Raw genomic sequence first — 115,343 nt, 5'->3', positions numbered from 1 at the left:
ATCTTCATCAATCCCACATCTATGTTTTTTTAATTCTGGTACCATATTCACAAGGTTAAAATTAAAATTAGGTATTTCTTTACTTGGTATTTCAGAATATCCTTCTAAATCAACATCTATTTTTATACACTTTTTATGAGAATAGATATTTTGTCCTTCATATATTCTCTTTTGTATTATCTTCATGACTAAATTTTTCCTCCTCAAAAGGTAACTTTTTTCTAAGATCAAATTTATTTCCATCAGTTAATATATGCAATTTCACATTATGCATGCTTAAAATATCATCACAATGCAATTCTGAAACATTGGTATATGTTATTGCACTTCCATCAATAAAATAAACTGCACCTTCTCCTATCACCTCAATTACTCCAGATTTATTAACTACTATTCCCGTATTTTCATCTATTCCTATTCCTAAAACTTCTGGGTTTTGAGCAATCCCTGTTAATAGCCTTCCTATTCTTCCTCTTTGAGCAAAATGTTGATCAATTATAACATCTTTAATTAGACCTAATCCTGGAGACATTTTTAATGTACATTTTCTTGGTGACTCTTCATCTTTTCCTTGAACTATCATCGTATCACTCATTACAGATGCTCCTGCAGAAGTTCCTACAATAAATGTACCCCTATGGCATGCTTCTTTTAAGGCATCATAAATTGAGGTTCCACCAATTAAACTTGTTATTCTTAATTGATCACCACCTGTGAAAAATATTAACGATGCTTCTTTTATCAGTTCTACGTTTAATTCTTCAAATGCATCAGTTCGCTCGCTAATATCTAATACCTTTATATTCTTGACTTTAAGCTCTTTAAAAACTTCTTTGTACTTAATTGCTGCTTCTTTTGGATATTCAGTTGCAATGGTTGCAATTAATAATATATCTTTATCTTTGTCAATTGAATTACATACTCTATTTAAAATTTCTTTTTTGCCTTCCTTATCTTCGGCACCTCCAATTATTATTAAATTACCACTTAAAATATCTTTCAAATATTATCACCTCATATCATGCATTACATATTCTTTCCACGAAATTAAATTATTATTCAAAAAATTAACCACAAAAAAGAGATGTCTCAAAGTGACTTAAAAGTCATTTTAAAACATCTCATTAAGTAAGACTCCACAAGTGAATATTCAAAAGTAATGCTTCCAAAAGTAAATGTACAAATTTTATATTTGGATACATTAACTTTCTTTTTAGAGCTTTTATATTTTATCAGCATAACTTTCCCTGTGATCATTTTACATTTGGTCAATCTAACTTACTCAGCGAACAAATTGGAGCCTAGTTTCCACAAATCTATACTATCTTAAAAAATTGCTCTTCCTGGAATTATCAATTTTTGTCCTTGTTCAATATGTTCTGAATCTTCAACTTTATTTATTTTAATTAGATCATCAACTGTTGTATTATACTTTTTAGCTAAATTCCAAAAAGTATCTCCTTCTCCCACAACATAAATAGTTATACTTGCCTTTTTCTCTGGCATATCTCCCTCTTCTTCAACTATATCTGAAATGAACTCTTTAGTCATTTCATACAGAACCTTTCCTGATAATATTATAGTTGCTTTAATTGCTATACTATTACCTTCTATTGATGCATCTATACTTTCTAGATTTGCTTTTACTATAGATTTCATATTTTCATCAGCACCAAAAATATCAATCATGGCTGAAAATGGTATTTCAGCTTTAACATTTGATAAATACTTTTCATCATCAGTTGTTTTATATAACACCTCTGCTTTAATGATACCCTCTATAACTACTCTATCTCTCATTACTTGCTTATCAGTTAATATTATAGCCGCATTCGCAGATATAATATGTTCAGGTTTCAAGTCCTTCTCCTTCAACTGAATATTATGCTTAATAATTGATTCAGAGCTATTTGCTCCATGAAGTATACCAACTTCATGTTCATCTTTTTTGAGCCCAATTAAGCATTTATTCGAATATGCATCTTTAATCGTATCTATATTTTCTTTTGAGAATACTTTAACATTTGCTTTAACTATAAATTCATCATTTATAATTCTTACTTCTCCTAAATCATCTTCTTCTAGCATTAAATCATTATTTGATATTTCATAGCAAACTGTTGGAAGCATATCTGATGTAACGCCCTTAACTTCTTCTTCTTTTGATAAATAAATATCATCTTCTAAAGGAATTATGTCTTTAGAGTCATCACCTTTATATAAAATATTTAATTTGCAGTAACAACCAAGATAAATTTTATCATCTGCAATCTTTACTTCTTTTTTGTGTAATTGCAACGAACACTTTAAAATCTTATTTATTTGTGGTTTATCCATTCCAACTCTAATTATACACTTACCCATTAGTTCAACATCTTCATTTGCACTGATTTTATTTATTGTTTCAGTCTTCTTTAAAACTTCTACCTCATCACTACCTTCAATGTCTTTTACAAATTCAAACTCATTACTCTTATAAAGTTCCCAATCTATAGTAATTATGCTCTGGATTGATATTTTCCTTTCATTCATTATTTTAGCTTCAATATGTTCAACATTGCATTGTGCCTCACAAATAACTTTATATTCCCCTTGATTCAAATCAATATTATTTGTAAAATTCTGATTGTAGTTAACTGAATTTGCAATAAGACCATCTTCTCTAGCCAAGTATATTACTGTATATTCAATTTTCCCTTCTAATACTATTTTATCTCCGATTATTTCTTTATTAATTATCATTGGTCTAGCTTCAACAGTTAATATTTCTTGTACATCAGGATGAGTATCTGGAATTAAATATTCTTCTTTTAATACAGTATTAGAATTACTATCCCTAAGTAATTGTTCAAATTGTACATTTTCCTTTATAACATCTATATTTGCCATATTTCATACCTCCATAAAATTCCTATTATTTATTTATATACTTATTGTTGGAACTTTATGATATATATATTTCTATTCGAATATTAATTTTCAGCAAAAATTCTATTAAATTCGCCTAATAATATGCTTATTTATTTATTTATTCATTTTTTCTCATTTTTCTATTGACACATATTATTTTTTGTCGTATTATAGTAATTGGTTATTGACCATATAACCTCTCATAAATTCTCAATACCCTTTTATACCATAGTTGAAAGATGGAAACCCACCATCTTTCTTTTTTATTTATAATTATATAAATAATTTAATTTTCTTATCATATTTTGTACCATAATTATCAATGCTTAGTTATTGATAAAATTCTTGTAGACTTTCTAAAAAATGTTTTCTATTTACACTTACCTAAGTTTTTTGACATTCAATTAAAGGCTTCATCATAAAATATATTATAATTTACTAACTACAAAGAAAAAAACTCCGATAAATCGAAGTTTATATTATAGTTGGAAATACCAATTGTACAGTCTTTGTTAATACATCTGAATAGCTATAAGTCACAGTCCTTTGGGTGTCATCTTTTAATCTTATAACAAAAATACTTGGGTATACACTTTCAATGATACCATCATTAACTAAAATCTTTTTCCTTCCACCATTAGCTTTTAGAGTGACTTTTTGACCTACATGTCTCTCTATGTCGTTCTTAATGGAAGCAATAGTAATAGTTTTAACATTTTCCATATAAACACCCTCTTTCTCATTAAATTATATCATGTGCCCTTATATTTGTCAAGTAAAACAATTATTTTATCATTTCTCTCCCAGTCTTGTCAATGTAAACATTTTTCCAAATACATATTTTTTAAATATTTCATCTTATTATGTGTATTTTTCTAATTATTATTCTATTTTCCATTAATTTTATTTTTTAAATCCATTTTATTGAAAACGTCTATTACTCAATTATTAAATCGCTCACATTTTATTTCAATGTATAGAATATTTCATTATTTATTTTTGTGCTTACTTTTTATTACTTATATAATCTTACCAACTTTGTCTTTACTTATTCTTAATATATTGAAAAACTAAAAAACAGTATAGTGAACGCTTCTTGTGATTCAATACCATAAACCCTTTGATATTTTAATTGGTGTTTGAGATATTAACTTTATATAGTTCATTGCTAATTATTCTTTAATAGTAACCGTAGGTAAATCATCCATGTTAATCTTTCCAGTTATAGGTGATCTAACTACAGCTGCGAAATATTCTGCCATTGCAAGTATTACAAAGTTATTAATATACATGCTGTCAAAATGTATGAAATGTACAAGTGCTACTCCATAAATATTTCCTATTAAAGCCCCAATGGCAAGTAGTGGAATAAATATCCATCCTGGCGCTCCTGATCCAAGACTTACCATAGCGAATAAAAATTTTACAAGAACTACAATCACTAAAATTGTTAATGATTAATAAACCAGTAATAATACCTACTCCTATCCCTTCAAAAACAAGCTTTAATTTAAAGCTATGCCAGTGAAATAATGTAGTTATAGCCATCTACTTATTTGTCATGTTCAAAAATATTTTTTTAGATTATTTAACATATTAAAAAGCCATCTAAGAATAATTAATTATTCTTAGATGACTTCTTGTATAAATAAATTTATTAACTATATATGTTGCAATAAAGTTTTCATATATCTCTTAACCAACATTTTATAAGCAAATTCTAAAATTCTTAAGTTCTTTAGAATATTAGAATTTTAGAATTCCTAATTGTAAAATCATTATTGAAACTTATATAAATGACATTGGCTTTACATCCAATACATTTTTTATTATTTATTTGCATAATATTATCTTCTTGAACTCTATTTTTTTGATTTGCTCATAGACATCTTCATATTTTAAACAAATTATATATTTAAGTCTATGATTTTAAAATGATAGTTTATTCTAAATAAATATTAATAACAACCTCTATTCATCTTACTATTTGCGAGCAGCTGAGATGTACCATTCTTTTCCCATTCCTCTACTTGATCAATAGCTTCTTGAGGATTTTTCCCCAATCCTACAAGTACACCTGACAAAATAAATTCTTGATATAAATGTTCTGGATTAATTCCCGCCTTAGCTTCAGCCATAGCACGATTAACTAATGGAGTAATAAACTTAACCCAATCATCAGGAGTAAATTTAGATTTGTCTTGGATTATACCTTCATTCATTGCTACAGGATTTCTACTATTGTTTACTGTAAGTACACCCACTTTAGGTAAATTCTTAAGTGTAGACATTCCATGACAAGATTTAAACTGAGCTGTTAAGTCTTTACCTGCTGTATTACCATCAAAATGTTTTCCACCCTTCCAAGCTGATACTTTACTCAAATCGTAAACTATACCGTCAATTGCCACATAGGAAGGTTTTCCGTTACTTCCATCATACTGTGCTAATTCTTCTAAAGTAAATTCTTTTTGTTGTCTATAATAATTATCGCCTATAAGTTCATTAATAGTTTTAAAATCAAAATAAGCAGCCATATCTACCTCTTAAATATTTTTATCTATACAGTGTATGACTATAGTAGTGCATAATGTTCAATAATTTGCTTTTTCTAAAAATAGTACTGTTTAGTAATTTTTAAATTTTAACCAATTTATATTTTACATAAATTCTTTTTATATTCACATACTAGTATTAACATTAAACTGCATAAGAATTAGCTCTAACGGAGGTCAAATTAATGAAAAGATTTATTTCTACATGTTATGTTTTTTTATTACTATCATTTAGCATGAATACAATAAAAGTTTTTGCTCTATCTAAAACTTTTACTCAGGGGCTTTATCTAGTTAGAGATGCAGGTTTGGTAACTAATTCTACTTACAAAGTTAGAAACCTTTCTTTTCGTAATCCAGCTGTTCTTATAGTCTTTGATGGAAATAATATGATGCAAGAATTTTTAAGATTAGAAAGTAGATCTCCAGAGTATTTTATTAGGCCTTTAGGTTATGACTATATAATTGTAATTATTGGTGATGCCGAGATTGAATTTTCTTAAAAAATACTTTTACATCTTTTTTCTTAATGTGTTATAAATTTTATTTCTGCCTTTATAAATTTAATCTACTCAAACTCAAACTATGTATCAATATCAATATAATTTATTTTTTACGTCTTTGTATGATTTTATTTGCAAAACTATCCTCTATACAATCTTTAGTTTTAATCAAAGGCGCCCTTCCCGCGTCAGTTTATCTGACCCTATATCTCAAATACCAAAACTCTTCCCCATACACCCAACATCATTAATATCCATAATATAAGCCTTGTGCTTCATAAAAACCTCCATTCATAACAGATATAGCCTGTCCTTTAGCAAATACGTATATAGGACTATCCCTTATATCTATATAACATTACGCTTTATCAAACTACTATATTAGCTATAACTATAATAACGTTAGCTACAAATCCAACTTACTTGCTAGAGAAATTGGAGCGCAGCTCCAATTATATATATTCAAATATCCAAGCCCTTTAGGGTTTGGATATTTTCCTTTCTGTCGAAGGCAACAACAATTAAATGCGAAGTGCAAGCTATGTAAAACTCACTCTTTATAATTAGCACAATTTATGACATAGCTTGTACCTCGCTTCCTTTTAGATGAGAAAAACATTAACTAAAAAAATATATCTTTTTTACACTTTATAAAAATATCATTTAACAAATAATATAACTTCATTTATAAATATTAATTAACAATTGTAAATTCAGAATCTATCTTGTTCAGTTGTATCTTCCAATTTGATGATTTATAAATTTTATAGTCTGTAGTTACAGCCATGCATGAAACACCTTTAACACTGTCTATAATTTCTAACCCCTTGTCTATACCAGATACGAAAACAGTTTTAGTAAGAATATCTGAAAGCATGTTACAATCAGGAATATTACTATCTACAACTATTGTATCACTCATCACTCCATTGTCTGTTGGGTAGCCAGTAGCTGGATTTAATATATGATGGTACCTCTTATCATCTTTCATGAAAAATCTTTCATAATCGCCAGATGTAGAGATTGCTTGTTGTGATAAACTAATTACTCCTAGATAGTCTTGATTGCTATTATTTCTAGGATGCTTAATTCCAACTGACCAAGGTGTACCATCTGATTTCTGACCAAGAGTATATATAGAGCTTCCTCCAAGACTTATAATGGCACTCTTAACGCCATACTTTTCAAAAACCTTTATAACCTCATCTGCAGCAAATTCCTTGGCTATCCCTCCTAAATCTATTGACATACCTTCTTTTAGTAGTTTAACACTATTATCCTCATCATTTATGCTGATATTATTGTATCCCACCAATGGCAATTTAGATTTGATTTCTTCATCTGTAGGCACTCTCTCATTATCAGTACCTATTCCCCAAAGTTTTATAATTGGTCCTATAGTTATGTCAAATGCTCCATTACTTAATTTAGAATACTTAACTGCAGTTTTAAGCATTTTAATAACTTCAGGATGTACATTTGCATACTCCTTACCTGCTGCTTGGTTAATTTTACTTATGTCACTACTTTCTATGGTAGCACTAGCCATTTGTTCAATTTCATCTATTCTTATAAATGCTGCATCTATAGCTTCACTAGCTTTTGGTCCATAAGCTTTTAGCTGTAGAACAGTATCCATCTTTAAGGCTGTTTTATCAATTTCTTTGTTAGTCGTTGAACATCCGGCAAACATGAATATTAACAATAGGCACGTCATCATCATAGATATTTTTTTTATCATCTGCGCCCCTCCTTGATACTTTAAGAAATCTTATATCTTATCTAATTATCTTATTTTTTTAATTCATCAAACCTACATAAAGCATTGCAAACTAATGTTTATATTTATATTTATATTATTAAACCACCAAAAGGTATAAAGTATTTTTCAATACACAATATAATGTACAAGCAAATCTTATTTGTGCCTATATATTGTACAGTTGAGAACTTGTTTGACCTTTTTGTGGAACAATCATAAATAAATGCTTCTAAATTTCATAACCGTAATAATCTGCCAAGATTATCCCCCATTATATTATCTAAATCTTTATCAGATATTATGATTAGATACACCACTTATTTTCGTTACAGTCGCAATAATCTTATTGAAAAAAAATCCTAACTTTTCACTCTTAAATATATCCGACAACATTGGATAAAAGTAATTTTTCTTGCTTTCTGGTTCTCCTGCACATAATACAACCATATCTATCCCATGCAAATCTAAATACTTTATTATGCTTTTCTCACTGCAATATGTACCACAAGCATGTGCATGTCCATCTATGATCATAATTGATGCCACCTACCTTTTAAATGTATTATAGCATATTTTGTAAATATCCTATTGTTCAATTTTCAATAAATTTTAACCTTAGTACTACTAATCTATAACTACCATACTGGGAATAACCTACAGAGTATACCTGCAGGTTATTTTCATTGTCTATTAACCTTTATATCATTTTAAATAAAAACTAGAACATTTAGTTTGAGCATAAATTGTAGATTTTGTTCCCGAAATATTTATGTATTGTAGATTACAAAGTGTATTAGCGTTATTAATACAGTTTCTGACTTCACAAGTAAGATAATCACATTGGTTATCAGCAATTGCATTATTAGTTAGTGTATCATGTAAATTTTTACCTGAAAATGAATCACACCAAGTTCCACTTTTACTTGATACATTTGCACCTCCAATATCAGTTCTGCTAGAATAACAAATACCACTTTTATTATGTGAGCAGTTATTTATATCACAATTAATTTGTTGCATGCAAAACACTCCTTCTAACTACATATAAATTACTTTATAATTCATTCATAAACTTATTTTTTATTTACAGGTATACTAACCTTCATAATATTATTACCTTTTTAAACTATAATTATTTATAACAAAAAGCATATTCCCTATACTAAAAGTATTAGACGTATGCTTTTTATTCTTAAAATAGAGTGAGGGTACTTTTTCAGTATCCTCACTCTATGCTATTCTTTTTTTAATAGTTTTATATGTTTATTATTATCTATAATAATTTACTAATTAGAAATTTGTAAATATTATAATACTATTCATTTTTATAGTATCGAGGTTAATTACATGTTAGGCATACTTCTACATTCATTTGCACATTTTTTACATTCATCTGCACATTTCTTGCAATGTTCCTCTTTAAACATTCCACATTCTTGTGCACATTTATCACAAATAGTAGCACAAAGTTGGCAATGTTCCTTTACAAATTGACCATTCATTGACATAAGTGCTGAAGACATTTGACACATGCATGCACATTCAGCAAGAATACTTATACAGTTCTTTCTTGCTGCAACATCAGATTCATTTAAGCATGCTGTAAAGCATTCATGACATGCTTGAGCACATCTATTGCACTCATCAATACACTTTTGAAATTTATCTGTTGAATTAGTTACTATTCCCATTTATATAGCCTCCTTAAAATTGCTTTATTAGTACATGAATTATTGTGTGCAATAAAGTATTTATTATACAAAACCAATTTTTATTTTTCTCAATTTATCAGTGAAAATGATATATGTTAAAAATCTTATATTAACTTAGAGATAAAATCCTAAAATTAAAAGACACCTTATAAGTGTCTTTTAAGAAATAGAGACTTCTCCGTTTCCAGCTATTACAAGTCTGTAGTTAGGTCCGATAGGTATTAAACTAAATTTTTGTGATTGAGGTTTCAAACGTATAGATTGTTGTAAATTCTGATTTCCATCAAAAATTAGCATAAAAATAGCATTGTTTTGAGAAATATTTTGAATAGCATAAACCCTATCTGGTGAAAAATTTAATTCAGTTGCTTTATAAAAACCTTCTTTTAAAACCTTAGTTTCAGCTACAGACGTTACTATAAGCATATTAAATGATAAAAATAATGAAATTAATAATACACTCGTAAATTTCTTCATTATATATAACCACCTTTCACTTAAAATATCTTTTCAGAAATAACGACTTCTCCATCACCAACTATTAAAATTTTATAGTTAGATTGAAGATGTTGTAAATCGTATTTAGGTGATTGAGGTCTTAATCGTATAGTTTGCATTACAATTTGATTCTCATCAAAAATAAAAACTTGAACCCGCTCAGCAAAGGAAACATTTTGAATAGTATAATCTTTATCTGGAGAAAAATTTAAAGCAGTTACTCTATAAAATCCTTCCTTAAGGGTATTTGTTTGGGCTACAGAGGTTACTATAAGCATATTAAATGACAAAAGCAATGAAATTAGAAATAAAATAGTGCATTTCCTCATTATATAACCACCTCCAATTTTATTTTATCAAATAAGCATAATTTTATACATATGTTTACTTGATAACTTCAAATATATAAAGGCTATGAAAGTGTATAAATTTGAATTAGATAGTATTGAAGTAAAGATAAAATAGTTTAAAAAGTCTAAATATATTTCAAGGATAAGTTGGTTATAAATTTATTGTATACTCTAAAAGAAGCAAGTGCGATTTTTGTTAAAAAAATCTCACTTGCTTCTGATATTGAAAAAATATAAATGTAACTATATAATATTTATTTTAATATCTCACAGCTTCCTGTCATTATTGTTAAAACATCATTTATTCTTGATACCCTATCTTCATTAGTGAGCACAATCAAATAGTCTCCAGGAAAAATGACAGTATCTCCTTTCGGAATTATTTCATCCTCTCCTCGCTTAACGGCTACTAACAAACAACGGGATGGCCATTTAACTTCTTTAATTTGCTTTCCATCTAAATCTGAGCCCATGCAAACTGCAAACTCTAATATAGCCTTATTTTTCTTATTGCCAATAGATGTTTTTTCTCCTTGATTATATAATATCTTTTCAAGTAATGATTCATAAATAGGTTTTGATCCTAAAGCATCTGCTACTATATATGCAACTATAGATACAATTGCCAAAGAAAGTAAATAACTAAATGAACCTGTCATTTCAGTAATTAGAATTGTTCCAGTTATAGGTGCTCTAACTACAGCTGAGAAATATCCTGCCATTGCAAGTATTATAAAATTATTAATATAACTGCTGTCAAAATGTACAAAATGCGCAAGTGTTACTCCATAAACATTCCCTATTAAAGCCCCAATGGCAAGCAATGGAAGAAATATTCCTCCTGGTGCTCCCGATCCAAAACTTACCATAGTGAATAGAAATTTTGCAACAACTACAATCAATAGAATTGTTAATGAGAAATTATTTGTAATTAATGATGTTATAAGTTCATGTCCTCCACCTAAAACTTGTGGTAAATAAATTCCAATAATAATTGAAATCAATAATGGCATTATTATTCTCATTTCTTTTGGTAGCCATTTTTGAGCAACATATAGATTTTGAGTTTTCAAAAGAGTCTTATTAAATATCACTCCTAAAATCCCCAATAAAATTCCTAATAAAATTATATAAAAGTATAAATTAAGTGGTAATGTATTTAGCTTTCCAAGAGTAAAAACTGGTTTTAATCCAAAGAAACCACTAGCTATAAAATCAGCTGATAATGCGGCCGATAATGCTGAAAGTAAAACCAAGGGTGAAAAATTTTTATGAACTTCCTCTAATGCAAACATTACTCCAGCTAAAGGCGCATTAAAGGCAGCAGCTAGTCCTGCACTTGCTCCACTTGTAATAAGATATTTTTCTTCAATCTTAACTCTTTTAAATACTTTACTAAATCCTTGCCCAACTGCTGCACCCAATTGAACTGATGGACCTTCTCTACCTAGTGAAAGACCTGAACCTATTGAAAGAATTCCTCCAATAAATTTACCAAGTATAACTCTCCACCATGTCATATCAAGCTTTCTAAGTAGAACTCCTTCAACTTGGGGAATTCCACTTCCACTAATCATGGGCTCATGTTTAACCATCAGCCCTACAATATATCCTATAATTATTAATGCTCCAATCCAAGGTAGAATAAGTATGGGTTTTATAGATATTATTTTATAAATATCACTTAAGAGAACTCCTGCCTTTTCAAGTGCATATCGATACATTACGATTAATAAACCAGTAATAATACCTACACCTATTCCTTCAAAAACAAGCTTTAACCTAAAGCTATGCCAGTGAAATAATGTATTATAGGTATTGTGTTTGTTTTTGACTTCCATTTTTCTGCCTCCATTATTACTCCAAAACTAATCATTAGTTACACACAAAATATACAAGCATACTTTGCTGTTATTTTTGTGTGACTTATACTTTTTAAAATTTTCTAAATGTGTGTATTTTAATTATATTGATATATATATGTTATCATATATATATCTTGATTTAAATGAAAAAGTAATTGAAACATGTTGTTAATACAAAAAGACTGTAGTAGATTTGCTTTTACACAGTCTATCCACAGTGCTTCAATTTTATATATAATCTCTACTTAAATACTATCACACTAGTTATAATTAATATTCTTCACCCAAATATTCATATCTTCAAACGTGCCACATATATTACAGTTATTAACTAGTCTACCTGTATATTTATAATTATGTTTACTTAACACAATATTAACACCAGGATTTATTGCTCTAGACAAACTATATAAAGTGCGAAATCCCTTCTTTTTAAGATCTACTTCTAAAGAACAAATAATATTCGATAATATACCCTTCCCTCTATAATCAGGATAAGTAGCACAGTCAGTCATTTCTGCATTTAAGTTTTCTTTATCCATATCAGCTGAAGCTATCCCAATTATTTTTCCATCATAAACAGCTACTTTATATAAAACTTTTCCATTCATAGTTTCCTTCAAAAATTCTTCATCATAAACAGGAGACGGATATGTCGAAAATACTGTTGAAAATAGTTTTACCATTTCTTTTATATCATTTTCATTTGCATTTCTTATACAATATTTAGACTTATCACTACGATGTATAAAAGTATCTCTTACAGCTAAACACTCTTTTACTAATAACTCTTTCTTAGTAAAATTACTACAAATTTTTCTGTCGCTAATTATAAAATAAGACATGCAGAACGCATCTTTTCCTTTAAAATAGCCATTGATTTTCCCTTCTAACTCAAATCCTGCTTCTTCAAAAATTATTAAAGATTCACTATCACAGTTGCAAATAATTTTACCTAAATGTTCCTTCGAAGAAAAGTGAATTATTCTTTTTATATTTTGAACTGATATATTATTTAAATCAACTATTTTTACTCGCTTATTAGTATAATCCACATATATTTTAGTGCGATCTATTTGGGTATAATAATTTTTAATTAAACTACATCTATCTGCTCTCATTAAATTCTTCTCTCCTTTTCATTCTAACGTTGCTTCTTGGCGTTAAACAGATTTGGTCATCTCTAAATAGTTTTTCTAAACCCTTATGCTCATCTTTCTTAAATTTATCACATATTCCACACTGTTTACATTCATGGCTTTTATCAGAAGGTTCAGTATAAGTGCAAATTACTCCTTCATAGTTTCTAAGTATTACTTTATCAGGTGATCGTGAAATCAAATACTGAGGGTTAACAGGTATTTTACCACCACCACCAGGAGCATCAATTACAAAAGTAGGTACTGCAAATCCAGAAGTATGACCGCGTAAAAGCTCTATAATTTCTATACCAGTTGAAACTGGTGTTCTAAAATGTTCAATCCCTTCAGATAAATCGCATTGATATATATAATATGGTCTTACTCTATTCATTACTAATTTTTGAACAAGACTTTTCATAATATATGGACAATCATTAATATTCTTCAATAGTACAGACTGATTTCCTAGTGGAATTCCTGCATCAGCAAGCATTTTACAAGCAAGCTCTGACTCTTTTGTCATTTCATTTGGATGGTTGAAATGTGTATTAATCCAAACTGGATGATATTTTTTTATAATATTGCAGAGATTTTCAGTTATTCTTTGTGGCATAACAACTGGAACTCTAGTTCCAATTCTTATAACTTCTACATGACTTATATCCCTTAGTTTTTGTAATATGAACTCAAGTTTTTCATCTGAAACACACAATGCATCACCACCTGATATAAGTACATCTCTTACTTCCTTATGAGCTTTGATGTATTCAATAGCTTTTAAAATATTATTCTTCGATAAAGCCCCATCTTTCTGTCCTGCAAAACGTCTCCTTGTACAATGTCTACAATACATTGAACATTGCTCAGTAATAAGAAGAAGTACTCTATCTGGATACCTGTGTGTGAGTCCGGGGACAGGAGAATCAAAAGTTTCGTGCAATGGATCATTGCTATCACATTCTGATATTTCTGTTTCATGAATAGTTGGAATAGCTTGTCTTCTAATTGGGCAATTGTAGTCATCTGGATCAATTAGTGTTGCATAATAAGGGGTTATTGCCATTTTTAGTTTCTTAAGACTAGCCTTTACTCCATCTTTTTCTTCTTCTGTAAGATTTACAACTTGTTCTAATTGTTCTACTGTGGTAATTCTATTAAGAATTTGCCATTCCCAACTGTTCCACTGATCTTCTGTAACATCTTTCCATAGTGATATATCTTTATAGTTTCTTTTCAATTTAAACACTCCTTTTGTACTGTGATATTATTCAAATAGAAACGAAATATCTGTTCTATATGGCAGGTGATAAATTTATACTACTTAAAAAGCTCTGTAATTTTTCATGCTTTGGGTTATTAAATATTTCATTTGGAGTTCCTATTTCGGCAACATTACCTTCATTTAAAAACACTACTTTATCTGATACTTCATTTGCAAATGCCATCTCATGAGTTACAATAATCATTGTCATTCCCATTTTAGCAAGTTCTTTCATAACCAAAAGTACTTCACCAACAAGTTCTGGATCTAGGGCAGACGTTGGCTCATCAAACAATATAACCTCTGGGTTCATAGCTAATGTTCTGGCAATTGCAACTCTTTGCTTTTGTCCACCTGATAGCATAGCAGGATAAGTGTCTGCTTTCTCTTCTAAACCAACTTTATTTAAAAATTCTCTAGCAATCTCTTCTGCCTTTTCAGATTTCATCTTCTTAATAATTTTAGGTCCACTCATAACATTTTCTAACACTGTCATATTAGGAAAAAGATTAAAATTCTGAAATACCATTCCCACCTTTTTTCTTAGCAAATTAATCTCGTATGGTGTTTTTCCGACAACTTGTCCATCAAATATTATTTCCCCACTATCTTTATTTTCAAGAAAGTTTATACAACGAAGCAAGGTACTTTTCCCAGATCCACTTGACCCTATTATACTAACTACTTCTCCACGTTCTACCTTCAAGTTGACACCTTTAATTACTTCTAGATTATTGAAACTTTTATATAAATCACGTACTTCAATCATTAAAATCACCTCTCATTACGTTTTAATTTGTACTCAATATGCATTAGTAGTTTACTTAATACATACGTTAAAAGCATGTAGAAACAAGCAGCATCGAAATAAATTGGGAAAATAGAATATGTTGCAGCTGCAAATTGTCTTGCTAGCATCATTGTTTCTGAAATAGTTATAACACTTGTAAGTGATGAATCTTTTATTGCCAAAATAAATTGATTTCCAAGTGATGGAACCGCATGTTTAAATGCTTGAGGGGAAATAACATATCTAAATGATTCAAATTTAGTCATTCCAAGGGCATGTGAAGCTTCTTCTTGTCCATAATCAACTGATTTGATTGCTCCACGAAAAATTTCGCTAATATAGGCACCATTATGAAATGCTAACCCAACTACTGCAGTAACAAATCTATTTATAGTAATTCCCATTTGTGGCAACCCATAAAAGATAAAAAATAGCTGTAATAGTAATGGTGTTCCACGAACAACTGCCACATAGAAATCAGTTATTATACATAATATTTTTATTTTAGTCATTTTTAAGAGATTTACAACAATACCCAAAACCATTCCTAAAAGTATTGATAATATAGATAGCTCTAACGTAAGGACTACTCCTGGTAAAAAATTCGGTAAATACTTAATTGCTATGGAAAAAAAACTAACTATTCCATCTTTAGTTTCTAATAAAATTTCTAATATATTCATAAACCTACTCCTCATATAAGGTACATATTGACTTGTTATTTTATTACTACTATTTTGTCAAAATATTAGTACCAAACCAACGGTTACTTATTTCTTGGTACGTTCCATCTTCAATTATCTCTTTCAATGCATTGTTCATTGATTCAAGTAACTCTTTATCCTCTTTACGTACACCAATCCCAATATTTTCTGTATAAAGTAAAGGACCAACAGGTACTAAATTATATTCTTTTGGAGCTTTCAATCCTACAAATCTGCTCGTTACAAGTCCATCTGAACGCCCATTTGCAGTTGCCATAAAGTTTTCAATGTCCCCTTCAAATTGAAGTACTTCTTTAATATTGCTCATACCTTGTAATTCTTTTTGAAAAGTTGTACCAGTAACAACACCTACTTTACCATCTTTTAAATCATTTATAGATTGCAAATTTAAATCCTTCTTTGCAAAAAATTGTGCCCCATCATAGTAATATGGTTCAGTAAAGCTTACTTCTTTTAATCTATCTTCTGTAATAGCCATACTGCCTATAATTGTATCAAATCTCTTACTTTTTAAACCTCCAACTATACCATCCCATTGTGTTGTAATTGCTTCTGCTTTAACTCCCATCTTTTCTGCAATTGCATTTGCAATATCTACATCAAATCCTACTACCTTACCACTTTCATCCATATAATTAAATGGTGGATATGCTCCTGTTAAGGCATATGTAAATTTCCCTTTTTCTTTTATTTGATTCAATGTAGATTTATTTGTCTGTGATCCACATCCTACAAGTGCACTAATCATTAATGCTGACATAAATAATGTTAAAATTCTCTTTTTCATATATTTCCCTCCTAGTGTAATCTCTCGATAACATCGTTATACGTATTATCTCTTCTATTTAATTACCAATTTTTTAAGTTCCAAGTACTTGTCATAAATTTATATATTTTATTAGTGTAGATTTACCTTATCTACTGCTACTATATCTTTCAAATTTTCAGAATTATGTTCATTTTTATTTATATATAAATCTTCTATAACTTTTGACAAATCCAATACATCTCTCATCTCATAAAATCCAGCTTTGTTTTGAATAAACTTTATTGCATGAATTGCACCTGATGCAAAAACTTTTCTTGAAAAGGATTCATGAGAAATTGTAATTCTATCATCTTCCCCAGCAATTAATACCTCATGTTTTCCAACCACACCACCAGCACGTACTGAATTAATTGATATTCCGGCTTCTGGAATATCCTTACCGGCATATAATAAACCACTTTCTATTTCTTTTGCTATCTTTACTGCAGTACCAGACGGACTATCTTTCTTGTTTCTATGATGGATTTCCGAAATTTGAAAATCATAATTATTCAACAGTATAGATGCTAGCTTTGTTAAAATCATAAGTACATTTACTCCTAATGTTATATTAGGTGCATAAACTATTCCCACTTGATTATTATTAGCTAAAGTCTCTATTCTTTTTAAATCCAACACTGAAAAACCTGTAGTTCCAATAACCATATTAACTCCTAGTCTTGATATTATCTCTACATTCTTCAAAGTAGCTTCGGCTTTAGAAAAAGTCAACTACAACATCTGGTCTATATCTTAATATAATCTCCTCTAATTTATTAGTGCCTTCTATTTTAATTCCATTTTTTTTATTTTCAATTACTTCTCCTAAATCCATATGTCTTTTAAGGCTGCCAGGACTACACATAGCCGTTACAATTTTCATACCATCCTGCTCAAATACCATCTTCGCAATTTCTTTTCCTGTCTTTCCAATATCAATTAAACATACTTTTATCATAAAAACTCCTCCTTAAGTGATTTTCTAAAACAATAATAAGCTGCAGAGAAGTCTCTACAGCTTGTTAAGCCTTATTATTCACATATATACCAAAAAAAGTATGATATTAGTATGCCAAAAGAACTTCTCTTCAACGCTTACGAGATTAGCTGACGGATTCGGGTCGAAGAAAATTAACCCTACTTATCATATGATAAGATTCACCCCAAAAATTGGTTCTCCCGCTCAAATTGATTCAGCGTTTTTAATATTTTATTGTTTTGTTATAATTCATATTATCTATAATAACCATATCATTTTAACATATATATGTCAACGTATATATGTTAAAATGATATGTATTTAAACAAACCAAGGATTTCCAATATGCTTATTATTGCATGAGTTATTGAATTTATTAAAAGTAATGTTTTACTAATTTCTCTATATCTAAATATATATTTCTATACATTCCAATAAAGCATATTGACTTGTCATTTTTTTGATTATGCCTAAGTTTATGAAATATATTATGTCGTATATATTGACGCATATATATGTGGATGTTAATATAATTAAAGTTATATTAAATTTCACTAAAATTACAGACTAATTTAGTGATATGATAAGATATACCTACTTTTGTTATTTATTATATATAACTTATAACACTGTTAAATAGCCGTAAGTTATATTTATAAAATCAAAAATTATATATGGAGGTTACTTATGGATGAAATACTTGCTTCAAAAGAACAATTAATATCTAAAATGGATGAATTAATATCAAATAACGAAGGACCTTTTAGTGTTGTGGTTGCTGATATTGATGACTTTAAAAATTTAAATAATTTATATGGAGATTCTGTTGGTGATGAAGTACTAAAAAAACTCATTTCAATTTTAAATAATAATTTATCATCTACAGACATTATTTGTAGAGCTGGTGATGAATTTAATATACTCCTTGTAAAAAAAGGAGCTGAAAGAAGCTTTATGGAATTAGAAGAAATAAGAAGATATTTATCAGATAATACATTTAGCCTATGTGATAATAAAGCAGAGAATATTTATTTTACCTTAAGTTTTGGAGTTGCAAGTTATCCAAGGGATGCTAAAACTGTAGTTGAGCTTTTTCGGGTAGCTGATAGTGCTTTGTTTAGAGCAAAGGATTTGGGAAAAAATAGAATTTGTCTTTCTGAGGCAGAAAGCATGGTTTTGAAATCCAACTATTTTACTAAAACTCAACTCGATAGACTTTCTAGACTTTCCAAGGCAAATGATAGAACTGAAGCATTTCTTCTTAGGGAAGCCCTTGATGATTTATTTAAAAAGTATAGTAGATAAAACTTCTATACTTTCCTCGTTAAAAAAAGCTAATCAAAAATTACTTTTCAATCAGCCTGTTTTAAGTAAACAATAAGGCACATGAAAGAAAATAATAGACCAGCATGCTTGTCTATTATTTTCTTTTATGTGCCTAAATTTAATATTATCTAATAAACAATACTCGAAATATTGAAAGAATACTGATCTTTTAAAATCATAAACATTCTGTCATGTTCTTTACTCCAACAATTATCAACATAATCGCAGTTATTGCAATTCCAGCAATAAATTGCACCAAATTTCTCAATAACATTTTTATTGTTATTGAAATTTTTAGTCACATCCTTAATCATTTCTGATGGATAAAACTGTTCTAATAATTTAATATCTGTGGCACTGATATTTTCTTTTTTATATTTTGACTATTTAGATTATATATTAATTAAGTAATTTCCTCATTGCTTATATTGTCAATATCTCTTAAATATTTTTTCATTTTAATGTAGCTACTATAATTGTCAAGAGCTTCAACATCATGAATAGTCTCAACTTCACTAAATCCTGGCACAATTACATGATAGCTTGAAAATCCTAAAAATGATACATCTCTGATAAATATAGAATAATCATCTCTTTTTAATATATTTAATAAATATTCTAACATATCTGAATTGCTATCACCATTTACGTTGTTAAATCCTGTGAATTCATATGCAATTGACATCGCATTCCGTTTAATTTAGGCTATGTTAATGAATAGTGTTGATAATATAGTATATAATAATGGAACTCCTTTTCAAGAGTTCCATTATTTCACGATTAATGAAGTTTGCGAATTAACTACTAAACATACAATAATTAATATTTACAGGGGAGTATTACCTTCAAATTACGTTAATAGATTGTCCAACCTTTTTTTAATAAAATTGTTATATGCAACTTATTATAAAATATTGCTAATATAATATTAAATAAAATAATATGAATAGTACCTTTATAAAAATAAAGATACTTAATAATACTTCTATTATATGTAATAATAGAAATATACTAAATTCTATATAATCTTTATAATCCTTCCTTAATAACAGAGCATAATAAGATATTAGTAAAATGTCTATTGAAAATCCTGTATCACATTTAACAATTTCATTTTCTCTTCTTAACTCCATAATTTCACACTCTTTTCTTATATATTTTAGTGGGTTATAGATGAACATATAATTCTCAACAATTTACAAATATTCATTGCTCCAAATTATTTTAGTAAACACTTAAAGAAAAATACAAAGCAATTATTAATAGACAGTATTGATATCACTTAATATTACATCATCCCCCACCGCCAGATACTAAAGCAAGATATCTATCACCATCCAAATGCAAATAAACTACTTTTCCGTTTCCAATAAAGTCTTTCTCTTTACTATAAATTCTTTTACCTGTAAATCTATCAATATTTCTGGAAACCTCATATTTGGGTTTTTCATAATCTGTTAACATTACAATTATCCCAATATCATAGCTATATATAAATTGCTTCTCTAAATCTAAAGTCCTTTAATTTTGTATCAGAATGACATGTATGAAATTGTATTAACAAATTTTTACTTTTAACAGTATCTTTCTCTGTATTAAAGACTTCTAACCATTTAAACCAATACATATAATTAGCAAGATATTTAGTTGCAACACCATTAAAATTATCCATCCATTTCTTTAGTTTGCTATGAAATGCGTTAATGTGTTGTATATGATATATACCTTCCTTATGTTTACCACGCTTGATTTGTTGTAATTCAATACCTAAATTTTGTGCAAACTTAATATAACTCTTATGCGAGTCTGTACAGAAAATTGCTTCGTCATCAATTCTATCTCTAAAAAGCCTTTCTAAATCTGTATGTTTCATTCTTCCTTTACACAAAAGTTCAGTAACAACATTTCCAACTCTATCTATAACACACACACTTGCTCATTTTAAATACCTCTTTTTCTCTTTTCGGTTTTGCTTCTTTGGCTACCTTTAACACCACTTTTCATTACTATTATAACTGTGGTACCATCTGTTCCACCAAGAACTGATTCAGTATTAAAAGCACTTGAGCTAATATGCCTAAAATCTTTATTATCAAAATGAGTGTAAGGCACAATCAAAAAAATAACAAGTCCATTTGCCAGCCTATTTTCCATCATGCTGTGTCGGCAAATTGCCATAATAGGCCCGCTATGAGGGCAATTTATCTCCTTGCCTAATGAAAAATATTCATGGCAACTTTGGACTTGTTATTTATTTTCATGTGCCTAACAAGAAGCTTATTCTTATTACACTCATAAATTTATACTATCAGATTATAATTTAATGACTACTAGCCGACTCTAATCCACCTGGTTTATTATGGACAGCCATTCTATCAACTAATTCTAAACATTGATTACTCATTCCTATCAAGTTGGTTTTAACTCCATTTTTATGAAATTTAATTACTACTTTATCTATAGCATCAACTGCTGATTCATCCCAAATTTTCACCTTAGACAAATCTATATTTACACATTGAATCTTTTCTGTAAAATCAAAACTATTAATAAACTTTAATGTAGATACAAAAAATAATTGCCCATTAGCTATATATGTAGTTTGGGTATCTTCTTTAATTTTCTTCACCTTGATTTCAGATATCTTAGATGCAAAAAATAGTGCACTTAATATTATTCCAAGAATAACCCCATATGCTAAGTTATGAGTTAATAAAACTACTATAACTGTTGAAATCATAACAATTGTATCTGTTTTAGGTACTTTTGATATTCTCTTTATTGATCCCCAATTAAAAGTAGTTATTGATACAACTATCATAACAGAACCTAAAGCAACTACTGGAATTTGCACAACAAATTTATTTAATACTATTACTGCAATAAGCATTGCAGTTCCAGATGTAAGTGTTGATAATCTACCTCGTCCACCATAATTATGATTTATAAGTGTTTGACCAATCATTCCGCATCCTGCTATTCCACCAAAAAATCCACATGTTATATTAGCCAAACCTTGACCTACACATTCTCTATTCTTATCGCTTGGAGTATCTGTTAAATCATCAATCAACTGAGCTGTTAATAAGGATTCTACAAGACCAACTAAAGAGAGTGATATCGAATATGGTAATACTATTTTTAGTGTCTCCATATTAAATGATATATTAGGTATTAAAAATCTTGGCAAGTCACTACTTATTTTTCCCATATCACCTAATGTAGTTACATCAATCTTAAATATAACCACTATTAATGTAACAATTATTATTGATATTATTGGAGATGGTACTGCTCTCGTTAACTTCGGCAATAAATAAATTATTAAAACCCCTATTGCACCTAAAATTATTAAAATAAATGATCCTTTAAAATAAGGTAATTGTGAAGTAAACATCATTATTCCTAGTGCATTTACGAATCCTATCATAACTGGTCTAGGTATAAACTTTAATAGATTTCCTATCTTTAAAAAGCCTAATATAACTTGAAACACTCCTGTAAGTATTGTTGCTGCAAGCATATACTCTATTCCATGTTCCTTTACTAAGCTTGCCAAGACTAATGCCATTGCACCAGCTGCAGCGGAAATCATCCCTGTTCTTCCACCAAAGATTGATATAATTAAAGACATACAAAAAGATGCATATACTCCAATCATAGGATCAACTCCAGCTACTATAGAAAATCCTATTGCCTCCGGTATTAATGCCATACAAACAACTATCCCTGCCAGTAAATCTACTTTAATATTTCCAAACCACTCTTGTCTAATTTCTTTCATGTAATTCCTTCTTTCTTTTTATTACTTTGAATTCTTTTAATATATATCAATATTTTTTTTGCAAATAAAAGCTTTGACTTAGCATACTTTATCTAAATCAAAGCTTTTTAATAGTATCATGAATACCACAATGCAGTCAATTTACACATAATACATTTATTTTTCACCTTTAAGTTTTATAAGTCCAAAAATTATCCCACCTAATATTGCAGCTAAAATTGAAGCAATCATAATGCTTATTTTGGCTGTGGCTAACACAGTTTCATCTGCAAATGATAAAGATGATACAAAGATTGACATAGTAAATCCAATACCTCCAAGCACACTTGCACCATATAAATGCCTTTTGGTTACTTGAGCTGGAAGCTTAGCCACTTTTAATTTTACTAAAATGTATGAAACTCCAAATATACCTATTTGTTTCCCAATAACTAGCCCAAATATAATTCCAAAACTAACAGGTGTTAATATTATTGCTCCAATACTATTAATATCAATAGCTATCCCTGAATTTGCTAGCGCAAATATTGGCATAATTACAAATGAAGACACTGGAGTTAAAACATGTTCAAGTCTGTATAAAATTGATGATTTGAATTCATGAATATTTTTTCCTGCAGGCAATGAAATTCCTAGTAATACACCAGCAATCGTTGCATGTATACCTGACTTTAAAATACAAATCCATAGTACTATACCTAAAATAACATATACCGATGTATATTTAACCTTAAATCTATTAGCTAATATAAGGCAAATAAAAACAATTAAACCCATAATAAGAGCAATCCAAGAAATTTGGCTAGTATAAAATATAGCAATTACAATAATAGCTCCCAAATCATCAACTATAGCCAATGCTGTAAGAAATACTATTATTCCTTTAGGTGCTTTTCTACCTACTAAAGAAAGTATTCCGAGTGCAAATGCAATATCTGTTGCCATTGGAATTCCCCATCCTGAAATAGTAGGTTTATTATAATTAAATAACGCATAAATAATTGCTGGTACAATCATACCTCCTATAGCTGCTGATATAGGTAATATAGTTTTCTTAAAAGATTGAAGCTCTCCAAATACCACTTCTCTTTTTATTTCCATACCAACTACTAAAAAAAATAGAGCCATTAATCCATCATTAATCCAATGAAGAACTGACATTGATAGCGAAAATTCTTTATATCCAATAGTTACATAGGTATGAAGTATATCATTGTATGTTGGAGCAAAACTAGAATTTGCTATTATTATTGCAATAATGGCAAAACCCAAAAGTATTAAGCCGCTAGCAGATTCATTTTTAAAAAAGTGTAAAAATGGATTAAAAACCTTATTATAAATCTTATTTTTCATAATTGATCTCCTTTAGATATTATTATTTATTCCCTAAAATCTTTGTTTAAACAAAAAATTACAGTTGAACTTCTTATTTAATATTTTTATTTCTTAAAATTTTCAACAAAAAAAGAGATGAGAATACTCTAAAAAGAGTTTCCCACCCCAGAAACCAAAATTGCTTGAAAGCAAATTATAAAATTTGCCCAACCGTACATAGTTATATTCATTTATTTTTACAAGCTTCATTATATTATATGTTAATATAATAATCAAGATTATATATTTAAGTCCAACACTTCTATTCATTTAAGTATTAATAACCTCTATTCATCTTACTCTTTTCTAACAACTGAGATATACCTGTATTTTCCCATTCTTCCACCTGATTAATAGATTCTTGAAAAGTTTTTCCCTGGCCTACAAATATACCTATCAAAATAAATTTCTGAAATAAATGTTCTAGATTAATTCCACCATTAGCTTCTTCTAATGCACTATCAACTAATGGAGTAATATATTCAACCCAATCATCTGGACTGAAATCATATGTTTCTTCCACTACACGTCTAGTTACATATATACTCTTCTTATTATTGTTTTCTATAAGTTCTCTAATAGTTTTGAAGTCAAAATAAATAGACATAAATACCTCTTACATATTATTATCTATAGAATGTATGACTATATTTGTGCAAAAATGTTCGATAATTTGCTTTTTCCTAAAATATTCTATATGTCTAACACTATATTTATGTGATTAAGTAACATATTAATGATCATTAAATAATTTATAAAGGCACCCAAAATTGATGCCTTTATTTTTATACTTTTCTTTTGTAATAATCCTCAATAGCATTTCTTAACGCCGAAACTCCAAGATTAGAACAATGCTTTTTATTTTCTGGTAATCCCCCCAGAGCATTTATTATATGATCTTCAGTAATTTTCAATGCTTCTTCTAAAGTTTTTTTCTTTGAAAGCTCTGTTGTCATACTACTTGTCGCAACTGATGCTGGACACCCAAAAACTAAAAAGCTAATATCATCTATTATATTGTTTTCTACTTTTATATATATAGTTAAGTAGTCCCCACAATCTGGATCTCCATTGGTTCCTTCTCCATTTGAATTATTTATTACTCCCATATTTCTTGGACACATAAAATGATCCATAACAATATCTGAATATTCTTCTATATCCATGTAATCCACTCCCTATCTTTAGAAATATTAAAAAAATAACAAGTTAGTCTGATTCTTTTACTAACTTGTTATTTTCTTTTCATATGCCTTAAACTATTAAGTATTAAGGTTTGTGTTATTACCTTTACACCAATTTTTGCAAAATCCTGCTTTTTTACTACACATAACTTTCTCTGAACCACAACTAGGACAAATTGCTCTATCTTGATCATAATTTATTTCATAAGTTGTTCCACATTGTAAGCATCTAAATTTGCAAAGTTTTGTAGTATAATGCCCCCCGCTTATACTTATGGCTTTACCTTCAGTTAGCGCAATAGCTATTTTTTTTCTTGCACTATCTATAATATTTTGAAAAGTTTGTCTTGATACTTGCATCTTTTCAGCACATTCTTCTTGATTTAAATCTTCTATATCTTTTAATCTCATTGCTTCAAGTTCTTCTACTTTTAGAACTATTTCTTCAATTTCACATTTTGGCTTTCCCCATGGTACAAAATAATTATTTTCCGGAAAAAACTCTACTCTTCTGAATTTTGTTGGTCTTGCCATTATTTATCCTCCTTGCATTTACTGCATGTTCCAATTAGCATAATATTTACATCATTTACATCTAAATTGTTTTCTTTTTCAACTTTTTTATTTAACTTAATGTATTCTAAGTTTAAATATTTATTATCTATATCTATTATACTATCACATTTGGAACATTTAAAATGAATATGCAAGGGTTTTCCACTAAAAATTTTCATTTCATAATAACTTACATTGTCAATGTTAATTTGTTTTATTATGTCTAATTGATTAAAAAGCTTCAAACTTCTATATACTGTAGCAAGACCAATATTTCTATTTCTGATTCTATCATAAATTTCATTTACTGATAAATGAGTATTAGCATTAATTATTTCTAATAGTATTATTCTCTTTTGCGTAGTGAACTTATATCCATTTTTCTCAAATAATTTCTTATACCAAGAAAGATCTTTATCCATTAAATTTTTTCCATGTGTTATTCTTCACAATGACCTTCATGTGAATGTTCAGTACATACACTTCCAGTTGATTTTAGTTCACCTCTTATAAATGCTTGAACAAGATCATCACTTAAACCTTGAGCTCCTACAACTACTTCTATTCCATTTTGATTAAAAAGATCTTGTGCTGTTTCTCCCATTCCACCTGCAATTATTACATTTGCATTTTTTTCTTTTAAGAATACAGGTAAATATCCTGGTTTATGTCCTGGATTCGGTATAAATTCCTTTTTTAAAGATTGCCCTTGTTCTACATCATACATGGTAAACCCTTCACAGTGTCCAAAATGTCCACTTACCTTATTACCATCACTTGCAATTGCTATTTTCATTTTCATTTCCTCCTCATATTTCACATATTATTATATTAATTATTTTGTCACTAAAATCGTACACATTTTTTTATGAAATTTAATAACAAAATTAATTCATAACGTCTATTAGTTTTATTTTGTATGTTCTTTTAAAAGACCATAGGCATATTCTATGATTTCATCACAAGTTACACCTTTTCTCTTAAGTTCAATACATTCAAGAGTTCCATATTTTTCTTTAACCTTAGTTGTTACTTCTTTAGTAAGTGTTCTTGAATTATTTTTTTCTTCACTTGTATTTCTTCCTTTTAATGCTCCAACCGCCATAAGTGTTCCTGTAATCGCTCCACAAGTACTTCCTACAGTCATTCCAGAGCCAAAGGGGCTAGCCATTGATACTGGAATATCTAATCCTGTATCTTCATTAAAAGCCTTAAGTACAGATTCTGCACAATTATAGCCTTCTTTATGAAATTCTATTACTCTTTCCATTTGTTTTCTCCTTATATAATTTACAAATTAATGTATATTTTAATTATTGCTTACGACTTCCTTATAATTGTAATATTACTAGAAATTTTGTGGATTTCTATCAAGTGAAACTTGATTCAGGTGGGTTTTATCCCCATCTGAATCTTAGTTTAACTTATAACCTCAAGGGTCACCTCGTATAGGGTCGTGCCACTGTTATCTCCCACTTAATCAGAAAACCTAAATCTATGATTTAGTATGAATCGCTTACTCATCTGACTTTAGAAAGAGAAGTTTCATCTATAGTGGAAGTGTTACAGTTACTAGACATCAGATACACTAAAAAATATGCTTCTTTATACTTTCCCACATACTTTTAATAGAAGTACATGCTTTACTATCTTCATAATATATAATAGGCTTTAGTTCATTTATAGATTTCATAACAGTGTCATCATATGGGATTTTACCTACTAAAACTAATTCTTTTTCTTTAATAAATTCTTCTATTCTTATGCTCATATCCTCATTTATATCAAATTTATTAATACAAACCATAGTAAATACTCCAAAATGTTCACATAACGCTACCACTCTCATTAAATCTTCAAGTCCAGATTTTGTAGGTTCTGTAACAACTAAAACCGCATCGCTTCCAGTAATAGACGCTATTACAGAACATCCAATTCCAGGTGAACCATCACTTATAATTAATTTTTCCTCAGGATTAAATTTTCTGCCATTTTTTCTTAAATAACTTATTAACTTTCCTGAACCATCGCTGCCTATTTCCATTTCAGCTCTTGAAATTATGCCTTTATCCAATTCAGTAATGAACGTATCTGCTGTTTTTTCATCTTCTAACTTTATTGCATTTTGCTTGCATACTAGCATGCAAGTTCCACAACCTTCACAAGTAAAAGGATTAATCTTACAATTCTCTATTGCATCAAATCTACATACAGTCTCACACTTTCCACATTTAACACAAAGAGCTTCATCTATAATAGCTTTTTTGCCACCTGTGAATTCCTTTTTTTCAATATCATGACCTTCATAAAACATATAAAAATTTGGTGCATCTACATCACAATCAATTCTCACTACATCTTCAGCAAGCTCTGCAAGTGATATTGCAATTGTAGTTTTACCTGTTCCACCTTTTCCGCTTAAAACTACTAATTCCACTTTAGCACCTCCTTAACTTCCTTTGATAATTCATCAAATAAAATTTTATGGTCAAAATCATCATATAATACTTCTCCATTAGAATATAAAATTGCAGTAGATCTACTATACGGTATAACACCCATTAAGCCTATTTCTTCATCTTTGCAATATTTTTTTATTATATTATTTTTTCCATCATCTTTATTTATAACTATTCCAAAAGGTATGTTATACATCTTTACAAGTTCAACAGCCATCTTCAGATCATGAAGTCCAAATTCTGAAGGTTCTGTAACAAGTATTGCTCCATTTGCATACTTCAAGGCAGTTACTACATTACACGATGTGCCTGGAGGACAATCAATTAAATTAATGCCTTTGGGTAAATTTTTAAGAAGATCACGTATAACTGGTACTGCCATAGGTTCACTTATATTTAAGATCCCTCTACTGCAACTTATATCTCTTACTGTTCCACTTTCAATATTACCTAGTTCTCTTTTCTTATAAGTCAATGCATCATATTCACATACAATTTCACAAGCACCACATCCATGACACAACTTTTCAAAGAGCATTATATCATTTTTAACTTTTGCAAGAGCATTAAATTGGCATACACTTACGCATTTTCCACACGATGTGCATTTCTCATCATCTATAAAAGGATATTCCACCATAACTTGTTCTGTTTTATCTATTTTAGGTTTCAAAAATATGAATCCATTAGGTTCTTCTACATCACAATCAATATAATTTGACTTTAATGCAAGAGCAAGATTTGTTGAAACTGTAGTTTTACCTGTTCCACCTTTGCCACTAAGAACTGCTATATTCATAAGCTTATTCCTCCAATCTAATGATGAGCAGGACCTGAAATATTTATTTCCTCAAGCTCATTATTATTGTATTTCTCAAGTACAGATGTTATAGAAATATTTTCACACTTATATGCTTTAATTTCTGCTTTTTCCATAAGTTCAAAAGCATTAGGTCCAAGATTTCCAGTAATAATAACATTTATATTTTCATCAATTAATTGATTAGCTGCAACAATACCTGCACCACCATTTGCACATTTTCCTAAATTTTCTAAAATTTTAACTTCTTTTTTTTCTGTATCATGAATTTGAAAATATTCACATCTTCCAAATCTTACATCAAGTACACTTTCATTGTTTTCTCCATTTGCTGAAATTGCTATTTTCATTAAATCATCTCCTATAATATTATTGGCATTTGCTAATAATTATAGTACTCTTATTTTTTATTATTGTCAAATGCCAATTACTTTTTTTAATTATATTCGATAGCATAATATTAATTTGACAGTATATAAGTAATTGAATATAATCTATTAATCGTGTTGGACTTATGGAATTAAAATATACCTTAAAAAAGGTATATAAAAAATTTCATGATTAATGTACTAAAACAGTGGCAATGAGACATATTCTGAAAATAAATCTTTTGCTTATAAACTATTAAAAGCACAAAAAAGCTTAGCTTAAAAAGCAAAACTTTTTTGTGTTTTTGTTCTTATTTTTGTATGTGATTTAATGCATCACGTACTTCAGTATCTTTAAATTTAAAAATCGCAGTATAATTCCTTTTCTTTAACTGGCATACCTTATATTTTCATATATTTAAATATAAGATTAACTCAATTGAACAAGTTATTCTTTTACGCTTTAAAATAGCGTTATCAACATTTATTTTTAAAAGTTCCCTTAGTTCATCATCTGCACTTTGATCCTATAGATTATTAAACTGTATATTCTAAAATTATAGTTTCACCCGCAACAGCATCTATATTTTCTAAAGGAGTTATAGATTTTGTATTATCAGTATTTGTTATTAAAACAGGAGTTATTAAAGAAAGACCTTTTAATTTAATAAATTCTCTGTCAACTTTTATTATAGGAGTCCCAGCTTTAACTTTAGTTCCTACTTGTGCTAATTGTTCAAAACCTTCCCCATTCAACGAAACAGTTTCTAATCCTATATGAACTAAAAGTTCAATACCATTATCTAATGTCATAGCAAAAGCATGCTTTGTATTAAAAACTAAAGTTAATTCACCATCAACAGGTGCAACAACAACATCATCTTCAATCATGATTGCCAATCCATCTCCAACCATTTTTTGAGCAAAAACAGGATCAGGAACATCTGATAAAGGCAATGTTTTACCCTTAGCAGGAGCAACAAATTTTAATAGATCAGTATTGTCTTCTTTTTTCTTCCTTTTTAAAAATTCAAACATAAAAACACCTCTTCATTAATATTATTAAATTTCATCTAAAGTCTAAATTAAATCATTTAGACTATAATTAATACATGTTATTGCATGAACCCCATTAGTATATTTTTCCATTATTCTAGTTTATAATTATACATACACCTAAAATAATCCAAGATCTTATGTGTTCATAAAAATATATTAAATTATGGATAAATCTTAGATGATTGTAGATAGCATAAAGGAGCAAATCATATTTTCTTGTTGAAAATTGATTTACTCCGTTACTTACAGAGTTTGTACAACTATTTAGTTATGACTAATGCCTAATCCTGGATTCCATTCATAGGAATCAATTTTCTATCAGTTGTAGCCATTAACTCTTTTGGTATATTGCTATTATTTATCGTATACTAGTTGTTTTCATTTTCAAGATTGACTATTATCTGCTATAATTTCAGTAACATCTTCTACTATCACTTTTCCATTACGAATGAGTTCCACGTACTCTTCAAACTCACTCTTTATAATACTTACCTGTGGTCCATAGATTACTTGAATTCCCACACCTTTCTTAACTACTCCGTGGGCACCTGTTGATTTTAATATGTTGTCATCAACTGCCTCTGAATTACGCACTGTTAATCTTAATCTGGTAGCGCAGGCATCTATATCAACCAAATTTTTTTCTCCGCCTACCCCTTTTAGAATTGTAGCTGATAATAAATCTGCTTTTGATCCAATTGATTTTTCTACAGATACATTCTTGTTATTATAGTCATCTTTTGTATATAGTTTAATCTCTCCTTCACCTTCCTCACGGCCCGGTGTTGCTAAATTAAATTTTTCAATTACAAACTTGAATACAAAGTAATAACCTAGTGCATAAACAATGAATACTGGTATAATTATTAACCAGTTTGTTTTCGCGTTCCCCTGTAGCAATCCATATAATGTAAAGTCAATAAATCCACAAGAGAATGTTGTACCAATACAAATATCTAAGATATGACAAATTACAAATGATAATCCTGCAAAAACACAATGTAAACCATATAATGCTGGTGCAACAAATAAAAATGTAAATTCGATTGGTTCTGTAATTCCTGTTAAGAATGAAGTAAGTGCTGCTGAAAGAAGTAATCCTCCAACCACTTTCCTATTCTCTGGTTTTGCACACTTGTACATTGCATAAGCAGCTCCTGGAAGACCTGCCATCATGAATGAATATTTACCTGTCATAAATCTGCATGCCTCAACACTAAATTTCACTGTATTTGAAGATGCTAATTCAGCAAAATAAATATTCTGTGCTCCAGAAACTGTAACTCCATCTATAACTGCTGTACCTCCAAGTGCTGTCTGCCAGAATGGTATATAAAATACATGATGAAGACCAAATGGAATCAACGCACGCTCTATAAACCCAAAAATAAATGTCCCTACATAGCCTGAACTTGTAACAACTCCTCCAATTGCAAAAATACCATTTTGAAGAATTGGCCAGATATAAAAACATATAATACCTACTAAAATATAGACCAATACTGAAATGATTGGTACAAATCTAACACCTGCAAAAAATGAAAGGACTGCAGGTAGTTTTTGTTTATAAAATCTATTATGTAACGCTGCAACTCCAAGTCCTACAATAATACCACCGAATACACCCATCTGCAAAGAATCAATACCACAGACATTCGTAAGTGCTCCATTTAATACTTTATCTGAATAACTCCCATCTGCAAGAATATAACCATTTAATTTCAACATAGCATTTATAGTAGTATGCATAACGAAAAATGATATTCCTGATGCCAAGACTGCTACCGCCTTTTCATTTTTCGCCAAACCGATGGCAACTGCCATTGCAAAGATGATTGGCAAATTCCCAAAAATAGTACTTCCTACTTGTGACATAATTGTCAACAATGCATTGAGGATTGTCCCCTTTCCAAAAAGTCCTTCTAAGTGATATGATGCAATTGTTGTTTGATTTGTAAAAGATGCTCCAAGTCCTAATAATAATCCTGCAATTGGTAAAACTGATACTGGAAGAAAAAATGCTTTTCCGATCTTTTGGACTGTTGCGAATACTTTTCCTTCTTCTTTTCTTTTTTCCATTTTTAAATCCCCCTTGTATAATTTATAATTATTCCTATAGTCGCTTGCGAAATTCAGCAAGCATTGATTTACATAACTTTTCCCAGTTATGTATTTATATTTTCCTCCAGTATGTCAAAATGTTAATAATCAGAAAAGCATAAGACAAATGGAGGCAGATAACGTTTTCACTTTTTAAACCACTCCACACTAAAGTATGGAGAGTTTTCATAGGTGGACTTCACTACCTATGAGTGATTTCGCCTAAAGGCGACTGAAATCTCATTCTACTGAAAGTAGGTGGTTTTAAACCACTGAACAAGTTCCTTCAGAACGCTAAAGCGTTCTATTGGAAAATAAAATCAAACAATTGAATTAATTTTAAATAGCTTTTACCATATCCAAAATTTTATCAAACATTGAGTACTTAACTACACAAACTGATATATAGTTGTAGTTTTATATTCTTCTCCTTTATCGAAGATTGGTGATTTAAAACTTTCTATATTTATGCTATTGGGATAAAAGTGTGGTTCTATGCAAAAGCCACCTCTTTTTTTATAAACGACACCACCTTTTCCTACCGTTTCTTTCATTGTATTACCTGCATAAAACTGTAATCCAGGCTGATCAGAATAAACTTCCATTGTTATTCCTTCTGATTCGCTAGATGCCTCTGCAATTTTTCTTATACCGATGTCTTGATTATTTAATGCAAAATTATGATCATATCCCTGTGCTAATTTTAACTGTTCACAATCATTCTCTATTTCTTTACCAATTGTTTTCGGTATTATAAAGTCCATTGGTGTTCCCTTTACCGAAACTATTTCTCCAGTTGGAATTATTCCATCCTTAATGGGTGTATAATAATCTGCATTTATGGTCACCTTTGTATCAAGAATATCTCCACTGTCATGGCCATTCAAATTAAAATAAGTATGGTTTGTTAAGTTAATCAGTGTTTTTTTATCACTTAAACCTCTGTATGAAATAATAAGTCCGTTTCCCTCTGACAAGGAATATGTTACTGAAACATCTAAATTCCCTGGGAACCCTTGCTCTCCATCAAAGCTTTTATAGTAGAATTCCACCGCACTATCATTAATAACCTTAAAATTCCACAAAACTTTATGAAATCCACAATCCTTATCACTGTGTATGTTATTACCATTATTATTTTTCACTAAATGATACACTGTATCATCAATTTTAAATTTAGCCCCTTCAATTCTATTTACATTTCTTCCAACAGTAGCGCCAAGCATTAAATTATTTGTAAAATAATCTTCTAGTTTATCATATCCCAAAGCAATGTCTTTTACTTTTCTTGATTTATTAACAACAAATAGTGAAACTAGTATGGCTCCATAATTAGTTACCTTCGCTTTCATTCCCTTTGAATTTACAAGCGTAAATATATATGCTTCTTTTCCTTCTTTCGTAATTCCAAATATCTCTTTTTTAATGCTCATTTTTCCTCCTTGATAATATAATTACTACATATTTTATACAGTTAGTTGTCAAAATATTTCTTAATGTCCATTTTTAATCAGTTCTATTACAATAGGATCCTTTGATGCTACCCCATGTGCCTTTAACTCAATAATCTTTTCTGTAAATTGTGGAAGATACTTTTCATGTGCAACTAGCAATTCATCCAATACCTGTTTTGCTTCACTTCCATGTTGAACTAATGGGTTTATTGTAAAGGCTTCCAAAGCAATTCCATAATCACCAGATAATGCAGCACTTATTGTACATTCTTCCATCGCTTTCATAATCTGTAACCATCCTTTTTCGAATGATTGCATCTTCCCCCATGCAATTGGTTCTGCACCTCTAGCAGAAATTATACAAGAAACTTCGACAACAGAATCAGAATCAAGACAAGGTATAGCTCCATTATTTTGTGTACTTACCACCATATGAATTCCTTTATTATTATATATTGCACTTATACATTCACAAGCTGCATCGCTATAATATGCACCACCACGCTTTTGCAATTGTTCAGGTTTTTTATTTAAATTCGGATTTTTATATATTTCAAAGAGGGCAGCTTCTACCTCTTTCATTTGTTCTGCACGTGTTCCACCGTTTTTAAATTCTTCTAAACTATGTTCTAACATCTCCTTTTCTAAATAGTAATAACGATGATATCCACATGGTAATAAATTCATAGAATGTAATAATTCCAATGGAAATTCAGCTTGATAAATGTTAGCTGGAGTTCCACCATTTTTTTCATTAATATGATCTATTAACTGTTCTGTAATATCTTTTCCTGTTTTGTCGAAAACTTTATGCCAATGAAAATGGTTTAATCCAACGAATTGATAGTGTAGCTCTGAGCGTTGCATTCCAATAACTTTTGGTTCATTCATCATTGAAATCACTGGTACATTACATAATCCAATGCACTTTTCCCACCCAAAATGTTTAATAACTGCTTCTGTAATAATTCCACTAGGATTAGTAAAATTAATAAGCCATGCATTTGGACATAATACCTTCATGTCATCGACGATGCTTTTTATTACTGGAATTGTTCTAAATGCTTTAAACATCCCACCTGCACCATTTGTTTCTTGACCGAGCATTCCATGCAATAAAGGTATTCTTTCGTCTTTAATTCTTGCATCTAATAATCCAACTCTAAATTGTGTAGTTACAAAATCAGCATCTTTTAATGCCTCTTTTCTGTTTAGTGTTGTGAATACCTTTACATCATATGGAGTCGCTTCCCACATACGCTGCGCCAATTTCCCAACTATCTCCAACTTTTCTTTTCCATCTTCAATATCAACTAACCATATTTCACTTATTGGCAGTTCATCATATCGTTTAATAAAGCCTTCCATCAATTCTGGTGTATAGCTACTTCCCCCTCCAATTGTTACAATTTTTATAGATTCTTTCATATTTTTCCTCCTATCAAATGTTATGTTTTTTTTAAATTTAGTTATTCTAAATAAGATTTCTAAATAAGAAATTATATTATGTATCTAATATAATTATTAAAACACCCTGCGTCAATGGAGGTATGATACTCTGGGTTTTTTTTTCAAAGGTTGTTATCAGACAGCATATTACATTGAAACTTTTTGATACTTTTCATTAATTTTCACTGCTTAAAATGCAAAAAGCTCGTTAGAGGTTTTCTCTAACAAGCTTTAAAATCATTATTAATAAATTTCCCAAACAGCTAATTCCGAGTTATTTTTGTTCATTAATGTTTCTGTCATCAACAATACCAATAACTTCTTGAATATAATCTATATTCCTTTTATAATCCCTTTTAAAAATACAACTAAAAATAACATCTAACATATATTGCATTGCAATATGCGATGAGAACTGGGATATTCTGTTTCTCAAATTCTCTCTATTACTTATATACAAATGATGCTTTATATAATTCGATACAACACTATTTCCAACTCTGCCTACTAAAATTATTGCTATTCCCTTTTTATGTAATGTTTCTACAATGAGCGGTAAAAAAGTTGCTTTTCCTGAATATGATAAAATAATAGCTACATGATTTTTCGTAGATGCAGTTGCCATACAACGCTGATCATAAAATGATTTCGGGCAATTAACCATTCTACCAATTGCGAGCATTTTATCCCGAAAATTTTCTGCAACATTAATATTATGTGCATGGGTATATATATCAATAATATCTGCATTATGTAATAATACTACAGATTTATTTAGTTCCTCTACATCAATAGAATTATGTGTATCCGTTATTGATGCTTCATATAATTTTAGCAACTTTTGAGCTATTACTCCTTGACTGTCGTTAGGTTCAAATGGAAAATTAACATCAATTTGATTGTCATCTTTACTTTCTTGTATAATATCTTGAACAAGTCTTACTTTAAGTTCATTAAACCCATCCATTCCAATTTTTTTACAAAACCTATGAATTGCAGATTTTGATACAAAAGTTTTTTCAGAAAGCTTTTGAATAGATAATTCTTTGATCTGTTCTTTATTTTGCAAAATATATTGTGCTAATTGGTTTTCTGTCGGTGTCAAGTTATCACAACATTTAATCGTATTTTCTATTGTCATAATTACCTCCTAGTTCACTTCAATTATTCATACACTATATTAAATTTGATTAAATTAATAATCCCTATGTATCATGCAATACAAAAACTCAACTCAAAAGCATCCTACATATACTTTATCTTAGTTGTTTATTTATTTGATTATATACTAATTCAAATAATTTTTAACTAACTTATTTTATTCTCCTTGATTAATTTTATTGTACAGTATTTTAGATATATATCAATATTTTTTATTTAACCCTCTAGAAAGAAATTGAAGAATAATATCCAAACATATCTGTAAAAGCTTGTCCTTTTATTTCATCTAAATCCACATTAATTTCTTGCTTTTTTTATCTTCTGGCAATCCCCCTAAAGCTTGTATAATATCTTCTTCAGAAATTTTAAAAGCTTCTTCTAATGTTTTTCCCTTTGCAAGTTGCATTGTCATACTGCCACTTGCAATAGCCCCAAAACATCCAAAAACTAAAAAACTAATATCTTCAATTAAATTATTTTCCACTCTTATATATATTTCTAAGTAATCACCACACTCTAGATCTCCATTACATCCTTGTCCATTTGGATAATCAATTATTCCTATATTTCTAGGATAATTAAAATGATCCATAAGAATGTCTGATAATTCTTCTTTACACATAAAATTTACTTCCTATTCAAATTTCTTTTTCATTAATAGCATATGCTAATCATTTTTAATTTACTTATTAATAACCTCATTAAATTTTTCCATATAGTAAATAAGGAGTGTTTTATCACTCCTTATTTACTATATCATCCTATAAAACAGAATCAATTTATCATTCACTAAATTGATTCTGTTTTAAATGATAGCTTTTTATTCTATTAATAAATTTAAATAAATTTAATCTCAGAAAAATCAATGTTACCTTCATCATCAACTATTTCTCTATTAGTATGAACATATTCAACCTTACCTATAAACATTTCGTGTGAACCTGTCATTATAGAATCTACTACTTTACATTCAATATTTACAGGACAATCTGCTAATAACGGAGCATTTACCTTTATTCCTTCTTCAACTTTAATATTAAATTCTGAGAATTTATCCTCATTTCTACCACTATGACTACCTAAATAATCAAACATCTCTTGTTGTTCTTTTGTTACAAGATTTACTACAAAAACACCAGTTTCTTTTATGATATTATAAGAATATCTTGAAGGAACAATTCCTACCATAACCATTGGTGGATCATAGCTGCAATTTCCACAATATGCTACTGCTAATGCATTATTTTTACCATTAGCATCTCTGCATGAAACTAATACTTTAGGCATTGGTTGAAGGCATGATTTCATATTTCCTTGATTTTTTCCCATAACATACTCCCCCTTATTTCTTCATATATTATTAAAAATATTATTCTAACTCACTAATAATGTTTTTAACTATAGGGTCAAATATTAGTTCTAAACTTTCATCTATATGTGCATTATCATATTGTCCTAGGTTATTTATACTATTTAGCATAGGAAGTTCTCCTAAAAGCTTTAAATTCATGTCTTTTAAAAACTTTTCTGTATTATCACCATTAAAAAGTTTCATTTTATCTCCACATTTATCACAAGTTATATAACTCATATTTTCAATAACACCTAAAAGATTAATATCCATCTTCTTTACCATATTTACAGCTTTTGATACTATCATTGAAACTAAATCTTGTGGAACAGAAACCATAACAACTCCATCAATCGGAATAGACTGCATAACTGTTAATGCCACATCTCCTGTTCCTGGTGGCATATCAATTATTAAATAATCAAGTTCTTCCCAAAGTACATCAGTCCAAAATTGCTTAACCATTCCTGATATTATAGGACCTCTCCAAAGAACAGGATCTTCTTCATTTTCCATTAATAAATTTAAAGACATAACTTTAATTCCATCGCTAGTTTTTACAGGATACATGGCATTTTCAGCCATCATGACTTTTTTATTCTCCACACCAAGAAGCCTTGGAACACTAGGTCCAGTTATATCTGCATCTAAAACACCAACACTATATCCAAGCGCTTTTAACTGTTTTGCAATAAGAACAGAAATTGAAGATTTCCCCACTCCTCCCTTACCACTCATAACACCAATAATTTTTTTAACATTATTCAAAGGATTATTTTCAATCATACAACTTTCCTTATCCTTATTACATCCATCCTTTGATGAACAAGAATTACAATCTGACATAAAATCATCTCCCTATTTTTAATAGCATTTGCCAATATTATATTATTACTATTTTTTGTTACTGTCAAATGCTATTAATATCTAAATTTACTTTATGTTTTATTATCAATCTCTGTTTTAAATGAATATTGATTTTAAAACAAATTTAATCATTTAAAAAGATTTCAAAAATTACATTAAACTTAATAACCATTTTAACTCAATACCTTCTGAGCCCGCATTTTTGGCGCATATTCTTCAGAATATATATGGTTCACCATATATATGGTAATATTCTGAAGAATAGATATGGTTTAGAATATATATTGTTCTTCATATTTATAGTTGTTGTTATGAATATTAACATTTACAATGGTTAAGAAAAAATACCTACACCACCTAAAAATCATTTTGCTACTAGATAGGTGCTTAATGAAAAAAGGCAATAAAGATTCGTATATGAATCTTTATTGCCTTAGCTTTCCTATTATTTCCGAGAAGTTTTTTAATTATTATTCATTTTCATAGGCTTCAAATAATTACTTCTTTTGTAGTCATTAACTAACCCTGCTTTATAATTCTTTATTCTTTATTCTTAATTTCTTTATTAATTCTTTCCATTAAGTCTTCTAACTTTAAATTTCCTTCATCTCCATTTTCCCTACTACGTAATGAAATTGTATTTTCATTCTCTTCCTTTTCTCCAACAACAATAATATAAGGTACTCTTTCATTTCTAGCTTCTCTTATTTTATATCCTATCTTTTCATATCTATAATCCATTTCAACTCTTATTCCATTTGCGCTTAATTCATCTTTAATTTTCGCACAATAATCATTGAATTTATTTGATATAGGTAATACTTTTACTTGAACTGGCGAAAGCCATGTTGGGAATTTTCCAGCAAAGTGTTCAATTAATATTCCCATGAATCTTTCTATACTTCCAAATATTACTCTATGAATAACTATTGGTTTATGTTTTTCTCCATCACTTCCAATGTAGTCTAATTCAAATCTTTGAGGCAATTGAAAATCTAATTGAATTGTTCCGCATTGCCATGTTCTTCCTATACTATCTTCAAGATGAAAATCTATTTTAGGTCCATAGAATGCTCCATCACCTTCATTTATTTTATACTCTAGATTCAACTCATCTAATGCACCTTTTAAAGAACTTTCTGCTAAGCACCAATCTTCTTCGCTTCCCATAGAGTCATCTGGTCTTGTAGATAATTCAAGGCTATATTTAAATCCAAATTTTGAATACACCTTATCAATAAGGTCAATAACTCCTTTTATTTCTGATTTTATTTGATTTGGTAACATAAATATATGAGCATCATCTTGAGTAAATGCTCGTACTCTCATGAGTCCATGCAATGCTCCTGAAAGTTCATGTCTATGAACCCTTCCAAGTTCACCTACTCTCATTGGAAAATCTCTGTACGAATGAGCTTCTGATTTGTATACTAACATTCCTCCTGGACAATTCATTGGTTTCAATGCAAATTCTTCCTCATCAATCATTGAAGTATACATATTTTCTTTATAATGATCCCAATGTCCTGAAGTTTCCCATAATTTTTTATTAAGCATTATTGGTGTCTCAATTTCAACATAACCTGCTTCACAGTGTAACTTTCTCCAAAAATCAATTAAATTATTTTTAAGAATTACACCCTTAGGTAATAAAAATGGGAACCCTGGTCCTTCTTCTACAAAAGAAAATAATTTTAGTTCCTTCCCTAATTTTCTATGATCTCTTTTTTTAGCTTCCTCTAAATTATGCAAATGAGTTTCTAATAATGTTTTATTAGAAAATGCTACACCATATACTCTTTGTAGCATCTTATTTTTCTCATTGCCTCTCCAATATGCTCCAGCTACACTTATTAATTTAAATGCTTTCACGTATTTTGTAGAAGGAATATGAGGTCCTCTACAAAGGTCAACATAATCTCCTTGCCTATACAAAGATATAGCTTCTTTTTCTGGTAAATCACGAATAAGCTCTACTTTGTATGTTTCTCCTTTTTCCTCCATTAGCCTTATTGCTTCTTCTCTAGAGACATCAATTCTCTCAAACTTCAAATTTTCTTTAATTATATTATTCATTTCAGCTTCAATCTTATCTAAGTCCTCCGCACTTAATGAATTTTCAATATCAAAATCATAATAAAATCCATTTTCTATTGAAGGTCCTATAGCAAGTTTAGAAATTTTATAAATTCTCTTAATTGCTTGAGCCATAATATGAGAAGTAGAATGTCTAATCACTTCAACTGCTTTTTCATCATCACATGTTAAAATGTTTACCTCATCATTATCTTTTAATTTACAATTCAAATCAACTAAGGTTCCATTAACTTCCCCAACTATTGCAACTTTAGCTAAATTCTTGCTAATTGAATTTGCTAGATCATAGATATTAGATTCATCAGAAATTTCTTTTATTGATCCATCTTTAAGTTTTATACTTATCATAATTTATTGACTCCTTTTTATTAGTTTTATTTATAAGATTAATTATTTATACAAAAAAAACACCCGTCCCTATCTTGGGACGAATGTATAATATCCGTGGTTCCACCCAAATTGAATTAAAATAATTCAATTCTTCTCAAAACTTTTAACGACTCTCACCGATGGCATTTTACTAATTCTAGCTAATAAGCCATAGCTCTAGGGTAGTTTTCTTATAGTCATATCTTGGAATGCTTACAGCCGGTGACACTCCCTCTCTTGAAACTGTATTCTATAATACTCGTCCCTTTCATTGCTGATTCTATATTTAATTTTTAAGAGTTTTGTGCACTTAGCTCTTGTTTATAGTCAATATTATCACTTTGGTAATATGTTGTAAATAGTTTTTTATTATTTTCTTTCATATGCCTTATTTGAAAATAATTCTTAATATTCAACATATATTATATTATATCAATTGTATTTTTATAGTAACGAGGTGGTTATTTATCAATAAATTTTCCTTATCACGTATAATGTTAACTTTTCTTTTATTAATTCTAGTATTTATTTTTTCACCATTTAAAGTGGACAAAACTAATGCTACATTTCTTGATAACAAAATACTCTGTAAGGCTTTAGTTGAAAATGTTACTTTTTCTAACCCAAACCAAAATTCTAAAATTAAGGTATTAGTATCTGAAGGTAAATATAAAGGTAAAGAATTTATATTAGACAATACTTTAGTTGTAAATGATTCTGAATTAGCTTTAAAACCTAATGATTTTGTTCAGATATCAATTCAAGCTGGTAGTAATAATAAATTAAATGCAACAATATATAATTATCCAAGAGAAAAAAATATTTTGTTATTAGTTGCATTTTTTATAGCCTTAGTTATTTTTATAGGAGGCATAAAAGGCTTCTATGCAATCTTATCTATTGCCTTTAATATATGTATAATTTATATGCTACTGCTACCAGGAATACTTAGTGGTTATAGTCCCATAAAATTAACAATAATTTGTTGTCTAATTATTTCTTTTTTTTCATTAATAATACAAAATGGATTGAATAAAAAAACAATTTCTTGCCTTATTGGAGCTTTAGGCGGTGTTATAATAGCAGGCATAATTACATTCATAATGAGCAATTCTCTTCATATTTCAATTAATTATGAAGAATTTTTATCCCTGTCAAAATATTCTCCAAATATTAAATTCGATTTTCAAGGAATATTATTTTCTAGTATTGTGGTTGGTGCACTTGGTGCTAATTTAGATATGAGTATGTCTGTAGCTACTTCAATGAATGAGATTAAAGAAAGCAATCCTAGTATAAGTAAACCTTTGTTGATTGAATCTGGATTTAATATTGGAAGAGATATGATAGGAACTATGTCTAATACGCTTATCTTAGCATATGTAGGAAGTTCTGTTGTTACTTTAATGGTTTTCTTAGGACATAATGTTAATTTTTCATATATAATTAGTCTTCAAGATATTTCTGTAGAAATACTAAGAGCGCTTGCAGGAAGTATGGGGATGATTTTATCAGTACCGCTTACTGTTTTCGCTAGAGCTTATATAGATTAATTTACTTTATATCGATATTTTGCATTTTTCATTCTACTTCTATTCATTTTTAGTTCTCAAATGCCAATTAAAATTAATTAAAATAGGTTGATTTATATATATCCCAAACAGGTAGTGTAACTTAATCTTAAACTCGTGCTAAATACGTAGCTTCATTATACTTAGAACCATAAGTCTAACTTCTGGTATTTAAAATACAATAAGAAGAGGCTATCGCACTAGTTTGATATGCCCCTTTGTACCTAACCCTATATAAGAAATTTAACTAATTATGATGCCCATCACATTTTTCTGTTCCATCATAGTTTCTTATTAATTTTAGAGATCTATTTTTCATTAATTCTATTGTATTTTGAACTGAATTGCCAATGCCAAAATATCTTGTTACACAAGCATCTGCTAATATATTAAATGCTAAGGGTTTTATTTTACCTGTTATTAAAGCCTCACAATCATGCTTTAACACTTCATTCCCTAATTTTTCTCCAGAGGAGCTTTGAAATAAATTATCATTTTTTATAGCTGTAATACTAAAATCCTCCATATTAACAATGAGTAGATATAAGCCATTCTTCAAATTCTTCTGCTACCTTACTATCTAAGCTTTTTCCATCTGCCGTCACTGCAATCTTCATTTTTATCCCTCACTTTATCTATAATTTATAAGAAAGTATCTTCGGATATAATCTCTACTGAATCACCTATATTTATTTTTCCGCCTTTAATTACTATTCCAAATCTACCTTCTCTACTAACTATATAAGGTCTACCATATTCCTTATATTCTTCTTTTCCAATATGTAATATTTTAATTATAGCCTCTCCGATTCGAACTAATGAGCCCACATTTTGCTCATGGAGTGAAATACCTGATACTGTAATATTTTCAGTAAATCCACCTTTTTCAACTTCTTCAATTTTATCTATAGGAACCTTATCTAAAGCTTCTATAGATAAAAGACTTACCTGCTTATCCCAATCTCCTGCATGTGCATCCCCCTCTATACCAAATCCTTCTATAGCATTAACCGATACAACTTGTTTTTTTTCAGTACCTCTTTTATCACTAATATTTAAAGAAACTACTTTTCCCATTAAACTCCCTCCAAATTCCCCAAACTTTATCAAATTAAATCACAATCGTTTACACTGGCTTAATACCTAACTCCACAATTCTAAAAATATCATTGTTTTTATATTTTTACAACTAAATTATCTATCTATTTCAGATTTATTAAATTGATGCTCATTTAACCTTAGTCATGCTGTCGTAGTATCGTACATCTTATGTTTTTATAATTATTAATAGCATTTGTTATTTTATATTACTTTATTTTGTTTTTATTGTCAAATGCCAACAAAAATTATTGACTTACTTTTTTAAACAGCTTACTATTAACTATAGATACAGCTAATTTTCTCATCAAAATATAATAAGAAATTAAAGTAAAATGGATAAAAATATTTAAAAATAAAAAGTAATTTAAAAGGTGGTCTCATAAATGTATATTTCAGATGAACTTATAGACAGATTTATTAAAGAAGATGTTCCATACTTAGATTTAACTACTTTGGTATTAGGCATTAGTAGTCAAAAAGGGACAATACAATTCTTTTCAAGAGAAGATGCTGTACTTTGTGGTACAGAAGAAGTTGCCAAAATATTTAACAAACTAAACATACAAGTAACTAAAACTTGTCCTTCTGGTACTTTAATAAAGAAAAATGAAATTTTCATTGAAGGAAAAGGAAATGCTGAAGACCTTCATACAGCATGGAAAGTCTCACAAAACATTCTTGATTACAGTTCTGGAATTGCTACAAAAACAAAAATTTTAGTTGATAAAGCATCTAAAATAAATCCAAATCTTCATGTGATCACTACAAGAAAAGTTATTCCTGGAACAAAGGATTTATCTATAAAAGCTGTTGTTGCTGGAGGTGGATTTTCACATAGATTAGGATTATCAGAAACGGTATTGATTTTCAAGCAGCATTTAAACTTCTTAGGTGGTACTGATGAGCTTATAAAAATTCTAGAGAGTGTAAAATCTAAAGTCTGTGAGAAAAAGATAATAGCTGAAGTGGAAAATATAGATGAGGCCATTAAACTTTGTAAATGTGGTATTGATGGGCTTCAATTTGATAAAATTCCATACGATGAATTAAAAAAATATGTAGATATTTTGAAAAACATTAATCCTTCTATTGTTATTTTAGCCGCTGGAGGTATTAATGAAAGTAATATCGAAGAATATGCTAAAACAGGAGTTAATGCAATTGTAACTACTTCAGTGTATTATGCAAAAGCTATTGATATAGGATGTAAGATAACAAAAGATATTGCAAGCAATTAAATAGTATTAAAAATTACATATACCTTATGAAGAGTCAATTTGTAATATTTACAGTAAAACTACTAATATTACAAATTGACTCTTTTAGAAATTCACTTTAAAAGTTTTTTCAATTACTTAAGGCACAATCAAAAAAATAACAAGTCCATTTGCCATGGATATTTTGGACTTGTTATTTATTTTCATGTGCCTAACTATCCGAAATACAGCTTATAAGTTTCATTACTCTGAACACGGACAAAATCTTTCTAATCCCATAAGTGCAGAAGCTCCAGCTAAAGTAGTTCCAAAAAATATTCTTGGCTTATTCTCTACAAATAAACTTGTTATTGTATTATTTGATATAGTGCTTCCAGTTGCTACAATAACATCACACCATTTAAGTAAAGCTTCTGTATCTTTATTACCATCTTCAACCATAACTCCATATTTTACAGTATTTATATTATCTTTATCTAGATCAACTATCCTAACTTTAAAACTTTTACTAAGTCTATCTAACATGCTTGGCTGGTATCCTATTAAAGCTATTTTAGGATTACCAAATCTAGATTTTAAATAACTCTCTAACTCTATTGAACATTTTTCTGGTCCACTATCTCTACAATGAATTGTTTTATCTGCAAGTTTTAAATATCTACAGACTGCATTTAAGGTAGCAATATAAATTGCTATATTAAAATTAGTGTCTAATGGCATTTCTATTATATCTTTAAGGGTTCCAGAATAATTTCCAGGCATATCTGTGAAAGCTTGCCCTTTCACTCCATTAAAGTCCGCCTGTAATAATTTTTCTTTTCCCTTTAATATAGGAAAGTCCTTTTTTTCTGTTTCGCCAATAGCTTCTTTTGAAGTTAAAGCCCTTCCTGTTACTTTTACTGTATTATCCATTAAATTATTATCTGTAACTATTCAGCTATTGAATAAATTTATTATATATTAAATAATTTTTCAAAAAATTATTCCTATTATTCTTAGCTTTTGGTATTATAAATATTGTCTTTTAAAAAACTAATGATAAGGTGGTGACTATCGTGAGCGAAGGCAAAATTATAGAAATCTATAATCAAGGATTAACGCAAGTTATGAGTGTTATAAAAGAACTTACAAATGAAATAAAAGGTCTAAATTCTCAAGTAGAAAAAATTTCAAAAGAAAATAAAGCTCTCGGTGAGCGTGTTCAATCTTTAGAAAAACAAACTCAAAAGAATAGTAATAACAGTAGCAAACCACCATCGACAGATGGTTTTAAAAAGAAAACTAAAACTTTAAGAACTAAATCAGGCAAAAAACCTGGTGGTCAAGAAGGTCATGATGGAAAGACACTTGAGCTTACTGAAAATCCAGATGAAATAATTGTACACACTGTAGATAAATGTGATATTTGCGGAGAATCCTTACAGGATGTAGCTCCGGACAGTATAATTGTACGACAAGTGGTTGATCTACCAGAGACTAAAGTAAAAGTTACTGAACATAGATCAGAAGTTAAAAAATGTCCAAAGTGTAGAAGAAAAAACACCGGTAAATTCCCTGAGGGAATAACAAACACAGTTCAATATGGCGATAAAGTAAAAGCGATAGCTGTTTATTTAACTCAATATCAATTAATTCCGTTTAAACGTGGTGCTGAATTGATTTCTGATATGTTTAATATAAGTTTAAGTCAAGGTACAATAGTCAATTTTAATAATAACTGTCATGAAAAATTAGAACTTGTTGAAGAAAATATAAAAAATGCAATAACTAATTATCAAGGTGCTGTACATTATGACGAAACTGGAATATATATAGATAAAAAACGCCAATGGCTACATGTTGCTTCAAATGATAAATATACTTATTATGAAGCACATGAAAAACGAGGTAAAGAAGCTATTGATGATATAAATATATTACCTAAATTTACCGGAACAGCAGTACATGACTGCTGGAAGACATATCATCAATACTCTTGTGAGCACGCTTTATGCAATGCTCACATATTAAGAGAGTTAAATGCTATATCAGAGCTAGAAAAACAAAAATGGGCAGAGCCTTTGAAAAATCTATTAGTAGAAATAAAAAAAGAAGTAGATTTATCTTGGAATACTGCCAATGCCTTAACTTTAGATAAAATTGAAGCCTTTGAAAAAAGATATGATCAAATATTAGAAGATGGCTTCAAAGAAGATTATATAGCAAATAGTAAAGCATACAGTAAAAAGAAAGTAAAGAAAAGTACTAGTCTTAATCTATTAAATAGATTAAGCGGTTATAAAAATCAAATACTTGCTTTTATGTATGATTTTGAAATACCTTTTGATAATAATCTTGCAGAGCGTGATCTACGAATGACTAAGGTTAAACAAAAAATCTCTGGAACATTTAGAAGTAAAGATGGCGCAAAAGCATTTACTAGAATTCGTGGATATGTATCCACGGTTCGAAAAAATAGCTTGAATACTTTGGATTGTATAAAATCAGTATTTACTTCAAATATAATCGATCCGACCTTAGTTTAACTAAGATATTTCTAGGGGTATTGAGAATAAGTTGATACCCCTATTTGCCATACCTAAAAGTATATCTATTAAAATTTTAAATGACTACAGCTGAATAGTTACTATTATCTTTTACAATCTCTATAAATCGTTTAAATAAATTATTATAAAATTTGTATTCGCTCATATATTTCATCTCCATACTTAAAATTATTGTTACAAACAAATTTAGCTACAAATTCTGTTGTAGGATTATTGAATATATCTTTTGGTGTTCCTATTTCACATATTTGTCCATTATTAATAACAGCTATTCTATCTGCTAAATATAATGCTTCATTAAAATCATGTGTCACGTGAATTGTTGTTGTATGTAATCTTTTGTGTATTTTTTTTAAATTAATCTGGAATTCTCTTTTCGTATTTGGGTCTAGTGCACTACTAACCTCATCTAATAAAAGTATTTTAGGGTTTGTAACAATAGCTCTTGCAAAAGCTACTCTTTGCTTTTCCCCACCACTTAAATTATTAGTTTTTCTATTTAACAAATGTTTAATGTTTAGTATTTCAGCCATATCATCTAAAACTGCATTAATTTCTTGTTTTTTCATCTTCCTTGCTTTAAGACCAAAAGCGATATTCTCTCTTACTGATAAATGAGGAAATAATAAACAACTCTGATATACAAGTCCTATATTCCTGTTTTCTGGTGGCACTTTTGTAATATTAATATTATCAATATAAATATCGCCTTTATCTATATTATACATTCCTGCTATAGATTCTAAAATAACTGTCTTTCCTGTTCCTGTAGGTCCTAATATAACAAAGTATTCTCCGTCATTTACTTGAAAATTTATATCTTTAAGATTAAATTCTTCAAAGCTTTTATAAACGTGATTAACATTAAGCATACCACCTCTCCCTTTCTACTATTTTAAGTATATGTTATCTTTTTTACATATAAATTCAAAAGTAATTAATCCTATAATAGAAATGATAATTAAAATTGTTGCTGCTGCTAAAGCTTTATCTAAATTTCCACCTGATAAATTTAGAAATATTGCTACTGGTAATGTTTCTGTTTTCATTCTTATAGATCCAGCAAGCATTAACGCAGTGCCAAATTCTCCAAGAGTGTTTGTCCAAGTTATAATTATAGCAGTAATCAATCCATTTCTAGCTAAAGGAAGGCTAACTTTAAAGAATGTTCCGAAACTGCCATATCCTAAGGTTCTTGACATAAATTCAAGCTTAGGATTTATATCCTCAAAGGTTGTTCTTATAATTCTAATCATATATGGAGCATTAATAAAAAAATGAGCTAATATAATTCCTTTCACTGAAAACACAGGATCTAAATGTAGTTTATTAAGTAAAATACTCATTTTTTCATTACTACATAATAATAACAATGCAATTCCTGATGCAATTGGTGGAATTGAATTTGGAATTTGAATTATCCCACTAACTATTCCTTTTCCATAAAAATTAAATTTAGCTAATCCATAGGAAATAGGAATTGCAAATATCAATGAAATCAAAGTTGCTATAGTTGATGTATATAACGTTGTTTTTATTGCAAATTTAATTTCTTCATCCATAAGGCTTTCTAAAATATAAGGTAAACTTCTTTTTACAACTGAAAATATTGTAAGCAATATTAAACCTGTAAGCATAATTACAAACATGCCTATGACAACCTTAAAAAGAATATCTTTATACTTTTCTTTAAACATCTTCCTAGTTTCCTTTACTGTATTGGCTTTAGATTAAATTTCTTAAGTATTTCATTAGCCTCATCAGATCCTGCATACTTCATAAACTCCTGTGCTAATTCATTATCAGGTGAACTTTGCAAGGTACAGATAGGCATAGTCTTAATTGCATTTTCACTTTCTGGAATAGCTATTAAATCTAAATCCTTTGATGCATTTAAAATATTATCTTCCCATACAATAGAACAATCTCCCTTACCTTGCGAAAGGAAAGTAACTACTTCATTTACTGTGCTAAAGGTAGCTACTGTATTATTTTTCGCTGCATCTAATACTCCCTGTTTTTCAAATAACTTATTTGCCAGCTTTCCTAAAGGTGAAGTTTGTGGATCACCTATAATAATCTTAACTCCTGATTTACCAAAATCCTTTAAAGAATTGATTTTTGCTGGATTTCCTTTAGGAACAGCAATAGCAGGTATATGTTTTACTAATTCTTTTTCATCTTTAATTAAATTTTTATCCTTTGCTACTTGATAATCCTCTACTGATGCTAAAATACAAATATCACCTTTCTTAGTAATTTCCATTTGACTTATAAGCTCAGTGGAATTAGCATAAGTAAATTGAACATCAGCACCATATTTTTCTTTAAATTTTTCTCCAATAGTATTCATTGGATTATTTACACCTGCTGCACAATATACAAGTAATGTTTTCCCCTCATATTTCTTATTTTCTGATGTATCTAATTGGTTTTCTGCTTTTTTAGTAGTATTTGAATCTCCTTGCGCTGGTTTTTGTGTTGCAGTGCACCCTAAAAATACTGTTATGATTATTAAATTAATTAATCCTGCCCATATAATTCTTTTAAATTTCATTTATACTCCCCCTTGTGCTTATATTTAAAAAAAAAAATAAAACATTACAAAACATAACTATATAGTTTTCACTTCGTTGTGTTTTACAATGTTTTATTATATTATATATTATTCCCTTTATTAACTCAACAGTTTTATTGTCAAATGCCACAAAAAAATATTGACTTACTTTCGTAATCATCTTAACATTAATTGTAAATGTAACTTATTTTTACATTCGAATATAACAAAAAAAAGAATGCCTATTAAGCATTCTTTCAATATCAATCAATCTTTTTTAATACATCATCTATAAACTTTTCCTTCCCCACTCTATCCATAACTCCTGAAATTCTCTCACCTTTATTACCTATTTCTCTGTAATGTTCCATAATTTTATCGATAACAAACACTACCTCTTCTTCTTTGAAAATTTTCCCAAGGGAATCTCCAATTCTTATTCCCCTTCCAAATCTTCCACCAACAAATATTTCTGCACCTTTTTCTTTAGCAAGGGCTGCATTAGTCCTACAAACTTTTACACATTCACCACAACTTACACATAAGTCTTTATTGTAAATTATTTTTTTATCTATTACTTCTAATGCTTTTTGTCTACAGCCTTGTACACAAAGACCACAACCAATGCAGTTATCTAAATTAAATTCTGGTATTGTTCTACCCATTACTCCAATATCATTTATATTTGCTTTTGCACAATTGTTAGCACATCCAACAATACCCATTTTACATTTATGTGGTGTATCTGTTCCAAAGTATTTGCTTTCCAATTGTCTGCAAATTTCTTGAGTATCAATATTTCCATGAAGACATACAGTTCCTTTACATGCAACTAATGGTCTTATTTTTTGACCTGTACCACCATGACGTAGTCCTAATCTTTTTGCTTCTTCCATTACATTTTTTGCATCTTCATCTTTAATCCAAGGAATTTCCATTTGAAGTCTTGTTGTAAGACCAACATAGCCTCGTCCATATTTTTCTGCAATCTTATTAATATTATTTAATTCCTGAGTAGTAAAATTTCCTGCTTTACTTAAAAACCTTACTGCATAATGCTCTTTATCATTTTGTAATAAAAATCCTAAGCCCTTCATTTCTTTTTGTCTCTTTGCATTAACCATAAAAACTATACATCTCCCTTAAAATTATCGTTTTTTACATAAAGCACAATCCAAAAAATAACAAGTCAATTTTCCTCCTTGCCTGATGAAAAATATCCACACTTTAGAACAGAGCAGCTATGCTACAATATGGAACTTTTCTGCATATCGGAACTTATATTTGCAATTAGGGAACTTGTTATTTATTTTCATGTACCTAAAACGAGATTCTGATGGTTTTAAGTATAATACATGTCTATTCATAAGTGAAATAAGTATTTGTAATATAATCATAAATATATTTTATGATTCAAAAGCTCTATTCTTTCTACATATAAAATGATACAAAACATTAATCCTCATATTAATATTGGCTGTAAGATAACAAATGATACTATGTATTTAAATAAAATTTCTTAATAAATTTACATTGTAACACTATATTATTTTTAAATTCAAAAGAGAGGAAACTCCTTATTTAAGTTTCCTCTCCTTATATTATACAACTGTTTTTAAAAATACTGCATATCCTCTATCTGCAATCATAATGTGTTTACTAATCCATTCTGATAGAAAATCTATAATTTCTAATATTATTTTTCTTTGATTCTCATCTATATCTTCTCTTGAAGATACTTTATTTATCTTATTTACATAGATTTCATGTTCTTCCGCTTGGTCGTGGGTATGATTATAGTTATATTCTTTTAGCATATTTTCTTCATACTCAAAATGATATTTTGTATATTCTAAAAGTTCATCAATTATTGTCATTATTTCATCATATCTATCATATCCATCATCTATTATTGCGATATCATATGCTCTTTCTCCTATTTCCATTAACTTTTTATGTTGTTTATCAATTTCTTCAATGTTTAAATTATATTCTTCTTTCCATTTAAATGCTGCCATTTCAATCTCCCCTTGTTACTTAATAATTATTATTACTAAAGATATTTTATCATATGTTTTTGGCAAATGCAAATTAAATTTAGTAGTAAAAATATTTAATAATATGCCTTAGCAAATTAGAAATACTATATATGTATTTAAAAAGCAGACAGTCTAACTTTAATTTAGACTATCTGCCAAACATGTAAATTCATTATACTTATACAATGTCTGAGCCATGTTTATAAATACTGAAAAGCAGGTATATCTAATTTAGCCTACCTGCCAATCACGTAAATTTATTATACTTTTGCTTTCTATAAATGTGCATTAACCTTATTTGTTATATTTTGCTCTGGCATAAAACCAGCTAAGTTTTCTACAGGGACTCCATCCTTAAATATAATCATAGTTGGAACTGCAGCTATTCTATACTTTTGAGCTAGATTATTGTTTTGATCTATGTCTACCTTAAAGAATTTAGCTTTATCTTCCATTTTATTGCTAACTCCCTCAAATACTGGAGCTAACATCTTACATGGTCCACACCAAGTTGCAGAGAAATCAACAACTACTACCCCTTTAGTATTTTCAACATTTTCAGCAAATTCATTACTATTTAATACTTTAACCATACTTAATTCCTCCAATTTATATTTTCTAATTTTCCTTACTTCTTATGATTTAATTATAAACTTATATTTTTGCTACCTCTGTGACTTAATCACTTAATTCACTTTCAAAAACTAACAACTCAGTATAATAGTCCCTTTTATTTTCTACTCCTAATTAAGCACAATCAAAAAATAATAGACCAGTATGAGCGTATATTTGGTCTATTATTTATTTTCATGTGCCTTAAATTATCTAAAATTATATTCTGTAACAATACTTTCTCTATTTTGAGTTACATCATTAAAATATTCATAAAGCGATAATCCTAAAAAGCTTCCTGTTATATTGTAAACATTATTAAATCCTAGATTTTGAAGAGCTAAAACAGCATTATAACTTCTTTGTCCAGTTCTACAGTGTAAATATACAGGTTTATCTTTTGGAATTTCATTTATTCTTTCTCTAAGTTCACTTAATGGAATATTAACTGCATTTTTAATATGACCATTTGCATATTCTCCTCGTTCTCTAACATCTACTATATAAGAATTATGTTCCACAAGTCCTCTAACAAAATCAACATTAACTTGTTTAAAATCTCCATTTAAAAGATTTGAACCAACATATCCTGCATAATTAACAACATCTTTTGCTGTAGAAAATGGTGGTGCATAGCATAATTCTAAATCTTTTAGATCTTCTACAGTTCCACCAAATTTAATAGCTGTTGCAATTACATCAATTCTTTTTGTAACATCGCCTTTGCCTATAGCTTGAGCTCCTAAAATCTTTCCTGTTGGAACTTCATAGAGCAATTTAAAATGCATAGGTGCTGAAGTTGGCATAATTCCAACTTTATCTGAAAGTATAACCCTTACCACCTCATATTTTATTTTCATATTAAGAACATTTATAAGAGCTTCATTTAAGCCTGTTGATGCTCCATTATAATCAAAAACTTTTATAGCTGATGAACCTATATATCCTTTATTTAATCCTTGCTTTCCATTTATATGATCTGCTACTGATCTAGCTTGCTTTTGAGCTGGACCTGCAAGTGATAATTTTGCTGCTGAATGAGTCAAAGCATTATAAATTTCTATTGCATCTCCAACTGCATATATATTATCATCATTAGTCTTATAATTTCGATCTACTTTTATTGCTCCAGTTTCACCAATATCTAAAGCTGCTTCTTTTGCAAGCGCAGTTTCTGGTGCTACTCCTATAGCCATAACTACGACTTTAGCTGTAATCTTTTTACCAGAAGCTAATACAACTACATCTTTTTCAAACTTTTCAACTTTATCTCCAACAATTAAGTTAACACCTTTATCATAAATTTCTTTATGAAGAATTTGAACCATATCATAATCAAAAGGTCTTAATATCTGATCTGTTCCTTCTATAAGCGCTACATTGTAATCAGCTTCCCTTAAATTTTCTGCTGCCTCAACTCCTATAAATCCACCACCAATAACTGCTATATCCTCAGCATCAATTGATTTTATATATTTATTAAGTTTGTCTATGTCCACAACATTCCTTATTGTAAAAATGTTGACCTCTTCAATTCCAGGAATATTAGGAACAATTGGTTTTGCTCCTGGAGACAATACTAACTTATCATAACTTTCCTTATATGTTTCACCAGTTAACAAGTTTTTAACTGTTACATTTTTTTCTTCTTTATTTATATATAACACTTCGTTATTTACCCTAGCCTGAATATTATATTGAACTAGAAATTTTTCTGGACTCATTAAAACCAATCTATCTGGCGTATCTATTATTCCACTCAAATGATATGGAAGTGCACAATTTGAAAATGATACATGAGGCCCTTTTTCAAACATTATTATTTCATCTTCTTCACTAAGTCTTCTAAGTCTTGCTGCTGCAGATGCTCCCCCTGCAACTCCACCTACTATTAATATTTTCTTCTTCATAATACTTCTCCTCCTAATTTAAGATAGCGTAAATGTACTAACCCTTATTATTTTCTTTTTGTTCCTACATATGAACCCATTCCACCTGAAACATTAATAACATCAAACCCCTGTTTTGTAAGACTACTACATGCTCTTGCACTTCTTCCACCAGATTGGCACATTATGTAGTATTCTTTGCTTTTATTTAAATACTTATCTGGTTCATTTAAAAGTTGGCCCATTGGAATGTTTTTCGCGCTCTTTATACTTCCACCTTTATATTCATAATCTTCTCTAATATCAATTAATTCAACTTTTCCAATTAAATTATCAATATCATTTACATTAATAACTTTTCCATCATTTCCTTTAAAAAATCCAAACATTTTTATCTCCTCCTAAATTCACTATTTATTTTAATTTAATATTTATAATATTGATTTAAACTTTTAATATTTCATTTAAATCCTTAAGTATTACTATTTTTCCTCGTTCTAATTTTATATATCCTCTTTTTTCAATGCTTTTTAGTTTTCTACTAACAACTTCACGAACAGAATCAACTTCAAAAGCCAGTTCATTATGAGTTGCATAAATTATTTTACTATTTTTATTGATAAGTAATCTAATGAGTCTTGATTCTAAAGATTCATGGATCATGTCTTCCTTATTTTCTAGAACAGTATTAAATTTTTTATACAAATCTTTATACATATATAATAAAAATTCATTATCTTGAATGAAATATCTTCCAACTATATCAAAAGGGATTATACATACTTTCGAATCTTGAATTGCTTTGCCTGTTATATTTAAAGATTCTAAATTTGATAAGCAACTTAGGGCTTCATGGCAAAATTCTCCTTGTTTTATATTATAGAGATTAGTTTCTTCCCCATCTTTATTAATCTTTTGTATTTTTATTGTTCCTTTTATTACAAATAAAACTCCCGCACATACTGCCTCTGCTGAAGATACATATTCATCAGAATATACAGTCTTAAAAATTGCCTGTGTGCTTATTATTTCATTATTATTTTTATCAATTACTTTTAATACTGGATACATTTCATACAAAGACATTATATCTTTTGATCTATTATTTAATTTTTCACCATAATTTTTCATTTACGCCCCTCCTTGATTTCATTATATAATAGTCTTTCATAAATATATGTGACTAAGTCACACCTATAAGACTAACTTAAAAATACAAAAAAATTAGAGAATAGACTACTTCTTAGTTTCCTCATTTATATTTGCTTATTAATAATCGTTTACATTGGCTAAATACTTAATTTTACACTTCTAAAAATATGATCATTTTTATATTTTTGCAACTAGATTATCTATCTATTTCATTACGCCTATTCAAATGACTATGTAATCTTTTTTATTTCACTGTGCATTATGTTTTAAATATTTTGTCTTAATTCAATAATTTAGCACACTCTTCTTACATCACTCCCTCTAAATACATAAGTCTAATAGTTTTACATATTTTATTCTTCCTTATTAGAGATTATTGACATATGTTCTTTACAAGTTTATTATAATATATAAAACAGCATATGCCAATAACATTTATTTCATATGCTGCTTTAATATATTTATTGGAGGTCTATAATATGAAAATTGCATTACCATCACGTAATAATAATATTGATGATCACTTTGGACATTGTGAATATTACACAATTTTCACAGTTGATACACAAACTAAAGAAATAACAGCTTCTGAAACTCTTCCATCACCAGCAGGATGTGGTTGTAAATCTAATATTGCACCAATTCTTTCTGATATGGGTGTCAAAGTTATGCTCGCAGGTAATATGGGTGAAGGTGCTGTTAGAGTACTCAACAACGTAGGAATAGAAGTATTACGTGGTTGCTCTGGAGATGTTAAGACTGTGGCTTTAAAATGGCTTGAAGGATCTCTTGCAGATTCTGGTGATATCTGCCATGAACATGAACACGGATGCCATAATGAATAAATTTTAAAAACAAATTAACTAGAAATATATATATTTCTAGTTAATTTTTTTATAAATAATATTCAGACAAAAACATCTAACAATTATAACTATTTTTATACTCTTAAATATTTCTTAAAATTCATCAACTAGTTCTCTATATAAATTTTCAAAAGCACTATTTTTTCTCCATATAAAATAAAAATCATGATTTTTCTGTAAATCATCAATCTCTATTTTTTTTAAAGTGCCTCTTTCTAATTCATCTTTTACTGCTATTTCATATAAAGATGTAATTCCATTATTATTTTCAACTAAATGTTTTATTGCATTTATATTTCCTATTTCTACAACTTTATTAAAATCGTTTAGATTAAGATTTTGTCTTTCTAAGTTTTTTTCAAAAATATCTCTTGTACCAGATCCCTTTTCTCTTACAATCAATGTCTCCTTAAGTAAATCTTCTAATACATGTGGTTCCTTTTTAAATTTATAATTTTTTCCTGCTACACAAATGTAGTTTTCTTTTGAATAAACAACATAATCATAATCACTTTTGACAAAATAACCTTCTACTAATGCAAAATCAATTTCACCATGTTGTAATTTATAAAGAAGTTCTTCAGTATTTCCAACAATCATATTAATATTAATATTATCATTTTTATTTAAATAATTATGAACTTTTGGTGGTAATATAAATTCTCCTATTGTTAGAGTTGCTCCAAATTTAAGATGTGTTATTCTAAGCTTTTCCTGTTTAATTTTTTCTTTTAAGAACTCTTCATCATGCTTCATTGTACTAGCAGCTCTATAAAACATTTTTCCTGATTTCGTAAGCTTTATTTTTTTGCCTTCATATTCAAAGAATTTTGTATCATAAGTTTTTTCTAAATATTTAATATGTTGTGATACTCCAGGTTGTGTAATACACAATATTTCTGCTGCCTTAGTAAAATTCATATATTCACAAACAGTTAAAAATGTCTTTATTCTAAAATCCAACAAATTTTTTCACCTCTTTTGTTTAATCATAACATATTTTTATCATTATATAAAAATAAATAATTTTATCTTATCATTTTTATATGCTAGTATACTTTTAAGATAAAAATTAAGAAAAGAGGAATAATTATGAAATTTATTAAAAAAAATTACCAAGGTTTATTTCTTTGCTTTTTAATAGGCATTATAGCTTGGTTGCTTGGAAACACTTTTTCAATTATAGGAGGTCCAGTATTTGCAATTTTATTAGGCTTAATAATTGCACTTTTCCCACGCAAGGATTACTTTGAAAGTGGAATTACGTTTACATCGAAAAAAATACTCCAATATGCTATTGTTCTACTTGGATTTGGAATGAACTTTATTCAAATATTTAAAGTAGGTGGTCAATCACTATTGATTATAATTTCAACAATTTCAACATCACTAATTGTTTCATATGTCGTAAGCAAATTAATGAAAATTCCTTCAAACGTCTCTATATTAGTTGGTGTAGGATCTTCAATATGTGGTGGATCTGCAATTGCTGCAACAGCACCAGTTATTGACGCTAATAATGATGAGATTGCAAAATCAATTTCTATTATTTTCTTATTCAATGTAATTGCTGCATTTTTATTCCCTGTTCTCGGTAACTTATTAGGGCTTACTGATATCGGTTTTGGAATGTGGGCTGGAACTGCTATAAATGATACCTCTTCAGTAGTTGCCGCAGGGCAAACTTGGACAAGCTCTCATGGAAATGATGTAGCTCTACATTATGCTACAATAGTTAAACTTACAAGAACTCTTGCTATAATTCCAATTACATTAGTATTAGCTTTATATCGCTCTAAAAAAAATTCAAACACTACCGTTAAACTTTCAAAAATATTTCCATGGTTTATTTTATTTTTCTTATTAACTGCTATTATAAGTACAGTATTTAATTTGAGCGCTAGCTTTACAAATTCTTTAACTGAAGGCGGTAAATTTTTTATTACAATGGCTATGGGCGCAATTGGTTTAAATACTAATATTATAAAATTAATCAAAACTGGTGGAAAACCAATTATTATGGGACTTCTTTGCTGGATAAGTATTGCTCTTGTTAGTCTTCTCATGCAACATGTACTGCACATTTGGTAATATAAGCTGTTGTGATAATTAAAATTAATGCACAAGAAAGCTTAGAATTATTAGACAAACTCCAATAATTCTAAGCTTTTAAAATATTTACTATAATTTTTCTAATCATACTCCTCACTTACACTTTAAATCTTTGTACAAATATATACGATATTTCCCCACCCAAATAAATTACTTATGGTTTTATATATGCATATCCTTCACTTTGTTTAATTACAAGTTCTAAAATGCCAACTGGAACAACTTCTATAAAATAATTTAAATCCTCTTTTTTTATCTTATTAGCTATCAATGCATTATTACACGCTACAAATTTAACTCCATTACTATTTAAATTTTCTATAACACTTATATCTGAATTAAAATTAGAATCATAAAATTTAACTGCCTCTGAATTAGCTAAAACTTCAATACTATATTCATTAACATCTATAGCATCTAACAAATTACTAACGTTTTTTAATAGTAGTTTCCATTTATCAAGTTCATCTACATGAAATATCACCTTATATGTCTTCATAATAGCTATCTCCTCTCCTATTTCCGAAAATTAATTATTCATATGAAAGAAAATAACAAGTCTGAAATGCACTGTATATTAACTTGTTATTTTTTGATTATGCCTTATATCCAATTGATTTTTTAGGGCATGCTGTTACGCACTTCCCACATTGTATACAATCTGGATGACTTAATATATCACCTTTATAATCAAAAGGAACTAAACCTATTGGACATTTTTTTTCACATATCTTACATGAAACACATGAAGATGATACGTGTAATACTTTTTTACTTTTTCTAAATTTTGCTGTAATTGATGCTAAAGTTCCCATTGGACAAAAATTGCACCAAGTTCTATGATTATAGAATAAAGATAATACTATACCAATTATAGTTGTTACAACAATCATTCTATAAAATACCATTCCAATACCATAAAGATTACCTAAGTTTTTACTTACTCCTGAAATAAACATTGCCATCATAATTGTTAATATTATAGCTCTAAAATAGTAAGACTTGAAAAACTTAGGTGGTTTTCTTTTATTACTAAATTTAGAAACTACATTATCATAAAAATTTCCTCTTGGACATAAATTTCCACACCAGAATCTGCCCCGAGTAATAGAAACAATTACAGGTGCTATCATACAAAGGACTGCCACTACAGCAAATCTTAAATCAAACATACCTAATACTACAAATGCTATTAACAGTGTAAATGAATACTTTTTCCATAACTTTAAAAATTTTTCCACTAAAATACCCCCGAATTATATTACTTAAATAAACATGTTCTAATTGATTTTTAACATTGCTTATTTAGTTCTTTTTTATTATATTCATTATATTTATTATTCTCTGTAACTTTATCACGCACTTAAATAGCATTAGCATACATATGAAAAAAATAATAAGCTGTTACAAAAATTAAAGTAACAGCTTATTATCTATTGAAATTTGTTATAATTACATTTTTCTATTTAGAAAAAATCATTTTTAAAGATATCAAAATCATAAATACCCCAAAAGATTTCTTTAAAATTGATAAAGGAATATTATTAGCTATTTTTGCACCAAACACAGATCCAACAACTAAAAATATACATATTAAAATTCCTGCTTGTAAATTTACTTGACCTCTTTTATAGTAACTAATAAATGCTAAAATCCCAGCTGGTGGAAGCAAAATTGCAAGTGATGTTCCTTGAGCTTTTAATTGACTAAATCCGCATAAATACATTAATGCAGGTACAATTATTACTCCTCCCCCAATTCCAAACATTCCACTTAAAATTCCAGCTAGTAATCCTATTACTATAAATAATATTATATCAATCATTAATCTACGCTTCCTTTTCTTACACTTTTATAATAACTTAAACCTATAAATATTATCCAAATTAAAACTCCACTCAAACTCACTAATTGAGCAATTCTAATAGGTCCTAGCATTAAACTATCTGTTCTCATTCCCTCGATTATAAATCTCCCTATAGAATACAAGCCAATGTATGTAAAAAATACAATTCCATTTTTTTTGCTTTTCCTTAGTATGCCCATTAATATTATAAATACTAGTAAGTTCCAAGTAGATTCATATAAAAAAGTAGGATTATAATATACTCCTTCTATATTCATACCATTTTGAATAAACATAGGAAAATGTTTAATAAATTCATAACTAACAGGGTCTCCATGTGCTTCCTGATTGAAAAAATTTCCCCATCGTCCTAATGCTTGTGCAATAATAATAGAAGGGGCTGCTACATCTGCAAATTTAATAAAAGGAAGTTTTTTTATTTTCGTATATATTAATGCTGTTCCTATTGCGAAAATAAGTCCACCGTGTATAGCTAATCCGCCATTCCTTATGTTAAATGCTTCAATAATATTGTTTTTATAATTTTCAAATTCAAATGCTACATAATATAGTCTTGCACCTACAATACCAATTGGAAGAGATAGTAGTACAATATTTAGTAAATTATCATAATCAACTTCTCTCCATTTACAATTATAATTTGCTATTGATATTCCGAGTACAATTCCAGTTGCAATTATTATCCCATACCATCGTATGGCAAATCCTAAAATTGAAAATGCTGTTGGATTCATAATTTCACGTCCTTATCTTTTAATTTTGTAATTTTTGTATAACCATAGCACATGCTCCTACTGCCATCGACTTGTCTTCATAATATCCACCATTGCTAAATTGAATATTATTATTTTTAATATGACATTTTTCAAAAGCTATTTTTTTAGATATATCATAGAACAATTTCGAATATTGTATTAGTGGGCCACTTAATATGATTAACTCTGGATTAAACAACTTCATGTAATTTGCAAGTCCTATTCCAAAATGTAAAGCTGAATTCTTAATAATATTCACAGCAACTTCATTTTTGCTTTCTGCCAAACTGCATACATCTTTATAATTAATATTATCTAATTTTTTATTTAAATATGATCCCCTAATTTCTTTCATTTCATCAATAAATTTTTTTGTTATATTTGATATTGATACATAGCTTTCTATACATCCGTAATTACCACATGAACATACCTCTCCGTTTACATCAACAATCATATGACCAAAAGCATCTTCTAAATTGTTGATTGTGCGAATTAAAACACCCGATGATATAATTCCAGTTCTTATTCCTACACCACAGTTGATATACGCAATATTCTGTTTCCCTTTTCCAATTCCAAAATTATACTCTCCAATAACAGCTGCATTAGCACCATTATCTACACATATTACTGAATCTAATTCTTTATCTAAAGCCTCATATAAGGGCTTAATGTTAAATCCGTCAACAATTCCTATCCCAATTCCAATAATTGATGATTTTTGTATATGTAATTTTGTATATATATCTTTTATAGAAGTAGGTATAATTTCATTTATATTTTCAATCTTATATTCATGGCTTAATAATCTTTCTTCAATTATTTTTAATTTCAAATTTGTTATAACTATTTTAGTATAGGTTCGCGAAATATCAATTCCAATAAGATAAAATTCCATTGGATTTACATCATATAAACTAGGTTTTCTTCCCCCTGTAGATTCTCCAATATCTGTTTCCACAATTATTTTTTTATCAATTAAAATTTGAATCTCTCTATTTAGTGTTGTCAATTTTATTTTAGTTATATCTATCAATTCACTTTTAGTTATAGGACCTTTTTTTTGTACAATATCAAATATGTATTTGCTTCTATCATTTAATGATTCAAAATTTTTATAAGCTTCCAAAAAACTTCACTTTCCTTTCTTGATATTAAGAATATCATGTTTTAACCATTTTGGAAATAAGATTCGATATTTTTAACATAGTTGTAACTACTTTCATTTAGGGCAGATATTCTTTAGCAAAATTATTATACTTAGTTACATACACATATAAGGCATATGAAATAAAATACCTAAAAGAGAGAGGATGCACTATTTTTCTAGTTTCCTCTCTTTTTTAGGTACATGAAATAATTTAATTAGTTCCAATTATTTTTCACTTCAGCTTTTCTCTAGCTCCTTCTACGTCAAAACCAGGAATAGTATTGGGAATCTCTTTTAGTTTAGTATTTTGGGGAATAGATGTAGGTATCTCAAGCTTTTTATACACTTCATTTATATCTATTTTTAAACCTACTGATACTTCTTCTATTGTCATATAACCTTTTATTTCTTCTGGTGTCATTTTTGTTTCAGAAGTTATAGGTGGTGGTGTAAGCTCATATATTCCCATGAGTTTTGTAATACCTATTCCGCTAAAGAATATTACAAATACAAATAGTGAAATAAATACTGGTTTGATTGATTTATTTTTAACCTTAAATTCTAATGTATTATTTTTAGGACAAGAAAGTATGCAACTTTGACAATTAATACATTCAGCAGATTTAATTTCTTTAAGCTCTGAAACTTTAATATTAACAGGACAGTTTTTGTCACATAAGCCACAATTAATACAAGTAGTTTCATTTCTTGTGATTTTTGATGGACTTAACTTTGAAACTATTCCATAGAATGCACCCATAGGACAAAGATATTTGCAAAAAAATCTATCATATAATAAAGATCCAACTATAGTAACTATTAGTATAATAAGTGCAATTGAATATTCTTCAACAAGCGATGTTAGTCCAGCAGATATATGCCCATATGCAGCCCAAGGATCATATGGATTTACCCACAAACCAGCAGTCTTCCATGCAAGAAATAGTGTAAGTAAAAGAACGATATATTTAAGATATCTTAAAGGCTTGTCTATTTTTTCTGGCATAATAAATATTTTCCTAAATATCTTTTTACCTATAATCCCAAAGAATTCTTGAAGAGCTCCAAAAGGACAAATCAAACCACAAAAACTTCTTCTAAAAATTATTGCTATGATTAAAGTTATAATAAGAATAACTAACGTACCCGAAAATATTTTTTGTATAAATGTTCCTCCAAAAATCAGACTATAAAGTGTTTCTAAACCTCCATAAGGACATAGCGCGTGTATAGATGGTTCATTTCCACCTCCTAAAAGCTGATGAAGATAAGCTTCCACAGTACTGTGTATCAAAAATATTGCTAATAAAATATAACGTAGATTTTTTAAAATTTTGTTACTTTTCATATATTTCCCTCCTACTCTCTATAGTTGAAAGTCCAATCCTAGTTCTATTAATTTTCTCATCTCTTAACTTATTTAAAGTATATCATCCATAGTAATTAAAAAAGTGTCCTAATTGTGTCTTAATATTTCACAATTAGGACACTTTTATATATCTGAATTGTTTTATTATTATAGTTTACCTACTATATATGTTGTAATTATCAATGTTAAAGTTTCAATGCTCAATTAATGATGATAGTTTTTGATAATTTACTGTGAATTGTAGATTGTAAAATACAATATATATAATAAAAATTGAGGCTCAATAAACCAATCTAAAAATAGTAAATAAAGGTTCTTTATGGTATAATATCTTATAATATAGAGAAATTTAACTAAAAAAATTAGGAAGTGACATTATGATAAATGAAATAAGAGATAATGAATTAATCCAATCATTTTTTAATCTAATCCCATACTTTCAGTATTATTTTGAAGATGAATTGGTTTTCACAATATCTAATACTGAAAGATTTCTTTTTGTACAAGACTGTGAAAATTTAAGAATGGCTTCAAAAACAGGAGATGCAATACCTGCTGGTTGTGCAGCAGATGTGTGTTTAAATCAGAAGAAACCAGTATCACTTATAGTACCTGCACATGTTTTTGGTGTACCCTTAAAGACAATGGCTGTTCCGGTATTTGAAAATGGTAAGATATCAGGAACAATGGCAATAGGTCTGAGTTTAAGTAAAAAAGAGAGAATTTCAAATTTATCAAACACATTATCACATTCATTAACAGAAATAAGTACTAACTTATTTGATATGACATCAGGAATTCAAAATATATTTGAAACAAATTCAAGCATTCAAAAATTCATTGAAATAACAAAAGATAACTCCCAAAAAACTGATGAAGTATTAAGTTTTATAGAAGGTATTGCTAAACAAACAAATTTATTAGGCTTAAATGCTGCAATAGAATCAGCTAGAGCTGGAGAATATGGCAAGGGATTTAGTGTAGTATCAACTGAAATTAGAAACCTTTCAAAATCAACTAAAGAATCTGCAAATCAAATTAATAGCATATTAAATACTATACAAAATTCAATAAATGAAATTTATTTGAGATTTAATGATTCAAATCTACTATTAGATAATCAGTCATCAGGACTTGAAGAAATTACTGCTACAATACAAGAACTTAATTCTACTGCTACAATCTTAAAGGAATTTGCTTCAAAAATGTAAATAAGGGGTGTTAAAATGAAAATAACTACATTAATAGAAAATACCCAAGATAAAAATAAAAATTTAAAATATGAACATGGGCTTTCTATGTTTATTCAAACTGAAAAATGTAATATTCTTTTTGATACAGGAAAAACAGGAGATTTTATTGAAAATACTGAAGCTTTAAATATAGATCTCAAGAGTATTGATGTGTTAATTTTAAGTCATGCACATTATGATCATTGTGGTGGTGTAAGAAGATTATTGGAAACTTACAATATAACTCCTCAAATTATAGTTAGTGAACATTTTTTTAAAAATGCTGATAGATACCATTATTCTGATGGCAATCTTAAATCGGATTTTTCAAAGGAAATTGGTTATACATATGTAGGCATTGATTTTGATAAAGAATATATTGAAAGCAAAAGTGCTTTTATAAATTTTGTACAATCAGATATTTTAGAAGTAAGTGATGATGTTTTTGTATTTTCTAATTTTAACAAATACTATGATTTTGAAAAATTAAATAAAGATATGAAAATAAAAATTGGTGCTGACTATAATATTGATACTTTTAATGATGAAATTGCAGTAGGACTTAAAACTAAAGATGGAATAGTAGTTTTACTTGGATGTGCCCATCCTGGATTCTTAAATATTGTAAAAACTATTCAAGAAAGAACTAAAGAAAAAATAGTAGGTATAATAGGTGGAACACATCTTATAGAGGCTGATGATGAAAGAATAAATAAATCTATTGAATGTATAAATAATTTAAATGTGAATTTATTAGGTTTATCTCATTGCACTGGTGAAAAGGCTGTTAACTTGATTAGTGAAAATTGCAATAGTACATTTATGAATATAACAGGAACAACTTTAACTTTAGAATAATAATTAATTTATATGTATATGTTGAAAAAAATAAAGACTCTTCTTATGCTAACTGCGCAAGAAGAGTCTTTATTTTGCATTATTATTGTTGTTACTTTAATTACCATACTTTATTATTTAATCTAATTAATTTTTGCAACCTCATAGAATTTTCATCAAGCTTTACTTGCCCATTTAGATCTAAATTCATCATAGGATAATTCCCCCTTTGCAAGCCTCTCACTTATAACACTATCAATATTATTACTTTCAATTTCATTTTTAATATCAAAAAATTCTTTGGTGCTTATGGCACACTTTGCATATCTTTCAATAAGTATAGGTGTATATGGATTTGAATATCCTATATCTTCAATAATTGATTTTCTTTCTATATATTCATCCGCTGTAATAATACCTGAAGCATACTTTACTTTAAGTATATCAATTAGTTTTATTACAAATAAATTTGGAGATGGCTTACTTTTTAATTCTAAAAATACTGCAATAGAAAAAATTACTAAAATAAACATTAAAATATACGAACCATAAAACCCCATTCCCATATGGTAACCTTGTCTCATAATTCACCTCCACTCAGTTATTAATTAATAGTTAATGATGAATAATGAATGATTTAGGATGGAATTCCAAAAGAATTCCTTAAAAATATATATTATTTTAGAAAAGCTGCAAGCTTTTCAACCTCAATCATTCATTATTCATTATTCATCAATTTTGCTACGCAAAATTCCTATAACTATTGTTGTGCCTTTCTCTAGCTCACTTTCTATATAGAAATATCCATTTAAAACTTTTACTAATCTTTTTGCTATTGAAAGCCCAAGTCCAGTTCCTTCTACATTTGAATTTCTCGCTTTATCTGCCTTATAGAATTTTTCACCTAAATACTGAATTTCATCTTTAGGTATACCAATCCCATTATCTTTTATTGCTATATAAATGTTTTTATTGTCTTCATATGTTGATACCTTTAAAATGCCATTATTTTCAGAAAACTTAATTGCATTATCTAAAAATATTATTATTAATTGTTTCAATTTATAATAATCACTTAATAAGGTTGGTAAATTACTTTCCAAAGATAATTGCAAATCTATATCCTTATTCTTTATTAATGGCTTAAAGCTTCTTATTGTATCATTAATAAGCATATTAACATCTAGTTTATTAATATCAACCTCTAATTTTCCTGATTCTAACTTACTCAAATTAAGTAAATCTTTAACCATTCTTTCAAGTCTATTGGTTTCTTTTATAAGTGTAGTACAGGTATCAGGTATATACTCTGGCTTTGTCATCCCATCCAAAATTGACTCTAAATTACCTTTTATAACTGTTAAAGGAGTCCTAAATTCATGGGAAACATTTGAAATAAAATCTTTTCTCATTTGCTCAAGTTTTTCTTTTTCACTAATATCTTGAATAAGGATAACCCAACCTATAATCTCATTTGAATTGCTCTTTATAGGAGACACTGAGAATTCCAATACTTTACCTTCATGCTTCTTTATAATTGACTTTTTATCATTGCTTAATATAAAATATTTAAATTCTTGAATTATATCTAATTCTGATAATATTTTAATTACTTCTATATTTCCTTCTCCCATTTTATATGAAAGAAGATTTATAGCCGCTTCATTTATATTTATAATTTGAGAATTTCTATCCAAAGCTAAAATCCCCTCACTCATACTTGTTATAATGTTACTTAATTTGTTTTTTTCTTCAAAAAGCTCGCCAATAGTATACTTAAGCTTTAATGATAATAAATCAAATGAATTTGATAATTCTCCTATTTCATCTTTTTGATATATGTTTGTTTTTATTCCATATTGACCTCTTGTTAATTCCAAAGCAGCTGAGTTTATTTTCTTTATTGGTCTCGTAATATTCTTAGAAAAATAATATCCTAATAACCCTACAAGCATTGTTTCACCTAAAACAGCTAAAATTAAGCTTAGAAAGAATTTGTTCATGGAATTTGATAAATCAGTTATTGATGAATTAAGAATTACCGCTCCTATTATGTTATTATTTTCTTTTATAGGTACTGCTATTACCATCATTTCCTCATTATAATAAGGATTATATCCCTCATCATACGCTTCTGCTCCATTTAATACTTTACTATTAATATCATTATATAAATCCTTTATCTCTACATTATTAATGTAACTAATATCATCATTAGTATCTGATGCAGTTATAATGCTTTTGTCTGCATTAAGTATCCAAAGTTTTGCATTATCAATATCATTTAATAAGTGTATAATTTTCACAAACTCTATATTATTTGAACTATTACCTATGTAAGGTTTAATAGTTTCCGAAATTGCTACAGCATGTTTTGTCATATTATTTTTTTTAACTTCATAAATATTATTTTTAAATATATTTAAGGCAATAATTCCTATAAAAAGAGTTGAAACTATAACAATTGCTAAAAAGCCAATAGTTAATTTAAAAGTAATATTTTTCTTAAACATCTTTCACCTCAAATTTATATCCCATGCCCCAAATAGTTTTAATATCCCAGTTATACTGACCATCAAGCTCAAGTTTTGCTCTTATTCTTTTTATATGAGTATCTACTGTTCGAGAATCTCCAAAGTAATCTATTCCCCATATGTTATCTAACAGTGCATCTCTATTAATTATAGTATTGGGAGAGCTTGCAAGCATCCATAAAACTTCAATTTCTTTCTTCGTAAGGTTCATATGTATTCCATATAGTTTAACTGAGTAATTATTAATATCTAATTCAAGTTGTGCATATTTAATTATTGATAATTTATTATTTTCAACTGGAGCAATGCGCCTAAGCACGGCTTTTATTCTTGCAATTACTTCTCCAGGGCTGAATGGTTTTATAATATAATCATCAGCACCAGAGTTTAATCCGAGTATCTTGTCTGCATCCTCACTTTTAGCAGTTATCATTATAATTGGAGTATTGGATTGTTGCCTAATTATATTGCAAACTTCAATTCCATCCATTAAAGGCATCATAATATCAAGTAAAATCAACTCCGGATTATAATGTTTAAACTTTAATAAGGCTTCTTCTCCATCAAGAGCAAAAATTACTTTAAAACCTTCTTTTTCTATATAAGGCTTCAATATTTTAATTATTTCCATATTATCATCAGCAATCAGAATATTTTTATCCATTTTTATCCCTCCTATCTTGCTCAAATTATATCATTATCTTACCTAAATTATATCATTGATAATAATTAAAATTGTGTCCTAATTGTGTACTTTTATTTCACAATTAAGACACTTTCTTATATTTAAAATGATTTATGATAAGGACATATACAACATATAAAAACTAAAAACAGTGCAACAAATTTTTGCATTAGTTTAAAATTTAAGGAGGAAGAAAAAATGAAAGCAAAAAAATTAATAATCGCATTAACTCTCACTCTTACTATGGGATTAGGTGTAACTGCATATGCCGCAACAAGTACACAACCAACTACTGGTACACATCAAAGAGTTGGAATGATTATGGTTACAGGTATGAGAGGTTATGATTATGTAGAATCAGTGTTAAAGGACAAACTTAGCATGACAGATGAGGAAATAACAGCTGGACTTAATTCTGGAAAAACAATGTATGCTTTAGCAGAAGAAAAAGGAATGACAGAGGATCAATTTAAAGTAGCTCTACTTGATGAGAGAAATAAAGCTGTTGATACGGCAATTGTAGATGGAACTATAACAAATGAAGAGGGTGCTTCATTAAAAGAAACTCTAAAAAATAATCTTGATACTTGCACAGGAATCCCGGGTCAAAGAATTGGCAAAAATGGGGATGGACGTGGAACTGGACATATGTTAGGTGGAGGCATGAGAGGTACATGTAATTGTTATATTAATAATACTGTAGAATAAATACTTTAGAATAATAATATTAAAGAATGAGACCTAGTGTTTCATTCTTTTTTGTGTTAAATCGAATAATATCGTAATAAATGCTTTGTATATTAAAAAGGCTCTATAGACTAAATTATTGATATATGACTATGCACAGGCTAAAAACAAGTAGTCAATTTTATCTTGAATTGAAACTACCTGTTAAATATACAAAGAATATTGTGACTTAACTGAAACTGCATATTATGTAAATCTTTATTTTTTCTATACTCTATCAACTAAATATCTCTATACATTTTTCTGCAATTCTCTTTCCAAATACATAGAAAAGTTCCTTACTTTCTTCAAAGTTTTCTTTTAAAGCTACTGGTCCTAAATGAATATATGGTTCACCTATTGCGGAACCGCCAGAATAAACTAACATTCCTTTTACCATAAGATGATTAATAATTGTTAAAATAGCAGTATCTGCTCCACCTTGCGCGAAATTTGCTGTAGCAAAAACTCCCCCTATTTTGCCGGAAAGATTACAGCCCCATGATTCATCAAACCATTTTTTAATTTGCCAACAAGTATTAGCATAATAAGTCGGAGTTCCAAAAACAACAGCTTTACTTTCCTTTATGTACTCATAATCTATATTTTCAATATCAAATATTCCCACTTCAATATTTTCTATAGTTTTCATACCCTTTGCAATTTCTTCTGCCATTGTATGTGTCTTTCCAGTTTTACTAAAATAAATAATTGATAATTTCACTTTTAACATCTCCATAAATTTCAATTTTATATTTATAATTTTGTTCTATAGGCATATAGATTTAATAATTTTAATATACATCAATAATTACTATTCTATATTAATTTATATACTCTATTATACATATTATAACATAATTGTATTTACCAGATTATCTAACAAAGTCATTCAAAAAAATAAAGCTTCAAAAATGAAGCCTTATTAATTACTATATATCACATTTGTTAGAAAAACCTGCTGGTGGTACACCTAATGCTTGTATAAGTCGAGCCCAATAGTTAACTTGCGCTGCAGTGCTTGCAATAATAACTATTTCACGTTCAGTAAAGTTAATCTTCATTTTTCCCATAAAGTCTTTTGGTATTTTTATTGGTGTTTGAGATATTAACTTTGTATATTCAATTGCTAATTTTTCTTTAATAGTAAATGTAAGCGCATCATCAATGTTAAGATTTCCTGTAATATAATTCAATTCTTCCTCAGTTATACCATCACCTTTATATTCAAAAGAATTCATATCAATACAAAATGGACAAGATACACTTAATGAAGCTTGAATTCTTACAATCTTTAAAATACGATTATTTAAATCACCCTTCCCATGTGCAACCATAGTTTCAAGAATAGCAGAACTTATTGCAACTTTTGGATACCAGGCAAGTAGCTTTGGAACAAGCAAATCTTTTTTGGTAACCTTCTTAGAAATATATATTCCGATTCTCAAAAACAATGGAATTTTTCTAGGTGGCTCAATAAAAGCAATTACTTTCTTGTTTTGCATGTTTTTATACCAACTATTGAATATAAAGGACAAATGCTAATTGTGGCTGTTAAAATAGGAACTAAACCTATTAATCCTAAATACTTTAAATTTCCTTTCATAAAAAAGAAAAGACTTAATAATGCTAAACCTACAATAAATCTGATAATTTTATCTATACTTCCAACATTTTTCATTACAAACACTCCTTCGTATAAAATGATTTTATTTATAATTTTAATTTATCAAAGTATAAGTAAATGTTCTGTAACAAAGTCACTTATTAGTTATCTTTTATGAATTATGATACAATTAAAAACAAAATATCAGGAGGTGTACTTTTAAAAAATGACATATAAATTTGATGCAAAGAATAAACATAAACTTGATAATGAAAAAAGAAGAGAGCTGTTACCACCAGATGAAACTCTTATTAATCTTGGATTACATGAAGGAGATGTAATGGCTGATATAGGCTGCGGAATTGGATATTTTACTATTCCAGCATCTAAAATTGTAGGTGATAATGGCAAAATATTTGCAATGGATATATTACCAGAACTGCTTCAAGACGTTAAAATAAAAATAAAGGGCAATAATATCTCAAATGTAGAAATTATTTTAACAGAAGAAAATGATTTGAAATTAGAAGATGATAAAGTAACTTTTGCTTTTATAAGTACTGTATTACATGAAGCTGACAAAAAAGAAAACTTTTTAAACGAGATAAAAAGAATTATCTCTCCAAAAGGAAAAATTGCTATTGTTGAATGGCATAAAATTAATAGTGAATTCGGACCTCCCATTGATCACAGATTAGATAAAATGGATTTGATAAAAGTATTAGATAAAGTTGGATTTTCAAATATATCAACTATAGATATTGGCGAGAATTTCTATGGCTTAATAGCAGAAAAATAATTCAGTATTACAATATAAACAATTATCTTTAAAATGATAATACATTTGGAAACTCCACAGTAACCGTTGTTCCATCATTAATTTTACTTTCTAAATATATTTTTCCACCATGAGCTTCAACAAAAGCTTTTGTGATAGTAAGTCCTATACCAGAACCACCTGTATTTTTATTACGGGATAAATCACTTCTATAAAAACGTTCAAATATGTAAGTCATATCCTTTTCAGGTATTCCTATACCATTATCACTAACTTTTATTATAATATTTTGATTTTTCTCCCTAAGTATTACTTCAACCTTGCCATTAGGATTTAAATATTTATAAGAATTCGAAAGTAGATTATTTATAATTTGTTTAAATTTATCTTTATCCATTATTGCAGTTATCTCGGGGGTTATAGTGCTTATTAACTCATAATTTTCTTTAATATAAAGAGGTTTAAAAGTATCTATGATTTTTTCTAGTTCAATTGAAATATTAATCTTGCTTTTATTCAGACTAATATTTGACTGCTCTAATTTTGCTAAATCACGAAGATTGTCTACCATTTTTGTTAGTCTTTCAATCTCTTCATTAAATGTTTCAAATCTCTCAGTAGTAGGTTCCCAAATTCCATCTATAAATGCTTCTACATGTGTTTTTAATGTTGTTAAAGGGGTTCTTAATTCATGAGCCATATCTGAAGTTAATCTTTTTCTAAGCATTTCTTGGCTGTTTAAGGTTTCTGCTAAATAATTTATTGAATTTGAAAGTTCATCTATTTCTTTAGTATTTGTATTAACCGTTGCTCTTACATTTAAATCACCATATCTCATTTTATTTGCAGTTTCAGTTATTTTAGCTAAGGGTTTAGAAATTTGTTTTGAAAGAATTATACTGATTATAAATCCAAATATTAAAGCTATTACAGCTGATACCATAAAGGAATGATTTAAAGTACTTATAAATGATATTGATGCAGAAGATAAATATGAAGTTCCAAAATAACCAATTATTATAGTCCCGCTCTCTTTATTATCAGTGATCAATGGATATTTATTTTCAGTATACTCCCCCATATTAATTCCAGAAAAATTATGCATCATAGACCCCATCATATTTCCCATCATGTTTCTATTCTGCAAATGAGCTTTACCAGAGGAATATATAGTATTACTATCCATATCTTTAATTTCAATATATAATTCTTGTAGCTGTGCATACCTTTGGATTTCATCACTATTTATTAATGAAACTTCTTTTTGTCCGCTATATAAATCATCAATAATTTTTACTGCATTATCTATTTTTGTTTTGTGTTCGTCAACTAAATACTCTTTAAATTTATTCCCAACTGTATAATTTGATATGACACTTGCTAAAATAATTGATCCTAAAACTGCAATAATAAAGCCTAATGCTAATTTTTTCATTAACGATATCTTCATTTTTTCACCTCAGATGAATTTGGATTAAATTTATAACCACTTCCATATACAGTTGTTATATACATTGGTTCTTTATGATTATTTTCTATTTTTTGACGAATGTTTTTTATATAAGTGTCCACGGTTCTATCAAAACCTTCATAATCTATCCCAAATGCCTTTTCTACTAATTTTTCTCTAGAAAATACTTGTTCTGGATTTGTAAGTAAAATTGTTAAAATCTTAAATTCATTTGTTGTTAAACTTACAACTTCACCTTTCTTTTTAACAACCATCTTCTTTATATCAACTTCTAAATCCCCATTATTAAATATTAAGATATCAGCCATTGGGATACGATCTTTATAAGATCTTCTAAGTAAAGCCCTAACCCTTACTACAAGTTCACGAACACTAAATGGCTTAGTTAGATAATCGTCAGCTCCTATAGATATTCCTTCTATTTTTTCATCTTCATCTGCTTTAGCAGTAAGCATAATAATAGGTACACTGGAGTTAGATCTAATTCTACTACATACTTCTTCACCAGTTACTTTAGGAAGCATTAAATCCAAAACTATAAGATGAATAGTTTCTTTATTATATATATCTAATGCTGCTTCACCATCCATAGCTGTAATTACTTCAAAACCTTCTTTTTCAAGATATGCTCTGACTACATCTAATATATTCTGTTCATCATCCACAACTAATATTTTAAATTCATTATTCATATGTACCACCTCCAACGTTGATTTAGTGATTATATTATAGTTTATACTTATAAAAAAGACTAGAGCAAGGTTTACAATATGTAAATTATCTTACTCTAATCTTAATGGTACTAAATATTATTATTTAAAATTACTCTTATTTTTTTTGTGAAAGTATTGTTTTTCTACTTAAATATTCTTCTTTACTAATTTCTCCGCTAGCAAACTTTTCATCAAGTATTTTCATTGCGCCATTAGATTTATAAGTATAATTTTTAAATAATTTAACTGCTAGTACTATTAATACAATGAATATTAACATTCTAAATCCCATAGCTAAAAACATCCCTTCATATCCTATAGAACTTGCTGGTCCAAAACCTCTACAAAACATATTAATTCCTCCTTTTCATTAGACTAATTCTCTTCTATATACTAATTATATAGATGAAATGTGGGGGAATTATGAAGGATTAAAAGAATTATTGTTATTCCTTAAATACTTTCTTTCAATGAAACTTATCGTTCCACTTTTCATTAATTTGTTTTTTCCTAAAATAGAAATATTGTTTCTTAAATTTAAGGTATTCAAAATTTTAGCATATCGTTGTTCCATCTTTATTATTTGCCTTTATTGATAGCTTTGGATAAAGTTTAATCTGTGGTATCAATATTCCTGCAAATATAAGAATACAACCTATATATGCCTTGGTACTCATAATTTCACCAAGTAGAAGTGCACCACCTATAGCGCCGAAGACTGATTCCATACTCATGATAATAGCGGCATGAGATGGTTTAGCATTCTTTTGTGCTACCACTTGTAAGGTATATGCTACACCAGTTGATAAAAAACCACCATAAAGTATTGGAATTAACGCATTTGATATACCGCTAATAGTAATATTTTCAAATATAACGGCTGATATAAGGCTTAAACCTGAACTTGTTGCAAATTGAATGCATGATAGTTTCAAAGGATCTACCTTATTACAAAAATAGCCTATTGCTAAAATATGTAAGGCAAAGAATATAGAGCATATTAGCTCAAGCATATCACCATAACCTATACTAAAATTTTCATTTATACTTAAGAGATAAAGTCCAATAACTGCAAATCCCACTCCAATCCATGATTTTTTTCCAATTTTATGCCCTAAAATTATTCCAATGATCGGTACAATCACCATATAAAGTGAAGTAATAAAACTTGCTTTGCCAGCAGTTGTATAAGTAAGGCCAACTTGCTGAAGAGTTGAACCTGTGTACAAAATTGTTCCAGCCAATATTCCAGATACAATTGTTTTTTTAGTACTTACTTCATTATTACTCTTATTCCCATTCTTCTTTCTTTTATCTAAATAAATAATTAATGGTATGAGAGAAATACTTCCAAGAGCAAATCTTATCCCATTAAATGTGAATCCCCCTACGTATTGAGATCCCACTCTTTGTGCAACGAATGCAAATCCCCATATAGCTGCTGTAAGCAATAATAGCATATTAGCTTTTATTATTCTGTTATTCATTTGAATCCCCCAATCTCTTGTATTAACATAACTCTTTATGTAATACTTTATAAAGAATATTAAGAATATTATTAGTAAGAAGTTTTGCAAATTCAATCATTGGAATAAACTAGTTAAATACTGTGGTCAGATATTTTTTAAAATTGCCTAAAACTCAAACTCTTAATTTCCCCTAATAATTTCTTTTTATAATTATACATTTATACGGATAATTATTCAATATAAATAGTAATTTTATCTATTGCTTATCATTTTCCCTTTCAGTTTCGTAGCATAGATAATATACTATTATTACATCATGCATGATTATACACATACATAATTTATACAGTTGTAAAAAGCATCCATCATTTAAATTTTATGATAGATGCTTTTCTAAATATTATTTATTTAACTTAAAATATTATTTTTCTGTTACTTGTGAAAAAAAGTTAACTACATCCTATTGGACATCTTCACCTTTAGAGTATGAAAAATACTTCTTTCCCCAATACAATGCTACATTTACTAATCCTATCATTACTGGCACCTCAATTAATGGTCCTATTACCGCTGCAAAAGCTACCTTTGACTCAATTCCAAATACTGCTACTGCAACAGCAATTGCTAATTCAAAGTTATTGCTTGCAGCTGTAAATGCGAGTGTTGTAGTTCTTTTATAATCTATGCCTGATTTATAACTGATATAGAATGATATTGAGAACATTACTATAAAATAAATTACAAGTGGTATTCCTACTTTAATAACATCTAAAGGTAGTTCTACGATATATTTTCCCTTGAACATAAACATTACTATAATTGTAAATAATAAAGCTATCAAAGCTAATGGACTAATTTTAGGAATAAACTTTTTTGTATACCATTCTGTTCCCATTTTAGGTTCTAATATAAGTCTAGTAAGCATTCCAAGTAAAAAAGGAATACCTAAGTAAACTGCAACTGACGTTGCTACTTCCCCCATGGAAATATGAACTTCAAACCCTGTAAGTCCAAATACAGGTGGCAATACTGTAATAAAAATATAAGCAAATACAGAATAAAATACTACTTGAAATATAGAATTGAATGCTACGAGTGCTGCTGCGTATTCGCTATCTCCATCTGCTAAACTGTTCCAAAGAATTACCATAGCTATACATCTAGCAAGTCCTATAAGAATAAGTCCAGTCATTAATTCCGAGTCAGATTTTAAAAATACAAATGCTAATATAAACATTAGAGCTGGTCCAATAATCCAGTTTTGTACTAATGATAATCCTAGAATTTTAGGATTTTTAAATACCTTTCCAAGCTCCTTATAATTCACTTTAGCTAGTGGTGGATACATCATTATTATAAGGCCAATTGCTATTGGAATTGATGTTGTTCCAACAGATAGTTTTGCTAATCCCACCGATAATGATGGCATTCCCCATCCTAGCAATATTCCTAGTGCCATTGCTGCAAATATCCAAAGAGTTAAATATCTGTCTAAGAATGATAATTTTGATGATTTATTACTCAATATAATCGCCTCTTTCCATTTTTATTTACTTCCTTTATAGAACTTGTGTCCCCCTGAAAGATTATAAACCTTTTTATATCCATGATTTATAAATATATTTTGAGCCGCATTACCTGTAACCCCTTTATTACAATAAGTTACTATTACTGCATCCTTATCTAAATTTTCCATTTGATTTCTTAGATTTTTATGAGGTATATTTACTGAATTATCTACATGAGCTTCATCATATTGTTTACTCACTCTTGCATCTACTATTTGAACTTTTTCACCGCTTTTTACAATATCCTTAAGTTCATTTGATGTTATAATAGGTCTATTATTATTTAATGCATTATCTAATATCATGCCTGTATAATGAACTGGATCTTTAGTAGTTGAAAATGGTGGTGCATATGCAAGATCTAAATGAAATAATTCATCTACTTTTGCTCCATAAGTTATTAAAGTAGCAAATACATCTATTCTTTTATCTACTCCTTCATAACCTATTATTTGAACCCCTAATATCTTTTCTGTATTTTTATCTGCAATAGCTTTTATAACCATTTCTTTACCATGAAAATATGATGGCTTATCTGGCTTTATATTGTGACATATTTGAATATCATAGCCTTCTTCTATTGCTTCTTTTTCAGATAGTCCGGTGCTTGCAATAGTCATATCAAATAACTTGAATATTCCTGTACTTAAATTTCCTCTATACTCAATATTTCCACCTGTTATATTATCTCCAGCAATTCTTCCAGTTTTATTAGCAGTAGAACCTAGTGGTCTATATACTGGCTTTCCTGTTATAGTAGAAAAAGTTTCTATGCAATCTCCACAAGCATAAATATCTGGTATATTTGTTTCCATCCTGTTATTGACTTTAATTGCTTTAGTTACACCAATTTCTATTCCTACTTCTCTAGCTATTTCAGTATTTGGTCTAACTCCTGTTGCCATAATCACCATATCACTTTTAAGTACAGTATTATCATTTAAAGTAACACTTTTATCACCTATCTTTGTAATAGTTGAATTTTTAAGTATGTTTATTTTCTTTTTAATAAGTGCATTTTCTAAAAACTTGGCCATATCTTCATCTAGATTTGGAGTTATTTTATTTTGCATTTCAATTATAGTTACATTTACTCCATCACTCATTAAATTTTCTAACATTTCAAATCCAATAAACCCTGTACCAGCAATTACTGCATGTTTAGGTTTTTTATTATCTATGAAATTTCTTATGTTTCTTGCACTTTGAACATTTCTTAAAAAGAATACATTACTATTATCTATACCTTCTATTCCTGGGATAAATGGTGAAGCTCCAGTTGCTATAATCAATTTGTCATATTTATCCTTAAAAACTTCATTGGTATTGATATTTTTTACTTCAACTTCTTTTAAGTCTGGATTTATGTTTAATACTTCATATCCTGTGAATACATCAATATTATATTTTTTCTTAAAAAATGCAGAATCTCTAGGAGTTAATTCACCGATGTCCTCTATTTCTTTGCCTATATAATAAGGTAATCCACAGCCTGAGTAAGATATATCTCTGTCTTTTTCATAAATTACAATTTCTGCATTATCATCATTTCTTCTTGCTTTTGCTGCTGCTGATGTTCCTGCTGCAACTGCTCCTATAACTATTAATCTCATTTTTTCATCCTCCTTGTTTTTTATGATGAAACACATTACTCACATGCACACATCTCACCACAAGATAATATATCAATTATCTTTAGTCTACTTGAATCACATAGTGCTTTAAATATTTTTGCATTTTCTTCATAATTCATCTTCATTCAGAACCTTACCATATAGACATTCATCTATATATAATATAGAATATTATCTATCTACTGTCAACAGTATTGCTATCTATAAACAATTTTTATTATAACTAGATATATATTTATCTATCTGCATACTTATTTTATGCAAGAATTTAATTATTGCCACAAAATAGTATTATGAAAATTTCATAATAACTATACATGATTTTTAAAATTATCTAAAACAAAACAAACTACCAATTTTAACCTAGTAGTTTGCTTTTATATTTACCCAATTAACTTATATATTACAATTGAAATCCTAAGTAAAACATATAAAATGAAAGTAACAACATTATAAAGCCCATAAGTATTTTTAATCTAAAACTTAAATTTCCATATTTATTTGAACTTGTAATTTTACTTACAAATCCTATAGATGTCCCTGCTATAATAACTACAACACTATGCCCTATAGAATAAAGCAATAATAAAAAAGTTCCAAATTAGAATATTCCCTTCTTTTGCTACAAAAGCCAATATAACAACTAGTGCGGGAGGTTAATTATCTTATACAATTTCAATTAATCTTAATATCAGATCTTTCATATTTTTATTATTAGTGTACTCACTACCTTTATAATCATATACTAATTTAAGAACACTCTGCATGGAGGTATATATGTCTATACTAGAATTATCACCTGAGGAATCATTAGTTGCTGCTAATGCTGTAGCACTTGCTATTTTTAGAGCTTATTCACTAGAGAACGCAATTTTTATAGCTGATTTTGTAAATGCTATTGAAGGTAGTTTAACTTTGCTATTAAGTAAACAAGGGCTTATAGAAATCAATGAGGCTTCCTGTAAGCGAGAAAGTATTAATGATGCTGATATAGATGCTAGGTTGGCTCTTTTAGAAGATTTACTACTTAGCTTATCATAAAATTTATAATATAAACCTTCTAATGACTTTTATGTATCTAAATAATTTTATGTAACTCATCTTAGAATCTTTTATTCATGTATAACATCAAAATAAATGTCATATATTTATTAGAGCTAATGAAAACTTTAGCGTAACACTACACAAAAACATGACATTTATTTCTGGTTTCCATATATATTAAAATTTCTTATTTTTTTGTATGTGTTAAAGTTCTTGGTTGTGCTGTCGCACTTTTTTTATATGTGTATATCTTTTTAATTCTACTTAACCTCATATACTCACTTCTATTAAATTAAAGCCTTTAATTTTGTAACTGCTCTATCATATACTTCAAAGAATATAACATCTTTAGTTATAAGCAATATTCCTAAATATAATAATCCACAGGCAATCACATCTAATCCACAAGAAATAATCATACTATCCACAAAATGATTTATGACAAATGTTATTGGAATAAACAGCAATGGATACCAAGAAATATAACTTGCATCTTTGTAATCAAATATCCACATAACTTGTTTAGATACACACAATAATCCCATGGCTGCTGGAAATAAAAGCAGAAAATATATTTTCACCACTTTATTTAATAATGCAAAATAATTCTTCTTAGAGTTAGTTCCTAAATCATTTGAAAGCCTTGGCATTGTAACTTGAATTATTGTAAGCATTAAGGTACTAATTATAAATATTGCTTTTTGTGCTATTGCATAAGCTCCAAGATCCATTTTTTACATAAATCAATGTTTTTTACTCATATGTGATATTTTTAATAAATATTCTTTCTTTTTTCAGAAAATACATTGTATTCTGACAATTTTGATGTTATAATAAATACAAGAAGAAAGAAATTTCTTCTAGCAATCCTAACCCTATAAAATCAATAAAATACTATCTTTTAAACATTATAGCCAATGTTAATTAGATATTACAAATTATTGCTTGAGGTGTTTAACTAGTAATAGACAAAGCAATTTATGATTCAAGTTCAAACTACTAATTTCAAATCACTTGAGGATTTGATTAGTACTCAACAAGAAAAGTAAGCTGCAAGTTAAAATTACTAAACACATATCTAAGGTATTTGAAGAAAGTATATCTAAAGAATGTTAGCTAAGATAATTAAATTTCCCCTTTATTAATTTAAATTCAAAAGATATTCTAATAAGTAATAACAACTTTTAATGTCTTAGAATTATACTAATAATAATAAAGAAAGGGTGATGCAAATTTAAATATAATAATAATAATAATACAGAAAGGGTGATACGAATTCAAATAGAACCATTTAGCTTGAAAAAAGGGTTAGGATTTGCTTAACCACCAATTAGTTGATATATTTTAACTAATTGGTGGTTTTTATTATTTTTATCTTTTCTGAAAAATCAAAACTAACAATAAATTTCAATTTAGACGTGAAAAAGGTAATCCAAATTTGGACTACCTAAACCCCATTACTTTACTTTTGATTTATTAACTCTTTAATTTGATCTTCTATTTTTTCTGGTTCAAAAGTTGGAGCAAATCTAGATACTACTTTTCCTTCCTTTGATACAAGGAATTTTGTGAAATTCCATTTAATATCATCTCCACTTGTATTAAATCCCTTGCCTGATAGTAAGTTATATAATCCTTTTGCTGCCTCATCTTCAATTGCAGAAGGTGCTTCTTTTTTTAGGAAAACATATAACGGATCACTATTTTCTCCATTTACATCAATTTTTCCAAAAGTCTTAAAAGTTGTTCCATATGTTAGCTTACAAAAGCTTACAATTTCTTCATTACTTCCAGGTGCTTGCTCAAAAAATTGGTTAGATGGAAAATCTAATATTTCGAATCCACTATCTTTGTATTTATCATAAATCTTTTGAAGTCCTTCATATTGAGGAGTAAATCCACATCCTGTAGCTGTATTAACAACTAGAAGTACCTTGCCCTTGTATTCCTCCATTGAAACTAAATTTCCCTTTACATCTTTTACTTCATAATCATATATCATTTTTATTCGCTCCTTCTAATTTTATATTTGTTTTTATATTTTTCTAAATTAAATTTTATTCAATTTGATTTGTTAAAACAATTATATCCCTTGATTTTATTTTTGTCAATTTAAAATTTTACATTTTTCATTTAATTTTGAGTAAATAAAAAATAGCCAATATTTTATTGCTTATTATATAAAATCTTAGCTATTCTTTATTCTTATTTATAAAATTACTAATGGTTACTTACATCTGAAAGTATTCTTCCATCCGATATTTCTATTACTCTATCAGTTCTTTCTGCAATTCTTTTGTCATGAGTAATAATTATGAATGTAGTTTTAAATTTTTCATTCATTTCTCTCATGATAGCATATACATTTTCTGTACTTCGTGAATCTAAATTCCCTGTAGGCTCATCTGCTAAAATAATGTTAGGATTATTCATTAATGCTCTTGCAATGGCTGCTCTTTGCTGTTGTCCTCCAGACATATTGTTTGCTAAATTATTTCTAACTTTAGATAGCCCAACTAATTCAATTAATTCTAATGCTCTTTCCAGAATCTCCTTTGGTGGCTTTACATTTTTTATCATATAGGGCATAAGCACATTTTCTAGTGCTGTAAAATCAGGCAAAAGATAATGAAATTGAAATATAAAACCTATTTTTTCGTTTCTTGTCTCTGCTAATTCATCACTAGTCATAAAATCCGTTCTCTGTCCATCAATATAGACTTCCCCAGAGGTTGGCTTATCTAAAGTCCCCATTATGTTTAACATAGTACTTTTCCCACAACCAGATTCCCCAATAATAGAATTGAAGGATTTTTCTTTAAATGAAATATTAATATCAAATAAAACTTGGGTTTCCATAGCTTTTCCATAGCTTTTATTTATATTTTTCAATTCAATTATGTTTTTATTTTCTAATTTAATTATGCTTTTATCTTCTAATTCAATTATATTTTTATCCATTTTTTATCACCTCTATAGGATCTAATTTTGCAGATTTTTTTGCAGGTATTAAAGCTGCAATAGATGAAGACCCTATTGCTAGGATTGCAGATAAAATCAAAAATTTGTAGCTAAGATATAATTGTACTATTGGTGTTCCATCTGCATTTACCGCAAATTTAGTAAACATTACAGTAAGTCCAACACCAAAGCTTATCCCTAAAATTGCTCCAAATATTCCGAGTATAAAACCTTGAAATAAAAATATACGGCTAGCAGGCCCATTTTTGATTCCCATAGCTTTTAAAATTCCTATTTCCTTTGACTTTTGTATAACAGTAATTGCAAGTATAGATGAAATTGCAAGAACTACTGAAACAATGACAAAAAACTGAATCATATAACTGGATGTACTTTGTCCGCTTAAACCACTTAACAGTTGCTTATTTTGTTCCTTCCAATTATCTACCTTAACCTCATCACTACCTAAATTATACTGCACATTTTGGCTTACAGCATCCGCCTCAAATATATAATCTGCTTGTATTTGTGCTTCTATGGAAGTGATTTTTTGATCAAAACCAAATGTATTTTGTGCTGTATTTAAATCTGTAATGATCCATGATTTATTTATACTGCTTACTCCTAAATCATAAAATCCACTAATGGTAAATTCTTCAGTTTTTCCAGTTGGTGTGGTAATTTTAATCATTTCTCCAGGTTTCTTTTTTAATTCTTGATTTAATTCTCTTCCAATGAGAATTTTTTTTCTAGAGGATTCAATATCTCTTTGAAAAATCCAAGTTCCTTCATATATTCTATTCTTTATATTATATATTTTATCGCTATCTTCTAATTGAAATCCCCTCAAAAGTATAGGATAACTTTTACTTCCATCTTTTATAAAAGCAGAAGCATCTAGAGCTATTGAAACATTTTTAAGTCTCTTATCACTTTCTTTAACTTGAAGTACTTTTTTCTCCCAATTTTCTATAGTTTTATCATCTTTAGTAGATGAAACTGTAATTTGCGGTGAATTGTTTATAGTCTTATCAATCAAGCCCTTTTGCAGCCCATCAATTAAGGTACCTATAAAAACTTGAACAGATACTCCAATTGCAATTCCCAAAATAATAAAAAATGTCTGTGCTTTGTTGCTTATTAAAAATCTAACCGCCACTTTCAATGGGAACCTCATACATGCTTCCCCCTTTCCTTGCATTATAATATTTTATTAGTTATGCAATTCATTAATATGCATATTTATTATTGCTTAGCAGAAGTTTTACCTGAAGAACCTTTTGAAACTAAATCTCCTTCTAATAGAGATTCTGGTGGATTTAATACATATCTTTCTTCTTGTTCTAATCCTTCAATAATTTCCACATAGTATTCACTTTCTATTCCTATAGTGATATATCTTTTTGAAACTTTATTATTAGAATCCACAACATATACATATTTTTGTTTTGTTGCCTTATCTTCTTTTATCCCATCAAATCCAATGGCTATGCAGTCTTCCTTTTCTTTAAATGTAAATTGAACATCTGCTTCATATCCACCCTTAACTTCTTCCTTTGGATTGTCTATTACCACAGAAACTTTCACTTTATATTCTTGATCGCTACCACCAGAAGTTGTTTTTGCCTCTGCAAATTCTCCTATCTCTGTAACTATTCCACTATATGAATTTGTAGAACCTTTTATTTTTATATTTGCTTTTTGTCCTTTAGCTACTTTTAATGCATCATATTGCTTTAGGTCCACTACTACCTTATATTGTGATACATCATCTATAATAATTTTATCGCCATCAAGCGGAAATTGATTTTCTTTTGCATCTATTTTTATAACTTTACCATCTATATTTGCAATAATCTTGCTATCATCTATTTTTTTTTGGCAATTTTCTATATCCTTTTCAATTAAATCAATTTGATTTTTTTGATTTGCAATTTTACCTTCACTACTATTGTTGGTATCATTTAATGTATTTTGAGCATTTTTTAGAGAATCATCTGCACTCTTAAAGTTAGTAGCCGCATCTTCTACATTCTTCTTTGCTTCCTCAAATTCATTTTTAGCTATGGCTTCGCTAGTAAATAAGGCTTCGCTTTGCTCATACTTTTTCTTATAATCATCATATTTTCTTTGTGCATTTTCTAAGGTGTATTTTGCTTGAGAAAGAGAATTTTCCGAAGCACTTTTCTCTTTAGCAATTCCTGTCTGAACCATTTGATTTAAAGTTAAATTTGCATTTTCTAGATTAATTTGTAGCTTTTCTAGCTGATTTTGATAATCCGAACTATCTAATACCAATAATACATCACCTTTTTTAACAAGTTGTCCTTCTTTTATTGCTATTTGTAATACTTTTTGTGAAGAATTGAGCACAATATTATTCCTATACTTTGCTTCTATGTTTCCTGTTGCTGTTGTAGTTTCTGTAAGTGTCGTCTTTGTTGCTTTTTCTATAGTTACTTCTTTTGGTTTTACACTATTATTTTTTATTGTATACGTTATACCTATTGCAAGAAAAAATACTATTAAAAGTCCAATTGTTACTGTTTTTTTGTTCCATGTTATTTTTTTATACCAAGTCATTCATTCACCTTCTTTATTTTAAAATATGTAATCATTATATAATCATTCTTATTTAATTGATAATTATTATCATATAATAATTATATACTTTTTTCAATAAAGACACAATAAAATCTTTCTCCTAGATTTTGATTTTAACTATTGACTTAGAGTTACCTCTAAGGTTTATACTTAAAATATACTTTATTACAAGGTTTACATAAATATATTATCATAAATATAAAAGGAGTGTAGTGAATATGAAAAAAGTAGTAATAACAGGCGTAAGTGGGTTGCTAGGACCTTATGTAGTAGATCATTTTATTGAGAAAGGTTATGATGTTCTAAGTGTAGATATAACCAAGCCCAAAAAAAGTACAGCAAGATTTATGACTGCTAACCTTGCGAATCTTGGGGAATGTTATGGTATACTTCAAGGAGCAGATGCTGTTATTCATCTTGCGGCTATTCCAGTAGCTTACAGTCATCCTAACGAGGTGACATTTCAAAACAATGTCATGTCAACTTACAATATTCTGGAAGCTGCAGCTGGACTTGGCATCAAAAAAGCAGTTATTGCATCAAGTGAATCCTCATATGGAGTAGTATTTTCAAAGCAAAATCTTGCACCTCAGTATGTTCCCATTGATGAATATCATCCTCAACTTCCAGAAGATTGCTATGGATTGTCCAAAATTGTTGCAGAGGAAACAGCAAATATGATAAATCGTCGTTGTGGCATGCAAGTTGTCTCTTTCCGTATTGGAAATGTCATTACCCCTGAAATGTATGCTAATTTTCATAATTTTATTCACGACTCTAACCCTCGTAGAACGATTTTATGGAGTTACATTGATGCACGTGATATCGCTGAGGCTTGTAGATTGGCAATAGAAACAGACGGTTTAGGATCTGTGACACTCAATCTTGCAGCAGATGATACCAGTATGGATATTAAAAGCAACGAGCTTATGAAAGCTGAGTTCCCAGAAGTAAAAGATATTCGTGTTCCAATTGATAATTATCATACATTACTAAGTAACGAAAAAGCCAAGAAGCTGCTGAATTGGCAACCAGTTCATTGTTGGCGTGACAATATACCAAATATTTAATATTGGTGGTTTCAAGAAACTCCTAAAGCAATATACTCGCAGAGATAGTAATAATATTTCTATGAAAATTGAATATCAATTATATACCTGTGAGAGAAGATTTTTTTGACTACATTATTTCATGAATTCCTATAATAAAAGTGATATTTAATCTTTGTACATATTCTCTGAATACTGTACACTTAGAAAAAATATCACTTTTACTTTTTATAGTTCTTTAGGCACATAAAAATAAATAACAAGTCCAAAACTGCCATGAATATTTTTCATCAGGCAAGGAAGTAAAATGCCATCATAGTGGCCCTATTATGGTATTTTACTGACGCAGGATGATAGCAACTAGGCTGGCAGATGGACTTGTTATTTATTTGATTGTGCCTTAAGTTTTTCAATTACTGATATATCCGCTGGTACCCAATTAAGTTTATCTAGCTCTTCTAAAGTTGTCCATTTAACTTCATTATGAGCATTCAGATGCAATTCACCACCAGATATGGTGCATATAAAACAGTGCATTTTTAGATGAAAATTAGGATAATCATACTCAACGGTTGTTAAGTATTTAGAGATTTCAATTTCTAACTCTAACTCTTCTTTGATTTCACGTCTAAGGGCTTCTCCTCGAGTTTCCCCCATTTGCATTTTTCCACCAGGAAATTCCCACATATTTTCAAACTCACCATAGCCACGACGAGTAATAAATATTTCATTATTATTTTGTATAATTCCTGCAACTACTTCTATTGTTTTCATATGTATCCCCCTAAAAAGTAATCTTTATTGCATCTACTTTGTTCTTTAATAGCTTTTACTATATAATTTGTATAAGCTAATCTAGCAATTTTCAATATTATAATAGATATCCATATGTCTTATAGTACATCTGAAGTCTCTTTGCGTCAATAACTTGTGCTATCCCACTTTCTTATATGTGAAAAGTTCTTAGTTATGCTTAATAAGTTCCTTATTGTGCTTCGCACTCTTTTCATAGGTGCATATTCTGAAGCATATGTATGTATGGTAATATTCTTTAGAATATATATTCTAATATTCTTCACAATATTTATGGTTTAGAATATTACCATAAAAGAATATGGATCTTATCAAGCTTTATCTATTAAATATAAAGAGATTTAGGATACCCCTCCCTATACTTCCCTCTAGTCTGTAGTCCTCCAACTCCTTTTATTCCTGTTATTGTATTTTCAATTACATCAGTTATTGAGACAACATTATCTATTCTAGTATAAGCAATCTTTTCGCATACAAAAACTGGATCTAAACAATGAATTAAAACTCGATTTGGGCTCGACGCAAAGTTGGCACCAACATCTAGTATTCTTTCATAACAACTTTGACATGCACCTGCGAATATAACTAATTCATCATAACTTGAATTATAATTTCTTAAATTCTTAACTGATTCTAAATAATATTTTGAATTCCTATAATTATCTAAATTCAAATAGTCCTTTGGGTCTTTAATCACACTATCATGTCCTGTTAAAACTACTATGTCTGGTTTTATTTCTTTTACTAGATCTACTATTACATCTGGTTGATCTTTTTCCGGTATTGCGCGTCCTACTGCATCTAATGATAATTGCTTATATACTTTTAAACACGTTTCCATGTATTCACTATCTCCATCTACATGAAGTATTTTTCCTGGTCTACCAAATACCAATTCATTTTTTGCTTTGATCTTTGGCGCCTTTTCAACTTTATCTCTAACCGCACCTCTGAGTATCATAACCTTTTTTATAGCTTCATTAACTCTTGTATTTAAAATTTTATCTTGAGAACCACTATTTTCTTCAGCCATATCAAGATCGTCTACCTCTGCATCTGCTATTATCCTTATATTAATTCCTTTTAAAATAATATTTTCTTTTCCGTCCTTTTCTTTAATATCAATTATTTTAAAAGTAACATCTTTCTTATAAGATTTTCTTACAACTATATCTCCAATTCTCATTACTTTCTCCTACCACATATTATTCTACAGTTTATAATATGGTAATGATTATCAAAGGTTTCTTCTATTTTTAATTCACAGTGTACAATGTTTTCCTCTACATCAAGAAAGAGCAACAAAAAAATAATCTTTTAATTATTTTAAGGCTACTCTTTCTTTTAAGTTATACTTATTAAATATTAAATTCATCCAACTCTTCTTTGTAAATTACAATTGTTAAACCTTATATTCATTCTTAAATTTGTTTAGAAAATCTAAATACTTATCTTGTTCATTTATTATAGAGTCTAATTTAGTTGCGAATGTATTTTGTGCCCAATTTACTTCATTATAATAATATCTATTAGCTAGTCTCCAATATCTTTGTGGAAATTGAAGATATGCATACAGTACTTTATATTCCTCCGGTTTTAATGTCGAAACTGAATTATAGGATTCTATAATAGCAGTAGCAAATTCTAAATTCCAATCAACCCTTTTTAAAACTTTTATCATAAAGTTACTTATATCAAAAGTTCTAACTTCTCTTTTACAATAATCAAAATCAATAACATGTATGTCCTCATTATCCCCTAAAATTATATTATGATAAGTAAAATCATGATGGCAAAAGCTTTTTTCATTTTCTGCAAACATGCATAACTCATAATAATCTGATTCTTTTAAAGTTGATAAAGCCTCATTTCCAATTTCCTTATAAAATTCCATGGATTTTAAATACAATAGATCAAAATCACTTTTTATATTCTTTTTCCTTACCATATCTCTCATTTTGTCTAATGATTTAATTCTCTTTTCTATTAAATGAGGCCATCTGCCAAGATCACTTTTAAGTTTTGAATTTTCTGGCGGATCATATCCTTTAGATGCTTCATGAAGATTAGCTAAAGTCTTGGCTGCTATCTTTACTTCATCTATATTATGAAAGTCACATTCCCGCCCTTCTAACCATTCTGATACAGTGTATAAATCTTCATTAACTAATGCATAAGGTTCTCCATTTATGTTTAAATAATATTTATCTAAATTATTAAAACCATTTTTTCTTAAGTGCTCTTTAGCACCATACACAAACAATAATTTTTGAGGCCCATAATTTATTTTCTTTAAACACCTTTCGCCCTTATCTGTTTTAAGATAGTAAACACCCTTATTGGCTTTAATTTTTTCTATCTTAAGGTTAAATTGTCTTTCAATTTCAAATTCCCTCATCATAGTTCTCACCTCCTTATATATTTATATGAGGATATTACTTCTTTTATTAACATTTTTTATATTCTTTTAATATAATACATTAATATAACTACTATGAAAGGGTTTAATAATGAAAATAGGAATAGATGGTAGGGCTGCAAAGTGGTATCAAGGTACTGGAATAGGCACATATACCAATCAACTAATACTGAGTCTTAATAATACCGATTTTAATAATGACTATTTAATTTTCATGCCACAATGCAACTCTATAAATAATTTAAAAAGTAATTTTAAAACCGAACTTGTTGAATCAACATCTTCTAATAGTTTTTGGGACGATGTAAATGTTCCTAATATATTAAACAATACTGATATAGAGCTTTACCATGTACCTCAAAATGGAGTTGGATTATCAGAAAATATTAAATGTAAAAAAGTTATTACACTTCATGATATAATTCCTTTAAAAATGCCTGAAACCGTTAGCGATAGATACCTTAAAATATTTAATGATGAATTGCCAAAAATCTTAGAAAATTGTGATGGAATAATTACGGTCTCTAACTTTTCTAAAAATGACATTGCTAAAGAATTTAACTTTCCTTCTGAAAACATTTATGTAACTCCACTTGCTGCTGAAGATATTTATAAGCCCATGAGTAAATGTCACTGCAAAGATTTGATTACAAAAAAATATGGAATACAAGAAGATTTTATACTTTATGTTGGTGGCTTTAGTCCAAGAAAAAATATTTTAGGCTTAATTGACGCATATTCAACTCTTCCAAGTAAATTGAAAGAGACCTACAAATTAGTTATAACAGGAAAAAAAGGCCCTTCTTATTATAAATATAAAAGTAGAGCTGAAGAACTCCTAGTTTCTAACAATGTGATTTTTACAGATTTTGTTCCTATTGAAGATATGCCGTTATTTTACAATGCTACAGAAGTTTTAGTCTATCCTTCTTTTTATGAAGGCTTTGGCTTACCTCCTATAGAGGCTATGGCTTGTGGAACTCCTGTAATAGCTTCTAATGTTACGTCGTTGCCTGAAGTATGTTATGAATCTGCACTTTTTATAGACCCTAATGATATAGATTCATTATCTTATGACATAGAAAGAGTATTAAGTAACAGCCTCCTCCGGCTAACAATGGTGAAAAAAAGCTTAACTCGTAATAAACATTTTTCTTGGAATAAAACAGCCCTTGAAACTATATCGGCTTATGAATCTATTCTAAAATCTTAAGGCATATGAGATGGTTAAATGAACACCTAAAAATAGGTAGTCCAAATGGGCTACCTGTTAAATTCATAATTTACCAAAAGAAAGATGCAATAACACTAATACAACCATATACCCAAAAAATAAGTTCTAGTATATTATAGTATCGTGACTTATCATTTCTTAAATATTTTATTCTATAGACAGAATCAATCCCCAGCTTACTTAATAACCAAAGTGACATATACTCAGTATGTCGTATATGCATAGATATTAGCATAGTAACAATAAATAAGACTAGCATTATATGCTTAAAATATTTTGGTTGTAACGCATTAACATCAATATACTGTGATTTTGGTATTTTAAATTTATATCTAAGTATCAATCTAAATATTATACACATAATTCCAATTATAATTAGTAAAATAAACATAAGCATTTGCATAATGTTATCTCCTTTAAAAATTTACTTTATCACTTAAATAAATAACTTATCAAATCAAAGAAGTAATAACAAGAATACCGAAATATCCCCAAAAAATAAATTCTATTATAAAATAATATTTAGACTTTTTGTCTTTTAAATGTTTTATCTTGTAAACAGAATTAATAATGTTATAAATTATCATCCAAAGTAATAGATATTTAGCATTTTTTATAATCATAGTGATTATCAACACAATCAAACCTAAAATAGCTAATATATAAATTAAATACTTGGGCTGTAAAACTCTAACGTTAATATTCATGGGTCTTCTTATTTTAAATTTATATCTAATCATTAAACTAGATATTATACAAAATCCAATTATAATTAATGAAATATATATTCGCATAATATTACTCCTTTTTAACCAACCTTGACTGTTCTCAATCTATTTACATAAATTTCTTATTACAGTATATCATAATTTTACTTATTTTTACATTATAGCATTTTTAAAACTACTAGCGAATTTATAAAAAAAAGAGATAGCTTAAAACTTAACGTCTAACCTATCTCTTAAAAATAATTACTGAGCTTGCAAGAATTTTTCATAGTTCTCTATCATATCCTCTCTATCTGTCATCTTTAACCATTTGTTATATTTCTGAATATTTTGTTCTAGAGTTTCTAACTTTATCTTGCTATTTTTTTCTTTTTTCATTTCTACATACATATTTATCTTAATTATATTTCCCATTTGTTTCACCGCCTTTATTATTATACATAATAATACAATTTAATTTCCCATTTTTGGTACTAAAATCTTAGGAAAAGGAATAAAAATAAAGGTTATACTTTATTGGGTGTTTTTCATAAACCGTATAACCTTTATTTTTACTTGAACATATTTTGATAATATAATAATAATTTTAATTTCTAGTATTTATAACAAACGTATTTTTATAAGCTTCTAAAAATTCGTATCTAAATTCTTCATTATTCAATTTTGTCTTAAATCTATTTAAATAAACTTCATATTCCCACCTTTTTCTTTTATAGTAGTAATCCCTAGAAATAGTATAAAAATCTCTTGGAAATTTTATAAGTATATATAATAGTTCTTTTTCTTCTTTCTTTAAAAGCGAAATATTCTCATACCCATTTATGCACATTAGCATTTTATCTATATCAAAAGCTACATTTTTTATAGCTTTTAAAGTAAAGTCAGAAAGATCCATTATTCTTAAATCTAAAGTCATAAAGTCAAAATCTATTATGCTTATTTCATTATTTTTAGTTAAAAAATTATGGTAAGCTAAATCGTTATGACAAAGACAAATTGTATCTGCCGATTGTCTCAAATCATCATACTTACTTTTTTCAAGTTCCTCTTGTACCTCTTTAATCTCCAATAAATGCTTGTCTACATTTTCAGTGAATAATTCATCAAACTCATTTTTATATTTATAACTCTTTACTAAACTTTTCATCCATATTAATTCATCATATGCTTTTTGAAACTTATCCTTTAAGGATATGTCTAAAAAATCCTTATTGTATTTATCTTTTAAATATTGTCTTAATCCATTGGATGAGTTATGCATTAAAGCTATATTTTCTGCACAAAGATTAATTTCCACTGGATTTGAAAATGATGCTTCTCTTCCATCTAAAATATCCATAACAATATAAATATCATCTTTCCACTTCTTATAACTCAAACCATCCTTAAATTTATTATATGTTATTACATTATTGTAACTCTTTTTAACATAATCTAAAGAATCACTTATTAAATTTATTCTATCAACACCATAGTTTACTCTTTTTAAAACTTTATTTCCTTCATCTGTAGATATTACAAATACTTTTCTAAGAGGAACAACATCATTCACTTTTATCCCAAGCTCATTAAAAAACTTCAAACTCAAATCATAATCACATAAATAATTTTTTTCTGAATACTTAGTTTTATTCATACTTTTCCTCCTAACAACTAACTAAATTTTAGATTCTCAAAAAACTATTTGTTCAAATATATCTATAGAATAAAACTCTTGCTTTCATATTTCAAACTTTTCTTTAATCCTAATAATATTTCCTCATTGGTTTTTTCTTTTTTGCTATCTTTATACGTCTCCCATGTTTTAAAAAAATCCTTTGGATAACTACATAAGCCTCTCAAGTAATCAAAACTATTAAATGATAAATGAGATCCATGTACAAATAATTTTATTAGCTCTTCTTCATCTATATCAAATTGTTTTCTCTGCAATTTCTTAATATAATTATATAAGTCTTCTTCAACTAAATTGTATGTCAGGTCTTTAATTATACCTATTTCAATCTTTCCTTCATTTTTTCTTAAGTTATTTCTATCAATTTTACCAATGCAAATTTCTTCTCTGTTCATACTACGCCTTATTATACCAAGATAATCATGTACATAAATATGATTTAGTGCTTCTTTAGCTTGCTTTAGCATCGTCTTACCATCTGATAATATTAACTTTTCAACCTCATTTGTATAATGTTTACTAACTATATAATCATAGTGTCTTTGCAGTTTCTTTATTTGAACTTTATAATCTTCAACTTCCTTACCTATGGTACTTCTAATTCTGCTCATTCCATTAAAATTACAACCAATTAAAGTTTTATGAAGCTCTACAATTAAACTAATTTGAGAAGCAATGTCTTTCTTGTGAATATTTTTATCATAATTAAAATACTTCCCAACGATAGTTATTCCCTTTATATTTAAATACTCATTAATACATAATTCATCCATATTAATTTCCTCCACTAAAATAACTATTAATAAACGCTTCTCTCTCAGTACAATCATCTAAATATTTTTCTAACTTACTTAGAAAAAAATCTTCTCCCCAAGGTTGTTGCTCCCAATATACTTGCAATCCTATTTGCCAAAAAGTTTGAGGAAATCTTATAAATTCTCTTATTATAGGAATTTCATCTTGCTTAACTTCAATATTGCCACTATATGCATCCAAGATTAAATTACATTTTTCTTTTTCCCATTTTCCATCTTTCATATTTCTTATTAATAATGAACAGAGATCATGAAGATGAGAATCTAATATGCAATAGTCAAAGTCTATAATATTAATATTTTTATTATCATCTATTAAAATATTATGGTGGGCATAATCATGATGACAAAAACTTCTTTTAAAAACTTCTCTCTCCATAATCTTTACATAATTATTTCTTTGCAAACCTAGTATGCTTTTTTCAGCTCTTTTTGTTTCTCTTTCAATGTTTTCTAAATATAGTAAGTCAAAATCAGACTTATGTGCTTTTTGATCTATTCTATTTTTAAAATCAATCATTTCATTTTTTCTTGTTTCAAATACGCGAGTCCAAGAAAACCAACCAATCCTTGGCTTCATGTTTTTTTCTAAAGTAAAACCTTTACTACACTCATGCAACTTTGCAAGTTCACTTGATATCATAGCTAATTCTATAGGATTATCGTAATTACTTACCCTCGATGGAATCCATTTAGTTAAATAAACATATTTTCCATCTATGCATCCATATTCTTTTCCATATTTATTCACAATAAATTTAGGAATATTAGTGAATCCATTTTCTTGTAGATGTTTCATTGCACACAAAATAAAATAAAAATGAGAGAATTGATATTTAATTACTTTTAAACAATATCCCTCATCCTTAGCAATAATTTTATAACTGTTTTTAACCTTTTCTATATTATCTACATTTAAACTATAGTTCTCTTCAACATAGGTTTTAATTTTAAGTATCTCTTTATTATTCTCCATAAAACTTTCCTACTACCCATTATTTCTTTTTATTATATGTTCTTAAATAATTTATTGTGATTTAGATTCACAAAAATTAAAATCATTTAATACTTTATACTAAAGACATATGTAAAAATTTCACCTGAGACTGTTAATTGTTAACTCATAACTGAAAAGAAGGGGTGTTCATATGAAAATTGCCATTGATGCTCGTAGTGCTACTTTACATCAAGGAACTGGCATTGGTACTTATACTAATAATCTTATATCTGAGATTCTTTCTATAACTTCAAAAGATGAATTTACTTTATTTTGTTCTGGAAAATTTAATAAGGAATTTAATAAAAAAAATACTAATATAGTATTTTCTTCTGGTAGGCATGGTGGTTTTTATGAAAATTATTATATTCCAAGTATCTTAAATGAATTGCATGCTGATTTATATCATATTCCTCAAAATGGAATAGGCTTTGATTTTGATACAGAAATACCAACTATAGTTACAATACATGACTTAATTCCATATACGATGCCTGAAACTGTAGGACGCAGTTACTTAGAAAGATTTTTACGTGATATGCCAAATATAATTTCTAATTCTTCTGGTATTTTGACAGTTTCTGAATACTCAAAAAAGGATATTCTAAAATTTTTCAGTTCTTATCCTAAAGATAAAATATTTGTAACCCCCCTTGCTGCAAATAGCAACTTTAAACCAATAGACAAAAATAATTGCAAATTGTATGTAGAAAATACCTTTGGTGTAAAAGATCCATATATATTATATATAGGCGGATTTAGTTCAAGAAAAAATGTTTTAGGTTTGGTTAAAGCCTTTAGTAATGTTTATAAAGACTTTAACAAACCATATAAATTGCTACTTGGAGGTTCATTAAGAGATGAAGGTGAAAAATTATTTAACTTTGTGAAAGAAAATAATATGCAAGATAAAATAATTTTTTGTGGATATGTAAAAGATGAATTTTTACCTGTCCTTTATAGTGGTTGTGATGCTTTTGTTTATCCTTCCCTTTACGAAGGCTTTGGATTACCGCCACTGGAAGCCATGAGCTGCAAAGCACCAGTAATTACTTCTAACTTAACATCAATTCCAGAAGTAACCGGGAATAATGCAATTTTAATAAATCCATATAATATCAATGAATTAGAAAATGCTTTAGTCGCTCTTCTAAATGATGAAACTTTAAAGAAAAACCTTAGTGAAAAAGGCTACTTAAGAAGCCTTGAATTCACATGGGCAAAAACTGCTCAAAATACATTAGATGCCTACAGGAAACTATCTTCACAATACTTAGTATAAATACTCACTGTGGAAACTTGGCTTATGCGTAAATACGTCGAAATAAAGTTGTACTCATACTTAGTATTATATTTAAAATCTATTATACTTAGGCATATATCTAAACAGAGAAATTGGATATATGTTTGTGCAGTTGGCATTAGAAAATAAGCTGTTGAAACTTCTTAATGGCAGGTTGTTCCATTTTTGCTTGTCCTGAGCTTGCCTCAGGAGCAAGCAGAAATGGGTGCAACCTGCCATTTAGAAGTTTCCAGGGAAATTTTCTTAGTCCAACGGAATAAACATGTATCCAATTTCGGCGAATCATATGCCTAACTTCGGGTATCTACTGTACTCTAAGTTCTTGCTTTATCTTTATATATTTATCATAGTCATTAATCCCCGGAGTTTTTTCTTCTATATTACTTAATACTACAAGTGGACTTTTCCCAACGAAATTTTTTACATTTTCTTCAATTTCTTTGCTACTATAGGTATATAAATAACTTGAAAAGAATTTTCCTTGCTTCACATACTTAACAGTTTCCTTGTTATTAGTTATTACATAAGTTATAAATTTTTCAATTAGTTTTTCATTATCGGTATTTTGGTTTAATACTAATAAATTATCTCCTTCTGATGCAAAAAACTTATTTGCTCCTGGTTTAATACTTGGTACATTCCCTGTGCTCCATTCGCAAATTTCTTCTAATACCATTATTTCTTTCATAGCATTAACTGAAGATATCCTTGCTAAAAATTTTCCTCCGTCTTGTAAATTTAGAATATTATTGTCCTTTAAATTTTTAATCATAGCTTGAACTTCTAATTTTATCTGATCTATACTTTTATCATTACTAAAGCTCTCCATAGTTAGTAAGTCTAATAAGTCTTCATAATCTTGTCCTGTTGCATTTATTATACTTACTTTTCCATTGCTTTTTGTATATATGTCTTTACCAATCCTCACAATATCTTCCCAAGTATTCATGCTCTCTCTTTTATATCCATATTCTCTTAGCATATCTTCTCTTACATAAAAAGCTAGAGGTCTAGAATTCAGTGGTATTCCTATTGAGTTATCACCATACTTAACTTGATTTACCCTATATTCAGAAAAGTTCTTAGCATAATTGTTTAAAAGTTTGTTGTCCTTATTATAATATTCATAATTATTTAATTTTAATTTTTCGAAATTAAACCTATCTATTTGTGCAATATTCGGAGTTTTTATTTTAGTATTTACTTGTACCTTATCAGTAATTTGATTATAACTCTCTAATTTTTTTATACTAATTAAAGTTTTATCATTTAGTTTCATAAAATTATTTGCGCACTCAACTAAATACTCATAAGAATTTTCGTTTACTAAAAGTTCTATGCTACCTTTAACTTGCTGCTCTTTATTGGGTTGATATAAATTAATACTTATTATTCCTATTACAAAAAAAACAGCAAATATAACAGCATATCTAATTTTATTTTTCATATATTATACCTCTATTGAATAGAACTTATTTTTTCATGTACTTCTATTAATTCCACCGCTAAATCTTTAAACGTCATTGTTGTCATTAAATGATCTTGAGCATGTACCAAAAGCAATGAAAATTCTATTTTATCATTCGCAGCTTCACCTTGAATTAAACTTGTTTGAGAACTATGTGCATATCCTAATTCCTCATCAGACTTTATTATTAATTCTTTTGCTTTCTCGAAATTTCCTGTTTTAGCTATAGCAATTGCTTCCATTGAGCAGCTTCTTGCTTCTCCACTATGCATTATTATATTTAATATTATTTCTTCCATAACTTTCTCCTTCTTCTCTTTAATCATCTAAAAATTAAAATGCCTTACACTTATTCATTATTATATATTACTACTTTTCTTCAAATTTTTAAAGGATGATTAATAGAAAAAATTTAGGATTGATAATTGTATAGTATCATACATTTACCAATCCTCTCTATATCTTTAGGTATATTTAAATATTATTTTAGATACCTTAATTTGTTTTTTCTTCTAATACAACCGATACACTAACATTTTTGTTATTTCTTACTACTTCTACATTCATAGTATCACCAGCTTTTTTGCCTTCTTTTATAGCCTTAAGTTCTTCAAGAGTCTTAGCTGACTTTCCATCAGTTTTAACAATTATATCTCCCATCTTAAGTCCAGCCTTTTCTGCTGGTGAGAATTCATCAACTGCTATTATATATATTCCCTCTGCTAAATTATTTTTCTTAGCCATAGTACTATCAATTACCCTTATTTGAATTCCTAAATTTAAAATAGGTTTTGATAGAGCATCTATTTTATTTTTTACTTCATTTATCGGAATTGCAAAACCTATACCTTCAATAGTAGTTTCTCCTAATACTTGAGTTCCTAACTTCATAGAATTTATTCCTATAACTTGCCCTTTAGCATTAACTAATGGACCTCCACTATTCCCTGGATTAATAGCTGCATCTGTTTGAATTAAATTAACATTTGCTCCATTTTGCCCTTCTATAGTTCTATTGCTACCACTTATAACTCCTTTTGTAAGTGTTTGAGCAAAGTTCTTTGAAAGAGGTGTTCCAATTGCTATAACTTCTGCACCTGGATAAACTTCGTCAGAATCTCCAAGTTCTGCAATTGCTGGGACTTTAGTTCCTTCTTTTAGCTTAAGCATTGCAATATCTTTTTCTGAATCGTAGTTAACTACAGTTGCACTAACTTCAGTTTTATCACTTAAAGTAACTGTAATTTCCTTAGCAGTTGAAATTACATGATAATTAGTTAATATATATCCTTCTTCATTTATAATAAATCCTGAGCCCATTCCCTCTACTTCTCCAGATGAAAATCCGTTCGTTTCTGTGCCTTTAGTAGAAACAATAACAACTGCTGGTGCTACCTTATTAAATGCATCTGCTGCTGACATTGCATCAGATGTACTTGCTGTAAATGATTGTGGAATGGTACTTACTATTGGTTTTGTATTAACACTATTATTAGATTTAATTAGTGAATAAGTAATCCCACTTCCAAATACTCCACCTATAATTGTAATAAGTAACATTCCTGCAATCTTACCTAATAAACGTATGCCTCTTCCTTTTTTATTTTCTCCATTATTATTATTTTGAAAACAATTTTCCCAAGCAACTTGAGTTCCTTGATCTGCTGGCATTGATTCTACATCAATAAATTTTCCATTATTCTCATTATTATTCATATATTTGTCCTCCTTTTATATCAATTATTAATTTATTTATACTCAGCAATTAAGTCATATATTTTTTATTTTTTAATATATACAAGTTATTTATACTTACATCTACTAGAACTAAATCTATAATGTAAGTATAAAGCTATTGTGTGTCAAACAAATGACAACAATATGTAGTTAATCATACTTTTTTATGACTTTTTAGCTGTTTTTTTTGCATCCTTTAGAACGCTATTTACTCCATTAACAATTGTATTTGAATCTAATAATGAAAATGGTGAACCCTCTATTTCTTCTTTATATACTGTTGTAACTGCTACATTCCCTATTTTTTTTATAGGGTCTTCTTCATTATCAGTTATTAAATATAATGGTTTATTAGATAATAAGCCATCTATTTGACTATTGGATACACCTTTATATAAATTTCCCAATTCATTTGAAACAGCTTCCTTATATTTCTTATTGTTTTTAAAACTATTAAATTCAGCTAATTCACTTTCCGTTAAATGCTCTTTAAAAATATTATTTTCCATAGTTAATCCCATCTTACTCAATAATGATGTTAAGCTAAAATTAGTACCTATTTTTTCGAATTCACTTCTATAATATTCAGATTTAATACTTTCCTTGAATTCATTAGTTTTAATTTCTTCTTCTGATATAGGATTAACTAACACAACTCCCGCAACTGAATCTGGATATAAGCTAACAAAGTTAGTCGTAACTAAGCTACCATATTCTTCTCCAACTAAAATATATGGTTCTGGTGCTCCAGCTTTTTTAAGCAGAGCTTTCAAATCTTTTGCTTGCTCTTCTGGTGTTCTAGTTTCTCCACCATCATTAAACCCATACCCTCTTCTATTATATGTAAATGTTGATATCTTTGTCTGTTCTAATTCTCTGCAAACCGTATCCCACTCATAAATATTTGTTCCAGTTGCCCCATCAAGCACTACAGTGTAATCTCCACTTTTCTTGAACTTATATTCCATCTTATTTCCATCTATTCTAATATACTTAAATCTTGATTTTAGTCTTTCATTATCAAAAACATTAGTTATCATTTGTATTGCAAATCCAAAAATCAGTAGTCCTACAATGAAAATAATACACTTTTTTAAAACTCTTCTCTTACTAACTTTATCTTTATCAACCTTGTGTATCCCATTAGAGTGTGATAATAACTTCATATTAGAATCTACGCCTCCCCTAATTTCAAATTAGGCTTTGCATTTATATCCAAATCAGATATTATCCTTTCTTGATAATTAAAATAAGCTGCACTTCCTATCATTGCTGCATTATCAGTGCATAATATAGGCGATGGGAATAAAATTTCAATTCCCCTTTTTGCTCCCTCTTTTAAAAGAGTTTCTCTTAAACACGAATTAGATGCAACTCCACCTGCTACTGCAACCTTTTTAATTCCTCTTCTCTCGCAAGTTAAAAATAAGTTAGTTTTTAATGCATCAATAACTGCTTTCTGAAATGATGCTGCAATATCAGCTTTATTTATCTCTATATCTTTCATTTGCGCTTTATTCAAATAATTTAATACAGCAGATTTGACTCCACTAAATGAAAAATCTAAGGTATCCTCTTGAAATTTAGCTCTTGGAAAATCTATTGCATTTTCATTTCCTTCTTTAGCTAATTTATCAATTTTAGGACCACCTGGATATCCAAGTCCGAGTGCTCTTGCTACTTTATCATAAGCTTCTCCTACTGCATCATCCCTTGTTTGAGCAATAATTTCAAAGTCTCTATATCCTTTTACATGCACTATAAATGTATGACCACCAGAAACTACTAAGGATACAAATGGTGGCTTTAAATCTTTATGCTGTATAAAATTTGCACTAATATGTCCTTGTATATGATTAACTCCAATTAATGGTTTTTTCGAACCTAATGAAAGGCCCTTTGCATATTGAAGTCCAACTAAAAGTGCTCCAACAAGTCCTGGTCCATATGTAACACCTATTGCATCAATATCATCTAAAGAAACTTCCGCTTCGGAAAGTGCAGCTTTTACTACACTATCTACTACTTCAATATGCATTCTTGATGCAACCTCAGGTACTACACCACCAAATTTTTTATGGGTTTCTATTTGTGATGCAATTACATTTGATAAAACTTCTCTACCATCTACCACAACTGCAGCTGCAGTTTCATCACAACTGGATTCTATTGCTAAAATTATCTTTTTACTCATGCTTAATACCTCTTTTTATTTTAAGTTTAATCTATAACAAATCACATTTTAGATATATCTTTTCAAAATGTCTTATGTTACAGATAAATTCAAATATTGATTAATTACAATATTTTCTTCTACAAAATCTATTTTATCTTATAACGAAGATAAATTCCTCTATTCATTGCATTATTTAATATATTCTTAATATTTAATTATATATCTATTACTCTTAAAATGCATTATTTATATGTAATCACCTAAATATTATACTTTATGTATTCAATAATATGCATTATATCCTCTTAAAATTCGATAACTTATCATTCATTTACAGATAAATTTCTCTAAAAGTATTTTTATAAGGCACATGAAAATAAATAACAAATCCAAAGTTGCAATGAATATTTTTCATCAGGCAAGGAGACTAATTGCCATCATAGCATGTCTATCAGGTCAATTTGCCGACGTGAGCAGTGAACCAAAATCTATGATTTTGTGTGAATCGCTTACTCAAGAAGAGCGTAGCGAATCGAGCTTCATTTATGATTGAAAATAGGCTGGCAAATGGACTTGTTATTTTTTTAATTGTGACTAAATACTCTTTGATTATAAAGTGCATATACTGTATATTTGAAGTAATACTCAAATTATTAGGCATATGAAATAAAATAGACTAGAATAATGACTTGTTCTTTTTTCAATGTGCCTCACTTAAGGAGAATTTAAATGTCTAATTATGCTAAGGTAGTAATTAAGGGATCACCTATTACTAAATCAAATTTTAAATTACACAATATGAACGGACGTGCCATTTTACCAGATAGCTCTGGTAAATATCATGATAGATACGCATTATATGAACAAGAAATTGCACTAATTGCAAGAAGTCAAAATCCAGATATTATTTTTTCTGAAAGCTTAATCGCTTTATTAAAAGTTTATTATAAAAGTGAAAAACGTCATCCTGATACAATTAATATTACAAAAAGTATATTTGATGGTATTGAGAAAAGTGGACTTATAGTAAATGATGCTCAAATAACCAAAATTTTCACCGAAGAATATTACGATAAAGAAAATCCTAGATTTGAATTGGAACTTTTTTCTGAAAGTGAATATAATTTTAATTATACAGTCACAAAAAAAGCTATTCCCACACAGCCGAAATCATATTCCCCACAAAAAAAGACTTTATTGAATAATCTATCTACTAATCATTCTTTAGTTGATAACTTAAAAAATAAAATAAATGCTAAGCCCATTGATACGTGTTTAAGAGAAATTGATAAAGCTTCTAAATGTACTGTAAATAATAAAGCTAAACTGTGCAATATATGTAGCAAACTTATTATTTCAGATGATTATATAAAAGCTGATAGTGGAAAGACTCTCATATGTAAGAAATGTTTTAATAAATTATTTTAGACATATGAAATACAATGAAAGGATTTTATTATGAATAATAATTTTGATATTATTTTTTTGGGAGATAGTTTGACGTTTGGATATGGAGTACCTAAACAAAATTCTTGGGTATATAAACTAACACAAAAGCTTTCTTTTTCATCATTGAATAAAGCATGTAATGGAGATACGACCACGTCCATGCTTTCTCGCTATGATAATGATGTCTTAATTCATTATCCACATAAAATTTTCATAATGGGTGGTACTAATGACCTTCTTCTTGGAAGATCAGTTACTTCAATAATTGATAATTTAGAAATAATGATTAAAGATGGTATGAATATTAATTCAGAAATAATTATAGGAGTACCACCTGTAATTGTTGGACAAATGGCGAATAGACTCTTTTCACCTTCTCACCTATATTCTTACACTGAAAGTGAACTCTTAAAATTAAAATATGAACTTATTAAATTATGTAATAACTATAAAATACAATTTATTAATTTCTATGACTTAACCTTAGATAAAAATAATATTTACTTAGATGGAATTCATTTAACATCTTTAGGTCATGAACTTTTATACAAAGAAGCCCTCCACTATTTTTAAACCGTATAACAATTATTATGAAATTATTTCATAATAATTGTTATACGGTTGTGGTTAGAACTCTTTTCAGCGGTGTATATATTCAGCGGCTTTTGTCCCACATTCAATACCATCTGTTTCTTTCATATGTAGTGCTTTTTCACCATATATAATATTCCCACATGCAAAAAATCCCTCTACTGATGTTTCAAAATCTACTACTTCAGGACCTAATATTTCACTATTAATATTAATTCCCAAATTTTTAATAATAGAATTTTCAGGCACGAAACCAACTGATAATAATAAAGAATCACATTTCTTTTTTTCTATTACCTTACTATTCAGATTCATAATCTCAACTTTTTTAATTCTAGTTTCACCTTCAATTTCTATTACTCTAGAATTTTCAATTATAGGTATATCAAAACCATCAATAATATTATTTATCTCATCGTCATTCATTTCATTAAAGGTTTTTTCTATTACTACACCTTCTACATTTCCACCTTCTATTATTAATCTTCTAGCAACTATAAATCCCCATTTATCCTTAGCTATAATTATGGTTTTTCTTCCTGGCAAATATCCATCTAAATTTATTATTCTATGAGCTTCTCCAACTGTGAATATTCCTGTAAGTCCATTTGTTGGAATAACAATATTACCTAAATATTGTTCTTTTGCACCCATAGCAAATATTATTGCACAAGATGTCACATCCTTAACACCTTCTTTAGAATTTACATAGGTAACTACCTTTCCTCTAGTAACATCCAATACAGTTGTATTTAGAATAATTTCTATAGATAACTTCTCCAATTCTCTTTCTATAAAATCAATATATTCTGGTCCTGTTACTTCGTGCCCAAAAAACTTTTCTCCAAATCCATTATGAATGCATTGATTAATTATTCCTCCAACATTAGGTTCCCTTTCAATAATAAGTATTTTTTTTATCCCTGCCTTTACAGCACCCATTGCTGCCGTCATTCCAGATATTCCAGCTCCAATGATAATTAAATCATACCTTTGCATTTTACGCCCCTCCCTAATCAACACATTTAAATTATATTGTATTAATATTATAATTTTACTAACTTTTCAGATTTTTTCATAGTAATAACCATATCATACATATTTGATATTTCTCCAAAAGTAATATTTTCTCTTAAATTATAGTAATCTAAAGATGTGTCATTTATTAAAATTGCTACACCTTTTTGATATAGCATCCTTATATGTTCTAAACAATTAGAATCTTTATGTAATAATTTAACCCCTGAACTTATAAATAAAATCTCTTTAGGAAGCTTTTCGCATTCATTCAATGCTTCAAAATATTCACTAATTAAAATTTCTCCAAGAGTCTCATCTCCGCCTCCAATTTTGTCACATGCTACTAAAATTGAAAATATGTATTCCTCTTCTATAACTTCTAAACATCCTCTTTTTTCTACTTTTATGCTAAAACTGTTTTCTTCCTCATCTTGATCTAATCGGTACCCCTTGTGAGTTGCATATCTTATAACATTAGATCGTCCAAGTTCACTACTTACTATTATAATCGCTTCACCTTCACCAATTGAATTAAAATATTTTTTTATTTCTCTTATAATTCTTAAATAAGAGAATCCTCTACAATCTATTTCTTTCATGTTTACAGCCCCTTTTCAATGTTTCAATCAATTATTAGTTTAATAGGATTTTTATAATTAACTTTCTAAAATTATAATAATTTGATTTGTGCAAATAAAATGCTTTTATTTACTATATCTTTATTATACAATTTCCTTGCATTAATAGTATACCATCTTAAATTATATATTATTTTATATGCGAAAATATTTATTCACTTTTTTTACCAATATTGAAATTAATTTTTATTTGTTTAATTTATAAATTTATGTATACTATAATGTAGTGATTATATTAAATTGAGGTGACTAAATGAGTTCTTTTAACTATAAACTTAATGAATTTTTTAAAAATAATTTAACAAAAGACACACTAATAAGAATAATTTTCTTCCTAATCCCTTTAGTATCTATAGTGTTGAAGGGAATTATATTTCAAGGTTTTGTTACAAGTCAAAACCCTTATGTTTTTAATTTTTCTGCCGGTTATGATGCCGCCGACCCTTGTTTAAATTATTATATAGCTTTTGCTTTAATATTTTTAAGCTTTTCGCTTTTATTTAAAGGAAGAGGCAGAATAATATATACTTTAGTAATTGATTGTATTTTAACACTATTAATGCTAATTGATACATGGTATTTTAGAGGCTTTCAAACTGTTCCATCTGTATTAGCATTAACTCAAACTGCTAATTTAGATAGTATGTCTGGTAGCATATTATCAATGACAAGCAACTTAGATTTAATATTCTTGTTTGATTTTATAATACTAGCTATATATGTATGCATAACTAGAAAATCTTTTACAAAAAAACATAGACGAGCTGTTAAAACTTTTATATGTACGTTTGTTCTATCAATAGTATTTATAATTTATGTTCCTTTTAGTATAACTGTTTTTAATAATAAAGAAGTTCCTAATGCTTATTTCTTTAGCAATTATGACAAATCAAATACTGCTAAATATTTTTCGCCTATTGGATATCATATAATGGATTGTTATACGACATACCGTGATTCTAAGCCATATAAATTAACTGATACAGATAAATCTGATATTAATGAATTATTTGAAGTAAAAAAAGAGAACTTACCTAACAATGAATATTTTGCTATGTCAAAGGGAAAAAATCTAATTTACATACAAGTTGAATCCTTGGAGAATTTTGTTATTGGACAAAAAATTAACGGCACCGAAATTACTCCTAACTTAAATAAATTAGTACAATCTTCATTATACTTCCCCAATACCTTTGAGCAAGTTAATGAAGGGACAAGCTCTGATTGTGACTTAATGGTTAATACTTCTATGCTACCATTAAGAAGTGGAAGTACCTTCTTTAGATATCCAAATGATTCTTATAATTCCTTGCCAAACATATTGGAAGATGAAGGTTATAGTACTATTGCAATTCATCCTGATAAAGGTTCATTTTGGAACTATAAAAATGGTTTAACTGGAATTGGTTTTGATAAGTTTAATGATTTTTATTCATTTAATGTAGATGAAAGAATAGGACTTGGTATCAGTGACAAGAGATACTTTGAACAAGTTATTCCTATGTTAAAAGAGCAAAAACAACCATTTTATTCTGAAACTATAACATTAACTAGCCATGGTCCTTTTGATATTCCCAAGGAATATAGAGAACTTGGACTTGATTCTGAATTAGATGAAAGTAAACTTGGAGGATACTTTGAAAGTATTCACTATACTGATAAACAAATAGGATATTTTCTTGATATGTTAGAAAAAGAAGGATTACTTGAAAATAGTATTATAGCTATAATGGGTGATCATACTGGAGTTCATAAATATTATGATGATAGTATTAATCAATTATCCCATAAGGAAGATTGGTTCTTAAATACTGGAAATCCTATTGTTCCATTCATTATTTTTGATCCATCTTATAAAGAAGGAAAAACATTTGACAAATTATATAATGGAGAAATTGATGTAATGCCAACACTGCTTTATTTACTTGGTGTAGATAAAGAAAAATATGAAAATACTGCTTTAGGTAGAAATTTATTAAATACAAATAAATCCTTTGCTGTAATAACTAACGGAACCCTTAAAGGTGGAGAAACTCTTACAGATAAAGAAAAAGAAGTTTATAAAAAATCATTAGATACTTCAGATAAAATGATACGTGCAAATTATACCCATAGATAAAGTATATCCTACCGAAAAAAGAAACATGATGGTTCCGGTTTCTAGGAATTTAGATGGATGATTCTAGGACTAGAAGTTGTACCCAAACAGCTTGCTTCAAAGATAAACTTTGAACAAGCTGTTTGGAACAACTTCTAGTCAAGAATCATTACCATCTAAATTCCAATGGAACACTCCACACATCATGTTTCTTTTTTCTGGTTTAGTATTATACTTAAATTTTATCAATATAAAAAAATTAGGATAAGTAAAAACAGAACAACTTCTATTAAAGAAATATCTACAGCTAAATGCTATGATGCAACGTCCACAAAAGCATAACCTTTATTTCTAGTTTTGATTGCTATTTTATAATTTTGGGTGATATCTACAGGTTTTAGTTCTATGCTTATTATATTATTCTCTGAATCTTCAACTTTAGCTCCATTTCCATCTTCTTCTCTGCTAGTATCTACATAATCTCCATTAAATAACACCACTGAGTCTATATTGGCATCTGTATAGTTCCCTTCAACTTTTACAGTTATTTTAGTTTTTTCTTGTGTAGCTTCAATAGATTTAATAATAACCTTAGTTTCCTTATTTAATTGTATTTCTTGATTATATTTTTTATCATTAGAATAACTTCCACTATGCTCTATATTTAATATTTTACCTTCATTATCAGTAACTACATAATCAAGAATGCCATTACGCATATCTTCATTTTTCTCATAATAAGTACCCCTAACGTTTAGTGTATTTCCAAATGGACTCATAACTAGTTTTTCTATTTCAAATTCACTAGCAAGTTTACCAGTAGGTAATGAAATTTTTTTATTTATGTCTATAGTTTCTGAATACTTTGAAGTACCATTCTTAGTAGTTTTAAATTTAAAATCCCAAGGTCCTTTAACATCTCCAACCCAAACTATATTGAATTCCACATCTACATTTTCTTCTAATGTCATTTCTGATACATCTCCACATATTACAGTCTCCATAGTATTATCATCAATCTTTTTATCTGTCTCATTATAATCGACGCTCTTTCCATTTAGTTGTGGTGCACCCATAATACCCTTATTAACAAACTTAGCAATATTATCTCCTTGTATTGTCATTGTTATGGCTACTATATTATCATCTATAGCCATATCGTTAATTGTTATCTATAGTTTTATTTACACTGGTTGAAAATTCCTCAAAATTCTTTAATTTATTTCCTTCAACATCATATCTGAAATCTTTAAAAATAGATTCAATTTTTCATCTGAATTATGTTCTAAACAACTAATATTATTCAATTCATTTTCTTCTAAATAAACTATTTTGCTATTTTTCTTCATGAAAGTCATAGCATTATTAATGAGTATCTTAGTAAGCCAAGTATTAAAATATTTAGGTTCTTTTAACTTGTCTAGCGATATATAAGCCTTGTACAAAGTCTCTTGGATTATATCAAGTGCATCTTCTTTGTTTTTCACATAAGCAAATGCAGTTCTATAAAGTTGCTCTTTCTTACTATTTATTAAATAAGTAAAAGATTCTTCATCTCCATCTATAGCTGATCTTACTTTATCTTCCATATTGCCTCCTTGTATATAATATGTAATTCGAAATAAATTACTATCAATTTCTTCTTACAACTATTAGACTTATAATTTCATTAAATAGTTTTAAATTTCATAAAAATTATTTAATAATAAATATAAACAAAGAAATAGACACGAAATTTGTGCAAGAATTATTGTAATTTCTCTAATCCCATGAACAAATTTCCTGTCTAATTTAGTTTTTTTATTTTCTTGTTCTCTTAATTCATCTAACTTATTAATGTTTTATTCTACAATTTCTTTATTAATAAACTATTTGCCTGCTACTGAAAGTTCTTTTACAACTACAGAAGGACATCCAATACTGCTCATTGGGAATTTTAAGTCACTTCCAACTTCCTCTATATCTTTTAATAGTGTAAAGAAGTTTCCTGCTACTGTAATTTGTTCTATAGGAAAGCTCTTCTTTCCATTTTCAATCATAAAGCCTTTAGCAGCTAATGAGAAATCTCCTGTTATAGAACTAGCTCCTGAATGAAGCCCTGCAAATTCTGTAATTATTACGCCTTCTTTTATACTCTTGCAAAGTTCTTCAAACGATTTGTCTCCTGGCTTAATATAAAAATTTGTGTCACTTACACCAACTACTGATGCATATGAACCTTTAAATCCATTTCCTGTAGACTTAACTCCAGCTTTATATGCAGTTTTTAAGTTATATAATAATGTATTTAATTTTCCTTTACTTATAATTTCTTTTTTGTAAGTTGCAACACCCTCATCATCAAAGGAAGTCGTTCCAAGTCCATCTTGCATATGTGGATCATCAATTATTGTTATTATTTCTGATGCTATAACTTCCCCTTCTTTTCCCTTTAATAAAGACAAGCCTTTTTGTGCTTGCTCTGCATTAAATATTCCTGAGAATGTACCCAGTAATGATACCATTGCTTCATTATTTACAATTATCTTATATTTTCCTGATGGAATACTCTTCCCACCAATTTTAGAAAGTGCTTCTTCAAGACCTTGCTTAGCTAAATCACTTGGTTTAATATCTCCTACAGTCTTAGCTATAACATATCCCATACCATCGTATTTCTCATTATTTTCTTCTACTATAGGCACTACATATGCAGTTAAGCTATTTCTTTCATTCTTTAAGTTAAGTCCCTTTGAATTTATTATCCCATAAGTACCTTTTCCATATCCAATTCCACAACCTTGAAAGTTTACAACCTTATCGCATTGATTTTTACATTCCTTTTCCATTTCTAAAGCAAGAATAATAAGTTCATCTGGTTTTATATTATCCAATTCCTTTTTATAACAATCTAGCTCCTTATATTCTATATCTCCTTCATAGATAAATTGCACATCCTCATTCTCTATTGCAAGTGCTGCTTCTTTTGAATTTGTTATTAAGGTTTTTATAGCCTCTTCATCTAATATTTCAGTATAAGAATATCCCATTTTACCATTTATCTTTCCTCTAAATGAAAGTCCAAAAGCATTAGTTAATTTATACTTCTCAACTTCACCTTCATAAACATTTAAACTTAAATTTTCAGCATCAGAATAATATATTTCACATTCTTCAAACCCTGAAATCTTAGCTTCTTTAAATAACTCTTCTTTAAATAAGTTAAAATCCATATCCTATCTACCTCCTACTGTCATTTTCTTTACTCTAATCATAGGTTGACCTACGTTAGTTGGAATACTTCCTGAAGATGATCCACACATACCTTGGGCTACTTCAAAATTATCTCCAACCATATCTATATCCATAAGAACTTCACTACCCTTACCAATAAGACTTGCACCTCTAACCGGTTCTTGAATTACTCCATTTTTAACTAAATAACCTTCTTGAACAGAGAAATTAAATTCACCAGTTACAGGATTAACAGAACCACCACCAAGCTTCTTAGCATACAATCCATCTTCTATAGATTTAATAATCTCATCTGCCTTATCGTATCCTGCAGCTATATAAGTATTAGTCATTCTCGAAGTTGGTTGGAACTTATAACTTTGTCTTCTTGAACTACCAGTAGCCTCCATATTCATGCGTCTTCCATTTAATTTATCAATCATATATCCTTTTAAGATACCATTTTCAATTAATACATTTCTTTGAGTCTTAGTTCCTTCGTCATCTATATTTAGTGATCCCCAAGCATTTACCATTGTTCCATCATCTATTGCAGTTACCTTCACTGATGCAATTTGTTCTCCAAGCTTACTCGCAAATACTGAATTTCCCTTAGCAACAGCACTAGCCTCTAATGCATGACCACAAGCCTCATGAAATATAACTCCACCAAATCCATTGTCTATAGCAACTGTCATGTTACCCGCTGGACAATTCTTAGCATGAAGCATAGTATGTGCTACCCTTGCTGCTTCTCTTCCATGATATGCAGGATCAACGCTATCAAACATTTCAATTCCCATATGTCTTCCTGGTCCTTCAAATCCAGTTTGGTTTTCTGACCCCTTTGATGCAATTGCACTTACTCCAAGCCTTGTTCTTATTCTTTTATCTTGAACGTATAACCCTTCAGTATTTGCAATTAAAACATTTTGTTCTTTGTCTGAATAGCTTGCAATAACTTGTGAAATATCATCACTAAAATTCTTGGCTCCACTATAAGCACTTTTTAAAATAGCTATCTTTTTATCATAAGTTACATTCTTAGGGAAATAAATTATTGGGTGTATTGTAGTTATCTTCTTTTCATTTAATATAAGTTCCCTTTGACGCTCTCCCTTAACTTCACCTAAGGCTAAAGCTGCTCTATAGGCAGTATCTAAAAGAGTATCTAGACTATTATTATTTGTATAAGCATATACACTATTTAATCCCTTAAAAATTCTAAGTCCTATTCCATAACTTCTTCCACCTATGGCATCATCTACCTTACCATCTACTAGTGATATTGAATTATTTATTGAATCTTCTTCAAATATTTCAGCAAAATCTCCTCCAGTTACTAAACACTTTGCCAGTACTTCGTTTGCAACACTTTTTGATAACATAATATTCCTCCTTGTTTTTTGAATATCTCGTATATATTTAGTTTATTTATCTTCTAATAAGCATAAAAATAGACTATGCTATTTTTTCAAGTAATAATTAATATTATACACATAATTGCAATAATATTCTAATATATAACTTAAATTAGCATAGTCCATATTATTTCATAGTTCTAAATTCATATCCTTGTTCTCTCAAATACTGTATTATTCCAGGTAAAGCCTTTGCTGTTTCTTCTTTTCCATAAGTATCATGCATTAATATAACCGCTTTCTGTCTACCAACTATAGTTTTTATAAGTTCCTGTTTTAGTTGTTCTGCATTCTTAGGTTTACCTTCTGCATCCCTAGTCATAGCATTCCAATCAACTTGATGATAATCTTTTTCTTTCATAAGAGCATCCATGGAATCCATTCCCTTCCATGTCATATGTCCACCTGGGAATCTAATAGCTCTTGTTGAAAAGTTTTCACCGAAAATATTTTTTAAAGATTGATTAGTTTTATTAACATCAGCCATAACATTATCCACATTCACAGTCTTATTGGGATATAAATAATTATAATTATGTGAATAAGTGTGATTTCCTATAGCATTTCCTTCTTCAACTTCTCTTTTTACTAGATCTTTAGTAACTTTACTTTCATCAATTGCTTTTCCAACAAGAAAAAAAGTTGCATGTACATTTTCAGCCTTGAGTGTGTCTAATATATGTGGAGTTACAGTTTCTGATGGTCCATCATCAAAAGTTAAATAAACAACTTTCTTACCATCTGCTGCTCCATCTGGCATTTGTCCTTTCATTTGTTGATTTAAATATTTCTCCACAAATGCTATATCATCAGCTACAGGATCATTTTCTAAGGAATTTACATTACCTTTATTGTCCGTATTATTTTCACCATTTGAATCTAAACTTTTTTCTTTATTTGAGTCCAAATTTGACTCTGAATTTGTTTCTTTATTAACATCAAGTGCTTGTACTGCTTGTTTGCTCTCTGAAAACTTTATAGCCATTAGAGTACTACCCACCACTACAAATGCAACAATAATAATAAACAAAATCATAGTTCTAGCAGTCTTTATATTTTTCCCTTTATTTTTATTGTATCTATGATTATTCTTCATGTCTTATACTCCTTATGCATAACTGAATTTTATTATTTTTGCTCTTTAATTATATAATAAATTAATTATAAAAATATTTTATTATATATATTATAAATTTTTAAGTGATTTTATACAACAAAAAAAAGTCGATTTCTCGACTAATAATTTTTCTTTTTAAGAATATATTTTCCATATTTAATTTCTTTATAAAATGAAAATGGCTCCGCGAAGAGGACTTGAACCTCCAACCTATCGGTTAACAGCCGAGTGCTCCACCATTGAGCTATCGCGGAATATTACCATTGAAAGAATATTGTTCTTTCAAAATTGCATATAGAATTAATGTATATTTTACAATTTGATTAAATAATTGGTCAAGCCCTCGACCTATTAGTATCAGTCAGCTAAATATGTTACCATACTTACACCTCTGACCTATCAACCTTGTAGTCTTCAAGGGGTCTTACTAGCTTACGCTATGGGAAATCTCATCTTGAGGTTGGCTTCACACTTAGATGCTTTCAGCGTTTATCCATTCCCGACTTAGCTACCCAGCTATGCTTCTGGCGAAACAACTGGTACACCATAGGTCAGTCCATCCCGGTCCTCTCGTACTAAGGACAGCTCCTCTCAAATTTCCTACGCCCGCGACGGATAGGGACCGAACTGTCTCACGACGTTCTGAACCCAGCTCGCGTGCCGCTTTAATGGGCGAACAGCCCAACCCTTGGGACCTACTTCAGCCCCAGGATGCGACGAGCCGACATCGAGGTGCCAAACCTCCCCGTCGATGTGAACTCTTGGGGGAGATCAGCCTGTTATCCCCGAGGTAGCTTTTATCCGTTGAGCGATGGCCCTCCCACGAGGTACCACCGGATCACTAAGCCCGACTTTCGTCCCTGCTCGACTTGTAGGTCTCGCAGTCAGGCTCCCTTATGCCTTTGCACTCTACGAACGATTTCCGACCGTTCTGAGGGAACCTTTGGGCGCCTCCGTTACATTTTAGGAGGCGACCGCCCCAGTCAAACTGCCCACCTAACAATGTCCTGTCACCAGTTTCATGGCATCCAGTTAGAACTTCAATACTATCAGGGTGGTATCCCAACAACGACTCCA

Annotated in this window: 116 protein-coding genes, 1 tRNA gene, 1 rRNA gene, 3 pseudogenes, 1 riboswitch and 2 other annotated features (2 of these 124 running past the window's edge); of the genes and pseudogenes, 18 read left to right on the top strand and 103 right to left on the bottom strand. The window is 28.6% G+C overall.

Annotated elements, in window-relative coordinates; all coding sequences use genetic code 11:
* The 6 genes from cphA to psyc5s11_RS02935 all read right to left on the bottom strand — a co-directional run.
* A protein-coding gene (gene cphA / locus psyc5s11_RS02960) for a cyanophycin synthetase (RefSeq protein WP_224036155.1) crosses the window boundary here: on the bottom strand, window positions 1-186 show its 5' portion. The gene continues 2,445 nt to the left of window position 1, outside the view; only the first 186 of its 2,631 coding nucleotides appear in the window; it begins with the start codon at window positions 184-186; the stop codon falls past the left edge of the window.
* Window positions 158-1,003 carry a cyanophycinase gene (locus psyc5s11_RS02955; protein WP_224036154.1) on the bottom strand — a complete coding sequence of 282 codons (846 nt, stop codon included), beginning with the start codon at window positions 1,001-1,003 and terminating at the stop codon, window positions 158-160. The genes cphA and psyc5s11_RS02955 overlap by 29 nt, the downstream gene beginning before the upstream one ends.
* Before the next feature lie 323 nt (window positions 1,004-1,326).
* Complete coding sequence (locus psyc5s11_RS02950; RefSeq protein ID WP_224036153.1) at window positions 1,327-2,889, bottom strand: DUF3794 and LysM peptidoglycan-binding domain-containing protein; 1,563 nt, start codon at window positions 2,887-2,889, stop codon at window positions 1,327-1,329.
* A gap of 495 nt (window positions 2,890-3,384) precedes the next feature.
* Entirely contained in the window at window positions 3,385-3,633 is a 249-nt protein-coding gene (locus tag psyc5s11_RS02945; protein ID WP_224036152.1) for a Veg family protein, read from the bottom strand.
* Window positions 3,634-4,082: 449 nt separating this feature from the next.
* Complete coding sequence (locus tag psyc5s11_RS02940; RefSeq protein ID WP_224036151.1) at window positions 4,083-4,352, bottom strand: chloride channel protein; 270 nt, start codon at window positions 4,350-4,352, stop codon at window positions 4,083-4,085.
* A 516-nt stretch (window positions 4,353-4,868) separates the two neighbouring features.
* Complete coding sequence (locus psyc5s11_RS02935) at window positions 4,869-5,447, bottom strand: cytochrome b5 domain-containing protein (protein ID WP_224036150.1); 579 nt, start codon at window positions 5,445-5,447, stop codon at window positions 4,869-4,871.
* 203 nt (window positions 5,448-5,650) lie between these two features.
* Here psyc5s11_RS02935 and psyc5s11_RS02930 point away from each other — a divergent pair, with 203 nt between their 5' ends.
* Entirely contained in the window at window positions 5,651-5,968 is a 318-nt protein-coding gene (locus psyc5s11_RS02930) for a hypothetical protein (RefSeq protein WP_224036149.1), read from the top strand.
* A 694-nt stretch (window positions 5,969-6,662) separates the two neighbouring features.
* On the opposite strand, the gene psyc5s11_RS02925 is transcribed toward psyc5s11_RS02930, so the two are convergent.
* The 13 genes and pseudogenes from psyc5s11_RS02925 to dapB form a co-directional block, all read right to left on the bottom strand.
* Window positions 6,663-7,709, bottom strand: a complete 1,047-nt coding sequence (locus tag psyc5s11_RS02925; RefSeq protein WP_224036148.1) for an FAD:protein FMN transferase — start codon at window positions 7,707-7,709, stop codon at window positions 6,663-6,665.
* A 312-nt stretch (window positions 7,710-8,021) separates the two neighbouring features.
* Window positions 8,022-8,264, bottom strand: a complete 243-nt coding sequence (locus psyc5s11_RS02920) for a hypothetical protein (protein WP_224036147.1) — start codon at window positions 8,262-8,264, stop codon at window positions 8,022-8,024.
* A gap of 168 nt (window positions 8,265-8,432) precedes the next feature.
* The gene (locus tag psyc5s11_RS02915; protein WP_224036146.1) at window positions 8,433-8,750 is read right to left on the bottom strand and encodes a DUF1540 domain-containing protein; all 318 of its coding nucleotides are present in this window, start codon (window positions 8,748-8,750) and stop codon (window positions 8,433-8,435) included.
* A gap of 323 nt (window positions 8,751-9,073) precedes the next feature.
* Entirely contained in the window at window positions 9,074-9,421 is a 348-nt protein-coding gene (locus psyc5s11_RS02910) for a four-helix bundle copper-binding protein (protein ID WP_224036145.1), read from the bottom strand.
* Between the two features lie 180 nt (window positions 9,422-9,601).
* The gene (locus tag psyc5s11_RS02905; RefSeq protein ID WP_224036144.1) at window positions 9,602-9,919 is read right to left on the bottom strand and encodes a hypothetical protein; all 318 of its coding nucleotides are present in this window, start codon (window positions 9,917-9,919) and stop codon (window positions 9,602-9,604) included.
* A gap of 20 nt (window positions 9,920-9,939) precedes the next feature.
* Window positions 9,940-10,269, bottom strand: coding sequence for a hypothetical protein (locus psyc5s11_RS02900; protein ID WP_224036143.1), 330 nt, complete (start codon window positions 10,267-10,269; stop codon window positions 9,940-9,942).
* A 275-nt stretch (window positions 10,270-10,544) separates the two neighbouring features.
* Entirely contained in the window at window positions 10,545-12,131 is a 1,587-nt protein-coding gene (gene clcA / locus psyc5s11_RS02895; RefSeq protein ID WP_224036142.1) for a H(+)/Cl(-) exchange transporter ClcA, read from the bottom strand.
* 284 nt (window positions 12,132-12,415) lie between these two features.
* Complete coding sequence (gene ablB / locus psyc5s11_RS02890) at window positions 12,416-13,276, bottom strand: putative beta-lysine N-acetyltransferase (protein ID WP_224036141.1); 861 nt, start codon at window positions 13,274-13,276, stop codon at window positions 12,416-12,418.
* On the bottom strand, window positions 13,263-14,534 hold the full coding sequence (gene kamA, locus psyc5s11_RS02885; RefSeq protein ID WP_224036140.1) for a lysine 2,3-aminomutase: 1,272 nt from the start codon (window positions 14,532-14,534) through the stop codon (window positions 13,263-13,265). The genes ablB and kamA overlap by 14 nt, the downstream gene beginning before the upstream one ends.
* Before the next feature lie 55 nt (window positions 14,535-14,589).
* Window positions 14,590-15,327: an amino acid ABC transporter ATP-binding protein gene (locus psyc5s11_RS02880; RefSeq protein WP_224036139.1), complete on the bottom strand. Its 738-nt coding sequence runs from the start codon at window positions 15,325-15,327 to the stop codon at window positions 14,590-14,592.
* A gap of 5 nt (window positions 15,328-15,332) precedes the next feature.
* Window positions 15,333-16,031, bottom strand: coding sequence for an amino acid ABC transporter permease (locus psyc5s11_RS02875; protein WP_224036138.1), 699 nt, complete (start codon window positions 16,029-16,031; stop codon window positions 15,333-15,335).
* Between the two features lie 49 nt (window positions 16,032-16,080).
* Window positions 16,081-16,860 (bottom strand): ABC transporter substrate-binding protein, encoded by a 780-nt coding sequence (locus psyc5s11_RS02870; protein WP_224036137.1) that lies wholly within the window; start codon window positions 16,858-16,860, stop codon window positions 16,081-16,083.
* A 111-nt stretch (window positions 16,861-16,971) separates the two neighbouring features.
* Window positions 16,972-17,839 (bottom strand): annotated as a pseudogene (dapB, locus tag psyc5s11_RS02865) (4-hydroxy-tetrahydrodipicolinate reductase).
* A 119-nt stretch (window positions 17,840-17,958) separates the two neighbouring features.
* Window positions 17,959-18,090: riboswitch (cyclic di-AMP (ydaO/yuaA leader) on the bottom strand.
* Window positions 18,091-18,547: 457 nt separating this feature from the next.
* Between dapB and psyc5s11_RS02860 the strand changes: the two are divergent.
* Window positions 18,548-19,165, top strand: coding sequence for a GGDEF domain-containing protein (locus tag psyc5s11_RS02860; protein WP_224036136.1), 618 nt, complete (start codon window positions 18,548-18,550; stop codon window positions 19,163-19,165).
* Window positions 19,166-19,314: 149 nt separating this feature from the next.
* Here the strand turns inward: psyc5s11_RS02860 and psyc5s11_RS02855 are convergent, their stop codons facing one another.
* From psyc5s11_RS02855 to thrS, 25 genes and pseudogenes are all read right to left on the bottom strand, one after another.
* Window positions 19,315-19,500 carry a hypothetical protein gene (locus psyc5s11_RS02855; protein WP_224036135.1) on the bottom strand — a complete coding sequence of 62 codons (186 nt, stop codon included), beginning with the start codon at window positions 19,498-19,500 and terminating at the stop codon, window positions 19,315-19,317.
* Between the two features lie 89 nt (window positions 19,501-19,589).
* Complete coding sequence (locus psyc5s11_RS02850) at window positions 19,590-19,871, bottom strand: YcaO-like family protein (RefSeq protein ID WP_224036134.1); 282 nt, start codon at window positions 19,869-19,871, stop codon at window positions 19,590-19,592.
* 608 nt (window positions 19,872-20,479) lie between these two features.
* Window positions 20,480-20,650, bottom strand: coding sequence for a hypothetical protein (locus psyc5s11_RS02845; RefSeq protein WP_224036133.1), 171 nt, complete (start codon window positions 20,648-20,650; stop codon window positions 20,480-20,482).
* A 22-nt stretch (window positions 20,651-20,672) separates the two neighbouring features.
* Window positions 20,673-21,116, bottom strand: a pseudogene (locus psyc5s11_RS02840) (IS1595 family transposase); the annotation flags it as partial.
* An 11-nt stretch (window positions 21,117-21,127) separates the two neighbouring features.
* Window positions 21,128-21,364 (bottom strand): hypothetical protein, encoded by a 237-nt coding sequence (locus psyc5s11_RS02835; protein ID WP_224038283.1) that lies wholly within the window; start codon window positions 21,362-21,364, stop codon window positions 21,128-21,130.
* A 142-nt stretch (window positions 21,365-21,506) separates the two neighbouring features.
* Entirely contained in the window at window positions 21,507-22,970 is a 1,464-nt protein-coding gene (locus tag psyc5s11_RS02830) for a SulP family inorganic anion transporter (protein ID WP_224036132.1), read from the bottom strand.
* Between the two features lie 156 nt (window positions 22,971-23,126).
* Window positions 23,127-24,323 (bottom strand): Na+/H+ antiporter NhaA, encoded by a 1,197-nt coding sequence (gene nhaA / locus psyc5s11_RS02825; protein ID WP_224036131.1) that lies wholly within the window; start codon window positions 24,321-24,323, stop codon window positions 23,127-23,129.
* A gap of 136 nt (window positions 24,324-24,459) precedes the next feature.
* Window positions 24,460-24,517: a sequence feature (sodium ion sensor (DUF1646 type); this cis-regulatory element may regulate processes involved in with the transportation of sodium ions), on the bottom strand.
* Window positions 24,518-24,621: 104 nt separating this feature from the next.
* Entirely contained in the window at window positions 24,622-24,951 is a 330-nt protein-coding gene (locus psyc5s11_RS02820; protein WP_224036130.1) for a hypothetical protein, read from the bottom strand.
* A 178-nt stretch (window positions 24,952-25,129) separates the two neighbouring features.
* On the bottom strand, window positions 25,130-25,510 hold the full coding sequence (locus psyc5s11_RS02815) for an iron-sulfur cluster assembly scaffold protein (RefSeq protein WP_224036129.1): 381 nt from the start codon (window positions 25,508-25,510) through the stop codon (window positions 25,130-25,132).
* A gap of 96 nt (window positions 25,511-25,606) precedes the next feature.
* Window positions 25,607-26,062: a DUF134 domain-containing protein gene (locus tag psyc5s11_RS02810; RefSeq protein ID WP_224036128.1), complete on the bottom strand. Its 456-nt coding sequence runs from the start codon at window positions 26,060-26,062 to the stop codon at window positions 25,607-25,609.
* Window positions 26,062-26,505: a Fur family transcriptional regulator gene (locus tag psyc5s11_RS02805; RefSeq protein WP_224036127.1), complete on the bottom strand. Its 444-nt coding sequence runs from the start codon at window positions 26,503-26,505 to the stop codon at window positions 26,062-26,064. Before psyc5s11_RS02805 ends, psyc5s11_RS02810 begins: the two co-directional genes overlap by 1 nt.
* A gap of 17 nt (window positions 26,506-26,522) precedes the next feature.
* Window positions 26,523-26,879: a NifB/NifX family molybdenum-iron cluster-binding protein gene (locus psyc5s11_RS02800; RefSeq protein WP_224036126.1), complete on the bottom strand. Its 357-nt coding sequence runs from the start codon at window positions 26,877-26,879 to the stop codon at window positions 26,523-26,525.
* Between the two features lie 114 nt (window positions 26,880-26,993).
* Window positions 26,994-27,353, bottom strand: a complete 360-nt coding sequence (locus tag psyc5s11_RS02795) for a C-GCAxxG-C-C family protein (RefSeq protein WP_224036125.1) — start codon at window positions 27,351-27,353, stop codon at window positions 26,994-26,996.
* Between the two features lie 318 nt (window positions 27,354-27,671).
* Window positions 27,672-28,520 carry an ATP-binding protein gene (locus psyc5s11_RS02790; protein ID WP_224036124.1) on the bottom strand — a complete coding sequence of 283 codons (849 nt, stop codon included), beginning with the start codon at window positions 28,518-28,520 and terminating at the stop codon, window positions 27,672-27,674.
* The gene (locus psyc5s11_RS02785) at window positions 28,511-29,341 is read right to left on the bottom strand and encodes an ATP-binding protein (protein ID WP_224036123.1); all 831 of its coding nucleotides are present in this window, start codon (window positions 29,339-29,341) and stop codon (window positions 28,511-28,513) included. Before psyc5s11_RS02785 ends, psyc5s11_RS02790 begins: the two co-directional genes overlap by 10 nt.
* 17 nt (window positions 29,342-29,358) lie before the next feature.
* The gene (locus psyc5s11_RS02780) at window positions 29,359-29,712 is read right to left on the bottom strand and encodes a NifB/NifX family molybdenum-iron cluster-binding protein (protein ID WP_224036122.1); all 354 of its coding nucleotides are present in this window, start codon (window positions 29,710-29,712) and stop codon (window positions 29,359-29,361) included.
* A gap of 555 nt (window positions 29,713-30,267) precedes the next feature.
* Window positions 30,268-30,768 (bottom strand): PTS sugar transporter subunit IIA, encoded by a 501-nt coding sequence (locus psyc5s11_RS02775; protein ID WP_224036121.1) that lies wholly within the window; start codon window positions 30,766-30,768, stop codon window positions 30,268-30,270.
* Between the two features lie 405 nt (window positions 30,769-31,173).
* Complete coding sequence (locus psyc5s11_RS02770; RefSeq protein ID WP_224036120.1) at window positions 31,174-32,868, bottom strand: PTS transporter subunit EIIC; 1,695 nt, start codon at window positions 32,866-32,868, stop codon at window positions 31,174-31,176.
* A 410-nt stretch (window positions 32,869-33,278) separates the two neighbouring features.
* Entirely contained in the window at window positions 33,279-34,322 is a 1,044-nt protein-coding gene (locus psyc5s11_RS02765; protein WP_224036119.1) for an aldose epimerase family protein, read from the bottom strand.
* Window positions 34,323-34,382: 60 nt separating this feature from the next.
* Window positions 34,383-35,771, bottom strand: coding sequence for a 6-phospho-beta-glucosidase (locus psyc5s11_RS02760; RefSeq protein WP_224036118.1), 1,389 nt, complete (start codon window positions 35,769-35,771; stop codon window positions 34,383-34,385).
* Between the two features lie 295 nt (window positions 35,772-36,066).
* A complete protein-coding gene (locus tag psyc5s11_RS02755; RefSeq protein WP_224036117.1) occupies window positions 36,067-36,933 on the bottom strand; it encodes a MurR/RpiR family transcriptional regulator in 867 nt (288 codons plus the stop codon).
* A gap of 306 nt (window positions 36,934-37,239) precedes the next feature.
* The gene (locus psyc5s11_RS02750; protein WP_224036116.1) at window positions 37,240-37,575 is read right to left on the bottom strand and encodes an iron-sulfur cluster assembly scaffold protein; all 336 of its coding nucleotides are present in this window, start codon (window positions 37,573-37,575) and stop codon (window positions 37,240-37,242) included.
* A 215-nt stretch (window positions 37,576-37,790) separates the two neighbouring features.
* Window positions 37,791-38,282, bottom strand: a complete 492-nt coding sequence (locus tag psyc5s11_RS02745) for a flavin reductase family protein (RefSeq protein ID WP_224036115.1) — start codon at window positions 38,280-38,282, stop codon at window positions 37,791-37,793.
* A gap of 40 nt (window positions 38,283-38,322) precedes the next feature.
* On the bottom strand, window positions 38,323-39,150 hold the full coding sequence (locus tag psyc5s11_RS02740) for an Mrp/NBP35 family ATP-binding protein (protein WP_224036114.1): 828 nt from the start codon (window positions 39,148-39,150) through the stop codon (window positions 38,323-38,325).
* 561 nt (window positions 39,151-39,711) lie between these two features.
* A complete protein-coding gene (gene thrS / locus psyc5s11_RS02735; protein WP_224036113.1) occupies window positions 39,712-41,616 on the bottom strand; it encodes a threonine--tRNA ligase in 1,905 nt (634 codons plus the stop codon).
* 72 nt (window positions 41,617-41,688) lie between these two features.
* Window positions 41,689-41,918 (bottom strand) — a binding site (T-box leader).
* A 213-nt stretch (window positions 41,919-42,131) separates the two neighbouring features.
* Here thrS and psyc5s11_RS02730 point away from each other — a divergent pair.
* Complete coding sequence (locus psyc5s11_RS02730) at window positions 42,132-43,190, top strand: YibE/F family protein (protein ID WP_224036112.1); 1,059 nt, start codon at window positions 42,132-42,134, stop codon at window positions 43,188-43,190.
* A 265-nt stretch (window positions 43,191-43,455) separates the two neighbouring features.
* Here the strand turns inward: psyc5s11_RS02730 and psyc5s11_RS02725 are convergent, their stop codons facing one another.
* Together psyc5s11_RS02725 and psyc5s11_RS02720 are read right to left on the bottom strand one after the other, a co-directional pair.
* Window positions 43,456-43,734, bottom strand: a complete 279-nt coding sequence (locus tag psyc5s11_RS02725) for a NifB/NifX family molybdenum-iron cluster-binding protein (protein ID WP_258712423.1) — start codon at window positions 43,732-43,734, stop codon at window positions 43,456-43,458.
* A gap of 116 nt (window positions 43,735-43,850) precedes the next feature.
* Window positions 43,851-44,285: an MOSC domain-containing protein gene (locus psyc5s11_RS02720; RefSeq protein ID WP_224036110.1), complete on the bottom strand. Its 435-nt coding sequence runs from the start codon at window positions 44,283-44,285 to the stop codon at window positions 43,851-43,853.
* A 407-nt stretch (window positions 44,286-44,692) separates the two neighbouring features.
* On the opposite strand from psyc5s11_RS02720, the gene modD reads away from it, so the two are divergent.
* Window positions 44,693-45,547, top strand: a complete 855-nt coding sequence (gene modD / locus psyc5s11_RS02715; protein WP_224036109.1) for a ModD protein — start codon at window positions 44,693-44,695, stop codon at window positions 45,545-45,547.
* A gap of 222 nt (window positions 45,548-45,769) precedes the next feature.
* Here the strand turns inward: modD and psyc5s11_RS02710 are convergent, their stop codons facing one another.
* Window positions 45,770-46,438, bottom strand: a complete 669-nt coding sequence (locus psyc5s11_RS02710) for a Rossmann-like domain-containing protein (protein WP_224036108.1) — start codon at window positions 46,436-46,438, stop codon at window positions 45,770-45,772.
* A 143-nt stretch (window positions 46,439-46,581) separates the two neighbouring features.
* Between psyc5s11_RS02710 and tnpC the strand changes: the two genes are divergently transcribed.
* A complete protein-coding gene (gene tnpC, locus psyc5s11_RS02705; RefSeq protein ID WP_224033641.1) occupies window positions 46,582-48,051 on the top strand; it encodes an IS66 family transposase in 1,470 nt (489 codons plus the stop codon).
* Window positions 48,052-48,194: 143 nt separating this feature from the next.
* Here tnpC and psyc5s11_RS02700 read toward each other — a convergent pair whose 3' ends face one another.
* The 9 genes from psyc5s11_RS02700 to psyc5s11_RS02660 all read right to left on the bottom strand — a co-directional run bounded on the left by psyc5s11_RS02700 (window position 48,195) and on the right by psyc5s11_RS02660 (window position 56,300).
* Window positions 48,195-48,944 carry an ABC transporter ATP-binding protein gene (locus psyc5s11_RS02700; protein WP_224036107.1) on the bottom strand — a complete coding sequence of 250 codons (750 nt, stop codon included), beginning with the start codon at window positions 48,942-48,944 and terminating at the stop codon, window positions 48,195-48,197.
* Window positions 48,945-48,962: 18 nt separating this feature from the next.
* Entirely contained in the window at window positions 48,963-49,769 is an 807-nt protein-coding gene (locus psyc5s11_RS02695; RefSeq protein ID WP_224036106.1) for an ABC transporter permease, read from the bottom strand.
* Window positions 49,770-49,783: 14 nt separating this feature from the next.
* Complete coding sequence (modA, locus tag psyc5s11_RS02690; RefSeq protein ID WP_224036105.1) at window positions 49,784-50,629, bottom strand: molybdate ABC transporter substrate-binding protein; 846 nt, start codon at window positions 50,627-50,629, stop codon at window positions 49,784-49,786.
* A 263-nt stretch (window positions 50,630-50,892) separates the two neighbouring features.
* On the bottom strand, window positions 50,893-51,753 hold the full coding sequence (locus psyc5s11_RS02685) for a 4Fe-4S binding protein (RefSeq protein WP_224036104.1): 861 nt from the start codon (window positions 51,751-51,753) through the stop codon (window positions 50,893-50,895).
* Window positions 51,754-52,230: 477 nt separating this feature from the next.
* On the bottom strand, window positions 52,231-52,647 hold the full coding sequence (locus psyc5s11_RS02680; RefSeq protein WP_224036103.1) for a bacteriohemerythrin: 417 nt from the start codon (window positions 52,645-52,647) through the stop codon (window positions 52,231-52,233).
* A 296-nt stretch (window positions 52,648-52,943) separates the two neighbouring features.
* Entirely contained in the window at window positions 52,944-53,261 is a 318-nt protein-coding gene (gene trxA / locus psyc5s11_RS02675; protein WP_224036102.1) for a thioredoxin, read from the bottom strand.
* A gap of 228 nt (window positions 53,262-53,489) precedes the next feature.
* Entirely contained in the window at window positions 53,490-55,190 is a 1,701-nt protein-coding gene (locus tag psyc5s11_RS02670; protein ID WP_224036101.1) for an FAD-dependent oxidoreductase, read from the bottom strand.
* Between the two features lie 47 nt (window positions 55,191-55,237).
* Window positions 55,238-55,558: a rhodanese-like domain-containing protein gene (locus psyc5s11_RS02665; RefSeq protein ID WP_224036100.1), complete on the bottom strand. Its 321-nt coding sequence runs from the start codon at window positions 55,556-55,558 to the stop codon at window positions 55,238-55,240.
* A gap of 55 nt (window positions 55,559-55,613) precedes the next feature.
* Window positions 55,614-56,300: a Crp/Fnr family transcriptional regulator gene (locus psyc5s11_RS02660; RefSeq protein ID WP_224036099.1), complete on the bottom strand. Its 687-nt coding sequence runs from the start codon at window positions 56,298-56,300 to the stop codon at window positions 55,614-55,616.
* 500 nt (window positions 56,301-56,800) lie between these two features.
* On the opposite strand from psyc5s11_RS02660, the gene psyc5s11_RS02655 reads away from it, so the two are divergent.
* Window positions 56,801-57,166 (top strand): NifB/NifX family molybdenum-iron cluster-binding protein, encoded by a 366-nt coding sequence (locus psyc5s11_RS02655; protein ID WP_224036098.1) that lies wholly within the window; start codon window positions 56,801-56,803, stop codon window positions 57,164-57,166.
* Between the two features lie 114 nt (window positions 57,167-57,280).
* Here psyc5s11_RS02655 and psyc5s11_RS02650 read toward each other — a convergent pair whose 3' ends face one another.
* The gene (locus tag psyc5s11_RS02650; protein WP_224036097.1) at window positions 57,281-58,153 is read right to left on the bottom strand and encodes a LysR family transcriptional regulator; all 873 of its coding nucleotides are present in this window, start codon (window positions 58,151-58,153) and stop codon (window positions 57,281-57,283) included.
* A gap of 126 nt (window positions 58,154-58,279) precedes the next feature.
* Here psyc5s11_RS02650 and psyc5s11_RS02645 point away from each other — a divergent pair, with 126 nt between their 5' ends.
* Window positions 58,280-59,278 carry a YeiH family protein gene (locus psyc5s11_RS02645; protein ID WP_224036096.1) on the top strand — a complete coding sequence of 333 codons (999 nt, stop codon included), beginning with the start codon at window positions 58,280-58,282 and terminating at the stop codon, window positions 59,276-59,278.
* Window positions 59,279-59,453: 175 nt separating this feature from the next.
* Here psyc5s11_RS02645 and psyc5s11_RS02640 read toward each other — a convergent pair whose 3' ends face one another.
* The 6 genes from psyc5s11_RS02640 to psyc5s11_RS02615 all read right to left on the bottom strand — a co-directional run bounded on the left by psyc5s11_RS02640 (window position 59,454) and on the right by psyc5s11_RS02615 (window position 64,422).
* A complete protein-coding gene (locus tag psyc5s11_RS02640) occupies window positions 59,454-59,798 on the bottom strand; it encodes a DsrE family protein (protein WP_224036095.1) in 345 nt (114 codons plus the stop codon).
* 97 nt (window positions 59,799-59,895) lie between these two features.
* Window positions 59,896-60,540 (bottom strand): 4Fe-4S binding protein, encoded by a 645-nt coding sequence (locus psyc5s11_RS02635; RefSeq protein WP_224036094.1) that lies wholly within the window; start codon window positions 60,538-60,540, stop codon window positions 59,896-59,898.
* Between the two features lie 221 nt (window positions 60,541-60,761).
* The gene (locus tag psyc5s11_RS02630) at window positions 60,762-61,124 is read right to left on the bottom strand and encodes a sulfite exporter TauE/SafE family protein (protein WP_224036093.1); all 363 of its coding nucleotides are present in this window, start codon (window positions 61,122-61,124) and stop codon (window positions 60,762-60,764) included.
* A complete protein-coding gene (lgt, locus tag psyc5s11_RS02625) occupies window positions 61,124-61,900 on the bottom strand; it encodes a prolipoprotein diacylglyceryl transferase (protein WP_224036092.1) in 777 nt (258 codons plus the stop codon). The genes psyc5s11_RS02630 and lgt overlap by 1 nt, the downstream gene beginning before the upstream one ends.
* Window positions 61,901-61,919: 19 nt before the next feature.
* Complete coding sequence (locus tag psyc5s11_RS02620; RefSeq protein ID WP_224036091.1) at window positions 61,920-63,053, bottom strand: ROK family protein; 1,134 nt, start codon at window positions 63,051-63,053, stop codon at window positions 61,920-61,922.
* Between the two features lie 253 nt (window positions 63,054-63,306).
* Complete coding sequence (locus psyc5s11_RS02615) at window positions 63,307-64,422, bottom strand: 4Fe-4S binding protein (RefSeq protein ID WP_224036090.1); 1,116 nt, start codon at window positions 64,420-64,422, stop codon at window positions 63,307-63,309.
* Window positions 64,423-64,820: 398 nt separating this feature from the next.
* Between psyc5s11_RS02615 and psyc5s11_RS28030 the strand changes: the two genes are divergently transcribed.
* Window positions 64,821-65,654, top strand: coding sequence for a methyl-accepting chemotaxis protein (locus tag psyc5s11_RS28030; protein WP_224036089.1), 834 nt, complete (start codon window positions 64,821-64,823; stop codon window positions 65,652-65,654).
* A gap of 15 nt (window positions 65,655-65,669) precedes the next feature.
* Window positions 65,670-66,533 carry an MBL fold metallo-hydrolase gene (locus psyc5s11_RS02605; protein ID WP_224036088.1) on the top strand — a complete coding sequence of 288 codons (864 nt, stop codon included), beginning with the start codon at window positions 65,670-65,672 and terminating at the stop codon, window positions 66,531-66,533.
* Window positions 66,534-66,688: 155 nt separating this feature from the next.
* On the opposite strand, the gene psyc5s11_RS02600 is transcribed toward psyc5s11_RS02605, so the two are convergent.
* The 3 genes from psyc5s11_RS02600 to psyc5s11_RS02590 form a co-directional block, all read right to left on the bottom strand.
* Complete coding sequence (locus psyc5s11_RS02600; RefSeq protein ID WP_224036087.1) at window positions 66,689-67,096, bottom strand: SHOCT domain-containing protein; 408 nt, start codon at window positions 67,094-67,096, stop codon at window positions 66,689-66,691.
* Between the two features lie 141 nt (window positions 67,097-67,237).
* Window positions 67,238-69,025: an ATP-binding protein gene (locus psyc5s11_RS02595; RefSeq protein ID WP_224036086.1), complete on the bottom strand. Its 1,788-nt coding sequence runs from the start codon at window positions 69,023-69,025 to the stop codon at window positions 67,238-67,240.
* Window positions 69,018-69,710, bottom strand: coding sequence for a response regulator transcription factor (locus psyc5s11_RS02590; RefSeq protein WP_224036085.1), 693 nt, complete (start codon window positions 69,708-69,710; stop codon window positions 69,018-69,020). The genes psyc5s11_RS02595 and psyc5s11_RS02590 overlap by 8 nt, the downstream gene beginning before the upstream one ends.
* A 219-nt stretch (window positions 69,711-69,929) precedes the next feature.
* Here psyc5s11_RS02590 and psyc5s11_RS02585 point away from each other — a divergent pair, with 219 nt between their 5' ends.
* The gene (locus tag psyc5s11_RS02585) at window positions 69,930-70,439 is read left to right on the top strand and encodes a hypothetical protein (RefSeq protein WP_224036084.1); all 510 of its coding nucleotides are present in this window, start codon (window positions 69,930-69,932) and stop codon (window positions 70,437-70,439) included.
* A 256-nt stretch (window positions 70,440-70,695) separates the two neighbouring features.
* Here the strand turns inward: psyc5s11_RS02585 and psyc5s11_RS02580 are convergent, their stop codons facing one another.
* The 3 genes from psyc5s11_RS02580 to psyc5s11_RS02570 form a co-directional block, all read right to left on the bottom strand.
* Window positions 70,696-71,181, bottom strand: coding sequence for a flavodoxin family protein (locus tag psyc5s11_RS02580; protein ID WP_224036083.1), 486 nt, complete (start codon window positions 71,179-71,181; stop codon window positions 70,696-70,698).
* Between the two features lie 208 nt (window positions 71,182-71,389).
* Entirely contained in the window at window positions 71,390-71,962 is a 573-nt protein-coding gene (locus psyc5s11_RS02575; protein WP_224036082.1) for a carboxymuconolactone decarboxylase family protein, read from the bottom strand.
* Entirely contained in the window at window positions 71,944-72,138 is a 195-nt protein-coding gene (locus tag psyc5s11_RS02570; RefSeq protein ID WP_224036081.1) for a YgaP family membrane protein, read from the bottom strand. The genes psyc5s11_RS02575 and psyc5s11_RS02570 overlap by 19 nt, the downstream gene beginning before the upstream one ends.
* Window positions 72,139-72,289: 151 nt before the next feature.
* Between psyc5s11_RS02570 and psyc5s11_RS02565 the strand changes: the two genes are divergently transcribed.
* Window positions 72,290-72,862, top strand: coding sequence for a class I SAM-dependent methyltransferase (locus tag psyc5s11_RS02565; protein ID WP_224036080.1), 573 nt, complete (start codon window positions 72,290-72,292; stop codon window positions 72,860-72,862).
* Between the two features lie 28 nt (window positions 72,863-72,890).
* On the opposite strand, the gene psyc5s11_RS02560 is transcribed toward psyc5s11_RS02565, so the two are convergent.
* The 7 genes and pseudogenes from psyc5s11_RS02560 to psyc5s11_RS02530 all read right to left on the bottom strand — a co-directional run.
* Entirely contained in the window at window positions 72,891-74,291 is a 1,401-nt protein-coding gene (locus psyc5s11_RS02560; RefSeq protein WP_224036079.1) for a sensor histidine kinase, read from the bottom strand.
* Window positions 74,288-75,004 carry a response regulator transcription factor gene (locus psyc5s11_RS02555; RefSeq protein ID WP_224036078.1) on the bottom strand — a complete coding sequence of 239 codons (717 nt, stop codon included), beginning with the start codon at window positions 75,002-75,004 and terminating at the stop codon, window positions 74,288-74,290. Before psyc5s11_RS02555 ends, psyc5s11_RS02560 begins: the two co-directional genes overlap by 4 nt.
* Before the next feature lie 136 nt (window positions 75,005-75,140).
* Window positions 75,141-75,377: an SHOCT domain-containing protein gene (locus psyc5s11_RS02550; protein WP_224036077.1), complete on the bottom strand. Its 237-nt coding sequence runs from the start codon at window positions 75,375-75,377 to the stop codon at window positions 75,141-75,143.
* Between the two features lie 202 nt (window positions 75,378-75,579).
* Complete coding sequence (locus tag psyc5s11_RS02545; protein WP_224036076.1) at window positions 75,580-76,512, bottom strand: DMT family transporter; 933 nt, start codon at window positions 76,510-76,512, stop codon at window positions 75,580-75,582.
* Window positions 76,513-76,954: 442 nt separating this feature from the next.
* On the bottom strand, window positions 76,955-78,019 hold the full coding sequence (gene arsB / locus psyc5s11_RS02540) for an ACR3 family arsenite efflux transporter (RefSeq protein ID WP_224036075.1): 1,065 nt from the start codon (window positions 78,017-78,019) through the stop codon (window positions 76,955-76,957).
* A 21-nt stretch (window positions 78,020-78,040) separates the two neighbouring features.
* The gene (locus tag psyc5s11_RS02535) at window positions 78,041-79,675 is read right to left on the bottom strand and encodes an FAD-dependent oxidoreductase (RefSeq protein WP_224036074.1); all 1,635 of its coding nucleotides are present in this window, start codon (window positions 79,673-79,675) and stop codon (window positions 78,041-78,043) included.
* A gap of 38 nt (window positions 79,676-79,713) precedes the next feature.
* Window positions 79,714-79,821 (bottom strand): annotated as a pseudogene (locus psyc5s11_RS02530) (ArsR/SmtB family transcription factor); the annotation flags it as partial.
* 652 nt (window positions 79,822-80,473) lie between these two features.
* Between psyc5s11_RS02530 and psyc5s11_RS02525 the strand changes: the two are divergent.
* Window positions 80,474-80,737: a hypothetical protein gene (locus psyc5s11_RS02525; protein ID WP_224036073.1), complete on the top strand. Its 264-nt coding sequence runs from the start codon at window positions 80,474-80,476 to the stop codon at window positions 80,735-80,737.
* A gap of 290 nt (window positions 80,738-81,027) precedes the next feature.
* Here psyc5s11_RS02525 and psyc5s11_RS02520 read toward each other — a convergent pair whose 3' ends face one another.
* From psyc5s11_RS02520 to psyc5s11_RS02500, 5 genes are all read right to left on the bottom strand, one after another.
* The gene (locus psyc5s11_RS02520; RefSeq protein ID WP_224036072.1) at window positions 81,028-81,471 is read right to left on the bottom strand and encodes a polysaccharide biosynthesis protein; all 444 of its coding nucleotides are present in this window, start codon (window positions 81,469-81,471) and stop codon (window positions 81,028-81,030) included.
* 731 nt (window positions 81,472-82,202) lie between these two features.
* Window positions 82,203-82,742: a glutathione peroxidase gene (locus psyc5s11_RS02515; protein ID WP_224036071.1), complete on the bottom strand. Its 540-nt coding sequence runs from the start codon at window positions 82,740-82,742 to the stop codon at window positions 82,203-82,205.
* A gap of 218 nt (window positions 82,743-82,960) precedes the next feature.
* Window positions 82,961-83,701 carry an ABC transporter ATP-binding protein gene (locus tag psyc5s11_RS02510; protein WP_224036070.1) on the bottom strand — a complete coding sequence of 247 codons (741 nt, stop codon included), beginning with the start codon at window positions 83,699-83,701 and terminating at the stop codon, window positions 82,961-82,963.
* A complete protein-coding gene (locus psyc5s11_RS02505) occupies window positions 83,694-84,878 on the bottom strand; it encodes an ABC transporter permease (RefSeq protein WP_224036069.1) in 1,185 nt (394 codons plus the stop codon). The genes psyc5s11_RS02510 and psyc5s11_RS02505 overlap by 8 nt, the downstream gene beginning before the upstream one ends.
* 68 nt (window positions 84,879-84,946) lie before the next feature.
* Window positions 84,947-86,284, bottom strand: a complete 1,338-nt coding sequence (locus tag psyc5s11_RS02500; RefSeq protein ID WP_224036068.1) for an efflux RND transporter periplasmic adaptor subunit — start codon at window positions 86,282-86,284, stop codon at window positions 84,947-84,949.
* Between the two features lie 239 nt (window positions 86,285-86,523).
* Between psyc5s11_RS02500 and psyc5s11_RS02495 the strand changes: the two genes are divergently transcribed.
* Window positions 86,524-87,375 (top strand): NAD-dependent epimerase/dehydratase family protein, encoded by an 852-nt coding sequence (locus tag psyc5s11_RS02495; RefSeq protein WP_224036067.1) that lies wholly within the window; start codon window positions 86,524-86,526, stop codon window positions 87,373-87,375.
* A gap of 360 nt (window positions 87,376-87,735) precedes the next feature.
* On the opposite strand, the gene mutT is transcribed toward psyc5s11_RS02495, so the two are convergent.
* The 3 genes from mutT to psyc5s11_RS02480 all read right to left on the bottom strand — a co-directional run bounded on the left by mutT (window position 87,736) and on the right by psyc5s11_RS02480 (window position 90,568).
* Window positions 87,736-88,128: an 8-oxo-dGTP diphosphatase MutT gene (gene mutT / locus psyc5s11_RS02490; RefSeq protein WP_224036066.1), complete on the bottom strand. Its 393-nt coding sequence runs from the start codon at window positions 88,126-88,128 to the stop codon at window positions 87,736-87,738.
* Between the two features lie 364 nt (window positions 88,129-88,492).
* Window positions 88,493-89,353, bottom strand: coding sequence for a sporulation peptidase YabG (yabG, locus tag psyc5s11_RS02485; RefSeq protein WP_224036065.1), 861 nt, complete (start codon window positions 89,351-89,353; stop codon window positions 88,493-88,495).
* Window positions 89,354-89,569: 216 nt separating this feature from the next.
* Window positions 89,570-90,568 carry a CotS family spore coat protein gene (locus psyc5s11_RS02480; protein ID WP_224036064.1) on the bottom strand — a complete coding sequence of 333 codons (999 nt, stop codon included), beginning with the start codon at window positions 90,566-90,568 and terminating at the stop codon, window positions 89,570-89,572.
* A 109-nt stretch (window positions 90,569-90,677) separates the two neighbouring features.
* Here psyc5s11_RS02480 and psyc5s11_RS02475 point away from each other — a divergent pair, with 109 nt between their 5' ends.
* On the top strand, window positions 90,678-91,799 hold the full coding sequence (locus psyc5s11_RS02475) for a glycosyltransferase family 4 protein (RefSeq protein WP_224036063.1): 1,122 nt from the start codon (window positions 90,678-90,680) through the stop codon (window positions 91,797-91,799).
* Between the two features lie 70 nt (window positions 91,800-91,869).
* Here the strand turns inward: psyc5s11_RS02475 and psyc5s11_RS02470 are convergent, their stop codons facing one another.
* The 5 genes from psyc5s11_RS02470 to psyc5s11_RS02450 all read right to left on the bottom strand — a co-directional run bounded on the left by psyc5s11_RS02470 (window position 91,870) and on the right by psyc5s11_RS02450 (window position 96,014).
* On the bottom strand, window positions 91,870-92,223 hold the full coding sequence (locus psyc5s11_RS02470) for a hypothetical protein (protein WP_224036062.1): 354 nt from the start codon (window positions 92,221-92,223) through the stop codon (window positions 91,870-91,872).
* A 568-nt stretch (window positions 92,224-92,791) separates the two neighbouring features.
* A complete protein-coding gene (locus tag psyc5s11_RS02465) occupies window positions 92,792-92,962 on the bottom strand; it encodes a hypothetical protein (protein WP_224036061.1) in 171 nt (56 codons plus the stop codon).
* Between the two features lie 172 nt (window positions 92,963-93,134).
* A complete protein-coding gene (locus tag psyc5s11_RS02460; RefSeq protein WP_224036060.1) occupies window positions 93,135-94,184 on the bottom strand; it encodes a CotS family spore coat protein in 1,050 nt (349 codons plus the stop codon).
* A 62-nt stretch (window positions 94,185-94,246) separates the two neighbouring features.
* The gene (locus psyc5s11_RS02455; protein ID WP_224036059.1) at window positions 94,247-94,996 is read right to left on the bottom strand and encodes a spore coat protein; all 750 of its coding nucleotides are present in this window, start codon (window positions 94,994-94,996) and stop codon (window positions 94,247-94,249) included.
* A 1-nt stretch (window position 94,997) separates the two neighbouring features.
* On the bottom strand, window positions 94,998-96,014 hold the full coding sequence (locus psyc5s11_RS02450; protein WP_224036058.1) for a CotS family spore coat protein: 1,017 nt from the start codon (window positions 96,012-96,014) through the stop codon (window positions 94,998-95,000).
* A gap of 172 nt (window positions 96,015-96,186) precedes the next feature.
* Here psyc5s11_RS02450 and psyc5s11_RS02445 point away from each other — a divergent pair, with 172 nt between their 5' ends.
* Complete coding sequence (locus tag psyc5s11_RS02445; protein ID WP_224036057.1) at window positions 96,187-97,317, top strand: glycosyltransferase family 4 protein; 1,131 nt, start codon at window positions 96,187-96,189, stop codon at window positions 97,315-97,317.
* A gap of 325 nt (window positions 97,318-97,642) precedes the next feature.
* Here the strand turns inward: psyc5s11_RS02445 and psyc5s11_RS02440 are convergent, their stop codons facing one another.
* From psyc5s11_RS02440 to tsaD, 5 genes are all read right to left on the bottom strand, one after another.
* Window positions 97,643-98,785, bottom strand: coding sequence for an ABC transporter substrate-binding protein (locus psyc5s11_RS02440; RefSeq protein ID WP_224036056.1), 1,143 nt, complete (start codon window positions 98,783-98,785; stop codon window positions 97,643-97,645).
* An 11-nt stretch (window positions 98,786-98,796) separates the two neighbouring features.
* Window positions 98,797-99,105: a PTS lactose/cellobiose transporter subunit IIA gene (locus psyc5s11_RS02435; RefSeq protein WP_224036055.1), complete on the bottom strand. Its 309-nt coding sequence runs from the start codon at window positions 99,103-99,105 to the stop codon at window positions 98,797-98,799.
* Window positions 99,106-99,301: 196 nt separating this feature from the next.
* Window positions 99,302-100,522, bottom strand: a complete 1,221-nt coding sequence (locus psyc5s11_RS02430; protein ID WP_224036054.1) for a S1C family serine protease — start codon at window positions 100,520-100,522, stop codon at window positions 99,302-99,304.
* Window positions 100,523-100,707: 185 nt separating this feature from the next.
* Window positions 100,708-101,709 (bottom strand): alpha/beta fold hydrolase, encoded by a 1,002-nt coding sequence (locus psyc5s11_RS02425; protein WP_224036053.1) that lies wholly within the window; start codon window positions 101,707-101,709, stop codon window positions 100,708-100,710.
* 8 nt (window positions 101,710-101,717) lie between these two features.
* Entirely contained in the window at window positions 101,718-102,737 is a 1,020-nt protein-coding gene (gene tsaD, locus psyc5s11_RS02420; protein ID WP_224036052.1) for a tRNA (adenosine(37)-N6)-threonylcarbamoyltransferase complex transferase subunit TsaD, read from the bottom strand.
* Between the two features lie 711 nt (window positions 102,738-103,448).
* Here tsaD and psyc5s11_RS02415 point away from each other — a divergent pair.
* Window positions 103,449-104,147, top strand: coding sequence for a RusA family crossover junction endodeoxyribonuclease (locus tag psyc5s11_RS02415; protein ID WP_224036051.1), 699 nt, complete (start codon window positions 103,449-103,451; stop codon window positions 104,145-104,147).
* Between the two features lie 30 nt (window positions 104,148-104,177).
* Complete coding sequence (locus tag psyc5s11_RS02410) at window positions 104,178-104,741, top strand: GDSL-type esterase/lipase family protein (RefSeq protein ID WP_224036050.1); 564 nt, start codon at window positions 104,178-104,180, stop codon at window positions 104,739-104,741.
* A 66-nt stretch (window positions 104,742-104,807) separates the two neighbouring features.
* Here the strand turns inward: psyc5s11_RS02410 and psyc5s11_RS02405 are convergent, their stop codons facing one another.
* Window positions 104,808-105,758, bottom strand: a complete 951-nt coding sequence (locus tag psyc5s11_RS02405) for an NAD(P)/FAD-dependent oxidoreductase (RefSeq protein WP_224036049.1) — start codon at window positions 105,756-105,758, stop codon at window positions 104,808-104,810.
* 47 nt (window positions 105,759-105,805) lie between these two features.
* Window positions 105,806-106,378: a sulfurtransferase-like selenium metabolism protein YedF gene (gene yedF, locus psyc5s11_RS02400; protein ID WP_224036048.1), complete on the bottom strand. Its 573-nt coding sequence runs from the start codon at window positions 106,376-106,378 to the stop codon at window positions 105,806-105,808.
* Window positions 106,379-106,670: 292 nt separating this feature from the next.
* On the opposite strand from yedF, the gene psyc5s11_RS02395 reads away from it, so the two are divergent.
* Entirely contained in the window at window positions 106,671-108,536 is a 1,866-nt protein-coding gene (locus psyc5s11_RS02395) for an LTA synthase family protein (protein WP_224036047.1), read from the top strand.
* Between the two features lie 293 nt (window positions 108,537-108,829).
* Here psyc5s11_RS02395 and psyc5s11_RS02390 read toward each other — a convergent pair whose 3' ends face one another.
* The 7 genes from psyc5s11_RS02390 to psyc5s11_RS02360 all read right to left on the bottom strand — a co-directional run.
* Window positions 108,830-109,672, bottom strand: a complete 843-nt coding sequence (locus tag psyc5s11_RS02390; protein ID WP_224036046.1) for a DUF5643 domain-containing protein — start codon at window positions 109,670-109,672, stop codon at window positions 108,830-108,832.
* 57 nt (window positions 109,673-109,729) lie between these two features.
* Window positions 109,730-110,104, bottom strand: a complete 375-nt coding sequence (locus tag psyc5s11_RS02385; RefSeq protein ID WP_224036045.1) for a sigma-70 family RNA polymerase sigma factor — start codon at window positions 110,102-110,104, stop codon at window positions 109,730-109,732.
* A gap of 279 nt (window positions 110,105-110,383) precedes the next feature.
* A complete protein-coding gene (locus psyc5s11_RS02380) occupies window positions 110,384-111,727 on the bottom strand; it encodes a TldD/PmbA family protein (RefSeq protein WP_224036044.1) in 1,344 nt (447 codons plus the stop codon).
* 3 nt (window positions 111,728-111,730) lie between these two features.
* Entirely contained in the window at window positions 111,731-113,116 is a 1,386-nt protein-coding gene (locus tag psyc5s11_RS02375) for a TldD/PmbA family protein (protein ID WP_224036043.1), read from the bottom strand.
* Between the two features lie 160 nt (window positions 113,117-113,276).
* Entirely contained in the window at window positions 113,277-114,245 is a 969-nt protein-coding gene (locus psyc5s11_RS02370) for a polysaccharide deacetylase family protein (RefSeq protein ID WP_224036042.1), read from the bottom strand.
* Between the two features lie 200 nt (window positions 114,246-114,445).
* Window positions 114,446-114,520 (bottom strand) — tRNA-Asn (locus psyc5s11_RS02365).
* 77 nt (window positions 114,521-114,597) lie between these two features.
* A 23S ribosomal RNA gene (locus psyc5s11_RS02360) occupies window positions 114,598-115,343 on the bottom strand (it continues 2,166 nt past the right edge of the window).

Source organism: Clostridium gelidum, assembly GCF_019977655.1.
Taxonomy (GTDB): Bacteria; Bacillota; Clostridia; order Clostridiales; family Clostridiaceae; genus Clostridium; species Clostridium gelidum.
Note: the sequence above shows the minus strand (reverse complement) of the source record. Positions and strands in the feature narration are given on the sequence as shown.

Excerpts from the sequence above, each read along its gene's own strand:
- psyc5s11_RS02615 (WP_224036090.1), bottom strand. The coding sequence starts at position 64,422 with ATGAAAAGTAACAAAATTTTAAAAAATCTACGTTATATTTTATTAGCA.
- psyc5s11_RS02680 (WP_224036103.1), bottom strand. The coding sequence starts at position 52,647 with ATGGCAGCATTTAAATGGAAAGAAGAATATAATTTAAACATTGAAGAA.
- yedF (WP_224036048.1), bottom strand. The coding sequence starts at position 106,378 with ATGAAAGAAATAGATTGTAGAGGATTCTCTTATTTAAGAATTATAAGA.
- psyc5s11_RS02695 (WP_224036106.1), bottom strand. The coding sequence starts at position 49,769 with ATGTTTAAAGAAAAGTATAAAGATATTCTTTTTAAGGTTGTCATAGGC.
- psyc5s11_RS02480 (WP_224036064.1), bottom strand. The coding sequence starts at position 90,568 with ATGATGAGGGAATTTGAAATTGAAAGACAATTTAACCTTAAGATAGAA.
- psyc5s11_RS02765 (WP_224036119.1), bottom strand. The coding sequence starts at position 34,322 with ATGAGCATTAAAAAAGAGATATTTGGAATTACGAAAGAAGGAAAAGAA.
- psyc5s11_RS02785 (WP_224036123.1), bottom strand. The coding sequence starts at position 29,341 with ATGAATATAGCAGTTCTTAGTGGCAAAGGTGGAACAGGTAAAACTACA.
- psyc5s11_RS02875 (WP_224036138.1), bottom strand. The coding sequence starts at position 16,031 with ATGAATATATTAGAAATTTTATTAGAAACTAAAGATGGAATAGTTAGT.
- psyc5s11_RS02575 (WP_224036082.1), bottom strand. The coding sequence starts at position 71,962 with ATGCAAAACAAGAAAGTAATTGCTTTTATTGAGCCACCTAGAAAAATT.
- psyc5s11_RS02585 (WP_224036084.1), top strand. The coding sequence starts at position 69,930 with ATGAAAGCAAAAAAATTAATAATCGCATTAACTCTCACTCTTACTATG.
- psyc5s11_RS02450 (WP_224036058.1), bottom strand. The coding sequence starts at position 96,014 with ATGGAGAATAATAAAGAGATACTTAAAATTAAAACCTATGTTGAAGAG.
- psyc5s11_RS28030 (WP_224036089.1), top strand. The coding sequence starts at position 64,821 with ATGATAAATGAAATAAGAGATAATGAATTAATCCAATCATTTTTTAAT.
- psyc5s11_RS02935 (WP_224036150.1), bottom strand. The coding sequence starts at position 5,447 with ATGGCTGCTTATTTTGATTTTAAAACTATTAATGAACTTATAGGCGAT.
- psyc5s11_RS02415 (WP_224036051.1), top strand. The coding sequence starts at position 103,449 with ATGTCTAATTATGCTAAGGTAGTAATTAAGGGATCACCTATTACTAAA.
- psyc5s11_RS02515 (WP_224036071.1), bottom strand. The coding sequence starts at position 82,742 with ATGATATATGATTATGAAGTAAAAGATGTAAAGGGAAATTTAGTTTCA.
- psyc5s11_RS02950 (WP_224036153.1), bottom strand. The coding sequence starts at position 2,889 with ATGGCAAATATAGATGTTATAAAGGAAAATGTACAATTTGAACAATTA.
- psyc5s11_RS02760 (WP_224036118.1), bottom strand. The coding sequence starts at position 35,771 with ATGAAAGAATCTATAAAAATTGTAACAATTGGAGGGGGAAGTAGCTAT.
- psyc5s11_RS02795 (WP_224036125.1), bottom strand. The coding sequence starts at position 27,353 with ATGGAAAGAGTAATAGAATTTCATAAAGAAGGCTATAATTGTGCAGAA.
- psyc5s11_RS02570 (WP_224036081.1), bottom strand. The coding sequence starts at position 72,138 with ATGAAAAATGTTGGAAGTATAGATAAAATTATCAGATTTATTGTAGGT.
- psyc5s11_RS02800 (WP_224036126.1), bottom strand. The coding sequence starts at position 26,879 with ATGAAAATAGCAATTGCAAGTGATGGTAATAAGGTAAGTGGACATTTT.
- psyc5s11_RS02645 (WP_224036096.1), top strand. The coding sequence starts at position 58,280 with ATGAAATTTATTAAAAAAAATTACCAAGGTTTATTTCTTTGCTTTTTA.
- psyc5s11_RS02700 (WP_224036107.1), bottom strand. The coding sequence starts at position 48,944 with ATGCTTAATGTTAATCACGTTTATAAAAGCTTTGAAGAATTTAATCTT.
- psyc5s11_RS02780 (WP_224036122.1), bottom strand. The coding sequence starts at position 29,712 with ATGAAAATAGCAATTTCAGCAAATGGAGAAAACAATGAAAGTGTACTT.
- psyc5s11_RS02855 (WP_224036135.1), bottom strand. The coding sequence starts at position 19,500 with ATGATTAAGGATGTGACTAAAAATTTCAATAACAATAAAAATGTTATT.
- psyc5s11_RS02380 (WP_224036044.1), bottom strand. The coding sequence starts at position 111,727 with ATGGATTTTAACTTATTTAAAGAAGAGTTATTTAAAGAAGCTAAGATT.
- modA (WP_224036105.1), bottom strand. The coding sequence starts at position 50,629 with ATGAAATTTAAAAGAATTATATGGGCAGGATTAATTAATTTAATAATC.
- psyc5s11_RS02390 (WP_224036046.1), bottom strand. The coding sequence starts at position 109,672 with ATGGCTATAGATGATAATATAGTAGCCATAACAATGACAATACAAGGA.
- psyc5s11_RS02600 (WP_224036087.1), bottom strand. The coding sequence starts at position 67,096 with ATGAGACAAGGTTACCATATGGGAATGGGGTTTTATGGTTCGTATATT.
- lgt (WP_224036092.1), bottom strand. The coding sequence starts at position 61,900 with ATGAATCCAACAGCATTTTCAATTTTAGGATTTGCCATACGATGGTAT.
- psyc5s11_RS02475 (WP_224036063.1), top strand. The coding sequence starts at position 90,678 with ATGAAAATAGGAATAGATGGTAGGGCTGCAAAGTGGTATCAAGGTACT.
- psyc5s11_RS02755 (WP_224036117.1), bottom strand. The coding sequence starts at position 36,933 with ATGACAATAGAAAATACGATTAAATGTTGTGATAACTTGACACCGACA.
- psyc5s11_RS02830 (WP_224036132.1), bottom strand. The coding sequence starts at position 22,970 with ATGAAAGAAATTAGACAAGAGTGGTTTGGAAATATTAAAGTAGATTTA.
- psyc5s11_RS02465 (WP_224036061.1), bottom strand. The coding sequence starts at position 92,962 with ATGGGAAATATAATTAAGATAAATATGTATGTAGAAATGAAAAAAGAA.
- psyc5s11_RS02555 (WP_224036078.1), bottom strand. The coding sequence starts at position 75,004 with ATGAATAATGAATTTAAAATATTAGTTGTGGATGATGAACAGAATATA.
- psyc5s11_RS02640 (WP_224036095.1), bottom strand. The coding sequence starts at position 59,798 with ATGAAGACATATAAGGTGATATTTCATGTAGATGAACTTGATAAATGG.
- psyc5s11_RS02775 (WP_224036121.1), bottom strand. The coding sequence starts at position 30,768 with ATGTTTGAATTTTTAAAAAGGAAGAAAAAAGAAGACAATACTGATCTA.
- psyc5s11_RS02725 (WP_258712423.1), bottom strand. The coding sequence starts at position 43,734 with ATGGAGGATTTTAGTATTACAGCTATAAAAAATGATAATTTATTTCAA.
- psyc5s11_RS02740 (WP_224036114.1), bottom strand. The coding sequence starts at position 39,150 with ATGTCAGATTGTAATTCTTGTTCATCAAAGGATGGATGTAATAAGGAT.
- psyc5s11_RS02870 (WP_224036137.1), bottom strand. The coding sequence starts at position 16,860 with ATGAAAAAGAGAATTTTAACATTATTTATGTCAGCATTAATGATTAGT.
- nhaA (WP_224036131.1), bottom strand. The coding sequence starts at position 24,323 with ATGAAAAATAAGATTTATAATAAGGTTTTTAATCCATTTTTACACTTT.
- psyc5s11_RS02770 (WP_224036120.1), bottom strand. The coding sequence starts at position 32,868 with ATGGAAAAAAGAAAAGAAGAAGGAAAAGTATTCGCAACAGTCCAAAAG.
- psyc5s11_RS02520 (WP_224036072.1), bottom strand. The coding sequence starts at position 81,471 with ATGGATCTTGGAGCTTATGCAATAGCACAAAAAGCAATATTTATAATT.
- psyc5s11_RS02590 (WP_224036085.1), bottom strand. The coding sequence starts at position 69,710 with ATGGATAAAAATATTCTGATTGCTGATGATAATATGGAAATAATTAAA.
- psyc5s11_RS02525 (WP_224036073.1), top strand. The coding sequence starts at position 80,474 with ATGTCTATACTAGAATTATCACCTGAGGAATCATTAGTTGCTGCTAAT.
- psyc5s11_RS02670 (WP_224036101.1), bottom strand. The coding sequence starts at position 55,190 with ATGAAGAAGAAAATATTAATAGTAGGTGGAGTTGCAGGGGGAGCATCT.
- psyc5s11_RS02920 (WP_224036147.1), bottom strand. The coding sequence starts at position 8,264 with ATGATCATAGATGGACATGCACATGCTTGTGGTACATATTGCAGTGAG.
- psyc5s11_RS02685 (WP_224036104.1), bottom strand. The coding sequence starts at position 51,753 with ATGGTTAATGCAAAGAGACAAAAAGAAATGAAGGGCTTAGGATTTTTA.
- psyc5s11_RS02630 (WP_224036093.1), bottom strand. The coding sequence starts at position 61,124 with ATGATTGATATAATATTATTTATAGTAATAGGATTACTAGCTGGAATT.
- psyc5s11_RS02845 (WP_224036133.1), bottom strand. The coding sequence starts at position 20,650 with ATGTTAACAGATTATGAAAAACCCAAATATGAGGTTTCCAGAAATATT.
- psyc5s11_RS02510 (WP_224036070.1), bottom strand. The coding sequence starts at position 83,701 with ATGGATAAAAATATAATTGAATTAGAAGATAAAAGCATAATTAAATTA.
- psyc5s11_RS02930 (WP_224036149.1), top strand. The coding sequence starts at position 5,651 with ATGAAAAGATTTATTTCTACATGTTATGTTTTTTTATTACTATCATTT.
- mutT (WP_224036066.1), bottom strand. The coding sequence starts at position 88,128 with ATGAAAACAATAGAAGTAGTTGCAGGAATTATACAAAATAATAATGAA.
- yabG (WP_224036065.1), bottom strand. The coding sequence starts at position 89,353 with ATGAGAATTGGAGATATAGTTGTAAGAAAATCTTATAAGAAAGATGTT.
- psyc5s11_RS02435 (WP_224036055.1), bottom strand. The coding sequence starts at position 99,105 with ATGGAAGAAATAATATTAAATATAATAATGCATAGTGGAGAAGCAAGA.
- psyc5s11_RS02815 (WP_224036129.1), bottom strand. The coding sequence starts at position 25,510 with ATGGATATAGAAGAATATTCAGATATTGTTATGGATCATTTTATGTGT.
- psyc5s11_RS02370 (WP_224036042.1), bottom strand. The coding sequence starts at position 114,245 with ATGAAGAATAATCATAGATACAATAAAAATAAAGGGAAAAATATAAAG.
- psyc5s11_RS02395 (WP_224036047.1), top strand. The coding sequence starts at position 106,671 with ATGAGTTCTTTTAACTATAAACTTAATGAATTTTTTAAAAATAATTTA.
- thrS (WP_224036113.1), bottom strand. The coding sequence starts at position 41,616 with ATGATAAGTATAAAACTTAAAGATGGATCAATAAAAGAAATTTCTGAT.
- psyc5s11_RS02495 (WP_224036067.1), top strand. The coding sequence starts at position 86,524 with ATGAAAAAAGTAGTAATAACAGGCGTAAGTGGGTTGCTAGGACCTTAT.
- psyc5s11_RS02460 (WP_224036060.1), bottom strand. The coding sequence starts at position 94,184 with ATGAATAAAACTAAGTATTCAGAAAAAAATTATTTATGTGATTATGAT.
- psyc5s11_RS02835 (WP_224038283.1), bottom strand. The coding sequence starts at position 21,364 with ATGGCAATTTGCCGACACAGCATGATGGAAAATAGGCTGGCAAATGGA.
- psyc5s11_RS02860 (WP_224036136.1), top strand. The coding sequence starts at position 18,548 with ATGGATGAAATACTTGCTTCAAAAGAACAATTAATATCTAAAATGGAT.
- psyc5s11_RS02430 (WP_224036054.1), bottom strand. The coding sequence starts at position 100,522 with ATGAATAATAATGAGAATAATGGAAAATTTATTGATGTAGAATCAATG.
- psyc5s11_RS02410 (WP_224036050.1), top strand. The coding sequence starts at position 104,178 with ATGAATAATAATTTTGATATTATTTTTTTGGGAGATAGTTTGACGTTT.
- psyc5s11_RS02565 (WP_224036080.1), top strand. The coding sequence starts at position 72,290 with ATGACATATAAATTTGATGCAAAGAATAAACATAAACTTGATAATGAA.
- trxA (WP_224036102.1), bottom strand. The coding sequence starts at position 53,261 with ATGGTTAAAGTATTAAATAGTAATGAATTTGCTGAAAATGTTGAAAAT.
- psyc5s11_RS02910 (WP_224036145.1), bottom strand. The coding sequence starts at position 9,421 with ATGGGAATAGTAACTAATTCAACAGATAAATTTCAAAAGTGTATTGAT.
- psyc5s11_RS02665 (WP_224036100.1), bottom strand. The coding sequence starts at position 55,558 with ATGTTTGGATTTTTTAAAGGAAATGATGGAAAAGTTATTAATGTAAAT.
- ablB (WP_224036141.1), bottom strand. The coding sequence starts at position 13,276 with ATGAGAGCAGATAGATGTAGTTTAATTAAAAATTATTATACCCAAATA.
- psyc5s11_RS02805 (WP_224036127.1), bottom strand. The coding sequence starts at position 26,505 with ATGGATAAAGATCTTTCTTGGTATAAGAAATTATTTGAGAAAAATGGA.
- psyc5s11_RS02915 (WP_224036146.1), bottom strand. The coding sequence starts at position 8,750 with ATGCAACAAATTAATTGTGATATAAATAACTGCTCACATAATAAAAGT.
- psyc5s11_RS02810 (WP_224036128.1), bottom strand. The coding sequence starts at position 26,062 with ATGGCAAGACCAACAAAATTCAGAAGAGTAGAGTTTTTTCCGGAAAAT.
- psyc5s11_RS02820 (WP_224036130.1), bottom strand. The coding sequence starts at position 24,951 with ATGTCTATTTATTTTGACTTCAAAACTATTAGAGAACTTATAGAAAAC.
- psyc5s11_RS02470 (WP_224036062.1), bottom strand. The coding sequence starts at position 92,223 with ATGCAAATGCTTATGTTTATTTTACTAATTATAATTGGAATTATGTGT.
- psyc5s11_RS02745 (WP_224036115.1), bottom strand. The coding sequence starts at position 38,282 with ATGGGAAAAAATCAAGGAAATATGAAATCATGCCTTCAACCAATGCCT.
- psyc5s11_RS02900 (WP_224036143.1), bottom strand. The coding sequence starts at position 10,269 with ATGAGGAAATGCACTATTTTATTTCTAATTTCATTGCTTTTGTCATTT.
- psyc5s11_RS02445 (WP_224036057.1), top strand. The coding sequence starts at position 96,187 with ATGAAAATTGCCATTGATGCTCGTAGTGCTACTTTACATCAAGGAACT.
- psyc5s11_RS02535 (WP_224036074.1), bottom strand. The coding sequence starts at position 79,675 with ATGAGATTAATAGTTATAGGAGCAGTTGCAGCAGGAACATCAGCAGCA.
- clcA (WP_224036142.1), bottom strand. The coding sequence starts at position 12,131 with ATGGAAGTCAAAAACAAACACAATACCTATAATACATTATTTCACTGG.
- psyc5s11_RS02560 (WP_224036079.1), bottom strand. The coding sequence starts at position 74,291 with ATGAAGATATCGTTAATGAAAAAATTAGCATTAGGCTTTATTATTGCA.
- psyc5s11_RS02405 (WP_224036049.1), bottom strand. The coding sequence starts at position 105,758 with ATGCAAAGGTATGATTTAATTATCATTGGAGCTGGAATATCTGGAATG.
- modD (WP_224036109.1), top strand. The coding sequence starts at position 44,693 with ATGTATATTTCAGATGAACTTATAGACAGATTTATTAAAGAAGATGTT.
- psyc5s11_RS02500 (WP_224036068.1), bottom strand. The coding sequence starts at position 86,284 with ATGACTTGGTATAAAAAAATAACATGGAACAAAAAAACAGTAACAATT.
- psyc5s11_RS02720 (WP_224036110.1), bottom strand. The coding sequence starts at position 44,285 with ATGGGAAAAGTAGTTTCTTTAAATATTAGTGATAAAAGAGGTACTGAA.
- tsaD (WP_224036052.1), bottom strand. The coding sequence starts at position 102,737 with ATGAGTAAAAAGATAATTTTAGCAATAGAATCCAGTTGTGATGAAACT.
- psyc5s11_RS02550 (WP_224036077.1), bottom strand. The coding sequence starts at position 75,377 with ATGTTTTGTAGAGGTTTTGGACCAGCAAGTTCTATAGGATATGAAGGG.
- psyc5s11_RS02905 (WP_224036144.1), bottom strand. The coding sequence starts at position 9,919 with ATGAAGAAATTTACGAGTGTATTATTAATTTCATTATTTTTATCATTT.
- psyc5s11_RS02660 (WP_224036099.1), bottom strand. The coding sequence starts at position 56,300 with ATGAAAAATTATGGTGAAAAATTAAATAATAGATCAAAAGATATAATG.
- psyc5s11_RS02850 (WP_224036134.1), bottom strand. The coding sequence starts at position 19,871 with ATGTCAATTGCATATGAATTCACAGGATTTAACAACGTAAATGGTGAT.
- psyc5s11_RS02880 (WP_224036139.1), bottom strand. The coding sequence starts at position 15,327 with ATGATTGAAGTACGTGATTTATATAAAAGTTTCAATAATCTAGAAGTA.
- psyc5s11_RS02455 (WP_224036059.1), bottom strand. The coding sequence starts at position 94,996 with ATGGATGAATTATGTATTAATGAGTATTTAAATATAAAGGGAATAACT.
- psyc5s11_RS02925 (WP_224036148.1), bottom strand. The coding sequence starts at position 7,709 with ATGATAAAAAAAATATCTATGATGATGACGTGCCTATTGTTAATATTC.
- psyc5s11_RS02425 (WP_224036053.1), bottom strand. The coding sequence starts at position 101,709 with ATGAAGTTATTATCACACTCTAATGGGATACACAAGGTTGATAAAGAT.
- psyc5s11_RS02750 (WP_224036116.1), bottom strand. The coding sequence starts at position 37,575 with ATGTGTAAAGAAGAATTATCAGACATTCTTATGGATCATTTTAATTAT.
- psyc5s11_RS02440 (WP_224036056.1), bottom strand. The coding sequence starts at position 98,785 with ATGAAAAATAAAATTAGATATGCTGTTATATTTGCTGTTTTTTTTGTA.
- psyc5s11_RS02945 (WP_224036152.1), bottom strand. The coding sequence starts at position 3,633 with ATGGAAAATGTTAAAACTATTACTATTGCTTCCATTAAGAACGACATA.
- psyc5s11_RS02730 (WP_224036112.1), top strand. The coding sequence starts at position 42,132 with ATGTTAACTTTTCTTTTATTAATTCTAGTATTTATTTTTTCACCATTT.
- psyc5s11_RS02595 (WP_224036086.1), bottom strand. The coding sequence starts at position 69,025 with ATGTTTAAGAAAAATATTACTTTTAAATTAACTATTGGCTTTTTAGCA.
- psyc5s11_RS02710 (WP_224036108.1), bottom strand. The coding sequence starts at position 46,438 with ATGGATAATACAGTAAAAGTAACAGGAAGGGCTTTAACTTCAAAAGAA.
- psyc5s11_RS02385 (WP_224036045.1), bottom strand. The coding sequence starts at position 110,104 with ATGGAAGATAAAGTAAGATCAGCTATAGATGGAGATGAAGAATCTTTT.
- psyc5s11_RS02655 (WP_224036098.1), top strand. The coding sequence starts at position 56,801 with ATGAAAATTGCATTACCATCACGTAATAATAATATTGATGATCACTTT.
- psyc5s11_RS02375 (WP_224036043.1), bottom strand. The coding sequence starts at position 113,116 with ATGTTATCAAAAAGTGTTGCAAACGAAGTACTGGCAAAGTGTTTAGTA.
- psyc5s11_RS02605 (WP_224036088.1), top strand. The coding sequence starts at position 65,670 with ATGAAAATAACTACATTAATAGAAAATACCCAAGATAAAAATAAAAAT.
- psyc5s11_RS02545 (WP_224036076.1), bottom strand. The coding sequence starts at position 76,512 with ATGAATAACAGAATAATAAAAGCTAATATGCTATTATTGCTTACAGCA.
- psyc5s11_RS02505 (WP_224036069.1), bottom strand. The coding sequence starts at position 84,878 with ATGAGGTTCCCATTGAAAGTGGCGGTTAGATTTTTAATAAGCAACAAA.